The 112,688-nt window shown below is 64.5% G+C and carries 111 protein-coding genes, 3 tRNA genes and 2 pseudogenes (2 of these 116 only partly in view); 62 read left to right on the plus strand and 54 right to left on the minus strand.

Annotated features, from left to right (window positions below):
- A protein-coding gene (gene azf / locus DM868_RS05010) for an NAD-dependent glucose-6-phosphate dehydrogenase Azf (protein ID WP_137275763.1) crosses the window boundary here: on the minus strand, positions 1-306 show its 5' portion. 453 nt of this gene lie to the left of the window's left edge; only the first 306 of its 759 coding nucleotides appear in the window; its start codon is at positions 304-306; its stop codon lies off the left edge, out of view.
- A gap of 77 nt (positions 307-383) precedes the next feature.
- Here azf and DM868_RS05015 point away from each other — a divergent pair, with 77 nt between their 5' ends.
- Positions 384-1,595: a M50 family metallopeptidase gene (locus DM868_RS05015; RefSeq protein ID WP_246049021.1), complete on the plus strand. Its 1,212-nt coding sequence runs from the start codon at positions 384-386 to the stop codon at positions 1,593-1,595.
- Positions 1,596-1,640: 45 nt separating this feature from the next.
- Here DM868_RS05015 and DM868_RS05020 read toward each other — a convergent pair whose 3' ends face one another.
- Positions 1,641-2,252 carry a helix-hairpin-helix domain-containing protein gene (locus DM868_RS05020; RefSeq protein WP_137275764.1) on the minus strand — a complete coding sequence of 204 codons (612 nt, stop codon included), beginning with the start codon at positions 2,250-2,252 and terminating at the stop codon, positions 1,641-1,643.
- Positions 2,253-2,343: 91 nt separating this feature from the next.
- Between DM868_RS05020 and DM868_RS05025 the strand changes: the two genes are divergently transcribed.
- Together DM868_RS05025 and DM868_RS05030 are read left to right on the plus strand one after the other, a co-directional pair.
- A complete protein-coding gene (locus tag DM868_RS05025; RefSeq protein ID WP_137275765.1) occupies positions 2,344-2,616 on the plus strand; it encodes a hypothetical protein in 273 nt (90 codons plus the stop codon).
- A 55-nt stretch (positions 2,617-2,671) separates the two neighbouring features.
- A complete protein-coding gene (locus DM868_RS05030) occupies positions 2,672-3,805 on the plus strand; it encodes a PGF-CTERM-anchored ABC transporter substrate-binding protein (protein ID WP_137275766.1) in 1,134 nt (377 codons plus the stop codon).
- A 164-nt stretch (positions 3,806-3,969) separates the two neighbouring features.
- Here DM868_RS05030 and DM868_RS05035 read toward each other — a convergent pair whose 3' ends face one another.
- From DM868_RS05035 to DM868_RS05055, 5 genes are all read right to left on the minus strand, one after another.
- Positions 3,970-4,404 carry a universal stress protein gene (locus tag DM868_RS05035; RefSeq protein ID WP_137275767.1) on the minus strand — a complete coding sequence of 145 codons (435 nt, stop codon included), beginning with the start codon at positions 4,402-4,404 and terminating at the stop codon, positions 3,970-3,972.
- A gap of 81 nt (positions 4,405-4,485) precedes the next feature.
- Complete coding sequence (locus DM868_RS05040) at positions 4,486-4,683, minus strand: DUF5789 family protein (protein ID WP_394347525.1); 198 nt, start codon at positions 4,681-4,683, stop codon at positions 4,486-4,488.
- 97 nt (positions 4,684-4,780) lie between these two features.
- Positions 4,781-5,305 carry a peptide-methionine (S)-S-oxide reductase MsrA gene (msrA, locus tag DM868_RS05045; RefSeq protein WP_137275768.1) on the minus strand — a complete coding sequence of 175 codons (525 nt, stop codon included), beginning with the start codon at positions 5,303-5,305 and terminating at the stop codon, positions 4,781-4,783.
- 51 nt (positions 5,306-5,356) lie between these two features.
- Positions 5,357-6,223 (minus strand): universal stress protein, encoded by an 867-nt coding sequence (locus DM868_RS05050; RefSeq protein ID WP_137275769.1) that lies wholly within the window; start codon positions 6,221-6,223, stop codon positions 5,357-5,359.
- A gap of 6 nt (positions 6,224-6,229) precedes the next feature.
- Positions 6,230-6,646: a universal stress protein gene (locus tag DM868_RS05055; protein WP_137275770.1), complete on the minus strand. Its 417-nt coding sequence runs from the start codon at positions 6,644-6,646 to the stop codon at positions 6,230-6,232.
- Positions 6,647-6,863: 217 nt separating this feature from the next.
- Here DM868_RS05055 and DM868_RS05060 point away from each other — a divergent pair, with 217 nt between their 5' ends.
- Positions 6,864-9,155 (plus strand): amino acid permease, encoded by a 2,292-nt coding sequence (locus tag DM868_RS05060; protein WP_137275771.1) that lies wholly within the window; start codon positions 6,864-6,866, stop codon positions 9,153-9,155.
- A gap of 35 nt (positions 9,156-9,190) precedes the next feature.
- On the opposite strand, the gene DM868_RS05065 is transcribed toward DM868_RS05060, so the two are convergent.
- The gene (locus DM868_RS05065; RefSeq protein WP_137275772.1) at positions 9,191-9,370 is read right to left on the minus strand and encodes a hypothetical protein; all 180 of its coding nucleotides are present in this window, start codon (positions 9,368-9,370) and stop codon (positions 9,191-9,193) included.
- Positions 9,371-9,458: 88 nt separating this feature from the next.
- On the opposite strand from DM868_RS05065, the gene msrB reads away from it, so the two are divergent.
- Together msrB and ubaA are read left to right on the plus strand one after the other, a co-directional pair.
- Positions 9,459-9,854: a peptide-methionine (R)-S-oxide reductase MsrB gene (gene msrB / locus DM868_RS05070; RefSeq protein WP_137275773.1), complete on the plus strand. Its 396-nt coding sequence runs from the start codon at positions 9,459-9,461 to the stop codon at positions 9,852-9,854.
- A 205-nt stretch (positions 9,855-10,059) separates the two neighbouring features.
- Entirely contained in the window at positions 10,060-10,872 is an 813-nt protein-coding gene (ubaA, locus tag DM868_RS05075) for an SAMP-activating enzyme E1 (protein WP_137275774.1), read from the plus strand.
- On the opposite strand, the gene nadE is transcribed toward ubaA, so the two are convergent.
- Both nadE and DM868_RS05085 read right to left on the minus strand, forming a co-directional pair.
- Complete coding sequence (gene nadE / locus DM868_RS05080; protein ID WP_137275775.1) at positions 10,869-11,699, minus strand: NAD(+) synthase; 831 nt, start codon at positions 11,697-11,699, stop codon at positions 10,869-10,871. The genes ubaA and nadE overlap by 4 nt on opposite strands.
- A 213-nt stretch (positions 11,700-11,912) precedes the next feature.
- Positions 11,913-12,347, minus strand: a complete 435-nt coding sequence (locus tag DM868_RS05085) for a universal stress protein (RefSeq protein WP_137275776.1) — start codon at positions 12,345-12,347, stop codon at positions 11,913-11,915.
- A gap of 132 nt (positions 12,348-12,479) precedes the next feature.
- On the opposite strand from DM868_RS05085, the gene DM868_RS05090 reads away from it, so the two are divergent.
- Positions 12,480-12,929, plus strand: coding sequence for a universal stress protein (locus tag DM868_RS05090; RefSeq protein WP_137275777.1), 450 nt, complete (start codon positions 12,480-12,482; stop codon positions 12,927-12,929).
- Between the two features lie 20 nt (positions 12,930-12,949).
- On the opposite strand, the gene DM868_RS05095 is transcribed toward DM868_RS05090, so the two are convergent.
- The 3 genes from DM868_RS05095 to argS all read right to left on the minus strand — a co-directional run bounded on the left by DM868_RS05095 (position 12,950) and on the right by argS (position 16,083).
- Complete coding sequence (locus DM868_RS05095; RefSeq protein ID WP_137275778.1) at positions 12,950-13,357, minus strand: desampylase; 408 nt, start codon at positions 13,355-13,357, stop codon at positions 12,950-12,952.
- Positions 13,354-14,268: an ABC transporter substrate-binding protein gene (locus tag DM868_RS05100; protein WP_137275779.1), complete on the minus strand. Its 915-nt coding sequence runs from the start codon at positions 14,266-14,268 to the stop codon at positions 13,354-13,356. The genes DM868_RS05095 and DM868_RS05100 overlap by 4 nt, the downstream gene beginning before the upstream one ends.
- A 72-nt stretch (positions 14,269-14,340) precedes the next feature.
- Positions 14,341-16,083: an arginine--tRNA ligase gene (argS, locus tag DM868_RS05105; protein ID WP_137275780.1), complete on the minus strand. Its 1,743-nt coding sequence runs from the start codon at positions 16,081-16,083 to the stop codon at positions 14,341-14,343.
- A 117-nt stretch (positions 16,084-16,200) separates the two neighbouring features.
- Between argS and twy1 the strand changes: the two genes are divergently transcribed.
- From twy1 to ribB, 3 genes are all read left to right on the plus strand, one after another.
- A complete protein-coding gene (gene twy1, locus DM868_RS05110) occupies positions 16,201-17,163 on the plus strand; it encodes a 4-demethylwyosine synthase TYW1 (protein WP_137275781.1) in 963 nt (320 codons plus the stop codon).
- Between the two features lie 152 nt (positions 17,164-17,315).
- Positions 17,316-18,017 carry a DUF120 domain-containing protein gene (locus DM868_RS05115; RefSeq protein WP_137275782.1) on the plus strand — a complete coding sequence of 234 codons (702 nt, stop codon included), beginning with the start codon at positions 17,316-17,318 and terminating at the stop codon, positions 18,015-18,017.
- Positions 18,001-18,726, plus strand: coding sequence for a 3,4-dihydroxy-2-butanone-4-phosphate synthase (gene ribB / locus DM868_RS05120; RefSeq protein WP_137275783.1), 726 nt, complete (start codon positions 18,001-18,003; stop codon positions 18,724-18,726). The genes DM868_RS05115 and ribB overlap by 17 nt, the downstream gene beginning before the upstream one ends.
- Before the next feature lie 189 nt (positions 18,727-18,915).
- Here the strand turns inward: ribB and DM868_RS05125 are convergent, their stop codons facing one another.
- The 3 genes from DM868_RS05125 to DM868_RS05135 form a co-directional block, all read right to left on the minus strand.
- On the minus strand, positions 18,916-19,146 hold the full coding sequence (locus DM868_RS05125) for a cation:proton antiporter (RefSeq protein WP_137275784.1): 231 nt from the start codon (positions 19,144-19,146) through the stop codon (positions 18,916-18,918).
- A gap of 535 nt (positions 19,147-19,681) precedes the next feature.
- On the minus strand, positions 19,682-20,572 hold the full coding sequence (locus tag DM868_RS05130) for a GIY-YIG nuclease family protein (protein WP_137275785.1): 891 nt from the start codon (positions 20,570-20,572) through the stop codon (positions 19,682-19,684).
- A 175-nt stretch (positions 20,573-20,747) separates the two neighbouring features.
- Positions 20,748-21,440, minus strand: coding sequence for a PH domain-containing protein (locus DM868_RS05135; protein ID WP_137275786.1), 693 nt, complete (start codon positions 21,438-21,440; stop codon positions 20,748-20,750).
- 132 nt (positions 21,441-21,572) lie between these two features.
- Between DM868_RS05135 and DM868_RS05140 the strand changes: the two genes are divergently transcribed.
- Positions 21,573-22,538, plus strand: a complete 966-nt coding sequence (locus DM868_RS05140; protein ID WP_137275787.1) for an FxLYD domain-containing protein — start codon at positions 21,573-21,575, stop codon at positions 22,536-22,538.
- 13 nt (positions 22,539-22,551) lie between these two features.
- Here the strand turns inward: DM868_RS05140 and DM868_RS05145 are convergent, their stop codons facing one another.
- Entirely contained in the window at positions 22,552-23,013 is a 462-nt protein-coding gene (locus DM868_RS05145) for an SWIM zinc finger family protein (RefSeq protein ID WP_137275788.1), read from the minus strand.
- Between the two features lie 395 nt (positions 23,014-23,408).
- Here DM868_RS05145 and DM868_RS05155 point away from each other — a divergent pair, with 395 nt between their 5' ends.
- From DM868_RS05155 to DM868_RS05170, 4 genes are all read left to right on the plus strand, one after another.
- Complete coding sequence (locus tag DM868_RS05155) at positions 23,409-23,639, plus strand: FaeA/PapI family transcriptional regulator (RefSeq protein ID WP_137275790.1); 231 nt, start codon at positions 23,409-23,411, stop codon at positions 23,637-23,639.
- Between the two features lie 643 nt (positions 23,640-24,282).
- The gene (locus DM868_RS05160; protein ID WP_137275791.1) at positions 24,283-24,828 is read left to right on the plus strand and encodes a hypothetical protein; all 546 of its coding nucleotides are present in this window, start codon (positions 24,283-24,285) and stop codon (positions 24,826-24,828) included.
- A 623-nt stretch (positions 24,829-25,451) separates the two neighbouring features.
- Entirely contained in the window at positions 25,452-25,829 is a 378-nt protein-coding gene (locus DM868_RS05165; protein WP_137275792.1) for a hypothetical protein, read from the plus strand.
- Positions 25,830-26,001: 172 nt separating this feature from the next.
- Positions 26,002-29,076, plus strand: coding sequence for a toprim domain-containing protein (locus tag DM868_RS05170; protein ID WP_137275793.1), 3,075 nt, complete (start codon positions 26,002-26,004; stop codon positions 29,074-29,076).
- Positions 29,077-29,180: 104 nt separating this feature from the next.
- On the opposite strand, the gene DM868_RS05175 is transcribed toward DM868_RS05170, so the two are convergent.
- Both DM868_RS05175 and DM868_RS05180 read right to left on the minus strand, forming a co-directional pair.
- A complete protein-coding gene (locus tag DM868_RS05175) occupies positions 29,181-30,323 on the minus strand; it encodes a tyrosine-type recombinase/integrase (protein WP_137275794.1) in 1,143 nt (380 codons plus the stop codon).
- Between the two features lie 57 nt (positions 30,324-30,380).
- A tRNA-Arg gene (locus DM868_RS05180) sits at positions 30,381-30,453 on the minus strand.
- 169 nt (positions 30,454-30,622) lie between these two features.
- On the opposite strand from DM868_RS05180, the gene DM868_RS05185 reads away from it, so the two are divergent.
- Genes DM868_RS05185 through DM868_RS05195 form a run of 3 tightly spaced genes read left to right on the plus strand, consistent with a single transcriptional unit; the run spans position 30,623 to position 33,500 of the window.
- The gene (locus DM868_RS05185; RefSeq protein ID WP_137275795.1) at positions 30,623-32,008 is read left to right on the plus strand and encodes a single-stranded DNA binding protein; all 1,386 of its coding nucleotides are present in this window, start codon (positions 30,623-30,625) and stop codon (positions 32,006-32,008) included.
- Positions 32,009-32,058: 50 nt separating this feature from the next.
- Positions 32,059-32,496 (plus strand): histone, encoded by a 438-nt coding sequence (locus DM868_RS05190; protein WP_137275796.1) that lies wholly within the window; start codon positions 32,059-32,061, stop codon positions 32,494-32,496.
- Complete coding sequence (locus DM868_RS05195; protein ID WP_137275797.1) at positions 32,493-33,500, plus strand: histone deacetylase family protein; 1,008 nt, start codon at positions 32,493-32,495, stop codon at positions 33,498-33,500. Before DM868_RS05190 ends, DM868_RS05195 begins: the two co-directional genes overlap by 4 nt.
- 9 nt (positions 33,501-33,509) lie before the next feature.
- On the opposite strand, the gene cca is transcribed toward DM868_RS05195, so the two are convergent.
- Complete coding sequence (gene cca, locus DM868_RS05200) at positions 33,510-34,853, minus strand: CCA tRNA nucleotidyltransferase (protein ID WP_137275798.1); 1,344 nt, start codon at positions 34,851-34,853, stop codon at positions 33,510-33,512.
- A 133-nt stretch (positions 34,854-34,986) separates the two neighbouring features.
- On the opposite strand from cca, the gene DM868_RS05205 reads away from it, so the two are divergent.
- Positions 34,987-35,059: transfer RNA gene (locus DM868_RS05205), tRNA-Asn, on the plus strand.
- Positions 35,060-35,665: 606 nt separating this feature from the next.
- Positions 35,666-35,770: transfer RNA gene (locus DM868_RS05210), tRNA-Ile, on the plus strand.
- Between the two features lie 331 nt (positions 35,771-36,101).
- On the opposite strand, the gene DM868_RS05215 is transcribed toward DM868_RS05210, so the two are convergent.
- Positions 36,102-36,287, minus strand: coding sequence for a hypothetical protein (locus DM868_RS05215; RefSeq protein ID WP_137275799.1), 186 nt, complete (start codon positions 36,285-36,287; stop codon positions 36,102-36,104).
- A gap of 128 nt (positions 36,288-36,415) precedes the next feature.
- On the opposite strand from DM868_RS05215, the gene DM868_RS05220 reads away from it, so the two are divergent.
- From DM868_RS05220 to DM868_RS05240, 5 genes are all read left to right on the plus strand, one after another.
- Positions 36,416-37,267 carry a CBS domain-containing protein gene (locus DM868_RS05220; RefSeq protein WP_137275800.1) on the plus strand — a complete coding sequence of 284 codons (852 nt, stop codon included), beginning with the start codon at positions 36,416-36,418 and terminating at the stop codon, positions 37,265-37,267.
- A complete protein-coding gene (glyS, locus tag DM868_RS05225) occupies positions 37,264-39,000 on the plus strand; it encodes a glycine--tRNA ligase (protein ID WP_137275801.1) in 1,737 nt (578 codons plus the stop codon). The genes DM868_RS05220 and glyS overlap by 4 nt, the downstream gene beginning before the upstream one ends.
- Before the next feature lie 78 nt (positions 39,001-39,078).
- Complete coding sequence (locus tag DM868_RS05230) at positions 39,079-39,591, plus strand: cation:proton antiporter regulatory subunit (RefSeq protein ID WP_137275802.1); 513 nt, start codon at positions 39,079-39,081, stop codon at positions 39,589-39,591.
- A 3-nt stretch (positions 39,592-39,594) separates the two neighbouring features.
- Complete coding sequence (locus DM868_RS05235) at positions 39,595-40,812, plus strand: cation:proton antiporter (protein ID WP_137275803.1); 1,218 nt, start codon at positions 39,595-39,597, stop codon at positions 40,810-40,812.
- A gap of 215 nt (positions 40,813-41,027) precedes the next feature.
- Positions 41,028-43,550 carry a DEAD/DEAH box helicase gene (locus DM868_RS05240; protein ID WP_137275804.1) on the plus strand — a complete coding sequence of 841 codons (2,523 nt, stop codon included), beginning with the start codon at positions 41,028-41,030 and terminating at the stop codon, positions 43,548-43,550.
- Here the strand turns inward: DM868_RS05240 and DM868_RS05245 are convergent.
- On the minus strand, positions 43,547-44,242 hold the full coding sequence (locus DM868_RS05245) for an Sjogren's syndrome/scleroderma autoantigen 1 family protein (RefSeq protein WP_137275805.1): 696 nt from the start codon (positions 44,240-44,242) through the stop codon (positions 43,547-43,549). The two genes, DM868_RS05240 and DM868_RS05245, sit on opposite strands and share 4 nt — an antisense overlap.
- A 93-nt stretch (positions 44,243-44,335) precedes the next feature.
- Here DM868_RS05245 and DM868_RS05250 point away from each other — a divergent pair, with 93 nt between their 5' ends.
- From DM868_RS05250 to DM868_RS05265, 4 genes are all read left to right on the plus strand, one after another.
- Positions 44,336-44,815, plus strand: coding sequence for an RNA-binding protein (locus DM868_RS05250; protein WP_137275806.1), 480 nt, complete (start codon positions 44,336-44,338; stop codon positions 44,813-44,815).
- Positions 44,816-44,919: 104 nt separating this feature from the next.
- Positions 44,920-45,273 carry a cell division protein SepF gene (locus DM868_RS05255; RefSeq protein WP_137276396.1) on the plus strand — a complete coding sequence of 118 codons (354 nt, stop codon included), beginning with the start codon at positions 44,920-44,922 and terminating at the stop codon, positions 45,271-45,273.
- An 83-nt stretch (positions 45,274-45,356) separates the two neighbouring features.
- Entirely contained in the window at positions 45,357-46,283 is a 927-nt protein-coding gene (locus tag DM868_RS05260) for an oxidoreductase (protein ID WP_137275807.1), read from the plus strand.
- Between the two features lie 131 nt (positions 46,284-46,414).
- Positions 46,415-47,044 (plus strand): DsbA family oxidoreductase, encoded by a 630-nt coding sequence (locus tag DM868_RS05265; RefSeq protein WP_137275808.1) that lies wholly within the window; start codon positions 46,415-46,417, stop codon positions 47,042-47,044.
- A 44-nt stretch (positions 47,045-47,088) separates the two neighbouring features.
- Here the strand turns inward: DM868_RS05265 and DM868_RS05270 are convergent, their stop codons facing one another.
- A complete protein-coding gene (locus DM868_RS05270) occupies positions 47,089-47,850 on the minus strand; it encodes a PHP-associated domain-containing protein (protein WP_137275809.1) in 762 nt (253 codons plus the stop codon).
- A gap of 105 nt (positions 47,851-47,955) precedes the next feature.
- Here DM868_RS05270 and nucS point away from each other — a divergent pair, with 105 nt between their 5' ends.
- Entirely contained in the window at positions 47,956-48,699 is a 744-nt protein-coding gene (gene nucS, locus DM868_RS05275) for an endonuclease NucS (RefSeq protein WP_281280677.1), read from the plus strand.
- Positions 48,700-48,718: 19 nt separating this feature from the next.
- Here the strand turns inward: nucS and mutS are convergent, their stop codons facing one another.
- Complete coding sequence (gene mutS / locus DM868_RS05280) at positions 48,719-51,313, minus strand: DNA mismatch repair protein MutS (protein ID WP_137275810.1); 2,595 nt, start codon at positions 51,311-51,313, stop codon at positions 48,719-48,721.
- An 87-nt stretch (positions 51,314-51,400) separates the two neighbouring features.
- Between mutS and DM868_RS05285 the strand changes: the two genes are divergently transcribed.
- The 3 genes from DM868_RS05285 (at position 51,401) to DM868_RS05295 (ending at position 53,091) form a co-directional block, all read left to right on the plus strand.
- Entirely contained in the window at positions 51,401-51,811 is a 411-nt protein-coding gene (locus tag DM868_RS05285) for a DUF7124 domain-containing protein (RefSeq protein ID WP_137275811.1), read from the plus strand.
- A 135-nt stretch (positions 51,812-51,946) separates the two neighbouring features.
- Positions 51,947-52,516 carry a magnesium transporter gene (locus DM868_RS05290; protein WP_137275812.1) on the plus strand — a complete coding sequence of 190 codons (570 nt, stop codon included), beginning with the start codon at positions 51,947-51,949 and terminating at the stop codon, positions 52,514-52,516.
- Positions 52,516-53,091, plus strand: a complete 576-nt coding sequence (locus DM868_RS05295) for a magnesium transporter (protein ID WP_137275813.1) — start codon at positions 52,516-52,518, stop codon at positions 53,089-53,091. Before DM868_RS05290 ends, DM868_RS05295 begins: the two co-directional genes overlap by 1 nt.
- 19 nt (positions 53,092-53,110) lie before the next feature.
- On the opposite strand, the gene DM868_RS05300 is transcribed toward DM868_RS05295, so the two are convergent.
- From DM868_RS05300 to DM868_RS05335, 9 genes and pseudogenes are all read right to left on the minus strand, one after another.
- Positions 53,111-54,313 carry a potassium channel family protein gene (locus DM868_RS05300; protein ID WP_137275814.1) on the minus strand — a complete coding sequence of 401 codons (1,203 nt, stop codon included), beginning with the start codon at positions 54,311-54,313 and terminating at the stop codon, positions 53,111-53,113.
- Between the two features lie 62 nt (positions 54,314-54,375).
- The gene (locus DM868_RS05305; RefSeq protein WP_137275815.1) at positions 54,376-54,915 is read right to left on the minus strand and encodes a DUF6735 family protein; all 540 of its coding nucleotides are present in this window, start codon (positions 54,913-54,915) and stop codon (positions 54,376-54,378) included.
- A 49-nt stretch (positions 54,916-54,964) separates the two neighbouring features.
- Positions 54,965-56,122 carry a site-2 protease family protein gene (locus tag DM868_RS05310; RefSeq protein WP_137275816.1) on the minus strand — a complete coding sequence of 386 codons (1,158 nt, stop codon included), beginning with the start codon at positions 56,120-56,122 and terminating at the stop codon, positions 54,965-54,967.
- A 48-nt stretch (positions 56,123-56,170) separates the two neighbouring features.
- Positions 56,171-56,275, minus strand: a pseudogene (locus DM868_RS15435) (DUF1508 domain-containing protein); the annotation flags it as partial.
- Between the two features lie 12 nt (positions 56,276-56,287).
- Positions 56,288-56,989, minus strand: coding sequence for a DUF7139 domain-containing protein (locus DM868_RS15440; protein ID WP_246049022.1), 702 nt, complete (start codon positions 56,987-56,989; stop codon positions 56,288-56,290).
- A 257-nt stretch (positions 56,990-57,246) separates the two neighbouring features.
- The gene (locus tag DM868_RS05320; RefSeq protein ID WP_137275817.1) at positions 57,247-57,837 is read right to left on the minus strand and encodes a 50S ribosomal protein L15e; all 591 of its coding nucleotides are present in this window, start codon (positions 57,835-57,837) and stop codon (positions 57,247-57,249) included.
- Between the two features lie 193 nt (positions 57,838-58,030).
- Complete coding sequence (locus DM868_RS05325) at positions 58,031-58,939, minus strand: serine/threonine-protein kinase RIO2 (RefSeq protein ID WP_137275818.1); 909 nt, start codon at positions 58,937-58,939, stop codon at positions 58,031-58,033.
- Positions 58,940-59,053: 114 nt separating this feature from the next.
- Positions 59,054-59,449: a hypothetical protein gene (locus DM868_RS05330; RefSeq protein WP_137275819.1), complete on the minus strand. Its 396-nt coding sequence runs from the start codon at positions 59,447-59,449 to the stop codon at positions 59,054-59,056.
- Positions 59,449-60,138: an RAD55 family ATPase gene (locus DM868_RS05335; RefSeq protein ID WP_137275820.1), complete on the minus strand. Its 690-nt coding sequence runs from the start codon at positions 60,136-60,138 to the stop codon at positions 59,449-59,451. Before DM868_RS05335 ends, DM868_RS05330 begins: the two co-directional genes overlap by 1 nt.
- A gap of 199 nt (positions 60,139-60,337) precedes the next feature.
- Here DM868_RS05335 and DM868_RS05340 point away from each other — a divergent pair, with 199 nt between their 5' ends.
- Both DM868_RS05340 and DM868_RS05345 read left to right on the plus strand, forming a co-directional pair.
- Positions 60,338-61,168: a hypothetical protein gene (locus DM868_RS05340; RefSeq protein ID WP_222845482.1), complete on the plus strand. Its 831-nt coding sequence runs from the start codon at positions 60,338-60,340 to the stop codon at positions 61,166-61,168.
- Between the two features lie 192 nt (positions 61,169-61,360).
- Complete coding sequence (locus DM868_RS05345) at positions 61,361-61,843, plus strand: Lrp/AsnC family transcriptional regulator (protein WP_137275822.1); 483 nt, start codon at positions 61,361-61,363, stop codon at positions 61,841-61,843.
- On the opposite strand, the gene DM868_RS05350 is transcribed toward DM868_RS05345, so the two are convergent.
- Positions 61,840-62,856 carry an amidohydrolase family protein gene (locus tag DM868_RS05350; protein ID WP_137275823.1) on the minus strand — a complete coding sequence of 339 codons (1,017 nt, stop codon included), beginning with the start codon at positions 62,854-62,856 and terminating at the stop codon, positions 61,840-61,842. The two genes, DM868_RS05345 and DM868_RS05350, sit on opposite strands and share 4 nt — an antisense overlap.
- A 552-nt stretch (positions 62,857-63,408) precedes the next feature.
- On the opposite strand from DM868_RS05350, the gene DM868_RS05355 reads away from it, so the two are divergent.
- From DM868_RS05355 to DM868_RS05385, 7 genes are all read left to right on the plus strand, one after another.
- Entirely contained in the window at positions 63,409-64,893 is a 1,485-nt protein-coding gene (locus DM868_RS05355; RefSeq protein WP_137275824.1) for a proton-conducting transporter transmembrane domain-containing protein, read from the plus strand.
- On the plus strand, positions 64,883-67,312 hold the full coding sequence (locus DM868_RS05360) for a DUF2309 domain-containing protein (protein ID WP_137275825.1): 2,430 nt from the start codon (positions 64,883-64,885) through the stop codon (positions 67,310-67,312). The genes DM868_RS05355 and DM868_RS05360 overlap by 11 nt, the downstream gene beginning before the upstream one ends.
- A gap of 359 nt (positions 67,313-67,671) precedes the next feature.
- Entirely contained in the window at positions 67,672-68,253 is a 582-nt protein-coding gene (locus DM868_RS05365; protein WP_137275826.1) for a DJ-1/PfpI family protein, read from the plus strand.
- Positions 68,254-68,278: 25 nt separating this feature from the next.
- Entirely contained in the window at positions 68,279-69,010 is a 732-nt protein-coding gene (locus DM868_RS05370; RefSeq protein ID WP_137275827.1) for a ribonuclease H-like domain-containing protein, read from the plus strand.
- Between the two features lie 38 nt (positions 69,011-69,048).
- On the plus strand, positions 69,049-69,852 hold the full coding sequence (locus DM868_RS05375) for a lipoate--protein ligase family protein (RefSeq protein ID WP_137275828.1): 804 nt from the start codon (positions 69,049-69,051) through the stop codon (positions 69,850-69,852).
- Positions 69,853-69,921: 69 nt separating this feature from the next.
- A complete protein-coding gene (locus DM868_RS05380) occupies positions 69,922-70,755 on the plus strand; it encodes a deoxyribonuclease IV (protein ID WP_137275829.1) in 834 nt (277 codons plus the stop codon).
- Between the two features lie 48 nt (positions 70,756-70,803).
- The gene (locus tag DM868_RS05385) at positions 70,804-71,583 is read left to right on the plus strand and encodes a class I SAM-dependent methyltransferase (protein ID WP_137275830.1); all 780 of its coding nucleotides are present in this window, start codon (positions 70,804-70,806) and stop codon (positions 71,581-71,583) included.
- Between the two features lie 21 nt (positions 71,584-71,604).
- Here the strand turns inward: DM868_RS05385 and DM868_RS05390 are convergent, their stop codons facing one another.
- The gene (locus DM868_RS05390) at positions 71,605-73,086 is read right to left on the minus strand and encodes a cobyric acid synthase (protein WP_137275831.1); all 1,482 of its coding nucleotides are present in this window, start codon (positions 73,084-73,086) and stop codon (positions 71,605-71,607) included.
- A gap of 94 nt (positions 73,087-73,180) precedes the next feature.
- Here DM868_RS05390 and acs (DM868_RS05395) point away from each other — a divergent pair, with 94 nt between their 5' ends.
- The 9 genes and pseudogenes from acs (DM868_RS05395) (at position 73,181) to DM868_RS05435 (ending at position 85,820) form a co-directional block, all read left to right on the plus strand.
- Entirely contained in the window at positions 73,181-75,172 is a 1,992-nt protein-coding gene (gene acs, locus DM868_RS05395) for an acetate--CoA ligase (RefSeq protein ID WP_137275832.1), read from the plus strand.
- Between the two features lie 148 nt (positions 75,173-75,320).
- A complete protein-coding gene (locus DM868_RS05400) occupies positions 75,321-77,831 on the plus strand; it encodes a bacterio-opsin activator domain-containing protein (RefSeq protein WP_137275833.1) in 2,511 nt (836 codons plus the stop codon).
- A gap of 271 nt (positions 77,832-78,102) precedes the next feature.
- Entirely contained in the window at positions 78,103-80,067 is a 1,965-nt protein-coding gene (gene acs / locus DM868_RS05405; protein WP_137275834.1) for an acetate--CoA ligase, read from the plus strand.
- Between the two features lie 39 nt (positions 80,068-80,106).
- Complete coding sequence (locus tag DM868_RS05410; protein ID WP_137275835.1) at positions 80,107-81,525, plus strand: substrate-binding protein; 1,419 nt, start codon at positions 80,107-80,109, stop codon at positions 81,523-81,525.
- Positions 81,526-81,612: 87 nt separating this feature from the next.
- Positions 81,613-82,548: a branched-chain amino acid ABC transporter permease gene (locus DM868_RS05415; protein ID WP_137275836.1), complete on the plus strand. Its 936-nt coding sequence runs from the start codon at positions 81,613-81,615 to the stop codon at positions 82,546-82,548.
- A complete protein-coding gene (locus tag DM868_RS05420; RefSeq protein ID WP_137275837.1) occupies positions 82,545-83,627 on the plus strand; it encodes a branched-chain amino acid ABC transporter permease in 1,083 nt (360 codons plus the stop codon). Before DM868_RS05415 ends, DM868_RS05420 begins: the two co-directional genes overlap by 4 nt.
- On the plus strand, positions 83,624-84,382 hold the full coding sequence (locus tag DM868_RS05425) for an ABC transporter ATP-binding protein (RefSeq protein ID WP_137275838.1): 759 nt from the start codon (positions 83,624-83,626) through the stop codon (positions 84,380-84,382). The genes DM868_RS05420 and DM868_RS05425 overlap by 4 nt, the downstream gene beginning before the upstream one ends.
- Before the next feature lie 65 nt (positions 84,383-84,447).
- Positions 84,448-84,907 (plus strand): annotated as a pseudogene (locus DM868_RS15890) (ABC transporter ATP-binding protein); the annotation flags it as partial.
- 211 nt (positions 84,908-85,118) lie between these two features.
- Positions 85,119-85,820, plus strand: a complete 702-nt coding sequence (locus tag DM868_RS05435; protein ID WP_137275840.1) for a thioredoxin family protein — start codon at positions 85,119-85,121, stop codon at positions 85,818-85,820.
- A 31-nt stretch (positions 85,821-85,851) separates the two neighbouring features.
- On the opposite strand, the gene DM868_RS05440 is transcribed toward DM868_RS05435, so the two are convergent.
- Positions 85,852-86,658, minus strand: coding sequence for an enoyl-CoA hydratase/isomerase family protein (locus DM868_RS05440; protein ID WP_137275841.1), 807 nt, complete (start codon positions 86,656-86,658; stop codon positions 85,852-85,854).
- A 139-nt stretch (positions 86,659-86,797) separates the two neighbouring features.
- Here DM868_RS05440 and DM868_RS05445 point away from each other — a divergent pair, with 139 nt between their 5' ends.
- Positions 86,798-88,393, plus strand: a complete 1,596-nt coding sequence (locus DM868_RS05445) for a class I adenylate-forming enzyme family protein (protein ID WP_137275842.1) — start codon at positions 86,798-86,800, stop codon at positions 88,391-88,393.
- Between the two features lie 18 nt (positions 88,394-88,411).
- Here DM868_RS05445 and DM868_RS05450 read toward each other — a convergent pair whose 3' ends face one another.
- From DM868_RS05450 to DM868_RS05480, 7 genes are all read right to left on the minus strand, one after another.
- Positions 88,412-89,077, minus strand: coding sequence for a cob(I)yrinic acid a,c-diamide adenosyltransferase (locus tag DM868_RS05450; protein ID WP_137275843.1), 666 nt, complete (start codon positions 89,075-89,077; stop codon positions 88,412-88,414).
- Positions 89,078-89,146: 69 nt separating this feature from the next.
- Positions 89,147-89,383 (minus strand): DUF411 domain-containing protein, encoded by a 237-nt coding sequence (locus DM868_RS05455; protein ID WP_170964436.1) that lies wholly within the window; start codon positions 89,381-89,383, stop codon positions 89,147-89,149.
- 342 nt (positions 89,384-89,725) lie between these two features.
- On the minus strand, positions 89,726-90,151 hold the full coding sequence (nikR, locus tag DM868_RS05460) for a nickel-responsive transcriptional regulator NikR (protein ID WP_137275845.1): 426 nt from the start codon (positions 90,149-90,151) through the stop codon (positions 89,726-89,728).
- Positions 90,152-90,231: 80 nt separating this feature from the next.
- The gene (locus DM868_RS05465) at positions 90,232-90,555 is read right to left on the minus strand and encodes an ASCH domain-containing protein (protein WP_137275846.1); all 324 of its coding nucleotides are present in this window, start codon (positions 90,553-90,555) and stop codon (positions 90,232-90,234) included.
- A gap of 61 nt (positions 90,556-90,616) precedes the next feature.
- Positions 90,617-91,306 carry a YqjF family protein gene (locus tag DM868_RS05470; protein ID WP_137275847.1) on the minus strand — a complete coding sequence of 230 codons (690 nt, stop codon included), beginning with the start codon at positions 91,304-91,306 and terminating at the stop codon, positions 90,617-90,619.
- A 65-nt stretch (positions 91,307-91,371) separates the two neighbouring features.
- The gene (locus tag DM868_RS05475) at positions 91,372-91,731 is read right to left on the minus strand and encodes a DUF5518 domain-containing protein (protein WP_137275848.1); all 360 of its coding nucleotides are present in this window, start codon (positions 91,729-91,731) and stop codon (positions 91,372-91,374) included.
- Between the two features lie 61 nt (positions 91,732-91,792).
- Positions 91,793-92,443 carry an SWIM zinc finger family protein gene (locus DM868_RS05480; RefSeq protein WP_137275849.1) on the minus strand — a complete coding sequence of 217 codons (651 nt, stop codon included), beginning with the start codon at positions 92,441-92,443 and terminating at the stop codon, positions 91,793-91,795.
- Positions 92,444-92,582: 139 nt separating this feature from the next.
- On the opposite strand from DM868_RS05480, the gene DM868_RS05485 reads away from it, so the two are divergent.
- Positions 92,583-92,855, plus strand: coding sequence for a hypothetical protein (locus tag DM868_RS05485; RefSeq protein ID WP_137275850.1), 273 nt, complete (start codon positions 92,583-92,585; stop codon positions 92,853-92,855).
- A gap of 2 nt (positions 92,856-92,857) precedes the next feature.
- On the opposite strand, the gene tgtA is transcribed toward DM868_RS05485, so the two are convergent.
- Entirely contained in the window at positions 92,858-94,348 is a 1,491-nt protein-coding gene (gene tgtA / locus DM868_RS05490) for a tRNA guanosine(15) transglycosylase TgtA (RefSeq protein ID WP_137275851.1), read from the minus strand.
- A 124-nt stretch (positions 94,349-94,472) separates the two neighbouring features.
- Here tgtA and DM868_RS15295 point away from each other — a divergent pair, with 124 nt between their 5' ends.
- From DM868_RS15295 to DM868_RS05505, 3 genes are all read left to right on the plus strand, one after another.
- Positions 94,473-94,637 (plus strand): hypothetical protein, encoded by a 165-nt coding sequence (locus DM868_RS15295; RefSeq protein WP_222845483.1) that lies wholly within the window; start codon positions 94,473-94,475, stop codon positions 94,635-94,637.
- Between the two features lie 205 nt (positions 94,638-94,842).
- Positions 94,843-95,127, plus strand: a complete 285-nt coding sequence (locus DM868_RS05500) for a ubiquitin-like small modifier protein 1 (protein WP_137275852.1) — start codon at positions 94,843-94,845, stop codon at positions 95,125-95,127.
- A 67-nt stretch (positions 95,128-95,194) separates the two neighbouring features.
- A complete protein-coding gene (locus DM868_RS05505; RefSeq protein ID WP_137275853.1) occupies positions 95,195-95,800 on the plus strand; it encodes a hypothetical protein in 606 nt (201 codons plus the stop codon).
- Positions 95,801-95,817: 17 nt separating this feature from the next.
- Here the strand turns inward: DM868_RS05505 and DM868_RS05510 are convergent, their stop codons facing one another.
- Both DM868_RS05510 and DM868_RS05515 read right to left on the minus strand, forming a co-directional pair.
- On the minus strand, positions 95,818-96,111 hold the full coding sequence (locus DM868_RS05510) for a HalOD1 output domain-containing protein (protein ID WP_246049039.1): 294 nt from the start codon (positions 96,109-96,111) through the stop codon (positions 95,818-95,820).
- A 201-nt stretch (positions 96,112-96,312) separates the two neighbouring features.
- Positions 96,313-98,259 carry an aldehyde ferredoxin oxidoreductase family protein gene (locus tag DM868_RS05515; RefSeq protein ID WP_137275855.1) on the minus strand — a complete coding sequence of 649 codons (1,947 nt, stop codon included), beginning with the start codon at positions 98,257-98,259 and terminating at the stop codon, positions 96,313-96,315.
- 162 nt (positions 98,260-98,421) lie between these two features.
- On the opposite strand from DM868_RS05515, the gene DM868_RS05520 reads away from it, so the two are divergent.
- The 4 genes from DM868_RS05520 to DM868_RS05535 all read left to right on the plus strand — a co-directional run bounded on the left by DM868_RS05520 (position 98,422) and on the right by DM868_RS05535 (position 102,409).
- Positions 98,422-98,832, plus strand: coding sequence for a VanZ family protein (locus DM868_RS05520; RefSeq protein WP_170964437.1), 411 nt, complete (start codon positions 98,422-98,424; stop codon positions 98,830-98,832).
- A 51-nt stretch (positions 98,833-98,883) separates the two neighbouring features.
- Positions 98,884-99,960 (plus strand): archaeosine biosynthesis radical SAM protein RaSEA, encoded by a 1,077-nt coding sequence (locus DM868_RS05525; RefSeq protein WP_137275857.1) that lies wholly within the window; start codon positions 98,884-98,886, stop codon positions 99,958-99,960.
- Positions 99,961-100,070: 110 nt separating this feature from the next.
- Positions 100,071-100,775, plus strand: a complete 705-nt coding sequence (locus DM868_RS05530; RefSeq protein WP_137275858.1) for a TVP38/TMEM64 family protein — start codon at positions 100,071-100,073, stop codon at positions 100,773-100,775.
- 161 nt (positions 100,776-100,936) lie between these two features.
- Positions 100,937-102,409 carry an MATE family efflux transporter gene (locus tag DM868_RS05535; protein ID WP_137275859.1) on the plus strand — a complete coding sequence of 491 codons (1,473 nt, stop codon included), beginning with the start codon at positions 100,937-100,939 and terminating at the stop codon, positions 102,407-102,409.
- 6 nt (positions 102,410-102,415) lie between these two features.
- On the opposite strand, the gene purQ is transcribed toward DM868_RS05535, so the two are convergent.
- From purQ to DM868_RS05570, 7 genes are all read right to left on the minus strand, one after another.
- Positions 102,416-103,090, minus strand: coding sequence for a phosphoribosylformylglycinamidine synthase I (gene purQ / locus DM868_RS05540; RefSeq protein WP_137275860.1), 675 nt, complete (start codon positions 103,088-103,090; stop codon positions 102,416-102,418).
- Positions 103,091-103,202: 112 nt separating this feature from the next.
- A complete protein-coding gene (gene purS, locus DM868_RS05545; protein WP_137275861.1) occupies positions 103,203-103,454 on the minus strand; it encodes a phosphoribosylformylglycinamidine synthase subunit PurS in 252 nt (83 codons plus the stop codon).
- A gap of 68 nt (positions 103,455-103,522) precedes the next feature.
- Complete coding sequence (locus DM868_RS05550; protein ID WP_137275862.1) at positions 103,523-104,467, minus strand: hypothetical protein; 945 nt, start codon at positions 104,465-104,467, stop codon at positions 103,523-103,525.
- Positions 104,467-105,513: a hypothetical protein gene (locus DM868_RS05555; RefSeq protein ID WP_137275863.1), complete on the minus strand. Its 1,047-nt coding sequence runs from the start codon at positions 105,511-105,513 to the stop codon at positions 104,467-104,469. Before DM868_RS05555 ends, DM868_RS05550 begins: the two co-directional genes overlap by 1 nt.
- Positions 105,506-106,456 (minus strand): S49 family peptidase, encoded by a 951-nt coding sequence (locus DM868_RS05560; protein ID WP_222845484.1) that lies wholly within the window; start codon positions 106,454-106,456, stop codon positions 105,506-105,508. Before DM868_RS05560 ends, DM868_RS05555 begins: the two co-directional genes overlap by 8 nt.
- Before the next feature lie 209 nt (positions 106,457-106,665).
- On the minus strand, positions 106,666-108,534 hold the full coding sequence (locus DM868_RS05565) for a type II secretion system F family protein (protein WP_137275865.1): 1,869 nt from the start codon (positions 108,532-108,534) through the stop codon (positions 106,666-106,668).
- The gene (locus DM868_RS05570) at positions 108,527-110,698 is read right to left on the minus strand and encodes a type II/IV secretion system ATPase subunit (protein ID WP_137275866.1); all 2,172 of its coding nucleotides are present in this window, start codon (positions 110,696-110,698) and stop codon (positions 108,527-108,529) included. The genes DM868_RS05565 and DM868_RS05570 overlap by 8 nt, the downstream gene beginning before the upstream one ends.
- A 141-nt stretch (positions 110,699-110,839) precedes the next feature.
- Here DM868_RS05570 and DM868_RS05575 point away from each other — a divergent pair, with 141 nt between their 5' ends.
- Complete coding sequence (locus DM868_RS05575) at positions 110,840-111,169, plus strand: hypothetical protein (protein ID WP_222845485.1); 330 nt, start codon at positions 110,840-110,842, stop codon at positions 111,167-111,169.
- Between the two features lie 70 nt (positions 111,170-111,239).
- Positions 111,240-112,544, plus strand: a complete 1,305-nt coding sequence (locus DM868_RS05580) for an acetamidase/formamidase family protein (RefSeq protein ID WP_137275868.1) — start codon at positions 111,240-111,242, stop codon at positions 112,542-112,544.
- A gap of 15 nt (positions 112,545-112,559) precedes the next feature.
- Here the strand turns inward: DM868_RS05580 and DM868_RS05585 are convergent, their stop codons facing one another.
- Positions 112,560-112,688 carry the end of a ubiquitin-like small modifier protein 1 gene (locus DM868_RS05585; RefSeq protein WP_137275869.1) on the minus strand. 156 nt of this gene lie beyond the right edge of the window, so 129 of the gene's 285 nt are visible here — the last part of the coding sequence; its start codon lies beyond the right edge, outside the window; it ends in the stop codon at positions 112,560-112,562.

Raw genomic sequence — 112,688 nt, forward strand, 5'->3', positions numbered from 1 at the left:
CTCGACGCCCGCCTCGACGGCGGCCTCGTAGAGGACCTTCGTCCCGTGAATGTTGTTCTCGAGGACCGAGTCCCACGGGGCGTCGCGTCGAGGATCGCCGGCCAGGTGGACCACTGCACCCACGTCCTCGCAGGCCTCGGCGACGAGCTCCTCGTCGCTCACGTCGCCGACGAGGTAGGGGTGGTCCGGCTCGAACGGCGGCGGGTTGTGAAACAGGTAGCGCCAGTCATACTCGTCGGCCAACCCCTCGCGGATCGCCGTCCCGACCGATCCCTTGGCCCCGGTGAGCAGTACGGTCTCGTCCATTTGGCTACGAAGAGGCGGCAGCCGGGTAAGAAACGTGCGGTTCCGGCCGGTGGGCCGTTCGGACGCGGCCGCCGCCGATGTCCGGCGTCGACTCGCGGGAAACCTTCTTTGCCGTCGTGTGCGACGTGTGGGGTATGTTCAAGGGGTTTCGCGTCGGCTCGATCGCTGGGATTCCGATCAGACTCGATGTCACGCTCCTCTTGATCCTCCCGGTGTTGGCGTACCTCATCGGCAACGCGATGGCCGAGGTTGTCGACGCGCTCAACGCCGGCCTCGAGGCGGGGCTCGACGCCGCGGTGTTGACCGAGGGGCTGGTGCCGTGGGGACTCGGCCTCGCCGCCGCGATTGGTCTGTTCGTCTGCGTACTCTTACACGAGTTGGGCCACGCCGCCGTCGCTCGGCGCTACGGCTACGAGATCGAGTCGATCACGCTGTGGCTGCTCGGCGGCATCGCGAGGACCGAAGAACAGCCCCGCCGCTGGAACCACGAGCTGTGGATCGCGCTGGCCGGCCCGGTCGTCAGCGTCGCCCTCGGTGTCGGGTGTTTCTTCGCCTTCGAGGCGGTCCTGTCCGACCCCGTCCGGTTCGTGTTGGGGTATCTCGCGGTCTTGAACGTCGTGCTCGCGGGCTTCAACATGATCCCGGCGTTTCCGCTCGACGGCGGCCGGGTGCTCAGAGCGCTGCTCGGACGGACGCGGACCCACGCGGCGGCGACCGAACGCGCCGTCGGGATCGGGAAGTTCTTAGCGATCGTGCTGGGACTGTTCGGCGTCCTCGCGTTCAACCCCTTTCTCGTCGCCGTCGCATTCTTCGTCTACATCGCGGCGGCCGCCGAGGGTCGACAGACGGCGATCGAGGCGACGTTCGAGGGCGTCCGGGTGCGCGACGTGATGACGCCAGTCGCACAGATCCGAACCGTCGAGCCGACGCACTCGCTCGCCGACGTGCTCGATCGGATGTTCAGCGAGCGCCACACCGGGTATCCGGTGTTGGACGATGGGGTACTCGTCGGGATCGTGACGCTCGACGACATCCGCGACGTCGATCCAGACTCGCGGGCGATGGTGACCGTTGGCGAGACGATGAGCGCCAAGCTGGAGACGGTCGCGCCCGACGCCGAGGCGATGGATGCGATGCGACGGATCGGGTCGAGCGACGTCGGCCGACTGCCGGTCGTCGACGACGACGGCGCGCTCGTCGGGCTCGTGACCCGCTCGGATCTCGTCACGGCGATGAACGTCATCCGCGAACGTCGGTCGGCCGGTGCGGCAGACGCCGCCGCGAAGTAGGGCGGACGGTCCTCCGCCGCCGCCATCGCTGCCGCTGCGGAGCCCTCACCGCCAGTGTTTGAAGATGAGCCGCTTGATGTCGTCTTTCGTCCGGACTCCGGTCGTCGAGCCGTCCGGCAGATCGACTTCGTAGGGCTCTTCGCCGCCGGACTCTCGCCAGCGGTCGTCGTGGGCGTCGAGCAGGCTCATCGCCTGCTGGAGCGTGTCCTCTGGCGATTCGGTCCCGTCGCGCTCCTCGCCGGCATTCCCGTCACCGGCGTCGGCTCCATCCGCCGACTTGCCCGCTCGGTCCTCCACGGTGGCCGCCGCCGCGGCGATGTCGATCGCCTGCTCGCGACCGATCCCCTCGACATCGGCGAGCGCTTCCGGATCGGCGTCTCGAACCGCCTCGATGGATCTGAACCCGGCTGCCGCGAGCGATGTCGCGGTCACCTCGCCGACGCCGTCGATCCCCGTCAACGTCTCGACCGTCGCGTCCGCCGGCTTCGCGTCACCCTCGGCCGCATCGGCGTCCGGCGGCGTATACGTGTCCAGCAGGTACTCTAGCGCGTCCGCGGGTCGAACGGTTCCGTACTCGCCGACGTAGACGGCTTCGAGCTCCGCAGCGATATCGTCGAGCCGTTCGAGTTGCGCGTCGGAGACAGAGAGCTCGGGCATACCCCAGATGGGCGCGCCCGCCGTCAATAAGCTATCGGGCGGCTCGATCGGTGATGCGTCGATTTATCCGAAGGGCCGCCCTGACGGGCGTATGGACGAACGGGACTCGGCGTCCGCGAACCGATCGGATGCACGGATCGACGCCGCCGCGTCCGACGACCCCAGGCCGGGCCTCATCAGCGTCCGCAGCGGTCTGATCGGGCTGGGGCTCATCTGGCTCACCGCAGTGTCGGCCATCGCCGCGGTCGGCGCTGCCGCGTACGGCGTGACGACGTCAGCCGTCTATCTGCTCGTGGCAGTCGTCGCCGCCGCCGTCGCGGTCGCCGCCGGTGCCGCCTCGCTCGCTCAGTTCGGCTACCGGTGATGAAATTCAGGTAGTAATAACTAAATTTTTATTGTACTAGTGGGTGGGTGCGTCCATGCAACGCTGGCTCCTCGTGCTTCTCGCCGGACTCCTCGTGTGCGCGTCGGTCGCCCCCGTCAGCGGGGTTCCAACCGCGAACGAGCCGTTCTCACCCGGGCAATCGCTCACCGCGGATCAGTGTACCTTCCCCTTCGAAACGACCGACGGGACCGGAACCACGGTGAACCTCTCGGAGGAACCCGAGCGCGTCGTCACGCTAAACCCGAGCACAGCCCAGACCATGTGGGAGATCGGGGCCGAGGAGAAGGTCGTCGGACTCACGAAACACGCGATGAACCTCGATGGAGCCGAGAAACGGACGAACATCTCGACCGACGGACAGACGATCAACCCCGAAGCGGTCGTGGCACTCGAACCGGATCTCGTGCTCGCGCCGAGTTCACAGATGGTCACAGAGGAGTTGGTCGAGGTCCTCCGCAACGCCGGTCTCACGGTTTACTACTACCCCTCCGCAGAGTCGATCGACGACGTGCGGGAGCGGACCCGCCTCACCGGCCAACTTGTCGGCGAGTGTGAGGGCGCGGCCGAGACCGTCGCGTGGATGGACGAAGAACTGGCCGTCGTCGAGGCGGCGGTCGACGGTCACGAGCGCCCCGACGTCCTCTACACGTTCTTCGGGTACACCGCCGGCTCGGACACCTTCATCCACGAGATCATCGAGGCCAGCGGCGGGACCAACGTCGCGGCCGAACTCGGCATCGCCGAGTATGAACCGGTCAACGAGGAGATGGTCATCGAGGAGAACCCCGACTGGATCGTCCTCAACACGAACTCGCCGGACCTCCCCGACAGTCCCGCGTACGACGAAACGACCGCCGTTCGGGAGAATCAGACGGTCGTGATCGATATCAACCACCTGAACCGTCCCGCCCCGAGAATCGTCTACGCCATCACCGAACTCGCTCAAACGTTCCACCCGGAGGCGTACGCCGACGCGCGCGCGTCGACCGAGGCGACGGAGACGCCGGCGGAAACGACCGACACGTCCACCGAAACGGCGACGCCGGCGGCCCCCGACGCCCCCGACGATCTGCCCGGATTCGGTGCGCTCGCCGCGCTCGCCGCGCTCATCGGTGGACTCCTCGCAGCGAAACGACGGAGTGAGCGCTCCGAGGAACCGAAGCCCTGAACGTCATCTCCACGTCGCCGTCCTCGACCGAGATCCTGTACGCGCTCCGCGTCGGACCCGTCGCGGTCGAACGGCTTGCTTCGCTGTGTCACCTCGAAACGGGCGGTTCGGCACCGTCCGAGGTCGTCACGCCCTGATCGGCGTTGTGTTCTCCCCGTTTGCGTTCACACGTCGTCGTCGCTGACGCGGACGGTGAGTACCGGGATCTCCGCGCCCCGAACCACGCGCTCCGTGACGCTCCCGAGCAGATACCGATCCAGCCCGCTCCGACCGTGCGTTCCCATCACGATGAGGTCGGCGTCCTCGTCGTCGGCGTACGCCAGTATCGATCGGTGCGGCGTGCCGTCCTCGATCGCCGTCTCGATCTCGACGCCGGCGTCGTCGGCGCGCTCTCGGATCTCCTCCATGGCGTCCTCGCCGATCTGTCTGAGCTTCGCTTCGATCTCGCCGTCCATCATCTCCGGCGCGTAGGGGATGTCCTCAACGACGAAGAGCACGTGCAGCGTCGCGCCGGTCTCGGCCGCGAGTCCGATCGCCTGTTCGACCGCCGGCGTGTTCCCCTGGCTTCCGTCCGTCGGGAGCAAGATTCGCTCGTACATATCCGCGCTATCGGCACGGATATATAAATGCGTACCCCCGCGTCGCAGCGCGTGGGATCGGGCGGCGCTCTCGCGACCGGCTCACGCGTCGCCCTCCGACTGGTACGGCTCCCCGATCGCCTCGCGCGGCAACACGTTGTGTAACCCCGTTTCGAGGTCGTCGACGGCGTCGAACGTCTCGCTGTCGATCTCGGCGATCAGGTCGCCGAGGTTCTCCTCGCCGTCGGCCAACAACAGCGTGACGTCCGAGAACGCGGCGACGGCGCTCGCACGGTCGATCTGACCTCGCTGGCCATGCCATCGGAGTACGAGCCCGTGCGTCTTTATGATATCTCCGGTTCCCACCGTCTCGAAACCGAGCTCCCGCGAGCGGCCCTCACGCGAGCAGCTCGGCGTGCTTCTCGCGGAGCTTCGAGAGCTTCGGGTTGATGTTGACCGTGCAGTACGTGTCGTTCGGGTGTTTCTCGAAGTAGTCCTGGTGGTACTCCTCGGCGGGATAGAACGTTTCCAGCGGCGCGACCTCGGTGACGATCTCGTCGTCGTACAGCGGTTCCAACTCGTCGATCACCGCCTCGACGGTCTCCCGCTGCGCGTCGTCGTGGTAGTAGACGGCCGACCGGTACTGGCTGCCGACGTCCGGGCCCTGCCGGTTCAGCGTCGTCGGGTCGTGGATCGTAAAGAACACTTCGAGCAGGTCCCGGTAGCCGATCGCGTCGGGATCGAACTCGACCTGGACGACCTCCGCGTGGCCGGTTTCGCCCCGGCAGACGGCCTCGTAGCTGGGATCGTCGACGTGGCCACCGGCGTAGCCGGAGGTGACGCGATCGACGCCGCGAAGCTCTTTCAGCGCCGCTTCGATGCACCAAAAGCAGCCGCCGGCGAGGGTTGCGGTTTCGGACATACCGTCGTTTGGGGCTCGACGGGCTTGAATCGTCTCCCTGCAGTTTCCCAACTATCGACGACCGAACAGCCGCTCCCGAAGCGATCGATCGCTCGGCCGCTCGGCCACGAGCACCGAGGTGTCGAGCTCGTTGAGTACCGACAGAGTGAGCGAGCCGCCGACCACCCGTGAGAGGAGCCCCCGCTCGGTCGCCCCGATCACGACGAGGGTGTGCTCCGCGGCAGCGCGTTCGATGGCGGCCTCGACGTCGCCAGTCTCGACGACAACCTCGGCGTCGCCGAGTCCCCGCTCGGCCGTCCAGGTAGTGATGAACCGCCGTCCGGCGTCGGTTTCGCCCTCGTCGGCAACGTACAGGATCGACACCGTCGAACCGAGCGCGTCGCGGAGCGCCCGCGCCACCGCCGCCGAGAGATCCGACGAGTAGCCGCCCGCGGTCGGCAACAGGACTCGGGAGGGGTCGAACTCCCGCTCGTTCAACACGAGAAAGTCACACGGCAGCTCGTACGCCAGTTCGTCGAGCGGGGATTCGGCTCGCCCGCCGGCGAGCCGAGCACCGCCGTACCCCATGACGACCGCGTCGGCGTCGGTCCGCCGGGCGAGATCGAACACCTCTGCGACCGCCCGGTGAGAGAAGACGGTCCTCGTTTCGACCGCGACGCCCATCCCCGCCGAGTCGGCTGTCGCCGCCTCGAGCAACCGCTCGGAGTCGGCCCGGAGCCGATCGTCCTCGGCGGCGGCAGACAACGCCGTCTGATCGGGCACCCGGACGACGTGCGCCGCCAGCACCCGCCCCCCTCGCTGCTTCGCGAGCGCGCCCGCGACGGTGACGAGCGCGGACTCGGTCCGCGGGTTAGCGAGGGCGGCGAGAACGGTCGGTCCGCCGGTCGACTCACCCTCCCGATCGCCCGTCTCGATCATACACTGTCACCGACTCGGCAGCGCGACGACGGGCATCGTCCCCTCGGTGACGAGCCGCATCGAGGTGTCGCCGGAGAGCAGTCGGACGAGCCTGCCACCCTCCCGCGCGACGAAGACGAGCGCCGTCGCCTCGGCGCCCTCGGCGGTCTCGAACAGCGTCTCGACGACGTCCGTTCCGTAGGCCGTCTTCGTCTCCACGTCCGCGTTCTCGCCCAGCGTCTCCTCGACGATCCCGAGGATCTCCGCGGCGTCCTCCTCGCGCTTCGCCAGCGGTGCCTTGTCGATCCCCCCGCCCCCCTTCTCGATGACGTGTACGGCGAGGACGCTCGACACCTCGTCGAGATGTGGTTCGAGCGCCGCACACGTCTGTTCGGCGTCGGCCTCCGTCGCGACGGGCATCACGATACGGGTCAGCAATGACATACTAGATCTCGACGGCGGCGTTTCTTAAGTGGTGTGGCGTCGCGGGGGGTCGTCCACCCGACCGCTCGCATCGCCCGTTCATCACGATAATACGTCCGGGTTCGGTCGAAACGGTCGGATATAAACCGTCCGAGGCCGTTCCCCCGGTAATGACATCCTCCCGACGCGACGACTCAGAGCGTTCGTTGCGAAATTGTTGGCTCACTGGCACACGCCTATGAGCGACGAGGAACTCGCGAAGGACCTTGGGCCGCTCGCCGCGCTCACGATCGGCGTGGGGACGATGATCGGCGCGGGCATCTTCGTGCTTCCCGGGACCGCGGTGCTTCGCGCCGGTCCGCTCGCCGCGCTCACCTTCGTTCTCGGCGGTATGATCGCCATCTTCACCGCTCTCTCGGCGTCGGAACTCGGCACCGCGATGCCGAAATCAGGCGGCGCGTACTTCTACATCAACAAGGCACTCGGCCCGCTGTTCGGCTCGATAAGCGGCTGGGCAAACTGGTTGGGACTGGCGTTCGCCTCCGCGTTCTACATGTACGGGCTCGGCGAGTACGTCAACACGCTCGTCGGCGCGTCCGCGCTGTCGGTCGGGCCGATATTTTTGGAGGCCGCACAGGTCATCGGCCTCGTCGGCGCGCTGCTGTTCATCGCGATCAACTACGTCGGCGCGAAGGAGACCGGGGGGCTCCAGATCGTCATCGTTCTCATGCTGTTAGGCATCCTCGGGCTGTTCACCGTCGTCGGTCTGTTGAACGCCGACATCGAGTCGCTCCGACCGCTCGCGCCGCCCGGTGCAATGGGCGAGGTGTTACCCGTCACCGCCATCGTCTTCGTCTCGTATCTCGGGTTCGTTCAGATCACGTCCGTCGCCGAAGAGATCAAAGATCCCGGCCGGAACCTCCCGCGCGCGGTCATCGGATCCGTCGTCCTCGTGACGGTCGTTTACGGGCTCTTCTTGCTCGTACTGTTGGCGGCGGTGCCGAACGAACTCGTCTCCGGCAACGACACCGCGGTCGTCGACGCCGCCCAACTGCTCTTCGGCCAGTACAGCATATTCGGGTTCGAGTTGGGCGTCGTCGGGTGGGGGCTGTTGCTGTTCGGCGGCCTGCTCGCGACCGCCTCCTCGGCCAACGCCTCGATCCTCTCCTCGTCGCGGATCAACTTCGCGATGGGCCGAGAGAAGATCGTCACGCCCGACCTCAACGAGATCCACGAGCGCTTTGGGACACCGTATCGGTCCATCGCCGTCACCGGCGGGCTCATCCTCGTCTTCTTGATCGGCGGCAACCTCGAACTGCTCGCGACCGCGGGATCGGTGCTTCACCTCGTCGTCTACGGCCTGTTGAACCTCGCGTTGATCGTGATGCGCGAGGCCGAACCACCGGGCTACGACCCCGACTTCGAGGTGCCGCTGTATCCCCTCGTCCCGGTCATCGGCGCGATCACTTCCTTCGCGCTCATCGTCTACATCGAGCCACGCGTCATCGCCCTCTCAGCCGGCCTGGTCGCCTTCGCCGCCCTCTGGTATTTCGGATACGCTCGCAACCACGTCGAATCCCGCGGGGTCCTCGCCAGTTGGATCCTCGATCGATCCGAGGAGATCCCCGACCTCGCCGTCTCGGCCGCGACGTCCGTGCAGCCGGAGGGTGACGATTACCGGGTGATGGTTCCGCTCTCGAACCCCGCGACCCAAAAACACCTCATCACGCTCGCCGCGGCCATCGCGAACCAACGAAACGGGACGGTCGTCGCCGTCAACATCGCGAACGTCCCCGATCAGACCTCCCTCGAGGCGGCTCGCGACCGCGGCGCGTACGACGCGGCCCGCGATCTCCTCGAACGGTCCCAAGCGGACGCGGAGACGCTCGGGGTCGAGGTCGAAACGCACGTCGTCCTCTCACACCGGGGCTTCGAGGAGATCTTCGATGCCGCCCGAACGTTCGGCGCCGACATCACCGTGATGGGCTGGGGCGAGGATCCCCACGGATCACCGGGGCGAGCCGAATCCGCGCTCGACGAACTGGCGTACGATCTGCCCTGCGACTTCCTCGTCTACCGCGATCGGGGATACGACCCCTCGCGAATTCTCGTCCCGACGGCCGGCGGTCCGGCCTCGGATCTCTCCGCGGCCGTCGCCCGGACGCTTCGGTCGGAGTTCGACTCGACAGTGACGCTCCTCCACGTCGCGGACGACGAGGTCGCTGGCCGCGCCTTCATCGAGGAGTGGGCTGAAGCACACGAGCTCGCTGACGCCGAGCTGCGCATCGAGACCGGTGACGTGGAGGCCGCCATCGAACGCGCCGCGAAGGATTCGACGATGCTCGTCATCGGCGCGACCGAGCGGGGGCTCCTCTCGCGGCTCGTGCGCGGGTCGCTCGTGTTGGACGTGCTCTACGACGTGGACTGTTCGGTGCTGTTGGCCGAGCGGAAACACGAGCGCGGACTTCGAGAACGGCTCTTCGGGTCCTCGACGGGTGACTCCCGGCGAGACGCCGGCGGCGGCGATTGACGGCCAATCCGTGAAACGCTTCGATCGACCGCGGTTCAGGACGTGGTAAATCCGGCCGCGTCGTCGTACTCTTCGAGCACCCACTCGAGCTCCTCGATCGCCCGAAGGACCGCGATTTCGGCCGTGTCCTCGAGCTCGGATGACGGCGGGTCGTAGTCGTCGTATCTCGATTCCAGCTGCTCGATCCGTTCGCGGATTTCGGCTTCGGTTCGCATGCTAGAACGGTTCGTCGGAGCCCTCTTTGCGTTTGCGGCACCGTGCGATCGGCACAACGGCAAAGCCCTTCGAGCGCCAAGACAGGCCATGGACGATGGCATTCCCACGACCGACGTCGAATGGCGCGAACGACTCACCGACGAGGAGTACCGAATCCTCCGCGAACAGGGGACCGAGCCGAAGTTCTCCGGCGAGTACCTCGGCAAACACGACGACGGGTCCTATCGGTGTGCCGGCTGCGGTGCCGAGCTCTTCGACTCGGAGACGAAGTTCGACTCGAACTCGGGCTGGCCATCGTTTTACGACGCCAAGGAGGGGGCCGTCGAACTCCGCGAGGACCGCAGCCACGGCATGGTGCGAACGGAGGTCGTTTGCGCGCGCTGTGGCGGTCACCTCGGCCACGTCTTCGACGACGGCCCCGATCCGACCGGCAAGCGCTACTGCATGAACTCCGTCGCCCTCGACTTCGACGACGGGGCCTGAGCTTCGCTCCGCATCCCGAGATTTATATACCATCGCGGGACCAGACGGCCCGTGCGCTGACCGACGGACGGCGATCCGCCGAGGCGGGAGCGCGGTGGACGGATCGCCGGAGCGAGCCCACCGCCTGTTCGCACGTGTGACTACGGTTGAGAACCGTCCCGTCACCACCCCCGCCGATTTATACGTGGAAATCCAACACGCCCCCATGACGGGTCTTTCGCTCGACGCGGCGCAACTCGACCGTTACTCCAGACACATCATCATGGACGAGATCGGCCCCGCGGGTCAAAAGCGGCTGCTCGACGCATCGATCCTCTGTATCGGCGCCGGCGGGCTCGGCTCGCCGATTCTCCAGTATCTGGCGGCCGCGGGCGTCGGGACGATCGGAATCGCCGACAACGACGTCGTCGAGCGCTCGAACCTCCAGCGGCAGGTGATCCACGGCGACCCCGACGTCGGCCGTTCGAAGGTCGATTCGGCGCGCGAGTTCATCGAGCGGCAGAACCCCGACGTGACTGTCGAACCCCACGAGACGCGCGTCACCGAGGCGAACATCGAGGGACTGCTCGCTGAGTACGACATCGTCGTCGACGGCTCGGACAACTTCGCCACCCGGTATCTCGTCAACGACGCCTGCACGCTCGCGGGCGTGCCGTTCGCCCACGGCGCGATCCTCCGGTTCGAAGGGCAGGTGACGACGTTCGAGGCGAATGAGAGCGGGCCCTGTTACCGGTGTCTGTTCCCCGAAGCGCCCGAACCCGGGACCGTCCCTGACTGTGCGACCGCGGGCGTGTTGGGTGTCCTGCCCGGAACCGTCGGGTGTATTCAGGCGACCGAGGCGATCAAACTCGCCCTCGACTACGGCGAGACGCTCGACGGCCGGATGGTCTTCTACGACGCTACCGACATGACATTCGAGGAGATTCGGATCGAGCCCCGTCCTGACTGTCCGATCTGCGGCGACGGTGGGATCGAATCGATCCACGACGTCGAGTACGAACAGACCTGCGCGATCTAGTCGCTCGCCGCTTCACCGACCGGCCCCATCGGCGGCTCGCGTCGGTCGCGGGCCGTCTCCCGACGGTGCCGAGCGATCCGATCGACGATCTCTCGATCGATGTCGAGCTCCCGGCTGATCCGCTCGGCTGTCCAGCCGTCCTCGACGAGTCCGTACAGGACCGCGTCGACCGTTTCGGGCGGCGCATCGATCCCGTACTTCGCCGTCTCTCCCGGATACTGCCCCACCAGCGGCGGCGTTTCGGTCACGAAGGATGGGAGTTCGAGGTCGTCGCCGAGCGCTTCGACTTCGGTGCTGTAGAGCCCGCCGAGCGGGAACAGATCGGCGGCTCTGTCGCCGTGTCTGGTGGTCGATCCGAGGAGGAACTCGGTCCGGGTCACTGAGCCGACGACGAGGCGATTTCTCGCCTCCGCTGCGAGGTACGTTATCGCCATCCGAAGCCGGGCGACGAGGTGGGCACGGACGATCGGATCACCGTGAAGATCCGTGTGTTCCGGCACCGTATCGCCGAAACACATCAACAGCGGCTGTAGGTGTACCGTATCCGTCTCGATGCCCAGCGCCGCCGCGATCGCTTCGGCGTCCTGTGCGCTCCGCGAGCCGAGTTTGCTGCTCGGGAGGACGAGCCCGTAGACGCGCTCGGGGCCGAGCGCCTCGACGGCCACCGTCGCGACGGCGCTCGACTCCACTCCGCCGTCGAGTTCGACGACGACGCCGTCGGCACCGGCGTCCTCGACGACCGTCCCGAGGAACGACGTACACTCGGCCCGTAGCTCGGCACCGTCGCGCCGGAACGCCGCCGTCCCGTTCGACACCACATCTCTCATCCGTGTCGACCGCTCCGACGGCGATCGGACGTTCTTCGTTCGAGCATTCTGATTACAAATGCGACATTCTGTACGTATAAATATCGCCTATGGTCGTGTTATTATTCATTTTACACTCATATGTTCACTATATCTCTTGTATAATGGGAAATATAAATGTAGAACGGGAACGGGGTGCGGTGGACCGTTTCTCTGGTCGATCGAACCGATCAGTCAGGCCGTGCGAAGCGGGATCACGAGCGTTTGACAGTCCGTCTCCGTGATCACGTCTTGAGAGACGCTGCCGAGCATCCGACGCTCGTGACCGTCCGCGCCGCGGGTCCCCATCACGATGAGATCGGCACCAATCTCGTCGGCGTACGCGACGATCTCCTCGCCGGGGCGGCCGCGACGAACGACCGCTTCGTGTTCGATTTCGGCGGCTTCCGCGGCCTCGGTGACCGCTCGGACCGCCCCCTCGGCGTTCGCGGTGAGTTCCTCCTCGACCGCGTCGGTCAGTCCGTCGTCGAGCGTGAGAAAGACGCCACGATCGATGACCGAAAGCGCGTGAACGGTTGCCCCACGCTGTGCTGCGATATCGACGGCCGCGTCGATAACCGAGCCCATCTGTTCGCCGCCGTCCGTCGGAACGAGAATGTCGTCGTACATCGGGTTCGTCCGGCCGTTGCCGCCGCGGAAAGTAAACGGATTCGAATGTCTCTCGATGGATCGCGCGTCGGTTCGTACCGAACGCTGGGAGTCGGCGAAACACATAGGTGATCGCTCCGACCACGTTCGAACGTGTACGACAGTATCCTGTTGCCGACGGACGCGAGCGCGGGGATGGACCGGGCGATCGACCACGCTATCGATATCGCCGATCGGTACGACGCCACGCTGCACGTGCTCTACATCGTCGACACCGACACGTACAGCTCCTACTCCGGCGACGAGTACGTCCACGAGTTCGAGGGACTCGAAAGCGCACTCGAACAGGCGGGCGAGGAGGCCATCGAGTCCATCGTCGAGGCGGCCAACGCCGCGGGCGTGGAGACGACCGCTGTCGTCCGACACGGCGTCCCCCACGAGGAGATCCTCGCGTACGCCGACGAAGCCGATATCGGCCTCACGGTCATCGGCTCGAAGGATCGTCCAGGCGAGTACCGCCGCCTCCTCGGTAGCGTCGCCGAGCGCGTCGCTCGGATGACCGAACGACCCGTGACGGTCGTCAAAACCCCGGTCGACGGATAGGCGTTCGGATCGTACGACGATCAGCCGATCCGAACCGGTTCGGCCTCGAACCGATCGCCGCGCCAGCGCCAGCTACCGATCGCCGGTTCGGCGGCCAGGGAGACGATCACGTACGAGTGGTCGGGCCACGCCGCGAGCCGAGCGTCCGTGTCGCTCGGTTCGAGCGGGCCGTGCGGGTGGGAGTGATAAAAGCCGACGACATCGAACCCGGCCCCGTCGATCCGTTCGAGCAGTTCCAGCTCCGCCGTCGGCTCGATCTCGTATCTGACTTCGGGGCAGTTGGCCGCGTTCGTCGCCCGGTATACCCGGTCGACTCGCGACGGGTCCCCGCGCCGTCCAGCGAGGACGCCGACGACCTCCTCGGGCGCGCCGGAGCGGGCGTGGTCGACGATCTCGCGCCGAAGGTCGTCGGGCAGTTCGAGCGTCATCCGAGCTCGGGGAGCGACGTCGCCATCCACGGCTCCGGGACGTCGAAGTGCTCCGGCTGGAGCAACGCTGCGAGCGTTTCGAGCGTCTCGACGACGCGCGGCCCCGGGCGATTCGTGAGGTGGTGGCCGTCCATCGCGTAGGCTCGGTTCATCCGAACCGCGCGGAGCGACGACCAGCCCTCCCGCACCGTCAGATCGGAACGGTTCTCGGCGATCTGGTCGAGTTCGAATCCGCAGGGGGCGGCGACGAGGATATCCGGATCGTCGTCGCGGATCTCCACCCACTCCCGTGGCGTCGAGGCGTCGCCGGGGTCGGCGAGGCCGTACTCCCCGCCCGCGAGCTCGACCAGCTCGGGCACCCAGTGTCCGGCGACCATGGGTGGATCGAGCCAATCGAGGACGGCGACCGACGGCTCGATGGGGCTCTCGGCCGCCGTCGTGGCGACCCGGTCGATTCGTGCCCGAAGCTCATCGACGAGTTCTGCCGCTCGCTCTCGTCGCCCGAGCGCGTCGCCGATCGACTCGATGTCGCGCAAGATGTCCCCGACGCTGTGTGGGTCCGTCGTCACTAGTTCGCAGTTCAGCCCCAGCTCTTCGATCGCGGATTCGACGGCGACCGTGTCGACGGCGCACACCTCACAGATCCCCTGGGAGATGACGACGTCCGGAGCTGCCGCCGCCAGCGCCTCGCGATCGATCCGGTAGACGCCGCCCTCCGACGCGGATTCTTGGACCTGCGCGTCGATCTCGGCGCTGGATGCCGACGCGTCGATGCGTGATTTGACGACCGACGGTGCGTCTCGGACCCTCGGCGGGTAATCGCACTCGTGTGAGGTCGCCACCGGCTCGACGCCGAGGGCGGCGACGATCTCGGTCGCCGAGGGCAACAGCGAAACGACGCGTGGGGGCACGGCTCTTTGAATCCTCCTACCCGGTGTTTGGCCGCCGGAAAAATGAATCTGCTGGCGATGTCGGGGCGCGACCTACATCGACTCAGGTGCTTCGACCCCGAGGATGTCGAGCGCGTTCGCGACGGCGTGTCTGGCGGCGACCACGAGCGCCAGTCGGGCTGCTCGCGTCGCCTCGTCGTCGGCCGTGATGACCGGACACTCGCGGTAAAAGCCGTTGAACCGGTCGGCGATCTCGCGGGTGTAGGTCGCGATGCGGTGCGGTTCGTGGTCCTCGGCCGCGCTCTCGACGACGCCGGGGAAACGGGCGATCGTCCCGAGCAGGTCGCGCTCGGCGGCCGTCGAGAGCGCCGAGACGTCGAGTTTCGGCTCGATGCCGTCGGCCTCGTCGACGATCCCACAGCAGCGCGCGTGGACGTACTGGACGTACGGGGCCGATTGGGCCTCGAAGTCGAGCGCGCGATCCCACTCGAAGGTGATCGCCTTCGCGGGCTGCTTCGAGACGATGTCGTAGCGCACTGCACCGATGCCAACCTGTCTGGCGATCCGCTTGACGTCGCTCTCGTCGAGGTCGTCGTCTCTAAGCCGGTCGTCGAGGCGGGTCTCGACTTCCTCGCGGGCGCGGTCGATCGCCTCGTCGAGGAGGTCGTCGAGCTGGACGCCGGTCCCGGCGCGCGTCGACATCTTCCCCTCCGGCAGGTTGACGTACGAGTAGATGACCGTGTCGAGCCGGTCGGCGTCGTTGCCGAGATCCTCGAGCGCGACGCGGAGCTGTCGGGCCTGCAGTTTGTGGTCCTCGCCGAGGACCGTCACCGCGCGGTCGTAGTTGTCGAACTTCCACTCGTGGTGGGCGAGATCGCGGGTCGTGTACAGCGAGGTGCCGTCGGCTCGGAGGAACACGAGGTTCTTGTCGATCTCCTCGAAGGTGAGCTGCCACGCGTCCTCCTCGTAGACCGCCCGATCGTGCGCTTTCAGCCGGGCGACCACGTCGTCGGTCGAGCCGTCGCGCATGAACCGCGTCTCCTTGACGAACTCGTCGAACTCCGCGGGGAGGCGGCCGAGACACTCGCGCATCCCGCCCAACACGGTGTCGACGACCTCGGTGACGCGCTCGTAGGTCGCTTCGTCGCCCGCCTCGAGCCCCTGGAGGATCGCCGCGATCTCGGCTTCGGCTTCCTCGACCTCGTCGGGGTCGGCGTTCTCGAGGAACTCGTTGCCCTTTCGGTAGTAGCGGACCATCCGATACTCCGCGCGATCGCGGGCCGGCTCCGGGAGCTCGGACTCGTCGAACGTCTCGTAGGCCCACGTGAAGACGGCCATCTGTCGCCCGGCGTCGTTGACGTAGTAGTGGCGCTCGACATCGTATCCGGCGTAATCGAGCAGGTTTGCGACGGCGTCGCCGACGATGGGGTTGCGCGCCCGCCCGACGTGGACCGGTCCCGTCGGGTTCGCGGAGGTGTGTTCGACGACGACGGACGTCTCGCGCGAATCGAGCGAGCCGTAGTCGCCCGCTTGGGCCGCCTCGAGCGTCCCCTCGAAGTAGGCGTCGCTCGGGACAAAGTTGAGATACGGCCCTTGCGCGTCGACCTGGCCGATGTACGTGTGCGCATCGGCGTCCAGTTCCTCGAGCAGTTCGGCGGCGACCTGTGGCGGCGGCGCGCCGGCCTCTGAGGCGAGTCGGAAGGCGACGCTGGATGCGAAGACGGCGTCGACGTCCTCGGGCGGTTCTTCGATCCCGAGGTCCTTGGTCGGATAGCCGCGGGCGGCGAGCGCGTCGGTGAGCGCCGCCCGGACCTCCTCGCGTAGAGCGATGTACATATCTGATGGTCCTCCCGCCCGATAAAGGGGCTTTCGAAGGACGCGAGCGGGAGCGTGCGAGCGGTCGACCGCTCGCGCAACCGCGACCTTTAGGGCGCTGTGTACCAATCGACGCGTATGCCCAAGCAGGTCGACGACCCCGACTACCACAGCGAAAACCACACCGCCGCCCAGACCTGCGGGTGGACCGCCAACGCGTTGCGCGGCGAGGGTCGCTGTTACAAAAATCATTTCTACGGCATCCAATCGCACCGCTGCATCCAGATGACGCCCGTGGTCAAGTGCAACGAGCGCTGCGTGTTCTGCTGGCGCGACCACGCCGGCCACGCCTACGAGCTCGGGGACGTCGAGTGGGACGATCCCGAGGCCGTCGCAGACGCGTCGATCGAACTCCAGCGGACGCTCTTGTCGGGCTTCGGCGGCAACGAGAAGGTCCCAGAACGGGCCTTCGAGGAGGCGATGAAGCCCCGTCACGTCGCGATCTCGCTGGACGGCGAACCCACGCTGTACCCGTATCTGCCGGAACTCATCGACGCCTTCCACGACCGCGGGATCACGACCTTCCTCGTCTCCAACGGGACCCGTCCCTCGGTCCTCGAACAGTGCGATCCGACCCAGCTGTACGTGAGCGTCGACGCTGCGGATCGACAGACGTTCAAAGACGTCGTCAAACCGGTCGAGGAGAACGCTTGGGAGCGTCTGATCGAGACGCTCGACGTGCTGGCCGAGAAGGACGACACTCGAACGGTGCTTCGGACGACGCTTCTGTCCGGGCACAACATGCACCATCCCGAGTGGTTCGCCGCGATGTTCGACCGCGCCGACGCGGACTTCGTCGAACTGAAGGCGTACATGCACGTCGGGAATTCTCGCGGTCGATTGGACCGCGACGTGATGCCCGACCACGAGGACGTCGTCGCGTTTACCGAGGCCGTCCGGGAGTTCCTCCCGACGCACCCGTTCGTCCGGGACGTCGAGGCCTCCCGCGTCGCCCTCCTCGCCCGCGACGAAGACACGATGGTCCCGGAGCTGAAGGGCGGCAGCGACTTTTGGCGGCAGGAACCGTACGCCGAGTCGTAGTTCGACGCGCCGTCGATTCACCGCCTTCGACACGTTTTAATCGACGACTCCCGAACTTGGAGTACGATCTCGGTTCGGCCGCTCGCCTTTCCAAATTCGTTATGCGTACCATTTTCGTTACGATTAAGAGGGCCGATACCCTACCACGACCCATGGCACAGACGACGGAACGCGCCGGCTACGACGAGTTGGCGACGCTGAAACTCGTCGCGCTCGACGGCGCGCTCGACGGTCGGACTACGGTCACGTGTTCGGAACTGGCCGACCGGCTCGACGCATCCACCCAGACGGCCTCCCGACGGCTCCAACGGCTCGAAGATACGGGCTATCTGACCCGCGAGCTGACCGGCGACGGCCAGATTCTCTCGCTCACCGACGAGGGCGAACGCGCCCTCCAACGCGAGTACGCCGATTATCGCCGGCTGTTCGAGGGCGACGCGGACGTGACGCTTCGGGGAGTCGTGACGAGCGGCATGGGCGAGGGCAGCCACTACATCTCGCTGCCGGGGTACATGCGGCAGTTCCGCGACCGTCTCGGCTACGAGCCGTTCCCCGGGACGCTGAACGTCGAGCTATCCGACGAGAGCGTTCGAACTCGCGCCCGCATGGACGCCCTCGACCCGATTCGAATCGATGGCTGGGCGGACGACGATCGAACCTACGGCCCCGCCTTCTGTTGGCCGGCGACGATCCAGACGGCCGACGGCACTCGCTACGACGACGCCCACGTCATCGCCCCCGAACGGACCCACCACGGCTCGGACCAACTCGAAGTGATCGCCCCCAACAAGCTCCGCGAAGCGCTCTCGACCGACGACGGCGACACCCTTCAGATCTATGTCTCAGAGCAGTAAACACGCGCGGGCGATCCGCGGCGTCGACGCGACCATCTCGGCGTTCGCCGCCGGCGGTCCAGTCCTGATTCACGACGCGACCGACCGCGAAGGCGAGGTCGACCTCGTCTACCCCGCCGCACCGGTCGTGCCAGCCGACGTCGCACGGATGCGAAATGACGCGGGCGGACTCGTCTGCGTCGCCCTCTCGGATGCGATCTGTGAGGCGTGGGCGCTCCCGTTCAAGCAGGAACTGCTCGATCACCCGGCCGGAGCCGATCATGAGTTGGGCTACGACGAGCGCTCCTCGTTCTCGATCACGGTCAACCACCGCGACACGTTCACGGGCATCACCGACGAGGACCGCGCGCTCACCATCTCCGAACTCGGCGCGGCCGCCGGCCGTATCGCCCGCGAACACGTGGTCGCGGGCGACGGCGCGTCCGAGGCGATCGCCACCGACGCCGAGCGCTTCGCCGAGCAGTTCCGCGCCCCTGGACACGTCCACCTCCTCCGCGGCGCGCCCGATCTCCTCGACGACCGCGCAGGCCACACCGAACTCGGCCTCGCGCTGGCCGAGGCGGCCGGCGTCGAGCCCGCGGTCGTCGTTTGTGAAATGTTGGACGACGAGACGGGCGGTGCGCTCACGCCCACGGCTGCGCGAGCGTACGCCGACCGACATGGCTTCCCGTACGTCGAGGGGAGCGAACTGATCGCTCGGCTCGGGTGAGTCGCGCTTCGCAGTCACCGAGTCCGAGCACTGATTTTATACGGATGCTGGCGAAATAGCGGAGAGCTGTGGCACCCTTTTCGGCCCTCCACGCGGTTTCGACGGCGATGCTGCAAGCGCCTCCGAACGTCAACGTCGACCCCACGACCGGCGTCGCCAGCGGCACTATCAGTGCCTTCCTGACGACGCTCATCGTCGGAACGATAAGAGTAACACCGCGTCGATGATCCCGAACACGGCGAACGTCTCGCCGTACTCGATGAGCCCGACGACGGATGGCCCGAGGACGAGTCCCGCCGCGATCTCCCCGACGAGCGCCGGGACACCCGCCCGCTCGAAGGCTTCGCCGAAGACCAGCGCGACCAACAGCGTCACGCCGACCACCAGCAGTATGTCGGCCATCGGCACCGAATTCGTCACGAACCCTCCTGTTTTTTGCTCCCGAATGTGGCTGGCCTAACCTCGAAACGTCACCATCCAAACCCGTCCGTTGTCGTTCGGCCCGCTCGCAGCATTGTGCTGAGAGAAACGTCCTGACGGAGATTTGAACTCCGGTCCCTGGCTCCGCAAGCCGTCTCCTAAAGTAGTCTCCTACTTCTAACAACAACTCTCGACTCCTCCGTATAGCGAACTTCTCCGTCTCCGTGCTGCGATTGTATGTGTTATTGGCTTATAAAGACCCGCCTCGATGGTGTGACCGACAACGTTGGTTCCATGAGTTTTGCTCCCCTGACCCAAAACCGAATGTATCCCTTGTCGAAGGTCGCGGCCACCTTCTTGGCAGAGACCAACAGCGGTCGTCGGTGTATCGAGCCAATTGAATCCCCCTGCCGGTATCGCCGCTCATCTTTTCGGGGAAGCACAGGGATTGCGGAACTTTCGCATATAAGAATACTATATGCCAGACTTCCGCAAAGCTACCCCTTGCCCACGTGCTTCTTCCAGAGATGAGCGGCTATGGAGGAATGTTCTCTGTGTGCCCAAACTGTGCGAGCGGCGCTTTCCCAACTTCGAGGTAGTACGCTCCGATGCAGTCAGTCTCGATTTCTTTGCGCTTGTGCGAGGCGTCGAGGTCACTCCGCTCGGCGTAGGCAAACAGGGCATCGCCCCCGAAGGTTTGTTCGTGGTTGTAGAGCCGTGAAGAGATGTTACTCGATTCTCCAATGTACGCCAACGTCGAATCCTGCCCCTCGTACCAGATGCGATAGACTCCTGTATCGGGTGGGTCGGCATTGAGTCGTTCTGCAAGTCGATATGGTTCGGACCATTCGAGGTGCATCCAATCTCGGGCCAGTGGTTCACGCCAGTTCTGCCAGTCAGGTGGCTGGACACCACTCGCAGAATTAGGTTCGTCCTCGCCCGATGCGAGTGGACCGCCCCTGTATGCAGGGTCGCTCTGACTGTAGGAGGATTGTTTGTAGCCGTCGATGATGCGACCGAAGTTTGCTGTCGGGCTACAGTTTGCCTCCCGTCGATGGAGGGCGATGAGAGCCGCCTCTATTCCCTTGCGGTGTTGGTCATCCTCTGCCTTCGGGGGAGTGGTGTACGAGACGTCGAGTGCAGAGCCAACGTTATCTTGAACTGCCCACAGGCACGGAGCCGCAGTATGTGGGTCGCGGTAGGGCATCTCATCGGCATAGGCTCCTCTGGCAAGGCTCTGGATGCGCCTTCGTGTATCGCCAGACTCACCGATGTATTCGAGATGGTCTCGGTTCTCAGTCCTGTGACGGACACGGTACAGTCCCGGTTCTTTGGGCACCTCGGAGAACGAGTCTATCTCGAGAGAATTCCACTCGGACCATTCTATCTTAGATAGGAGCAAGCAGGGTGAATTGAGTTTACTCATTAGTACTTATTATTTTTCAAACCATTAACCTATATTATTCTGGATAACCATAGAGGATAATCAGAGTTGCTGTAGGATTTCAATAAGTGTGGTTATTGAATTTGAACCATCGAATATCCCAGACTATGTAGAGAAATGTAGTTTCTCACAATCTGTTGATTTTATAATTAGCTACTCAAAGTTTGTCAAGAAGCGATTGTTTCTTTTCTTCAAACTCTTTCTCGGTGAGTACGCCTTCGTCATGTAGCTGTTTGATATTCTTTAGCTGTTCCGTTGGGTCTGGGTCTGCAGATTCCTGTGTGATAACTTGTTGCTGTTTAGTTTCTGATATTTTCTCTCGTATGAACCGTACAGCATCTCTACATTCGTCTTTTCCAGGTTCGTGTACTTCTATGTGATATGTCTGCCCAGGTGTTTGTAAACTTATTCGCTTATTCACTAATCCGGTATCTAAGTCAACGCTTGTAATACTATCATACGGGATAGACCGTTCATCACTTCCAAGCCACTGTGGTATTTTCACAGCAACTCTTTTGTCTGTTATTGCCGCCCGAACGTACCCTTTCGTTCCAGATTTTCTACTCCTGTCATCACCAAACAAGGATGTTCCCGCTGAGGAACCTTCAACATCTACTGTAGAGCCGCGAGTGAGATAATGAACTGTCTCATCATCATCCAAAACCGACTCTACTTTTTTTATTCTGGTATCTGTTACGTATGCTCCTCGGCCCATCCCACTTTTATCGGTGGCTTCTTTCTGACTACTTGTATCGCTGTTTTCGACAATCTCAGACACATCTTCACCGCATTCACGGCAAAAGTTCTGTTGAGTAGAGAATCCCTCGCCGCAGTTTGGACAATGAGGCATACTTGTCCTTGATAGATGCCCCAGATGGCATAATCTTTTGCCCTACATAACTGGGATAAGCGAATACATAATAATACGTGAAAGTACAATATATTAGCAAGATTTATATTATTTTGATATGAGGTTTAGGACATGTCATCAGAGGATACGATTTACTGTATAAATTGTGGGACAGAGATGTCGGAAGGAACAAAATTTTGTCCAGAGTGCGGTTCAACCCAAGACCAAAGTGAAATAGAAGAAACCAATGAGAGTGTTTCGGAAAGTTCAGGATTCACATCTTGGGCGCCAGGATTCAAGCCAGGTAGCACGGGTCGAAATATCTTGGTCGGAATTGCTTATTTTGTCTTTTTCTATGTTGGAATATTTGTGTTAGTATACGGGTATCTGAAGGAAAATCCAGAATCAGGCAGCACGTTTGCTTGGGTGCTGGGTATACTCCTGATTTTAGCAGGATTTGGTGGTTTGACTGACGGAACAGCTCAGGGAATTATTGGAGGAATCATTGCCGTTTTAGTTGGGATAATTGTACTTCCGATAGTAAGAAATAAGATTGGGATTGGAAGCCCACCACCTGGCATCAAAAAAGGAAACACGGCGCGGAGAAATGCTCTGATTAGCGTTGGATACGGACTTGGCGCGATGGTAGTTGGTGGTGCAGCGTTACCCGAGTCCGAATCTTCCAGCTCACCAACTACCGAAAATGGTGGGGGAAGTAGCAGTGATGGGGGAAGTAGCAGTGATGGGGGAAGTAGCAGTGATGGGGGAAGTAGCAGTGATGGGGGAAGTAGTGACCCTTATCCAAATGCGTATTATTATGATGAAGGAACTGGAATTGTGTTGGAGGATGATGTTAGTGCTGAAGCAGACAGTATTGGTTCATTGTACATACGAGGAACAGCACGCAATGAAAGTGGACAAAGCTATAGTTATGTGCAAATAACGTATTCGGTGCTTGACAGCTCTGGCGCAAAGATTGCAGATGCGCTGGATAACACCAGCGGATTGGATGAAGGACAAAGCTGGCGGTATGAGGCGTTAGCAGCATCTGCAGATAACGCCGATTCATACCAGATACAAGATATTACCGCATACTAAGATTAACTTTTGATTATTTTTCGTTGACCCCTAAATTGGGATTCGGTTCCTCGAAACCATCCCTGTAACACGGCCAACAGGAAAGACCTTCCATCAACGGAAGACAGTCGCAGTCTTCTGGTCGCTCGTCGGAGTGGTCGACTCCGTCTTTTTCGACCGTCACGCCTCCGTCTGCTTTCACGGTCGGCTCGGTGCTCACCGCTTCGAGGACAGGCTCTCGAATCGCCACGGCGACCATATGCTTACACACTCCGTCCTGATACTCCCACGCAGGACAGGTACAGTTGAACGGAATACCACCCTCAACGTGAACCGTGTAGGTGTGCTCCTCTGGTTCGTCGTGAGAACCATTCACGACTTCGACATCTCCGCCTTCGAGTAGTGTGAACTCGAACGCCTCCCACGAAGCGCGCTTCTCGACCGTTGTATCTGCATCCAGTAGTTCGACCACTTCCGAAGGGGCTAATTCCGACATCGTTAGCCCTCGATGAAGGTCGTGAACTCGTTTCCGCACTCGCTACATCTGTGAGTGAAGATTAGCGAATCGGAGTACCCCCGTCGCTTGCTCGTCGTGATTGCCTCGATGGAGCAGAGACACGGCACCCCTGCATCGAGACGGAATCCCGGTAGTTGTCGCAGTCGGTCGATTTGCTGTTCGCCAAGTTCTTGTGCGCCGTTGTTCGTAGTTTGCATTGGCCTCTTGCCTCACAGTGAGAAGGCCACCGTCCGCCTGTTCCAGCAGGCGGGCATTTTCCGAACGATATGCCCCGAAAGGACGGCTTCCTTCTCACCTTTTCCTATGTAGGCTAAGGTGATAAGCCTTTGCCTTTGGAGGAAAGGGTTATATTTCTGCCTGTGAGATATGCCAATATGACGAATCCAGAGCGAGACTCTGAATCGGGAAAACTAACCGAACGGTATTCCGACGAGGATTTTCTTGAAGCCGTCACGGAGCTTGAACCAGCGAGTACACGGGAAATTGCTGAAGCGGTAGGATGCTCTCGACGTAACGCGGATGTCCGATTGAGAAAACTCGAAGAGGCTAACGAAATACGAAAGAAGAAGGTCGGAAATTCGCTGACGTGGTTTTCAGTAGAGTGAGTTTTATTTTTTAAGCGATAGTGCACGAAGCCGCATAGTATACAGGCCACCCCTTTCGCGGACCTACCCCTCGCTGGAGTGGAGTAAATGCGGTTGTTAACAATCAACACTGAGGGGGAATATTGAGCCAAGAAACCCGGCTACCTCCAAATTTCATCTCATCTCAAAATGCGGTCAGGTTAATGCGACCCCATCGAGAATTACGCTGAATCCTGCTAATGTCCCTGAATATGCGTTATATGCATATATGGAATACACCCTATGCAGCCCAAGGATAGCGGCCAATGGACTCACTACGAGAAGTAATATTATTCTTACTGTAATGGATTTTGAGCCCGACAAATCGGAGGACATCATTGTGTAGTATAAGATTTCCTATATGGCTTCAGGTGGCCTAAAGGCGCTAATTTAGACACTCTCAGAAAATTCGGATGCGAAAAACCACCGGACGAGAAACCGTTTCATATTCCTACCCAGAATACATCAAATCCTTAATACTAAGTACCTATCAGCCCTATACTGTAGTACATCCCGACGAAAAACACTGGGATGTCTGAGAACCAATGATAGCAGAATACCTACACGCAGAGCGGACGCTGTACGATTCGCAGAACGAGAGCGGCCAGTTCGGGGGTGTCGGCGAATGAGTAAGTCTGAGCCGTGGCACGCAGGCTTCGACGTGGTCGACTTCGAAGCGACACCACTAAGCGAACTACCCGAAGACGACGGGTTCCACCTCATCTGTCCCGTCGATGGATGTGAACACGAAGCTGAGTTCGACCATCTCGGAGAAGTCAGAGAAAGCGGGTGGACGAAACTAAGTCGGAAAGACGCGATTCTCACGGATGGAACAACGCTCAAGGAAGCGTACTGCCCAGCACATTCCCTCGGTGACACTCAGGAGATGGTTACTGAGCTTCGTGAAGGGCTCGGTGTTCCACTGGATACGCAAAACCAGCAGTCCACTCGTGAACAAGACAAAGACGAGTACGCTGCCTTCGAGTTCGCTGATGGTGAGGTTACGCTCGACGGATTCCTTCTGACGTGTGGGTGCGATGCCTGCTATCGGCAGGAACACGCCGATGCTCTCGGTGATGCCGAACGAGATGGTTGGGTGAGCGGCCAGATGGTCGGTATCTTAGCTGATGGGCAAATGCTGTTTAACGGTCGCTGTCCTGAACACCGATAGGAGACGAGCTGTAGTCATCGAACTAAGAGCCACTTCGGGTAAGGGAACAGGACACGCCTACAAAAACAAACGTAGGGTAGTTTCGTACCATCCCAATTCCTGTTCCCCTCGCAGTGGCTCTCTACCCGTGACAGGTATGATGAGCCGCTAATCTATTGAGGAAGCACGTGGGGGTTGCGGAACTCTCCCATATAGAAAGACAATACGCCAAAGTCCCGCAAAAAATATTAGCGGCAAAAAACACTTTCTCCAGTAAGCTTACAAAAAGTTTAAATAGGAGGAAGCCATACAAACTAATACGAAGAACTTGAACACCGATTGGTAAACTCGGTGTGAGCTCGAATCGGACGACTCTATTTTGCCGATTCGGGTACTGTGGTGGTTCACATCCAGCGTTGGTTCAGTCGGCGGTATGCGGTTACAAATCAGTCAACAAAGAGATACAACTATGACACGAAATAACACAATCGTTCTCTCGGATGAGGAACGCGAACTGGTCGAACAGGTAAAACGAGCACGCTATGGCGACGAGAGTCTGCCTCACGGTTTCGTTATCGGAAATGCGCTCCGTCGAGACCTGCTCACCGCTCGGAAGACAGGGACGGCTACGGAGGTGTCCGTCGATGGGTGAGATTACTGTCGAGGTTGATGGTATCGAACACACGTATGCCATAGAGGAGTGGCTGGTCTGCGACAGCTGTAGCCACGGGTGGCTGAAACTCCTCAATGAGAACTCCGAAGCGTGTCCCGAATGTGGTGCAAAAGAGGTCAGCCTCACGGCAGAGCAAATCACAGACCGGCCGAAGTGGCTCTGGGATAGAGCCAATAGCATCGAGGAGATGGCGGCTCGAACCGAGCACAAAGCGAAGCTCCTACGAAAGTTAGCGCAGAGGGGATGGGCTCTTAACGAGCCACCAAGGGATGGGTATGCGCGTCTGACGAAATCCACAGAACAAGACGAAAACTCCGACGAGATAGAGGTGACTCTCTCCGAACAATAAGTCTCTGAACCAGCTATTGGTGTAGCTGGCTCAGGGAGGTCAAAAGAATGATTCCAATTAATAGTTATAACTCTAAGTTATTAAAGGTTTCGGTCATATTACTATCGCAAGGGACTCGGAGAGGGTCGCGGGTGAACAACCTCGCCAAAGAAGCGGCCAGAGGAGATAAACAATGAGCGCAGGGCAGTCGGTACAGACCGCCGATAGTGCCGACAGTTCTGGTGCTTTCAGCTCCGCAGTCCAGTTCTTCCACGACCAACTCGACCACGATATCAGTACCGTCGCTACGGCTCCTGTCGAAACGCCACGCGAGTATTTCACCGAGGTACGGGGATGGTCCGAAGAGACTGTCGAGAATCTCAAACTCGGATATGCCCCAAAATCTGCGCCGTTGAAGGCTCATCTCCGAGACCTCGGCTACGACGATGAGGAATTACTGGCGACAGGACTGTTCACCGAACTCGACAGCGGAGACATCTCCTGCCTGTTCAAAGGCCGCTACGTCTTTCCCTACTACGATGAAGCTGGTGAGCCTGCCTACGCAATCGCACGAGAGGCTGGCGAACACTCGACTCTCGGTGGCAAATATGTTAAGTGTGCCACATCTGGCTCTTCGGAAGTACAGGAGCCAATCTTCGGAATCCACGAGTTCGACCCTGACAAGGGGTGCTGGATAGTCGAAGGGATGGCCGACGCTACCACCGCACTGGAACACGAGATGCCAGTCCTCTCTCCAGTCACAACCCAATTCAAGCAGGACGACCGAGAGCGACTCCTCGAAATCCTCGAAGTCCACGACATAGAGAATGTAATGGTCGTCGCAGACAACGATGAGGCGGGCCTTCAAGGAGCGGTGTCGACTGCCACCTTCATCTCCGAGAGTGGCTACGATGCCTCTGTCACTACTCCGCCCAACGAGGGAGAAGACCTCGATGGATACGTCGAGTCCCGCGATGACTTCGAGAAGCTGGTCAGCCGTCAGACTCCCGTGGAAGAACACGAGTGCTACAACGAGGTTTCGACCGAGAGTACCCAGAATAGTGGGACAGAAAGCAGAGACTATGACGGCCCTCTGTCGAACCTCACGATACCCGATGTCGAGCCACGTCTTTCGGCTGGCTATCGGGGCAAGAATCCGCTTTCACATTCGGGAAGTCGGACTAACTACTTCGTGGTCAAAGAGGATGGAAGGGTCGCCTTCGACCACAAGAAGAAGGTCGGTTATAATCCCATCACGTACCTGCTGTGCGACATCGGCACACGCTCGCCCGACAGTCCAAACGGCGAACTCTCCAACAACGAGATTCAGGCCGTCCGTGAAGCGGCGAGCAATCGTGGTCTCATCTCCGAGGACGAGGATGATACCTACCAATTACGCTCTGATGGAAGCGAGCAATCCATCGCCCTCCCTGAAATTCCATCGCCATCTGAGGGGGAGTGGCAGGACACTCTCTCGGACGATGAGACAGCCCTGACGCTGGATGAAGCGCGCACTCGATGCCAGAGACAGATAGACACTGCTCTCCACAATGGCGCGCACAAGCTCATAGATGCCCTGCCAGCGATGGGGAAAAGTAGCGGCGTCATTCGGGGAGCGGCGAAGACTGATACTCCCATCAGTGTGTTCACTGCTCGGCACGACCTCTACGGACAGTACAGCGAATGGTGCGAGGAACACGGCCTATCGTATCATCAGCTTCCGTCCTTCCACGAGGACTGTCCTACGGCTCGTGGCGAACACGGCGACGACTGGCGCAAAAAGGTCCTCGACATCTACGACGAGGGAGTGATGGCCAGCGAGATACACAAGTGGGCGGAGGAGTATTTCGGTGAGCCGCTCCCCTGTGATGACGGGCAGGAATGCTCTTACAAGCAGGAGTGGGATTTCGAATCCGATGAGTACGATGTCCTCATCGGTCATTACCAGCACGCCTACAATCCAGACATCACCGCAGGGCGGGTCGCCGTCTTCGACGAGTTTCCCGCCGATTCGTTCCTGTTGGAATTCGAGGGCAACACGGTTACATCAGCGGTATCGGCCTACGTCTCCAGACAGGGCGGCCTTCCCTTCGAGGACTTCACCGAACTAATCGAAGGACGCAACTCCGAACAAGGGGAAGCGGCGCGCGACTGGTTCGATGCCGACGACCTCGAACGAGACGGTGAGCCTGTCCTGAACGACGCGAGCGGCTCGGCCAATGCATACGCGCCACTGCTCACATACGCGGTCCTCGTCGGAGAGAATCTCGGCAATGGATGGGAACACGCCGACCTCGACGCAGAGACAGGTGTCGGCAATCACCGGAGGGCGGCGCGGAATCGAGACTCAGGCGAGGTGTTCCTCCTCCTACCACCAGAACTGAATGACGCGAATGGTGTCATCGCTCTGGATGGAACACCGACGCCCGACCTCTGGCAACTGGCGGTCGACACTCGACTGAGCCACGAGCAAGTACTGTCCGACAAAGAGCGGGCCGACTATCTCACCGATGCGCTCGACTGCTCTATCATCCAAACGACAGACGCTACCAAGACGTATTCGAGCGGGACATACGTCAAACCAGAAGAAGATGGCCTTCTCTTCGAAGCGGTGGCCAAGCGTGAGGAGACGGAACCTGCCCTCATTTCCACAAGGAGAGCTATCGGCCAGTACGAGCAAGAAGGGGTACTCGCCCCTATCGGGAAGCACGAATATTACGGGAATCTGAAAGGTTCAAATCAGTTCAAGAGCGCGCGAGTCGGTATCGTCGCAGGGAGTCAGCACTACGGAGACGACTACGTCGAACGATGGGGCGCACTCGCTGGCACAAGTGTCGAACGTGGTGACGGCAAAGGGATGGACCTCGATTACGGCAAGTTCGGGAACAAAGTTCTTCGCCAAATGCGCGAGCACGAGGTGCTTCAAGCCGTACTCCGATTCGGCCGAAACGGTGATGACGCGAACATCTACGTCCACACTGCTGTTCTACCAGAGTGGGTTCCAGTCGAAGCAGAGGGTCGCATCGAACGCTGGAGCAAAGGAGTGCAAGAAGTGGTCGAAGTACTGGAGAACGACGCTCCCGACGAGTGGCGGACCAGCGATGTCGCGGAACAGGTGAGCATCTCCAAGCGACAGGTGCGGGCGAATCTGAAGAAACTCGCTGATGCTGGCTATGTCGAGAAGCGGAAAGAGGGTCGGGGAATTACGTGGGTCGTCAGCGAGGAGACAATAGACCGACTCGGTCAAGTCGAGTTCCGCTCGTCATAGACCGAGTGCGCGAGTTGCGGAAGTTTCCCATATAAGAATACAATATGCCAGAGTTCCGCAAAACACCCAGACCCACGTGCTTCCAAGAGAGATGGGCGGCGGCGTTACCCCATCCGGTTTAGAGCATCTCGCCGGTCGTCTGGCGGGGCGTGGTCATAGCGGAGTGTTGTTTTCGAAGAGCGATGTCGGAGTTGGGCCTGAGCCGCCGCCAACCCCTCTTCTCGCGTCATAAACGTCCCGACACTGTGGCGAATCGAGTACCAGCTTATGTCTCGATTCTCCGTGTCAATCCCCGCCTGTTCGCACACTCGTCGGAGGACGTGATTCAGTGCGTGACTTCCGTAGGGGTTCGCCTGTCGAGTGAGCCAGAGAGTGTCCGTGTTTTCATACATCTCGTACTGTTCCCTCTCATCCAACCATCGAGACAACGCTTCCGCTGTCCTATCTGTTAGGCTCACTGTCCAGTTGTCGACGTTTTTCGAACTCTCCTCTTTCGGGATGCGGAGAACTCGGTTTTGCGCGTCAACCCACTCGGTGGTGGCACGTTCGACCTCGATAGGGCGAAGACCTGTATCGAGTGCGGTCCAGAGGAGAGAAGGGAATTTCCACGAGTTCGCACGGTCGAAGTCGTTGGGGCCAATTTCGGTCTTCGGTTTCACGAACCGTTGCGCGAGATATTCCTTCCATTCGTCTCGCTCCTCTGGTGAAAGCGAGTTGTACGAAGGAACCGACCCGTACTTCAAGACCGCTTCTCGAATCTGCTGACGCTCCTCAACAGAAAGGTAGTCGCGGGGGTTCGTCGTACTGGTGTCGTTCGAGAAGGTGAGTTCTGGCTCCCACTCATCTTCACCGAACTCCCACCCGCGCCACCAAAACAGGGTCTTCAGTGCCTTCATCATATTCGCCTTCGTGTCCTGTGAGGCGTCACTGTATGCCAGTTCACGCATATACGTGTCTGCGTGCTCGTGCGAGACGCGCGTGGTGTACCCATCCTCTTGCTCCCACACCCATCGGTAGAACTTATCGACCCTCGCACAACGGATGTCTGCTGTCGCTTCGGCATAGCCTTCACCGCGCTCTGGGTCTTTTCCGAGGTTGAGTACCCACTTGATGAACTTCTCCCGATGCGCGCGATAGTCCGAAATCTGCCGTTCTGCAAGCTCTTCTGCCGTTGGCTCAGTTATGATTGTAATCCCGTGACTGCGTGGGGATGATTCACCCGAACCTGTTTTCTTGGCTTTCGTCATTGTGTGTCTCCGTTCGTCGGAGACAGAGAAAACCGCTGTACGGCGGAGGAATTGTAACGTCCTGACGGAGATTTGAACTCCGGTCCCTGGCTCCGCAAGCCAAGAGGATAGTCCACTACCCTACCAGGACTCACCTACTCGTATCCGGCATCGACGTATAGGGGTTACGATTCGGTCGCCCGCGCCCGAGGGTATTTATCGGATGCCGGGGCCACTCGGCGTATGCCACACCCAGACCGCGGCGGATCGACCCGACACCGACAACGCTTTTCGGGAGGCCGTGTTTGCTCTCCGTAGCAATGGGCGCTATCGAGGAAATTTATGAGGACCTCGACGCCGACGTCTCCGAGGAGGAGTTCCGTGAGGCCGTCGAAGCGAAGGTAGAACAGATGGGCGGGCTCGCGGACGAGGAAACGGCCGCGATGCTCATCGCCCACGACCTCGACGGGGGCGAGGTCGAGACGATCGCGGACATCGAACCCGGCTTGGAGGAAGTGAAGTTCCTCGGCAAGGTCACCGGGGTCGGCGAGTTGCGGACGTTCGAGCGCGACGGCGAGGACGACGAGGGCCACGTGTTGAACCTCGACGTCGCCGACGAGTCCGGTGCCGTCCGGGTCGCGCTGTGGGACGAGGACGCCATCGCCGCCGAGGAGGAGATCGCCGTCGGGGACGTCTTTCGAATCAAGGGGCGGCCCAAGGACGGATACAACGGCACGGAGGTCAGCGCCGACCGGCTCGAACCCGACGACGAGGCGACGATCGACGTCGATATCGGGGGGCGCGTGACGGCGGACTCGCTGTCGATGGGCCAATCCGACGTGAACCTCCGAGGGGTCGTACTCGACACCGGTTCGATCAGGACGTTCGATCGCGACGACGGCAGCGAGGGGCGTGTGTCGAACCTGACGCTCGGCGACGAGACCGGCCGTGTTCGGGTGACGCTGTGGGACGAGCGCGCCGACGCCGCGACGGAACTCGCCCCCGGCCAGAGCGTCGAGATCGTCGACGGCTACGTCCGCGAGCGCGACGGCTCGCTCGAACTCCACGTCGGCTCCCGAAGCGAGATCGACGAGCTCGATGAGGCGATCGAGTTCGTCCCCGACGCGGACGACATCGCGGACCTTGAGATCGACCAGACCGTCGATATCGCGGGGGTCGTCCGCTCGGCCGACCCGAAGCGGACGTTCGATCGCGACGACGGCAGCGAGGGGCAGGTGAGAAACGTTCGCATTCAAGACAAGACTGGCGACATCCGGGTCGCGCTGTGGGGCGAGAAAGCCGACGCGGACCTCGGTCCCGGCGACGAGGTGTTCTGCGCGGACGTCGAGATTCAAGATGGGTGGCAAGACGACCTCGAAGCCTCCGCTGGCTGGCGGTCGACGATCGCCGTCATCGACGGCGCGGAGCCGGATCGGGGTGCCGATTCTGCCGGACTGGATGAGTTCGCCGACGGCTCAGCGCCGGAGCGTTCCTCGTCGACTGAACCGGACGACGATCGGGACTCGGGCGACGACGAACCGGAGACGTTCACCGGCACCGTCGTCCAGCCGGGTGAGCCGGTCATCCTCGACAGCGGCGAGGAGACGATCCACGTCGAGACGGACGCCGACGTACACCTCGGCCAGGAGGTCACCGTTCGGGGTCGCCGCGACGGCGATACGTTCCTCGCCGACGACGTTTTCTGACCCGCCACGCGCTCGCAAAGATTAAGGCCGACTCGCTCCCGGTGTGATGTATGAGCGTCGAGTTACCGTTCGCCCCGGTCGATACGGTCATCCGACGGAACGCGGGGCAGCTGCGGGTCAGCGCCGAGGCCGCCGAGGAACTCGCCCGACGAATCCAGATCCGCGGCGCAGAACTGGCCGCATCCGCTGCTGAACGGGCGACGGAAGACGGCCGAAAGACGCTGATGGCCGAGGATTTCGACGCTCAGACCGTCGATAAGGATCTCCTCGAACTGCCGGTCGCCCCGATCGATCGGATCGCAAGACTCGACATCGACGATCAGTACCGGGTGTCAATGGATGCTCGGATCGCCCTCGCGGGCGAACTCGAATCGTACGCCGACACCGTCGCCACCGCCGCGGCCATCCTGGCTCGCCACGCCGATCGGCGGACGATCAAGGCCGAGGATATGACCGCGTACTACGAACTCGAACCGTACTTCGAATGAAGTTCGGCTACCGCGAGATCTGCTTAGAACACGATACTGGCCCGCGGCACCCCGAGACGGCGGACCGCATCCGGGCGATTCGCCGTGGGCTCGCCAAACGCCACGGCGTCGAGTACCACGACGGGGCCCCCGCTGACCGTGACGCCGTCGAGGCGGTGCACGATCCCGCCTACATCAGCGAAATCGAGTCCTTTTGCGCCGACGGGGGCGGCACGTGGGACGCCGACACCGTCGCCGTCGAGGAGACGTGGGACGCGGCGCTGGCGTCGGCCGGACTCGCCCGCTGGGCGGTCGAAGAGGCGATCGACGGATCGGATGGCCGCCAGACCCCCTTCGCCATCGGCCGGCCGCCGGGCCACCACGCCGAGTTCGACGAGGCGATGGGCTTTTGTTTTTTCAACAACGCCGCCGTTGCCGCCCATTGGGCGGTCGATCACGCTGAGGGCGTCGATAGCGCAGTGATCTTCGATTGGGACGTCCACCACGGAAACGGCACGCAGGACATCTTCTACGATCGGGACGACGTCTTCTACGTCTCCATCCACGAGCAGGGGCTCTTTCCGGGGACGGGCGAGGTGCTCGAAACCGGCGGGCCGAACGCCCGAAAGACGATCCTCAACGCGCCGTTGCCGGGCGGAAGCGGAGACGAGGAGTACACCGCGGTCGTCGACGAACTACTCGACCCGGCGATCGAGCGGTTCGCCCCGGACCTCTTCGTCGTCAGCGCCGGCTTCGACGCCCATCGCCACGATCCTATCTCGCGGATGCGCGTCTCGACGGAGGGGTACGGCCACATGACCGATCGCGTCCGGACGATCGCGGATCGACACGACGCCGCCCTGGCGTTCGTCCTCGAGGGCGGCTACGGGCTCGACGCGCTCGCCGAGTCCGTCGGGATGGTGCACGAGGTCTTCGACGGTCGGGAGCCCGTCGAACCCGACGGTGACGTGCTCTCGAAGGCCGAACGCGTCATCGACGACGTCAGAGCCGCCCACGAACTGTGAGCTGCGAGCTCAGGGTCTCGGATAGAAGTACTTCGCCAGCTCCGTACCGAACTGCGCCGCGAGCGCCGCCACTTCTTTGCCGACGAGTATCTCGTGGTCGGCCTTGAGCGCCGACTCGACGTGTGGACCGAGCGAGACGTCGAAAAGCGTCGAACGGACGAGCTCGCCGGGCGTTCTGGCGTCCCGCGTTCGTTCGACGACGTAGCGTCCGTTCTCGTCGATAAACGGGCCGGTCGTGTCCCCGTCACGATAGGCGCGATAGAATCCCTCGGCGTGCTCTCGGACGCCGACCGGCGGGCCGTCGTGTCTGGCGATCGCCGGGAGTTCGCCGACCGCACACTCGACGAGCAACACGGCGTCGTCGGCCGCGAAACACGAACTCCGCATCGGGGCGAACCCTGCACGTTCGAGCGCGCCCTCGATGCCAGCGAGGGACTTTTCGAGCTGTGGATACAGCTGGTCGTCGACGATGCTCGGCGTGGCGAACCGGACGGCGATCGGGGCCGTCGCGCGGTCATCGAGCGCAGCCTCGACTTCGTCGGCCGAGAGCGGGTTCCGCGTGGATGCCTCGAACAGTTTGACCCGCGGATCCGCCGACAGGTCGCGGGCGTAGTGGATCGTCCGCGCAACGTTTCGGGCCGAACAGACGGCCGCGACGTTGCGCTCGGGGTCGGTCGGATCGATCATCACTAGCGGGTCGTCGAACGACCGCGTCCCGTGCCCTTCGGGATCGAATCGGAGCGGCGGCGTCCAGTCGACTGCGGCGTCGATGAACGCCCGAAATCCGCCGTACTCCAACACGAGCAACTCCGTCAGGAAACCGGAGAACCCCTTCGTTCGCAGGTCGCTCCCGTACGTTCCGATCGCCGAGAGGAACGCCTTTGCGACGCGGACGTCGTCGGCCACCGGATCGATTCGGTCCGCGAGGTACGCCGTGTGAAACGGCGTTCTATCGACTGCCGAACGGATCTCGGCCGCGTCCTCGACGGCGTAGCACGGAACGCAATCGACGTCGAACCCGCGGAACTCCCCCTTGACGTAGGGATGCTCTGCGAACTCCTCGTGGCCGTTCGGGAGCACCGCGTGTCCGACCTCGAGCCCGTAGCGTTCGAGTTCGTCTCGGCCCAACTCGGGCGAAAAGAGCACGAACAGATCGATATCCCGATCCCCGGCGAGCCACGTTCCACGAGCGGTCGACCCGACGAGTTTCGTTTCGGCAGCAACCGGCAACGAATCGATCGCCCCGCTCGCCCGCTCGGCGAGCGCTTCGACGGCCGATTCGAGGGCCTCGACCTCCGATTCGTCGGGAACCACGCGATCGCGGACCTCGGTCACGACCGATTCGAACGACATACCCGCGGTTGCGGCGTCGATTTATAAAGCGTATCGGTGCGACTCGATCGTTCGTGGATCGGATGAGTCGACAGCGGGCGGCAGTGAAACGAAAGCCATATCAAGCAAATCGCAGTATGATGGAATGCGAAAGGCCGCCGTAGCTCAGTTGGTAGAGCACCTGGTTGTTACCCAGGTTGTCCCAGGTTCGAGACCTGGCGGCGGCGTCACAGTTCCTCTCTCGTCCCTTCCCGTCCCGAGCGAGTCGTCTCCCCGCTATACCGCCCGTCGTCTCTCGCTTCGGCGGACGCGGCCATCTAGTCGGCGCGCTCGGCCGCGAGATCGATCCACTCCCGTTCGCTCTCGAACGCACTCCGAAGTCGCTCTCGATCGACAGTCGCCGGTCGCCGCATCCCGTCGACCCCGTCCTCGAATCGAAAAAGACGAGTTCGATATCCGGCGTTCCCTCCTCGCTGCGTCGAAACGACACGTCGACGCCGGTGTATTCGGCGGCGTGTTCCGTCCAGTACACCGCCACATCGTCGGTGAGCACCTTCACGTTGTGATCGCTCTCGCTGTTGTTAACGACGGTGATCGTCGTCACCCCCGCGAGCGGGTGCTCGCCGCCACCGAGAATATCGTCTGCCCGCGATTCCACGTCCGATCGAACCTCAGAGCAACCCGCGAGCGCTACTCCAGTGATCGCGTGGCGACGGCTCAACTCCATGTCTGCGATATGTGCCGAGGTATGGTATATGTCGTCGCCGACTCGGCCACTGAGTCGATCACTATTCGGCAGACTGAAGAGGAACGGGGGGATATCAAGATCCGAAGGGCCCTTAGCTCAGTGGTTAGAGCGCTCGGCTCATACTCCCGGTCGCCTCCGTGCGACGGGATGGGACACCGAGTGGTCGCTGGTTCGAATCCTGCAGGGCCCATCGAAATTTCACGCGGTATCGAGTCGTTACCCAACAGCGCATGGGTCACCTTAGACGGCCGAAACTGGTTGTTTCGGAATCTCGAACGTCGGTCACAGCGTCGTGGCCGAACGAGACTCTCGTTTGGAGTCTCCGCCATCCGGCGAATCCTGTAACTGCGACCGTGGCAATGTCCGTGGTGGCATGGTCCCTCCATCGGCATTCCCACTCCGCTTCTCGCTAGCTCCCGTCTCGACACGGAGAACGCCGTCTCCAAGTTGTTATGATTAATAATAGTCATTTCTAGCCGGGTGGAACTGGTCGCTCTCAGATCGAGTACGCCGAGGGGCAGCTACGCGTGGCCGTCGCGCCCGAATCGCGCCCTGATCGTGTTGATGAGAATCGGGAGAACCATGCCGACGCCGATGAGGAGCGCGAGTCGAAGCAGCCGATTGTCGCTAAACTGCAACGCGAGGAGCCACAGCCCGATGCCGAGCAGCCCGAACGCCGTCGCGATCTTCCCGTCGACACTGGCCATGTCGGTCGGATATCGGGCGACCGAAGTATAGCTGCCGATCGACCGCTCCCGGACGAAACGGTCCGGAACGCGCTATCTGACGGGACAGGTCGGTGGACTTAGTACGGAGGCGCGGAAAGGGAGTCGGTATGAACGTTGCAGACGCGATGACGCCACGCTCGGAGGTGATCACCGTTGAGATCCCCGGAATGCGTGAGGACGTGCTCGAATATCTGCAGGACCGTGGGTTCTCGTCGGTCCCCGTGATTCGATCGACCGACGACGGCGAGCAGTTTCGCGGGCTCGTCACCCGCGAATCGCTCATCGAACAGCCCGACGAGGACCAGCTCGCGCTCCTCAAGCGCGAGGTTCCGTCCGTCGGCCGGTCCACCTCCATGACCGAACTCGCCGAGCTCGTCCTCGAATCCGGCGAGCGTCGAGTTCCGGTGGTCGAAGACGGCGAGCTTCTCGGAATCGTCACCGTCACGGACATCGTTCGGGCCATCGCCGAGGGCGAACAGGACGGCGACGCCACCGTCGACGCGTTGGCGACGCGCGAAGTCAACACCGTGTATCACGCGACGCCTCTGCCAGTCGCCGAGCGGGAGATCTCATACGCGAACGTGCCCTACGCCGTCGTGCTCGACGACGATGGCAGACAGACCGGGATGGTCACCGAAGTCGATATTATCGAAGTCGCCCGCGTGGTGCAGGGCGAGTCCAACCCAGGCGACGCCGTCGCCAACCAAGACGACGAGTGGATGTGGGAGGGGATCAAGGCTGTCGGGAGTCGGTCGATCCCCACGCTCAACGTCGAGATCCCGTCGACGGCGGTCTCGGAGTTCATGACGGAGGATCTCGTCACCGTCTCGAAGACCCGATCCGCTCGCGACGCCGCACAGCTCATGCTCTCGAACGACATCGAACAGATCCCGCTGCTCTCCGGCGACGAACTCATCGGCATCGTGCGCGATATCGATCTGCTGGAGGCGCTGGTATGAGCGAGACGAGGGAACTCGCGGAACTCGCGAAGCGCCGCGGGTTCTTCTTTCCCTCGAACGAGGCGTACGGCGGCACGGCCGGATTCTACACCTACGGACCGGAGGGCGCGGCGCTCAAGCGAAATCTCGAGGACGTCTGGCGCGACCTCTTCGTCCGTGAACTCGACAATGTAGAGCTCGAAGCGCCGACGATCATGCCGGAAGCGGTGTTCGAGGCATCGGGTCATCTCGACGGGTTCGACGACATGATCGTCGAGTGCGCCGAGTGCGGGGCGACCCACCGAGCCGATCACCTCGTCGAGGACGCCGTCCCCGACATCGAGGACGCCGAGGCGCTCGGCCCCGAACGGGTCGGCGAACTCATCGCCGAACACGGGATCGTCTGCCCGGCGTGTGACGCCGACCTCGCCGACGAGCCGGTCGAGGAGTTCAATCTCATGTTCGGGACGAACATCGGTCCTGGATCGGCCGCACGTGGGTACCTCCGGCCCGAAACTGCACAGGGAATCTTCGTCGAGTTCCCCCGCTTGAAGGAGTACGCGAGAAACAGCCTCCCCTTCGGCGTCGCTCAGATCGGGCGGGCCTACCGGAACGAGATCTCGCCGCGACGCGCGCTGGTCCGCGTTCGCGAGTTCACGCAGGCCGAACTGGAGCATTTCATCGACCCTGAGTCCGACGAACCGCCGATCGATCGCGTCGCCGACGTCGAACTCCCGTTGTACGCCGCGCCAGCCCAACACGACGACGACGGGACGACCGAGACGCACACCGTCCGCGACGCCCTCAACGAGGGGATCATCGGCAACGATTGGGTCGCCTACTACCTCGGCTGTGCGATCGACTTCTACGAACGCATCGGCATCGACATGGACCGATTCCGCTATCGGCAGCACCTCGCAGGCGAGCGGGCCCACTACGCCGCCGACTGCTGGGACGCCGAGACCGAACTCGGTGGCAACTGGATCGAGGTGACTGGGTTCGCCTACCGATCCGATTACGACCTCTCGAAGCACGGCGAGTACGCCGATGAATCGTTCACTATCTTCCGACAGTACGACGAACCCAAGACGACCGAGCGGGCGATCGTCGACCCCGACATGAGCTACCTCGGCCCGGAGTTCGGCGGCGACGCGGCCGCGATCGCCAAGGAACTTGAGGCGCTCGCCGGTCGCGATCGATCGGCCTTCGAGGGAGAGACCGTCGATATCGAACTCGACGGCGACACCTATTCGATCCCCGTGGAAAAAGCCGACTTCGCCGTCGAAGAACAGACCGAGGCTGGCGAACACATCACGCCGCACGTCGTCGAACCCTCCTTCGGCGTCGACCGACTCGTCTACAGCGTGTTGATCCACGCCCACGAGTCCGACACCGTCGACGACGAGGAGCGAGCGTTTCTCGATCTCCCCGCGGAGATGGCGCCGACGACGGTCGCCGTGGTCCCGCTGATGGCGAAAGACGGTCTCGACGAGCGGGCGCAGTCGATCGCCGAGGAACTCCGCGCGGCGGGATACGAGGTCGCCTACGACGACACCGGAAACATCGGGCGTCGATACCGACGACAGGACGAGGTCGGGACCCCCTACTGTGTCACCGTCGATTACGAGACTCAACAGGACGGTACCGTGACGGTTCGAGAACGCGATTCGACCGAACAGACGCGGGTCGGAGCCGACGACCTCGCTGCGGTGATCCGACGACTCGTCGACGGTGACTCGCTCTCGGACCTGTAGTGAGTTCGTCTATCGCCCCAGCCCTCCCATCGTCGATCGACCTGTAGGTTTTATTCGCTCCGGTGAGAAATTCAGGTAATGACCGTCTACGAATCGGACTTACCGGGCGTCGGGAAGAAATTCGAAATCGAACTTGGCGACGGATCGACGCTCATCATCGTCATTCACAACACCGGCAAACGCGAGGTGTTCCGACGCGAGGGTGAGAGCGATTCCGTCAAACTGTTCGAGATTTCGGATCAGATGGCCCGACAGGTCGGTTCGATACTCGAGGGGGCGTACTTCCAGCCGATCGCGACGGACACGACCGAAACGATGCTAGACGACGATTCGTTGCTCGAGTGGGTCAAGGTTGTTCCAGGATCGAGTATCGTCGGCCAAACGCTCGAGGAACTCGACTTTCGCAACGCTACTGGGGCGTCGGTCGTCGCCGTTCAACGCGACGAGGACACCGAGTCGAATCCCGGTCCGGACACCGTCATTCAGGCCGACGACACGCTCATCATTCTCGGAACGCGGGGCGCGTGCCGGAGCGTCGAGTCCCTCGCCGCAGGCGAAGCGGCCGTCGACGATTCCGAGGACCACGACTGAGAGATGGCGGAGGTACTCTTCGAAGCCGGGCTCATGCTCGCGGTGCTCGCGCTCGCCGGCACCGTCGCACGACGGATCAACCAGTCCGTAATTCCATTCTACGTTCTCTCTGGGATGATCATGAGCCCGTTCGTCCTCGGTCGGCTCGGCTTCGATTCCGTCGCTGGATACGCGATCGAACTGCAGACGTACATCACGCTGTTGGCCGAGCTGGGCATCGTCTTCTTGCTGTTCTTTCTCGGGTTGGAGTTCAGCCTCGATCGGCTCCTCGGATCGAGCGAGAAGATCGGGAAGGCGGGTACGCTCGATCTGCTCGTGAACCTCCCGGCCGGTGTCATCATCGGTCTCCTCCTCGGGTGGTCGGTGCTTGAGGCGTTCGTCCTCGGCGGGATCGTCTACATCTCGTCGTCGGCGGTCATCACGAAGTCGCTCATCGATCTCGGCTGGATCGCGAACGACGAGTCAAACCCGATCCTCGGAACGCTGGTTTACGAAGACCTGTTCATCGCGTTTTATCTGGCGGTCCTCTCGGCGATACTCTTGGGTGGCGGCGCGCTCGCCACGATCGCCGTCGACGTCGCAGTTGCGATGGGATTCTTGCTCGCGCTCGTGAGCGCCGTCTACCTCGGAACGGATCACTTCGGCCGATTCTTGGACGTCGACTCCGAGGAGATGTTCGTCCTCCGGGCGGTCGCGGTGACCGTTTTCGTCGCCGGATTCGCCCTCGCGATCGGCGTCAGCGAGGCCGTCGCGGCCTTCTTCATCGGTATGGGGTTCTCCGGGACGGATCACCTCCACGACCTCGAACGGCGACTCATCCCGTTCCGCGACGTATTCGCGGCCGTGTTCTTCTTTTGGATCGGCCTGCGAACCGACCCGGCGGTCTTCCCCGCGGTCGCCGGCGTCGTCGCGCTGCTCGTCGTCGTCACCGCGCCGACGAAGCTGTTCACCGGGTTCTTCGGCGGTCGGTTTTACGGGCTCGACGACCGACGCAACGTTCGGGTCGGGCTGGGGATGGTGACCCGCGGCGAGTTCTCGCTCATCATTGCGGCCATCGCGGCCGACTCGACAATCGGCGGGACGGTCCTCACCGATACCATTCCCGCCGTCGCCGTCGGCTACGTGCTCGTCATGAGCATTCTCGGGACGATGCTCATGCAGTACTCGGGGCGCTTCGAGCGATACGTCGTCGACGGTCGATCGGCGGCCCCAGCAGAGTGAGCCGGGGGCGCACGCGAGCCCCGAAGCGAATTGCGAACAGGCGGCGCTCCGATCCGGCAGTCCGTTCGCCGCGCTCCCACCTCGACGGACTGCCGGCGGTCTCTCAGGTCATAGGACGTCTGGCCGCGTTCTCGTTGATAAACCATTGGGCCGCGATTTCACTTTCACTTCGCCGGCCGAACCCTTATACAGCGAACCGACGAACTGTCGAACAGATGGCGACAGCTTCCGGTGAGTCGGGATACATCGAGGGGCCGCTCTTGGTCGACGGACTCCTCGAAAAGCGGCACTATCAGCTCCAGCTGGCCGAAACAGCTGTCACCGACCACACGCTCGTCTGTCTGCCGACCGGGCTCGGGAAGACCGCAGTCAGCCTCCTCGTCACCGCCGAGCGACTGGCCGAACACGGGGGGACGTCGGTCCTGCTCGCCCCAACGAAGCCGCTCGTCCAACAGCACGCAACGTTCTACCGAGAGGCGCTCACGATCGACGACGACGATATCGTCGTCTTCACCGGCAACGTCAGACCCGACGACCGCGCGGCGCTTTTCGACTCCGCTCGCGTCGTCTGCGCCACGCCGCAGGTGATCGAGAACGATCTCGTCGGCAACCGGATCTCGCTGGCCGACGTGACGCATCTGACCTTCGACGAGTGCCACCGAGCCACCGGCAACTACGCGTACAACTACATCGCTGATCGGTATCACGCGGATGCCGACGAGCCGCTCGTCACCGGGATGAGTGCCTCCCCCGGCGGCGACAAAGAGGAGATCCTCACCGTCTGCGACAATCTCGGCCTCCGGGACGTGGCGGTCATGACCGAGGACGACGCCGACGTGGCCACACACACCCACGACACGGACGTCGAGTGGGAGCGGGTCGAACTCCCCGAGACGGTCATCGAGATCCGCGACGCGCTCAACGAGGTGATCGCCGAACGGCTGACGAAGCTGAAGGGGTTGGGCGTGACGAACTCGACGGACCCGAGCATGTCACAGTCCCAACTCAACGCCATCCGCGGGAAGCTTCAGGAGCTGATCAACAACGACAGCTCGGAGGGGTACAAGGGGATGAGCGCGCACGCCGAGATCATGAAGCTCCGCCGGGCCGTCGAGTTGGTCGAAACCCAAAGCGTCGAATCGCTCCGCCGGTACTTCGAGCGCCAGCGCGAGGACGCGAAATCCTCGGGCGCGTCGAAGGCCAGCCAGCGCTTCGTCAGCGATCCGCGGGTCAAAGAGGCCATGCGTCGCGCCGAGACGTTCGACGATCTCCACCCGAAGTTCCGCCGAACGAGAATCTTGCTCGCACAGACGCTCGGTATCGAAAACGGCGAACGGGTCATCGTCTTTACCGAGTCCCGCGACACCGCGGAGACGCTGACGGAGTTCCTCGGCGAACACTTCGCGACCCGTCGGTTCGTCGGACAGGGCGACAAGCAGGGCTCCGACGGGATGACCCAGACCGAACAGAAGGAAACGCTCGACGCGTTCAGGGCCGGCGAGTTCGAGGTGCTCGTCTCGACCTCGGTCGCCGAGGAGGGTCTCGACGTCCCTGACGTGGATCTCGTCCTCTTCTACGAGCCGGTGCCGAAGGGGATCAGGTCGATCCAGCGGAAGGGTCGGACTGGCAGGGCGAGCGACGGCCGCGTCGTCGTGTTGCTCGCCGAGGACACGCGCGACGAGGCGTTCTTTTGGATCTCGCGCAACGAGGAAAAGCGAATGGAAGACGAACTCCGGAAGCTCAAGAATCTCGAGGGGGAAATCGAGACGGAGATCCGGAAACAGGTCGGGTTCGACGCGTTCGCGGAGGGATCAACTGGGGAGGAAGGCGGGCCCACGCGTGCTTCGGAGCCCGCCTCGACCGCCGGAAACGACGGCGCGGATCACGACGCGAACGCGGACCGAGAGCGCGCCGGCAACGGCGCAGGGCAGGCCGGACTCGCGGATTTCGCGGCCAGTGCGGCGTCGGACCGCGAAGAGGGAACCGACGAATCGAACACCGCCGCGGCAGAGACGTCCGCGTCCGGGATCGCCTCCGATGCCGACGAGCCAACCGTCGAAACGGCGTCCCCGGTGGACGGAACCGTCGAGATCGTCGCCGACCAGCGCGAACTCGACTCCCACATCGCCCGCGATCTCTCGACCCGAGAGGGGATCGAGACACGGCTCGAAACCCTCGACGTTGGCGACTACGTTCTCTCGGATCGTGTCGTCGTCGAGCGCAAGGAGGTGGACGACTTCCTCGACACGCTCGTCGGCGGCGACCGATCGCTGTTCGAGCAGGTCGGCGCGGCGGCGCGCTACTACGCCCGTCCGGTCGTCATCATCGAAGGTGATCGCCTCTACGAGGCCCGAAACGTCCACCCGAACGCGATCCGCGGCGCGCTCGCCTCGCTCGCGGTCGATTTCGGCGTCAGCGTCATGCGCACCGACGACGCCGACGACACTGCGAACCTGCTCGAAGTCATCGCCCGACGCGAGCAGGAAACGGACGACAGAACCGTCTCGGTACACGGACAGAAGGGCGGCAAGACGCTCGCTGAACAGCAGGAGTACGTCGTCGGCTCGGTCGCGGAGGTTGGCCCCGTCACTGCCAGGGCGCTCCTTGAACACTTTGGCAGCGTCGAGGCGGTCATGCGCGCGGGCGAGGACGACCTTCGCGAGGTCGACGGGATCGGCGAGATAACCGCCGAACGGATCCGAACCGTGACGAAAAGCGAGTACGCGAATCGCAACTAGAGCCGGCGAACGCTTTCGAGCGTCTCCGCCGCTTCCCGCGCCGCGGCGAGGAGGTCGCGCTTTCTGCCGACATCTCGCGTTTCGGCAGCTCGCTGGGTCAGCGACCCGATCTCGTTTACGAGCGTGCGTTCTGTGGTTCGGAGCGTTTCACCGTCTCCCCCTGTCTCGATGGCGCGTCCCGCCTCCTCGCCGCTGGCGTCGGGATCACGGCGGGCAGGCGGATCGACCCGTGCCGGTCGGGTGTCACGCGCGGGTGTCGGCGCCGATTCCGCTGTTGGTGCCGATTCCGCCGTCGGTTCTGACCCGTCGTCGGTTTCGACGGACGCTTCGCCCGACTCCTCGACGGCCGTCGTTTCCACCGTCTCTCGATCCGTTCCAGGCTCCGTTTTCGACCCGACGTTGCCGTCCGCATCGGCCGGTGCTGTCGACGGCTCGGCGTCGCTCGCGGCCTGCCCGTCATCGCCGTCGAGCAGCTCGCCGTCCTCGGTTACCTCCTTCTCGCAGGTCGGACAGAACTCACGTCCGTCGTACCGAAACACCGGGGACCGACATGTCGGGCAGTGTCGGTTCGTCATCGTCGCACCCTGTAGCAGGAGCTCGCTCATCCGCTCGGACGCCGCGCGTTTCTCCTTGTCGCGCTCGTACTTCTCGCGGAGTTTCTCCCGTTCGGCCTCGCGATCGAAGTCGCTCATACGTACGCCAACGCGTCTTTGCCGCAAAAGGACTGCGCTCGATCGCCGCTACCAACCGGCGGTTTTTAAGCGATGAGGCGACGACGATCCGGTATGCAGGTGAAATCCCGCCACCACCTCCGATCCGACGAGATCGACGAGCTGGAGGCGTCGCTCGCCGACCACCTCGGTATCGACCTCGACGGCGACAGCTACGAACGCGTCGAGTTCACCGACGTCGATCGCGAGGTCGTGCTCGTCGACGGCGAACCGCTCGTCGCCTCCTTCGACGGCGACCTCTTCGTCACCGTTCGCGGCGCGAACGCTCACCCGCCGACGAACCACGTCGTCACGGTCGACGCGGGCGCGATCTCGTTCGTCTCCGACGGCGCGAACGTGATGCGCCCCGGAATCACGGCCGCTACTGACGACATCGAACCGGGCGATCTGGTCGTGATCGCCGAGGAGACTCACGGCAAGGCGTTGGCGGTCGGGCGCGCCGAAGCCGACGGCTCGGACATGGTCGGCGACTCGGGACGGGTCGTTGAGTCGCTTCACCACGTCGGCGACGACCTCTACGAGTTTCACGTCTGACTGGTCGACCGATCGCGTCGTCGCCCCTGGACCTGTACGGGTTCCGAACGGTCCACGGTCCGTTGGACGTAAAACCTATGCCACCAGCAGACGCTGTCGAAGATATGGGACTCATGAGCAAACTCCTCGGCGGCGGCTCGGCCAACACCGAGGACTACGTGGCGCTCGACGTCGACGACTTCGACGCCGACGCGTCGGTCGCGTCCGTACAGATCAGGTTCGCCGAAATCAGCGAGAAAAACGACGTCATCGATATCAAAGACGCCGTCTACGACGGCGACATCGTCGTCGCCGACATCATCAGACACACGACCAGCGACCGAACGATGGAGCACATCACCGACGAGCTGAAACAGGTCGCTCGCGAGGTGGGCGGCGACATCGTGCAAAAGGAGGACGACCAGATCATCATCACGCCGGGCGGCGTCGGCATCTCGCGTTCGAAACTGGGCCGATAGCCGGACGTTCCGTTCGCCGATGAGTATTTTGGCGACGCCGATCAGACCGCGGAGCTTTGTCGCTTCGAATCCAATCGAGACGCATGTCTCCTTGGTCCCCCGCGGAGATCTCTGACCGGTCCGACCAAACGGCGATCGTTACCGGCGCGAACAGCGGTCTCGGCTTCGAGGCGACGAAGGAACTCGCCCGCGCCGGCGCACACGTCGTGATGGCGGGCCGCGACCGCGCTCGGCTATCGAACGCACGCGAAGAGATCCGTGGAGCCGTCGAGGGCGCGTCGCTCACGCTCGGCGAACTCGACCTCGCCTCGCTCGACTCCGTTCGCTCGTTCGCCGCGACCGTCGAGTCGGACCTCGACCGCGTCGACGTGCTCTGCAACAACGCCGGAATCATGGCTGTCCCGCGCGCCGAGACCGACGACGGCTTCGAGGCCCAGTTCGGCGTCAATCACCTCGGTCACTTCGCGCTCACCGGCCGTCTGCTCGACGCCCTGACTGCCGCCCCCGACCCGCGAGTCGTCACGCACAGCAGCGGCCTGCACACCCGCGGTCGGATGGCGTTCGAGGACCTCCACGGCGAGGACGAGTACGACAGGTGGGACGCGTACGCACAGAGCAAGCTCGCCAACCTGCTGTTCGCATACGAACTCGACCGTCGGTACGGCGACGTGCTGACGAGCGTCGCGTGTCACCCCGGCTGGGCGGCGACGAACCTCCAGCGGCGCGCTCCCGAACGGATGGGATCGCGGCTGCGCTTGATGGCGATGGGAGCCGCGAATCGCCTGTTCGCCCAGTCGGCGGCGAAGGGCGCGTGGCCGATGCTGTACGCCGCGACCGACCAGTCCCTCGACGGCGGCGAGTACGTCGGCCCCGGCGGGCTCTTCAACATGCGCGGACCGCCGGTAGAACAGCGTTCCAGCGATCGCTCCCACGACGCCGACGATGCGGCCGAACTGTGGCGGCGCTCGGAGACGCTAACCGGCGTCGAGTACGGGTCGGTCGACCGCTGACCGACGACGACGCGCGCACCGCCGAGGCGGTCGATCGCGACGCGAGTATCGCGCGGTCCGCGAAACGGACGTGTGTGACGACCGCGACCGATCGAAACACCGTTTTGTACCGGTGGCCCGTACGGCCGCACATGAGCGCTGACTCCCCCGAACTCACGGTCTACTCGGATTACGTGTGTCCGTTCTGCTATCTGGGTCGGGCATCCCTCGAGCAGTATCAAGAAACCCGCGACGAGCCGTTGCGGATCGACTGGCGGCCGTTCGACCTGCGATCGCAGAAGCGCCGCCCCGACGGGACCATCGACCACGCCGTCGACGACGGAAAGGACGACGACTACTTCGAGGAGGCCAAGCAGAACGTCCGCCGGCTCGCGGACAAATACGACGTCGAGATGGGTATCGACCTCGCCACGGACGTCGACTCCCTCTCGGCGCAGGTCGTCTCCTACCACCTGCGTGAGCACCGCGACTACGGGACGTGGCTCGCGTTCGACGAGGCGGTCTTTTCGGCGCTCTGGGAGGACGGCGAGGACATCGGGGACGCCGATCTGCTGGTCGAACTCGCGGCGGATGCGGGGGCCGACCCCGAGGAAGTCCGGTCGGTGCTGGACGACGAATCGTTCCGCGAGGAGCTCCGCGCGCAGTTCGAGGAAGCCTCTCGCGACGGCGTCACGGGCGTTCCGACGTTCACCTACGACGGCTACGCCGCACGGGGTGCGGTGCCGCCGGAACAGCTCCGGCGACTGGTCGAGGGCGTCTAAACGGAAGAACGGGGCCGGGAACCGGTTCCGTGGCCCGATCGGTGTCAGCGAAACGGCATCGCGGCGGCCGCGGCGACGTATCGCGCGCCGCTACCGCTCTTTTTCAGCGCGGTCTTCATGCCCCACGCGGTCTTTCGCCCGGCGGCTTTCGCGTAGTGACCGCTCGCGCGCTGGATCGAGGCGCGCTGTCCGCGGACGCCGGTGTTCCCGCGCTGGATCGCCGCGACGATGTCGTCGCTGTCGATCTCGTTGAACGGTTTCTCCACGGTGAGTTCGGTGTAGGCGCGTCCGACCGTCAACAGTGAGTGGGCGTCGCTCCCGCCGACGGCGGGGTAGCCGTACCGGGTGGCGTACCGACGCGCCCGCCGGTTCCGGTAGCCGGTGAACAGCCAGGCGTTGAACGTCTCGATCGCGTCGGGGTCGACCCCATTGAGCCGCCGTTTCCGCACGCCGTGGCGCGTCCGCTGGAAGGGATGGGGCACGATCGACGCGCCGTCGAGGTCGTCGACCGCGGCGACGGTTTCACCCATCGACTGCCCCGACTCGGGCATCTCCTTGACGCCGATCGCGAGGAGGTGGCCCTCCGCGGTCGAGATCTCGACGCCCGGAATCCCGACGAGGCCGTACTCCTCGGCCAGCACCGCCGCATCGAGCGACGCGTGGATCACGTCGTGGTCCGTGACGACCACGGCGTCGAGCCCGATGTCCGCCGCGTGTTCGAGGATCAACTCGACCGGCTCGTGCCCGTCGTACGAGGCCTCGCTGTGGACGTGAAAGTCCACCTCGAGGTCTACTGACCGGTTCATCGTCAGTCGTTCGGCGTCACGGAATAAAAAGTGGCCGAAAGCGGTTCTCGTCCCTGATGTCATCAGAACGCGACATTTAACGCGCCGAGGCGGCTATCGACATCCGTGACCGTGGACGAGCCGAAGCCGACGCCCCGAACGCTCGCCGATCCGTCGGCGACGACGGCGGCCGCGTTCGTGACCGATGCCGTCGACAGGGGGGCGCTCGTGACGTGTTTCGGCCGCTGTACCGTCGAATACGAGGGCCGGGCGGCCTCCGAGTTGGCTCCCGGCGACAGACACGTCATGCTGAAACCCGACGGAACGGCGCTCGTCCACACCGACGAGGGGCAGAAACCGGTGAACTGGCAACCCCCCGGCTGCGAGCACGACGCCCGCGTCGGCGACGACGCGCTCGTGCTCGAGAGCACCCGCACGTCGCCGGACGAACGGCTTGTCGTCTCCGTTTCGGACGTCGCGCTCGTCGCGGCGTTCGACCCGACCGACGACGAGTCGATCGAGCTCGTCGGCACGGAGGCGGATCTGAAGCGACGGATTCTCGCGGACCCTGCGCTCCTCGAACCGGGCTTCACCCCGCTTGCGACCGAGCGCGACACCCCGGCCGGCGCGGTCGACATCTACGGCGAGGACGACGAGGGGCGGACGGTCGTCGTCGAGTTGAAGCGCCGCCGGGTCGGCCCGGACGCCGTCGGCCAGCTGCACCGCTACGTCGAGGCGCTCGAACGCGATCTCCACACCGACGCCGAGCTTCGCGGGATACTTGTCGCTCCTTCCGTCACCGAGCGGGCGAAGGCGCTCCTCGCCGAGGAGGGGTTCGAGTTCGTCCCGCTGACGCCGCGCGAGGAGTAGTGTCGAGACGACTCGGGCGCTATCGGAGTTCCGACTGCAGTCGCGAGAGGAGATTCAACGCGTCGAGCGGCGTGGTTTCGGCGAGGTCGACGGCCGCCAGCTCGGCGAGCAGTTCCTCGCGCCCGCCGTCGGTGGAGGCGTTTTCTGCTCGCGCATTCGCCGCGCCGACTTCCGTCGGCTCGGTCGCTCTCTCGTCGGCGGGCTCGTCGAGCAATTCCGACGCCCGGTCGACGACGCTCGCGGGAACGCCGGCCATCTCGGCGACCTCGACGCCGTAGGACGCTTCGGCTGGGCCCCTCCTGAGATCGTGTTCGAACTCGACGCCGTCCGGTGATCGACTGGCCGAGAAGTGGTAGTTCCTCGCTCGCGGGAGTCCGTCGGCGACCGCCGTTAGCTCGTGGTGGTGCGTCGCAAACAGCGTGTACGCGCCGACCGCGTCGTGGAGGTGTTCGGTCGCCGCCTGCGCGATCGCGTAGCCGTCCCGCGTCGACGTGCCGCGGCCGACCTCGTCGAGGACGACCAACGAGTTCGCGTCGGCGTCCTCCAAGATGGCGGCCAGTTCCGTCATCTCGACCATGAACGTCGAGCGCCCGCCGGCGATGTCGTCCGACGCGCCGACGCGGGTGAACACCCGGTCGACGATCGGGAGTTCGGCGCGCTCGGCCGGCACGAAACTGCCGACTTGCGCGAGCACGCAAGTGAGTGCGACCTGCCGCATGTAGGTCGACTTCCCGGCCATGTTGGGGCCGGTGATGATCGCCATCGGCTTTTCAGCCGGCAGTTCCGTCGGATTCGGGACGAACGGCCCCCCGGTCCGTTCCACGACGGGATGGCGGCCGGCGTCGATCTCGATCCCGTCCGCGCCGATCGTCGGCCGCCGGTAGCCGTGCTCGGCGGCCACGGTCGCGAGCGACCGGAGCGCGTCGAGCCTCGCGATCGCGCTTGCGGTCCGCTGGATCCGTTCGGTCGCCCCGGCGACCTCGCTTCGGACCGACCTAAAGAGGTCGTACTCCAGGTCGTCCGCGCGCTCGCCGGCGCGGATTATCTCGTCTTCCCGCTCTTTCAGTTCGGGCGTGTAGAACCGTTCGGCGTTCTTCAGCGTCTGCCGCCGGTGGTAGTCGTCGGGCACCGAATCGAGGTTCGGATCGGTCACCTCGATGTAGTAGCCGTGGACCGAGTTGTGCCCCACCTTCAGCGAGTCGATTCCGGTCCGCTCTCGCTCTCGCGCTTCGAGGTCGTCGACCCACGCCTTCCCCTCGCGTTCGGTCGCTCGCAGCTCATCGAGCGTCTCGTCGTATCCATCGCGGATGACGCCGCCCTCGGTGATCTCGATCGGCGGCGACTCGGCGATCGCTCGGTCGATGAGTTCCCGCACGTCGGCGCAATCGTCGAGTTCGGATTCGATCGTCGCCAGCAACTCGCTGTCGGCCGTGGCGTCGGCCAGACACTCCCTGAGATCGGGCACCACCGACAGCGTTGATTCGAGCGCCCGCAGGTCCCGCGCGTCGGCGCGCCCCCTCGAGACGCGCGCGACGAGCCGTTCGAGATCGTAGACGTCGGCCAGCAGCTCCCCGGCGCGTTCGCGATCCTCGACGCGCTCGCGCAGCGCTCCCACCGCGTCGAGGCGGGCGTCGATGCGATCGGCGTCGAGGAGGGGGCGTCGGAGCCAATCGCGAAGCGTCCGGCCGCCGAGCGCGCTCGCCGTCTCGTCGATCGTTTTGACGAGCGCGGCTCCCGCCAGCCCGTGGACGTGTCGCGGCTCGAACACCTCCAGCGAGCGCAGCGCGACCGCGTCGAGCAGCATGTACTCGCGGGGATCGTACCGCGTCAGGTGGGTGAGATACTCGAGACGGCCGGTTTCGCCGTCGGTCCCCACCCCGCGGGCGTACTCCGCGTACGTGAGCAGCGCGCCCGTCGCGCGGATCTCGGCGTCCTCGGCGAGTCGTCCCTCGCCGAAGTACGAGCGGACCTTCGCCTCGGCCGCGTCGAGGCCGAAGGCGGATCGCTCGTAGGGCGTCACCATACAGTCCGCACCAAACGGGTCGGTCGGCGCGTCGGGACCGATGATCGCCTCGGCGGGATCGAAGCGTTCGAGCTCGTCGGCGACCGCGTCGAGGCGGTCGAGCGTCGTCGCGTAGAAGTCCCCGGTCGAGACGTCGAGCAGCGCCAACCCGTAGCCGTCGGTCAGACAGGCGACGAAGTTGTTGTCCGCGTCGGCGAGCAGTTCGGTTTCGGTGAGCGTCCCCGGTGTCACCACGCGGGTGACCGCCCGATCGACCAGTCCCGACGCCGCCTCGGCGTCCTCGACTTGGTCTGCGATGGCGATCCGATAGCCCGCATCGAGCAGGGTTTCGATGTACGATTCGGCGCTGTCGACCGGGATCCCGGCCATCGGGTACGTGCCGGTCGAATCCTCGCGTTGGGTGAGCGTGATCTCGAGGATGCGGGCGGTCGTCTCGGCGGCCGCACAGAACGTCTCGTAGAAGTCCCCGACCTGAAACAACACGAGCGCCTCGTCGTAGCGCTCACAGAGGTCGAGATACTGCGACAGCATCGGCGTGAGCTCGTCGGCCTTCTCGGCCATCTCCGGCGGCGGCCCAAGCGCCTCGTCCATATCCGGAGGTGCGTCTCGCCGAACAAATACCCACCGGAGAGCCGGACGACCGACACCGTTTTCGGCGTCTCGGTCGAACGATCGGGCATGGCAGACGACGCCGATACGATCACACTCGCGTTCGAGCTGGCGGCGCTCGAACGGCTCGCGGATCCCTCGGGCGTGATCAGCGACACCCAGCGGTGGACGAACCATCTCGGCATCGTGAGCGACGAGCCGTCGTATCTGGTCAGAAAGCGCGCGCGGGATTACGGGTTCACCCCCGATTTCCTCCCCGGCCCGCGAACCAGATCCGAGAGCCTCGTGAAGGTGAAAAATCAGCCCGAACACGCCGCGGATCGGTACATCTACGTCTCCGCGGACGAGGCGATGCGAGCGGCCGCCGAAGAGCACGGGTGGGAGTTCAGACCGATCGAGGAGGCCGCGGAGACCGCGGGCTGGCGGCTCCACTCCGGGACGATGGAAGACGAATCCGATCAACACACTGGCTGGCCCTGAGACGCCTCGCCGGTCGATGGGTTCGCCCGAACCGCCGGCCAAACGATTCGTCCCGCCGGTCGGACCCAGCGGAGTGAGACTCCCGAATTCGACCGCGGTCGGTAGATTTAACTCGAAACTGCGTCACTCACGGACATGGACTTCCGGGAGGGGTTCTGGTCGATCTACCGGGAGGCCCTCCCGATTCTTTGTGTCGCCCTCGTCGGCGGGCTCTTCTCCGGACTCGTGCTGGAGGAACTCCTGGCGAGCGTCGAGCGGTTCCCCGGCCTGTTGGTGATGGTGCCCGTCTTCCTCGCGACCCGCGGCAACGTCTACGGCGCGCTGGGCGGACGGATCGCGAGCGGGCTCCACCAGGGGCTCATTCCGCCCCAGTTCGAGTGGAACGAGCGGCTGGTGAACGCGATCGTCGCCTCCTTCGTCAACGGGATCTCCATCTCCGTCGTCATCGGCGTCATCTCGTGGCTCGCCTTACGACTTCTGGGGTGGCCCGCAGCCCCTCTCTCCGAACTCGTCGCCATCGTCTTTCTCGCCGGAGCCCTGACCTCGGTCGTGCTCATCTTCGGCCTGCTCGGCATCCTGTTTACGGGTTATCGGCTCGGCTACGACCCCGACAACTTGGTTGGACCGATCGTCACGACGCTGGGCGATATCTTCGGAATGCTGTTTCTGTTCGTCGCCGTGTTCGTCGTCGAGGTGATCGCCTGATGGTCGAGCAGTTGAACTCGCTCGGGACCTGGGACGCCAGAACCATCGTCTCGAACATGTTCCCGCTGTTGGTGGTCCTCTGTACGATCGTTCTCTGGGCCGGGATCACCCTCGAGGAGGCCGAGCAACTGCTCAACGACTACGGGCTGCTCGCGGTCATGGTCCCGACGATGGTCGGGGCTGGCGGGAATCTCGGTACGATCCTGAGTTCGCGGCTCACGACGCGGCTCCACCTCGGGACGACCGACCTCGATCTCCGCGATCGGATTCTGTGGGCGAACGTCGCGGCCGTGTTGGCGCTCGCGGCGACGATCTTTACCGCGCTCGCCGTCGGTGCCTGGGTGATCGGCCGGGTGATCGACGCGCCGCTGGCGCTCTCGGAGCTGCTCACCATCTCGCTCGCGAGCGGCATGTCGGTCGCCACCCTCGCCGTGCTGTTCAGCTTCGCGACGACGTACGGCTCCTACCGACTCGGTATCGATCCCGACGACACGACCATCCCGGTCGTGACGAACGTGGTGGACGTGTTCGGGATGGTGATCTTTCTGGGCGTCTCGCGACTCGTGTTGGGGTGAGCGGCTCGTGTCGGCGTGATCACGAGGCGAGCTCGTCGAACTGCCCCGCGGCGGTTCGGGTTCCCTTCGCGATCACGACGTCGCCGGCCCGAAGCGCCGTGTCCGCGTCGCCGACCAGCAGCCACCCCTCATCGGGACGGCGGATGGCGATGATCGACATCGTCGCGTCGGCGTCGGGCACGCCCCCCGTCACGTCGGTGCCGTCGAGCGCGCTCTCGGCTTCGATCTCGATTCGGGTGATGATCTCGTCGCTCTCTTGGACGGCCATCCCGACGACCGGATGAACCGCGATGTCGCGGAGGACGCCCTCGCTGATGTCCACCGCCGCGTCGCTTATCATCTCGGTGCTGGTCCCGAGGTGGATCAAGCCACGAAGGGAGACTGGATCCTTGGCCTCCGCGGCGGCCCGAAGCACCCACGCCTCGAACCGCGACTCGAGCGCGTCGACCTCGACCTCCAGGTTACGAACCTCCTCTGCGAGCTCCTCGCTGTCGAAGAGGACGCTGCTGTAGGCGAGATCGACCGCGAGCTCCGAGAGGTTCTTCATGTGCAGGATGGTGTCGACCGCTCGTTCGAGATCCTCGATGGCCGGCGTTTCGGTCTCGGGGGGCCGGTATTCAGTCCCTGTCAGCGTTCGGTACACGTCGCCGATCTCAGACTCGGGGCCGCGAAGCAGCGCCACGTCGCCGGCTTCGATCCGGGTCTTCGGTCCGGGGTTCAACAGCCACTCGTCGCCGCGGCGCAACGCGATGACTCGGATCCCGGTTTCGGATTCGAGATCGATATGCTTCAGCGTTCGGCCGGCGTACGACGACTCCTCGGAGACGACGCCCCGAACGAGCGTTTCGACCGCTTCGGGGAGCGCCGTCCGCATCGCCTCCGGGATGCGGATGTCCTCGAGGACGATCTTCGCGATGTCGCCGGCCGCGTCGCTGATCTGATCGGCGGCGGCGACGATGCCGAGCACCGGTGCGAGCTGTTCTGCGTCGTCCGGGCTTCGGGCGGCCATGAGGAGACTCATCCGGGCGCGCATCTCGAGGACGTCCATCCGCTCTTCGAGGCGCAGCACCTCCTCGGCGAGGTCGGCGTTTCGGTGCAACACTGCCGAGTACGACAGGTCGATGAGGAGTTCGGCGGTGTCTTTCATCTCCACCAGCACGTCCTTGACGCTCACCGGCTCGTACTCGACGGGGGACGATGCCTCGCCCTCAAGCGGGTCCATAGCCGCTACATTCTTGGGGCGGTAAAAAAGCGTTTCCCGGACGCCGTCCCGTGGATCGGTTTTCAGCACCGATCGCGTTTCGTCAGCCACACGATCGTCCCCCGATCGGGATCGAGCCACCGGAGCGCCCGGACGATCGCCCCGTCGTCGGGCCCGCAGACGCCTCGAACCGCGCGCGCGCCGGCAAGCCAGCCGCGAAGGTACGCCGCGTCGTCGTCCCCGTCGTAGCCGACGAGTGCGACCGTGGTGCCGTCGCGACCGAACGAGCGGCAATCGAGCCCGAAGACGAGGTACGTCCGAACCGAGAAGTCGCGATCGACGACGTACAGCGCTTCGTGTTCGATCGGATCGACGTACCCGTCCAGTTCGGCGAAAGACAGTCCCGTCGCGATCGGGTCGGGATCGACCGCCGTCTCGCCGTCCTCCAATAATCGGCCACCTTCCGGCGCGAGCAGCGTTTCGGCTCGCTCGCGCGCCCACCCATCGTTCGGCGGCCCGCCGAAGGGCGTTTCGGGTGTGAGTTCGGTCGGATCGACGCCCCAATGTGCGTAGTGGAGATCGTAGCCGTTCCTGTCGTATGCGACGAGCGTTCGGTGGCCCATGGACCGTCTGGCCCCGCTTTCGGATATAAACGTCGGGCCGCACGCCGCGCTAGGCGTATCCGTCGGGGAGCTCCATCTCGTCCCGCGGTCCGAGCCCCTGCAGCACCTCGATCATCCGGACCAAATCGGCGGACGTGATCTGCCCGACGAACCGGCCGCTCTCGACGACGAGGATCCGATCACCTCGGGCAGAGCTCATCGTCACCAGCGCGTCGAAGGCGTCCGCATCGGGACCGACCGTCGGCGGCGTGGGACCCATCACATCGGCGACGGTCGTCGAGTCGCGGGCCTCTAGCGGGACCTTTTGCACCGAATCCAGCGTCACGACTCCCGTCACCGTCCCGCGCTCCATCACCGGATACGCGGTCGTCCGTTCGGTCACGACGCGATCGACGAACGCGGCGACCGTCGTCTCGGGCGTGACCGTCCGAACGTCCGTCGACATCAGTTCGCGGACCGTCAATCCGCGGAACAGATCCCGGAGCACCGTCGTCCGCGATTCGGCCCCGGCGGCGATGTAGACAAACATGGCGATGAGCAACAACAGCGGCGCGAACGCGAGCACGGCGAACACCGCCATCAACACCGCGATGAGCTTTCCGACCGTCGCGGCGGTCTGCGTCGCCTCGGCATACGGCTGCGAACGCGCGAGAAGCGCTCGAAGGACCCGCCCGCCGTCCATTGGAAATGCCGGAATCAGGTTGAACACCGCGAGCGTCACGTTGATCACGGCGAGCGAACCGACGACGAAGAGCACGACCGGCTGTCCGGGGAGGACGAACAAAAGAACGTAACAGGCCGCACCCACGAGCACGCTCATCACCGGCCCCGCAATCGCGACGTACAGCTCGATGTCCCAGTCCTCCGGGAGGTCCTCCATATGCGCCATCCCGCCGAATATCCATAGCGTGATCGACGCGATCGTGACGTCGTAGCGGCGGGCGACCCACGAGTGACCCAACTCGTGGAGCAACACGCCGACGAAGAGCCCTATCGCGGTCGCGACGCCCGCGAGTATCGGCATGTTCCCCGATTGAATCACCGCGACGTCGATCGACCGCGGTGAGATGCTATTGACGACCCCGGCGTAGAAGAGGAGTTGCGCCTCTCGGCTGATGAGCCACGCGAGGAGCGGCAAAAAGACGACGAGCGTGGCGTTGAGACGGATCGGGATACCGGTGATTCGGCCGATCTCGACGTTTCGCATACGAATACTTCTCACGCCTCGAACAAAAGCGCTGCCGTGGCCGGTGTTCTACTCCATCTCGCCCGCGTTCGGCGCGTTCCGCTTAACGCTGTTCACCGCTTTTTCCGCAGCGCTTCGCGAGGAGTATCCTTTACCGGAGTCGGCGACGAAGTTGCCGTTTTGGTGTCATACTCGCCAGCGATGCTCGTCGCTCCTGTCTGCGAACAGCTCGAAGCGGGCCTTGGACTGTCGGATGGATGCTACCTCTGCGGCCGCCGCATCGGCAGTCCCCTCCCCTTCGTCGCGTTCGATGCGCGCTTCGTCACGCGCCTGCTCAGCCCGCTCGAATCGTGCTTCGGTCGCCGCGAACGTCGCCTCCCGCTGTTCGCGGGCGATGCGTTCGCTTTCGGTTTCGGTCTCCGCTCGACTCAACATCGGGATGAACACCGGCGATAGCGCGATAACGACGAGTCCCGCCGTGTACAGTCCGATGACGCTCGGTTCTCCGCTGGCGGTACTCCAGGCGGTCGGATAGACGGTCAGAAACCACGCGAGCGCCCCCAGACAGACGACGGTGCCGAACAGCGTCAGCCAGGTCGCCACCCTTCGTGGCGGGAGTCGGATGGCAACACCGCCGAGCATCACCGGAACGCCACCAGCTGGGAGGACGACACCGATCTCCCGGAGCATCCAGTACGTTCCGCCCTGTGCGGCCGGCGGCTGTTCGAGGGTAGCCGTGTAGAAAAAGAGCGCGACGCCCACGACGCTCGCCACCAGTCCGACGACGAACAGCCAGTAGCCGTACACCTCGCCGCCTGTCGACGGTTCCGTTATCGGCTCGCTGTAGACGGCGACCAACGCGTTCGCATCTTTGAGTGGCTGTGACATACTATGGCGTTCTCTGTGTAGGATAATAAACATTTTTCGAATCGATCGGTATGTACGGCTTAATAACTCTCCACGTGGGTGTTATAGTGGTAGAAACGATATATCTGGGGTCCGATCTTGGTAGAATATCTCTCTAATGTATGTAATCTATCAAATCTTCGGCTGGACGATCGAGTGTAGTGACCACTCTCCAATGGCGGAGCGACACGTCCCCGATCGATTGAAAAAACGAAACCCGGCTCGACGCCGCTTCGACGTTACTTCCCGCGGTTGTTGTTCGAACGGATGCTCGGGCGGGTGTGTTCGGCACCCTTCCCGCGCGTCTGCAGGCCCCGACCGCGCCGACCCGCGGAGGTCCGGCCGCGGTAGGTCCGGCCGCGCTGGCTGTCGTCGCAGATCCAGTTGAGGTCGTCGTCGTTCTCGATCGCCCCGTGTTCCGGATCGAGCAGAATCACTTCGAACCACTTCTGGGAGCCGTCCTCACCGACCCAGTAGCTGTTCAGCACGCGCAGGTTTCGGAACTTCCGGACGGATCGCTCCTCGGCGATCCGCTGGAGGTTCTTCCGCCGCGTGATCTTGTTGACACCCTGTCGCTTGGACCGGCGGCCGGCCTTGAATCGCTGCTTTCGGGCGCTGCCCTTCCGGACCGAGACGCGAGCGACGACGACGCCCTGTTTCGCCTTGTAGCCGAGCGAACGGGCTCGGTCGAGTCGCGTCGGACGGTCGACTCGCGTGACCGATCCCTGTTTGCGCCACTCCTGTTGTCGTTGCCACTGCAGTTCCGCGAGCTTGCCTTCCTTCGGCGTCTTCCACGCCTCTCGGATGTGTGAGTAGAAGCTTCGTGCCATTGTGTTCACCACGGGCGTTGTGTGGTTCAACCCCGCACGAGTGCGGTGGTCACATCCCGACCTGTGTGGACAGGTGCCCACCGGTGCCCGTCGTCCGGCGAGTTGCCGAAATTCTATCGCAAGCGCTGTTAAGGGCTTCGAAAGGGCGCAGTCGATATCTGTGAGACATCGATTTAATATCGCAATAGACGGTTTATAGCTCGAACTCCCGCACCGTCTCGAAGCTCCCCCCGGCCACCGCGTCTGCCACGTGTTCTCTGTCGATCTCGGGCGTTTCACTCGGATACTTCCGCTCGAAGTGCCCGAACACGTTGTCGATGTCCCGCCGCAGCAGTTCGCGGCTGTTCGCGTGCTCGGTCGGCACCGCTTGGGGCCAATCGAAGATCGTCACGCCGTCGCTCGCGACGAACACGTTGTACTCGCTCATGTCCGCGTGGACGAAGCCGGCCTCGTAAGCCGCCGCCATCTCCGAGAGGACGAGATCGAGAACGCCGACGACCTGTTCGGGTTCCAGTTTCACCCGGGACAGTTCGACCCCGTCGATCCGCTCCATCACGATCGCGTGACGGTTCTGATCGACCGGTCGGGGGACGGAGACGTTCGGATACAGCGTTTCGAGCGCCTCGTACTCCCGCTCGGCCGCCTTTCGTGCGGTGTAGAGCCACGATCGGTGCTCGTTGTCCGCCGTGTACTCCCGCTCTTTTTGGACCTCGCGGAAGTTCGTGTACCCCTCCCGGTGGTACTTCAGCGCGAGCGGCCGGAACGATCGGGCTTCGTAGACGTCGCTCTCCTTGCCGACCCCGAGCGGCGAACCGACCCCGTCGATCGTCTCCCGCTCGGAGAACGTCCGAAGCGCGAGCGCGTCGTATCCCTCGAAGGTGAGTCGGTAACCCGTGTACTGCACCGTCTTCTGTTCGAGCAGTTTGCGATCCATACAGCGGTCGATCCGGTACCCGATATCGCCCGGATCGAGCCGCGAGAACTCCGGCAGCTTCTCTCGCGCCACCCATCGAGAAAACCGCATCCCGTGTTCGATGCCCGAGAGCAGGTGGAAGTCTTCCCGTTCCAACTCCACCATCCGCGTGGCGACGTTCTGTACCATCGTGGTACGCTGTTCGAACCGAGCGCTGAAAAGCGCCGCGTGTCTGTAGTTGGGGTTCGGTACACGTTATCGCGATATGTCAAAACGGATCCGGATGGTCGGGACGCCCCGTCGCTACCGCCGCAAAAACGCGGGGAGATCGAGCCGATCCGGTGGCTCCTTCGATCGGCGCATCCACCCCGGGGCGCGGATCGATTCCGGAACAGCGTCCTCGGAATCCTCTTCGGCCCCCGCCCGTTCCGCCCCGAGTTCTACTTCGACGAGTCGCTCCCAGATCGCGTCGTCGTCGGCCTCCTCCGCCTCGAGTTTCAGCGCTCTCGCGCGTCCCTCGTCGTAGGCGAGTTCGATGATAGTCTCGTCGTAGGTGTCCGGCGACTTTCTCTTGAGCCGTTCGTACTCGCCGTCGCCGGGGTCAGCACACACCGACGCGACGCCGAGCGCGTACGCGCGTTCGAGCACGTCGGCGGTCGTGTACTCCGCGTCTTCATCCCCGAAGTACCGATCGTACATCACGCCCTCCGTTTCGCTCCAACGCTGATCCCGTCGGCTCCGAACGAGATGTCGTGAATGTCCGTCTCTATCCGTGTCCCTCGCATCTTCAACACTTGCACGCCGCGCTGCATCCCGCCGTTTTCGAGGAAGTTGTGCATGAATATGACGCCGTGAGCCAGGTAGTGTTCGTCGGCATACGCCGACGGATCGGTCATCTCAGAGATCAACACCACGGTTGCGTCGGTGCGCTTCAGCGAGGTCAAAAACTGTACCGTGGTGCTCTCGGCGTCCGCCAGCAGATACTCCAAGAGCATCGTGGAGTCGACGATGACGCGGTCGATCCCGTTCGAATCGATGAACCCCGTGAGGCGGTTGATCAGACTGGACGAGCCGTGGTGTTTCCCCGGCGGCCGGAACAGCCGCTTTCCCTCCGAGGAGAACACGTCGACGAAGGTCAACCGATCGCTGCCGACCGCTCGATCGAATCCGAACTCGTAGCCGGACATGTCGTCGACGATGTCGTCGCGGGATTCGTGCATGCTCACGAACAGACAGCTCTCGCCCTGTCTCGCCCCCTCGACCAGAAACTGGGTCGAGAACGTCGTCTTTCCGCTTCCCGGCGGGCCCGAGAGCACGTAGAGTCGCTTGGCCGGCATCCCCCCGCCGACGAGGTCGTCGAACCCTGATACACCGCTGGAAACGCGCATACCCACCGAAGCGCGCACATCGAATATAATCCCTCACGTCGACTCACGTTTCAAATCCAGCACCGAGCGTCGAGGCGGGTTCTCGCCGGAACACAAATCAATGCCGAGCGCGAACGCCCACCGAATGCTACGCGAACTCATCGATACGGTTCGACAACCTGAATACACCGGGGAAAACCGGTGTCCGCCGTGTACGATCGTGAACCTAGCGATCGCCGCGGCACTTGGTGCCGCGGTTTCACGAAAGTCGAAGCGGGCCGGCGCGCTCACCGTCGCCGGTTCCGTCGTGCTGATCTACCTCCGAGGCTACCTCGTTCCGGGGACTCCGGAGTTGACGAAGCGATACCTCCCACCAAGCGTGTTGCGGTGGTTCGGGAAGGATCCGAGCGTCGACCTCGATAGCATCGCCGGTTTCGAGGCGTCCAACCCCGCGACGAACGGGGCCGAGACGGATACCGACGCTGACGCCGACGCCACCGCAACCGTGCCGAACGACCTCGAGACGTATTTCCTCGACGCTGGGCTTCTCGAACCCTGTACCGACCGGGACGATCTCTGTCTCACCGACGCGTTCGAGTCCGCTTGGGTCGAGGAGATGGACGCGATCGTCGACGCCGATTCGGACCCCCTTGATCTCGTCGTCGACTCCTTCGGTTTCGATGCCAACCCCAACGAATTCGAACTCACGGAGAAGGAAGAGGGTGGATACGTCCTCCACTACGGCACCCGCTATGCTGGCAGATGGCCATCCAACGCCGCGCTCATCGCCGATATCGCCTCCGGGGCAATTCTCGATGCGTGGCTTGACGAGTGGGACGAGTACACGCCTCGCGATAAGGGGAAGATCCTGAACAGCCTCCGGATGTTCCTCGAGGTGTGTCCGACCGCGGAAGGCGGTGTCGAACTGAACGAGGAACTCGTCGAATCCTGTTGTACGTCGAACACTGTCATCGCCGTCGTCTGCGAGGAGACCGGCGAGCGCGTGTTCGAACATCAGGTATTGGGCGACCAGAGACAGACTGCAGACTGACCTTCTCCTGCTGTTTTGGCACGAATGTGGCGCTGAGACGGCCGTTTGTAGGTACTGCGCATGCGCCCCGATCGATCTGGTATAAACTCTATACAACTATATCGAATCGGGATAACGTCCCGCGCGACATGCCGAGCCGGTGCCGCTCGGGCACGTACAAAGATAATAGTGCCTCTGCGGCGGACATACGGTATGGTCGAAAAGATCGACGACGTGGACAGAGCGATTCTGTATGCACTACAGGAAGACGCCCGGAACATGTCGTCCGGAGATATCGCTGAGCGAACCGGCACTTCGGACAGCACCGTCCGAAAGCGCATTCAGCGTCTCGAATCCGACGGCGTGATCAAGGGGTACAGCGCCAGCGTCGATTATCAGAAGTCGGGGTATCCGCTCCGAATGTTGCTCTACTGCACCGCGTCGATCCCCGAACGCGGCGACACCCTCCCCGAGATCCTGAACGTCGAGGGCGTCGTGTCGGTTCAAGAGCTTGTCACCGGCGAGCAGAACCTGCTCGTCACCGCCGTCGGCGAGTCGGACAGCGACATCACGCCGGTGGCCCAGGAACTCTTGGACATGGGTCTCACCGTCGCCGACGAGGTCCTCGTTCGGAGCCACGAGACGACGCCGTTCAGCAAGTTCGACCCTGAAAATTGCACAGAGAACGATCGCTAAGCGATGACGCGTCTGATGTCCAGCGCGCACGCGCGCCGGACGACCGCCTGTACCGGATCGACCGAGCCAGCCAAATTGTCCGAGTCGCCGTCGAGGACGATGAGTGCCGCCCGCCGATCAGGAGCGATAACACCACCGTCGAGTCCAGCGATCTCGGCACCGGCAGTGGTCGCCATCCGCAACACCTCTCGGGCGGTGACGTCGAATTGTTTCGCCGTGTACGCCATCTCCCGGAACATCGACGGAGCGTTCAACATCACGTTGTCCGTTCCGAGTGCGACTGTCGTGTGGTCGAGTAACTTCCGTATCGGGGGCTTTCCGACGCCGAGAACGGTGTTCGCACGCGGGCACACGGCGACTGGAACTGACTGCTCTGCGACTCGCTCGAGATGCTCTCGTTCGGCGTGTACCATGTGGACGAGTAGATCTGGCTTCAGTTCGAGTGCCGGATGGATGTCGGTCGCGTCCGGTTCGCCAGCGTGGATGGCAAAGGGAACGTCACGTTTCTCGCACGCCGCACGCTGTTCGGCAAACGCGCCGTCGTTCGCACCGGAGGCCCCGTATCCATCGGCGATGTCCAGGACAGACTGATCTCCGCTCCCGAAGATGAACGGATCAACGCCGACCCCGTGGGCTGCCTCACGAAGCGCGCGTGCCCCGGCGATACCGGATTCCCTGAAATCCAGACAGGAGATCGTGCCGGTTCGTCGCATGAATCGAAGCGTGCGATGCATCGCAGTCACAAGATCGGGCCGGTCAGCGGCCGCTAGTCGTCGGTGTTTCAGACTCTCCGGCGGTGCCACAGCCTCCTCGAGTGACAGCCCGACAGCCGCTTCTTTTGCAACGGAATCGCCAATGTGCGTGTGCGCGTTGACGAATCCTGGTAGCACGATATCGGTCGACGTCGTCTCTACCTCCTCGACCGCCTGGATCCGACCGTCCTCGACGACGACGCGACCACGGGTCGGCTCGAACGACTGCCCGACGAGAACGGTCCCTTCAATTTCTTCCATACGGATACTCCGTACTCGATAACGATATGGTTTTTTAAGCGGAAATATCGAACGATTCGATACTCTCTTTCGGGGGCAAGTCTCCGGTAGGTACCGATAGCCAACCTTCTCACGTGTGAGCAGGGCGAATCGCGTATAAATGAACACGGATCGTCTCGCACCCGGCATCGAATCAGCCTAGTCCTGGACTGGGCCGTGCTTCGTCGAGACCCCCGTACATGAATCAGATACCCAGGCTGTCCTCGTCGTCTCGCGTCCGATGAGTAGCTGCAAACACCAGGAACCGTTCTAACCGATTGATCCCGTACGGCTGGACTCATCTTCTCGAAGACATAGTCCATGTCACCCGTCTACTCATCCACGCTTCATTGTTGGGTGTCCTCTATCCACATGGCCCAAAACCATAACGTTCTATAATTGCATATTTGCGAACGATCTGTGAACATAGATAGATTTAATACATAATCTGTTCCAATATTGGGGTAGAGACGACCAATAACGGATATGCGAGCTCGCCTCGATCGCCGGGATGGTCGCAACACGGACTGAACGATGTCAGGACATAGCTCACAGAAGACGGTCGGAGCGCTCCCGGACACGACGGTGGAGTCGCCGTTCGTGCCCGTTGTACTCACGTGGCTCGTGTGGTCGCTGTTCGCGGCGAGTATCGTTGCCCTCGCCGCCCGGGTCCGATTTGGGGGGGGCTGGGAGATCTCCGGCGTGATCGTCGTCGACGGACTGACCGTCTTGCTGTGGGCGGTCGTGACGTCCTTCAGCGGGATCGTCCACAGCTACTCGCGCCGCTACATGGCCGGGAGCGCCCACGAGACGCGCTTCTTCGTCGCCACGTTCGGGTTCACGGTAATCGTGATGGGGCTCGTCGCGGCCGACCACCTCGTCCTGTTCGCGCTTCTGTGGCTGGCGATGGGTCTGTCGATGGCGAAGCTCATTGGGATCGTCGACGGCTGGAAGCAGGCACGGGCGGCTTCGGCGGTCGCCGCGAAGTACTTCGTCGCCAGCAGCGCGCTGCTCGGTGTTGCGCTGGCGACGCTGTGGTGGATGACCGGCGCGACGTCGGTCTCCGGCGTCGCCGCCGCGACCGAGACGCTCGGGGGACCGCTGTGGCTCCTCGCGGCCGGAGCGCTCGTGCTTGCGGCGATGATCCAGTCTGCCCTGGTGCCGTTTCACGGCTGGCTTCTCTCCTCGATGACTGCGCCGACGCCGGCCTCGGCGCTGATGCACGCCGGATTCGTCAACGCGGGAGGCATCCTGCTGACCCGCTTCGCACCGGTCGTCACCGTCGACACGACCCTCATGCTCGCGATCGTCGTGATCGGCGCGGCCAGCGCGCTTCTCGGGAAACTGCTCAAATCCGTCCAGCCGGGCGTCAAGAGCATGTTGGGAAGTTCGACGGTCGGGCAGATGGGATTCATGATCATGCAGGTCGGCCTCGGCTTCTTCGGGGCCGCCATCACCCACCTCATCCTACACGGATTCTACAAGGCCTACCAGTTTCTGAACGCGGGCGAACAGATCGAACGCACGAGCCCAACCGGCGGGACGAAGCGCGCGACTGGGCCGATCGGGGTCGCAGCCACGCTCCTCACCGCTACAGCCGGGGGCGCGCTGTTCGCGGTACTGACCGGAAAGGGGACGAGCCTCGACAGCGGGCTCCTGCTTGCCCTCTTCGTGGTACTCGCCACACTGCACGCGGCCCGCAGCGCGATTCAGCACATCTCGCTCCCGTCGACGGTCCGCTACGCGGCGGTCCCACTGGCGTTCTTCCCGGCCATCATCGTCTACGCGCTGGTCTACACGGCTATTTCGAGCGTCCTGGCCGAGCTCCCGGTCGTCGCAGCCCCGACGGAACTGACGGTGTTCCACGCGCTCGTTGCCGTCGCCTTCCTCGCCGCGTACCTCGCCATCGAAACCGGCGTCCACGAGCGCAGCCAACGGCTCTACGTGGCGCTTTTGAACGCGAGCCAGCCCGATTCCAGCACCGTCCTGACCACCACGGAGAACTACAATGAGTATTGAACCCACTACCGAAGACAGCATTCGAGACGGCATCGAAGACGGCATCGACAAAGCTGCGGCCAGCGTCGGATCGGTCTGGCCCATCCACTCGTTCGTGACGGCGAACCCGCTCGCGGGCTTCGAGGACATGCCGTTCGACGAGGCCGTCACGCAGGCTGCGGACCTGCTGGGTGGCCGCGGCTATCCGAGTCCGGAGACGTTCCGAGCGGCCCTCGACGACGGGCAGATCGACCCCGAAATACTCGGGGCGGAACTCGCCGAACGCGGCCATGAGGACGATCCCGAAACGCTGCTGAAGCGCATGGACTCTAGCGTCGAGGCGGAGCCGCCGGCCGCCGCCACCGATCGCACGGACCGCGTGCTGGCGAAGTGGCTTTCGGTCTTCCTCGACGAGGGGCACGCCAAGTGGTCGATGCCGAACCGCGAGGACGGGTTCTACGCCGCCTTCCGCGCGGTGGCCGAGTACGACCGCGAGATCCCCGACGAAGGGATCGTCGCCGACCTGCCCGAAACGCCGACCGAGGCCATCGAGGCCGTCTTGGAGCCACACCCGAAAAGCCAGTGGGTACCCATCTTCGAGGAGCAACTGGCCGCGCTGCCCGGCTGGACCGGATTCATCAAACAGCGCGCCGAGGGTGGGGACGCCTGGCAGTCGGCACACCCCATCACGCTCGTCGGCTATCTCGCGGCCCGCCTCTCGTTACTCGACGGCTTCGGCACCGACCTCGAGCCGTCGACGGGTTCCACCACCCCCGAGATCGCCACCGCTGACGAACTCGCCGAAGCGTTCTTGAGCGCGTGGGAGGCGAGTTACCGCACCGAACTCGTCGATCGCGTCGCCGCCGAGAGCCGATCGATCGCCGGACGCGAGCCGTCGGCTCGCCCCGACGCGCAACTGGTGTTCTGTATCGACACCCGTTCGGAGCCCATCCGTCGTCACATCGAGGCCGCGGGCGACTACGAGACGCACGGCTACGCCGGGTTCTTCGGCATCCCGATGGAGTATCAGGGATACGATACCGAGGTGTCGTACGGCGCTTGTCCCCCGATCCTCGATCCACAGCACCACATCACCGAGATCCCGACCGACTCGGACACACAGACGGCCCACGGTCGCTGGTCGAGTGTCCGTGGAGCCGCCGGTGAGATCGTCGAGGCGCTGAAAACGAACCCCGCCACGGCTTTCGGATTCGTCGAGAGCGCCGGCAGCGGCTACGGGCTGGCGCTCGCGGCTCGCACGCTCGTCCCCGATCGTGTCTACGATCTGTTCGAGACCGCCGACGACGCGGTCCCGGATACTCACGAGTTCTGTGAACAGCTCGTCAACCACCAACACTCCTACGTCGGCGATCTCCCGGTAGGAATGACCCACGAGGAGAAAGTCGAGTACGCCGCGACCGCCTTCGAGCTGATGGGCTGGGAACGCTTCGGTCGACTCGTCGTCTTCACGGGCCACGCCAGCGAGACGGCGAACAACCCGTACGATTCGAGTCTGGACTGCGGCGCCTGTGCCGGCAACGCGGGTGGCCCGAACGCCCGCGTCCTCGCGACGATCTGCAACGATGGCGAGGTCAAGACCGCATTGGGCGAACGCGGCTTCGACATCCCCGACGATACCGTCTTCGTCCCCGGCGAACACAACACGACGACCGACGAGATCGAACTGTACGACGGCGACGTGCCCGAGAGCCACGCGGACGACCTCGACGAGTTGCGCACGGACCTCGCGACCGCCCGCGAGCACACGACCGCTGAGCGCGCCGAATCGATGGGTGCCGACGGCTCGATCGGCGTAGACGAGGCCGAACGCCGCGCCGCCGACTGGGCCGAGACGCGTCCCGAGTGGGGACTGGCCGGCAACGCCGGGTTCGTCGTCGGTCCTCGCGAACTGACGAGTGATCTCGACCTCGACGGCCGCACCTTCCTCCACTCGTACGACTGGTCGACCGACCCCGACGGCGACGCGCTTGAGGGGATCCTCACGGGCCCGATGGTCGTCACACAGTGGATCAACACCCAGTACTACTTCTCGACGGTCGACAACGCCGTCTACGGGAGCGGGTCGAAGGTGACCCACAACCCGGTCGGGAACGTCGGCGTCTATCAGGGCAACGGGGGCGATCTGATGGCCGGTCTCCCGCTTCAATCGGTGATGGCCGCCACCGACGAACCGCACCACCAGCCGCTGCGCCTCTCGACGGTCGTCCACGCCCCGGTCGAGCGCGTCACCGAAGTCTTGGCCGACCACGGAAAGCTGACCGAACTGCTGGACAACGACTGGCTCTCGCTGACGGCCGTCGATCCGACGCAGGAGCACCGCGCCTTCCGCTACGAAACGGATCTCGAGTGGGCTCCGACGGCCGCACAGCCCGAGGCAGCCCCCGAGATGCCGAACGCTCCCGTGACCGCAGACGACTGAGCTCCCCTTCGAACCGATCGCCGAATGGCTGTGTTAGCCCTCTCGTGGATGGAGCCATCCCGCCTCGAGGGAGTTGTGACGACTGACTTGTCAGCGCCCATCCACGGCCGTGTGGTGACTCCGGTGCAATCTGTGTGTCCGGATGTATCCCACGACGCATTTGATATCGCAGAATTTGGTTTATACTGGCTGCTGCGGGTCCGACACCACATCTGCAGCGACCGCGATTAAACGCACTGCGACGGTCACATCGAGTGGGTGACGGCTCGCCGCGGCCGCCAACGACCCCGGTTTGTCGCTTCAGCCGGCGATCCCGAGTCGGGTGTTCGATTTATCATTCCGCGGGACGACGACCACGCATGGACGTTGAGATACTCCTCTTCGACGGATACGACGAACTCGACGCGATCGGTCCGTACGAGGTCTTCCGGCTCGCCGGCGCTCGAACCGATTCGATCGACGCCTCGCTCGTGACGCTCGACCCGACCGACGTGATCGAGGCTCGCAGCGGGCTCCGCGTCCAACCGGACGGCGTCGTCTCCGAGCACCCCGAGATGCTGTTGGTTCCCGGTGGCGGGTGGAGCGATCGCGATTCTCCCGGCGTCCGCCGCGAGTACGAACGCGGCGAGATCCCGGACGCGCTCGCCGATCGATTTGACTCGGGAACGACGCTCGCGTCGGTCTGTACCGGGTCATTGCTGTTCGTCGCTGCGGGGGTCCTCGAGGGCCGACCGGCCGCGACGCACCACACCGCACACGATGACTTCCGCGAGATGGGTATCGACCTCCGCGAGGAGCGGTTCGTCGACGACGGCCGGGTGCTCACGGCCAGCGGGATCACTTCGGGGTTCGATCTCGCGTTGCACATCGTCGAACGCGAGTGCGGCGAGGCGGTCGCCGACGCGGTCGCTCGCGAGTTGGAGTACGAACGAGCCATTTAGGGGGCTGCCCGCCCGACGGAACGCTGTGCGGATCGAAAACACCTATATCGGGGTCGACGGCGTCGGAGAAACCACCGAGCGGAGCCTGTGGGAGTGCGGTGCGCTCACGTGGTCGGAGTTCGATCGGACGCTGTGCGGGAGTCAGACGGCGGATCGGATCGAGTCATTCATTGACCGTGCGCGGCCGCGGCTGGCCGACGGTGACTCGGCGTTCTTCGAGTCGGTGCTTCCCTCGAACGAGCGCTGGCGGCTCTATGAGGACTTCCGCGAGGAGGCGTGCTTTTTCGACATCGAGACGACGGGGTTGAACCACACCAACGACGTCGTCACGTGCGTGAGCGCACACCGCGGCGGCGACACGGAGACGCTCGTTCGCGGCGACGACCTGAGCCGAGAGAACCTCTCGGAACTGCTCGACGCGCCCCTCCTCGTCACGTTCAACGGCGCGCGGTTCGACGTTCCGTTCCTCGAAACCTCGTTCGACGTGGATCTCGATCGCCCGCATCTCGATCTCATGTACCCCTGCAAGCGCGTCGGGCTGACGGGCGGCCTGAAGGCGATCGAACCCGACGTCGGCGTCGAGCGGGATCGCCCGGACATCTCCGGGCGGGACGCCGTCCGTCTCTGGCACGAACACGAACGCGGCGTCGACGGCTCCCTCGAAACGCTCGTCTCGTACAACCGCGAGGACGCGGTGAACCTGCGAACGGTCGCCGACGAGGCGGTCGACAGGCTCGACCGGAAACTCCTCCCGTAGGACACAACCGATTTGTCCGTCGCCACATCAGAGGTGGTATGGACTGGCGGCTCATCTCCGAAGAACGACTCCCCGGCCCGCTCTCGATGGCCTTCGACGAGGTCGCCGCCGAGACGATCGCGTCGGGCGGCCCCGCGACGGTTCGACTCTATCGGTGGACGCCGAGCACCGTCTCGCTGGGCTACGGCAACGACGCCTCGATCGTCGACTGGGACCACTGCGCCGACGCGAACGTCGACGTCACGCGCCGACAGACCGGCGGCGGGGCGATCTACCACGACTCGTTCGGCGACGTAGCCTACTCGATCATCGCGCCGAAGTCGGCGTTCCCCGGCGACGTCACGGAGAGTTACTGCGAACTCTTATCGCCCGTGTTAGCCGCCTTCGATTCGGTCGGGGCCGGCGTCGGGTTCGCGAGCGAGGAATCGGAGGCGCTGTGGAACCCGATCTGCTACCTCCGGTCGCTCGATCCGGCGCACGACCTCGTCGCTCCCGACGGCCGAAAGATCGCCGGCAACGCCCAGTACCGAACCCGCGACGCGATCGTCCAGCACGGATCACTGACGTTCGATTCGGATCCGGCGCGCCGGCTGGCCCCGTTCGTCGACCCGCCGCTGTCCGCCGACGCGTTCGCCGACCGGGTCGGCGGGCTGACCGACATTCCGGGCGTCGACATCGACCGGTCGACGTTCGTTGACCTGCTCGAAACCAAACTCGTCGCGTGGGCCGACGCCACGATCGGCGAGTGGACGGACGCCGAACGCGAGCGCGCGGACGACCTCCGCGAACGCAAGTACGATCACGACCGGTGGGTGCGCGAGCGGGACGATCCGACGGCGTGAGTCCGGCGTCGACGTCCCGATGGCGTCGGATTCGAAGCTCCTATTGGCGTGCTCCTCCGATCCGATAGCATGTTACGGATCGGGGCTCACACCTCCATCGCGGGGGGCGTCCACAACGCGGTCGAAGAGCAACTGGAGTACGACGGCAACTGCGGGCAGATCTTCAGCCACTCTCCGCAAGTGTGGCGCGAGCCGAGTATCGGCGGGGAGGACGCCGAGCGGTTCCGCGAGCGCTCGGCCGAGAACGACGTCGGTCCGTGGGTCATTCACACCTCCTATCTCGTCAACCTCTGTACGCCGAAAGACGACCTGCGAGAGAAGTCGATCGCCTCGATGCAGGCCGAACTCGACGCGGCAGATCTGTTGGACGTTCCCTACGTAAACGTCCACTTGGGCGCGCACACGGGCGCGGGCGTCGAAGGCGGCCTCGAAAACGCCGCCTCGGCGCTCGAAGAACTCGACGTCCCCGACGACGTGATGATCCTCATCGAGTCCGACGCGGGGAGCGGAACGAAACTCGGCGGCACGTTCGAGGAACTGGCCGGCGTCCTCGATCGCTGTGCGCTGGATCTCGGCATCTGTCTCGACACGGCACACCTGTTTGGCGCGGGCTACGACATCTCGACGCCGGAGGGCGTCGACGAGACGTTCGCCGAGTTCGACGACCTCGTCGGTCTCGACCGCCTCGAGTACGTCCACCTCAACGACTCGAAACACGAGTGTGGGACGAACAAGGACGAACACGCCCACGTCGGCGAGGGGCTCATCGGCGAGGCCGGCATGCGCGCGTTCGTCACCCACGACGCCGTCGCCGACGTGCCGTTCGTCTTGGAGACGCCGACGGAGAACGGGAAGTCGTTCGCCTGGAACGTCGAGCGCGTTCGAGAGCTTCACGGGGAGTGATCGACGGCGGACGCGGCGCTTTTATTCGCCACTCCCCAACGACGCCCAATGCGGCACTTCGACGCCGAGTACCTGCGGGAGACGCGCCGCGGTATGTGGGCCGACAGCCGCGCTGCCCTCGCCGATCTCGATCTCGGATCGTGCGACCGCGTCATCGACGTGGGCTGCGGCGAGGGGGCTCTGACGCGGGTGCTCCGCGAGGAGTGCCCCGGCGAGGTGATCGGCTGCGATCGCAATGTCGAGTTACTCTCCGAACTCGACGCCCCGGCCGTTCGCGGGGATGCGTACGACCTCCCGTTCGCCGACGGGGGCGTCGACCTCGTCGTCTGCCAGGCGCTGTTGATCAACCTCGCCGATCCCGAGCGCGCGGTCCGAGAGTTCGCACGCGTCGCGTCCGATCGCGTCGCCTGTATCGAACCCGACAACGGGGCCGTCAGCGTCGAGTCGACCGTCGACGCCGAACGCGACCTCGCTCTGCGCGCGCGCCGTCGGTACCTCGACGGCGTCGAAACAGACGTCCAACTGGGTGCCGACGCCGCGACAGTCCTTGAAGACGCCGGGCTCTCCAACGTGCGCACGCGGCGGTACGAGCAGACGCTCGTCGTTGAACCGCCGTACAGCGACGCTGATCTCGAAGCGGCTAGCCGGAAGGCGAGCGGGGCGGGTCTGCGCGCACGCCGGGGGACCATGGTCGGCACCGAGGAGGCGCTCGACTCGCTCCGCACCGAATGGCGCGCGATGGGCAGGGACGCGGTCGAACAGGTACAGCGCGAGGAGTACCGCCGCACGGAGACGGTTCCGTTCTACGTCGCCGTCGGGGACGTGTAGCTCGAGGGGTTCGCTCGAACCTCAGAGTCCCAGCGCGTCGAGATCGATCTCCGCGACGAGTTTCGCGGCCCGATCGTACGGCGACTCCCGGTCACCCCTCGCTTCGGGTCGAGCCCGCCCCGCGGACGCGTAGACGGCCTCGGCGAACGCCTCGCGGGCGATCCGGTTCTCGAAGAGGCCGTGCAGGTAGGTCCCGAGCACGTCGCCGGCGGCGGCTCCCTCGCCGTCGAAGGGCCGATCGAGGTCCGCGAGGTGTTCGCTGTCGCCCATATGGATCTCGTAGCCGGAGACGGTCCCGGAGGCTCCGGATAGAGGACCACAGCCATCGAGATCCCGCTTGACGGCCTCGACGGTCTTCTCGGGACTGAATCGGGTTTCGACCGGCAGTACGCCCGCACCGTCGACCGTCTCGGCGTCGCCGGTCCCCTCAACGTTCGCGTTCGCCAACCGCTCGCCGAGCAGCTGGTAGCCGCCACAGAGGCCGACGATCGGCCCCTCGAACGCTCGAAGTTCCGCGTAGAGCCCGGCCTCGCGCGCGGCGATGGCGTCGTCGACGGTGTTTTTTGTCCCTGTGAGCACTACGGCGTCGGCGTCGAGCGGAGCATCGAGCGGAACGAAGCGGACGCGGACGCCCCGCGTGCGCGCCAGCGGCTCGACGTCGGTGACGTTCGAGGCGCGGGGGAACCGCGGGACGGCGATCGTCACCGTCCGATCGGGGGCGACGCCGTCGTCGTCACCGATCGTTTCGGCCGAGCCGACGGCGGGCAGCGAGACGCTGTCCTCTTCGGGGAGCCCGGGGTCGTCGTAGGGGAGTACGCCGAGGACGGGCACGCCCGTCCGTTGCTCGATGCGATCGAGCCCCGGTTCGAGGAGCGACCGATCACCGCGGAACTTGGTGATCGCGACGCCGACGACCCGGTCGCGGACGTCCTCGGGCAGTAGTTCGAGCGTCCCGAGGATGGACGCGAAGACGCCGCCGCGCTCGATATCCGCGACTAGCAGTACGTCGGCGTCGGCGAACCGCGCGGTCTCGACGTTGGCCAGATCGCGGTCGTGGAGGTTGATCTCGGCGATCGAGCCGGCCCCCTCGGCGACGATCACGTCGTGCGTCGCCGCCAGCCGCTCGTGCGCTTTCTCGGCGGTTTCCCTCGCTCGCTCCCAGTGTCTCTCGTAGTACTCCCCGGCGGCGAAGTGCTCGATCGCCTCGCCGTCGAGGACCAGTTGGGACTCGCCGTCGCCGCGGGGTTTCAACAGGACCGGATTGTGATCCGTCGTTGCCGGCACGCGGGCCGCGTTCGCCTGGACGTACTGTGAGACGCCGATCTCGCCGAATCCGTCGCCGTTCGCCCGGGCGACCGCACGCGCGTTGTTGGACATGTTTTGGGCTTTGAACGGCGCGACGTCGACTCCCCTCTCGGCCAGATACCGACACAGACCGGCCGCGACCGTCGACTTGCCGACGTGGCTCGCGGTGCCGGCGACGAGGATCGTTCTGGCCTCCATCGCTTTAGGCTTGGACTCGGCCGACAATACCTGTTGTGCCTCCGTGCTCTCCTGCGGGGAACGTTTATCAAACCGCTGTCCGAACGGCCGATCAATGGACGACGGCGGACCGGTCGATATCGGAGCGTGGCTCGCCGAGCAGGAGTCGTTCGAGCCGCCGGAGTCGTTCGTCGAGGGGGCGAACGTCTCTGACCCGGATATTTATGATGAGTTTGCGGAGCGGTGGCCCGAGTGTTGGGAGCGCGCCGCCGAGCTGCTGACCTGGGATCGACCCTGGGATCGAGTGTTGGACGAGTCGGACGCGCCGACGTATCGGTGGTTCACCGGCGGCCGGCTCAACGCCGCCTACAACTGCGTCGACAGACACGTTGAGGCGGGGCGGAAGAACCGCGCGGCGCTTCGATGGATCGGCAAACGCGGCGAGACGGAGACGCACACCTACGGGGATCTGAAACGGGAGACGGAGGCGTTCGCGGCCGCACTCTTGGAGCTAGGTGTCGAGGAGGACGATGTCGTCACGCTGTATCTGCCGATGATCCCCGAACTGCCGATCGCGATGTTGGCGTGCGCGCGGATCGGCGCGCCGCACTCGGTCGTCTTCGCCGGCTTCTCCGCGAGCGCGCTCGAAACGCGCATGGAGCGCTCCGGTGCGGAGTATCTCGTGACCTGCGACGGCTACTACCGTCGCGGGGACGCGCTCAATCACAAGGGGAAAGCTGACCGGGCGGTCCGGCGGATCGATCGGGATATCGAAACCGTCGTCGTCGACCGACTCGGCGGTGGATTGCCCCACTCGCTCAGCGAGAACCAACACGACTACGACGACCTCGTCGAACGGAACCGATCGAACGTCGTCGAGCCGGTCGTTCGCGACGCCGAGGACGACCTCTTCGTGATGTACACGTCGGGGACGACGGGTGAGCCGAAAGCCGTTCGGCACACGACAGGCGGCTATCTCTCTCACGCCGCGTGGACGTCGCACGCGGTGTTGGACGTGAAGCCGGCGGACACGTACTGGTGTTCGGCCGATATCGGGTGGATCACGGGGCACTCCTACATCGTCTACGGCCCGCTCGCGCTCGGCACCACGACGATCATCTACGAGGAGACGCCCGACTACCCCGAGAAGACCCGTATCTGGGAATTGATCCAGCGGTACGACGTGAACGTCTTTTACACGGCGCCGACGGCGATCCGTGCGTTCATGAAGTGGGGGTCGGAACATCCGCAGGGGTACGATCTGTCGTCGCTGCGGTTGCTGGGGACGGTCGGGGAGCCGATCAACCCGAAGGCGTGGAAGTGGTACTACAAACACGTCGGTGGCGAGGAATGTCCGATCGTCGACACCTGGTGGCAAGCGGAGACGGGGGGGATGATGATCACGACGCTGCCGGCGATCGGGGAGATGAAGCCGGGGTCGGCGGGGCCGCCGCTGCCCGGGATCAGCGCCAACGTCGTCGACGAGGCCGGCGAGGAGGTCGCTCCCGGCGAGGCCGGCTTCTTGACGGTAGACAAACCGTGGCCCGGCATGCTTCGGGGGCTCGCCAGCGGCGACGGCGAGCGGTTCGTTTCGGAGTACTGGGAGGCGTACTCGGATCCTGACGCCGACGAGTGGGTGTACTTCCCCGAAGACGGCGCGAAGATCGACGAGGACGGCTACATCACGCTGCTCGGGCGCGTCGATGACGTGATCTCCGTCGGCGACGCCCGGATCGGAACGATGGAGCTCGAGTCGGCGGTCGTCGGCGTCGAGGGGGTCGCCGAGGCCGCCGTCACGGGCGCGGGTGGAACCCTCATCGTCTACGCGAGCACCGAACAGGGATACACCGGGGACGCGATCCTCGGCGAGGCGGTCGAGGCAGCGATCGAACGGAGTATCGGCGAGGTCGCGATCCCAGACCACATCGTGTTCACGCCGGAGTTGCCGAAGACCCGATCCGGGAAGATCATGCGACGACTGCTCGAAGGAATCGCAACCGGCGAGGAGTTAGGTGATATCAGCGCGCTTCGCAATCCCGAGATCGTCGGCGAACTTCGCGCCCGTCTCTCCGGTGACACCCGGTCGTATCTGGAGTCCGAAGACTGATTTCGCTTCTATCCAAACTACCGAAACAATTCGGCGCACGGCACCCGAAACCGCGTAAAACAGCTTGGAACTCCGGATTCGAGCGCATCGACCGGTGTGTGACCAACGGCCAAAGAACTAAGACTTCGGAATTTCTGTGTAATACGAAATGGCCGATCACCTCCGCCGACAAGAGTACGCGCGTCTCCGCGCGGCGGCCGAAACGACGCGGGAGCGGCTCGTCATTCGGCTCATCGGCGAAGCCGGCGTCAGGCCAGCCGAACAGACCCGCGTTCGGCCCGGAGACGTCGATCGGCGTCGGTTCGGCGGCGTCACGCATCACTTTCTGTCCGTTCGGGACGACGACGATACGCCGTCCCGTCGAACGTATCTCTCGGGAGAGCTGGCCCAGACGATAGACGAATACGCCGCGACCGCGGGAACGGATCCGGACGGCCGCCTGCTCGACATCACGCCGCGTCGAGTCCAGATGCTCGTCTCGGAAGTCGCCGATAGAGCGGCCGAGACGACCGGTGAATCGTGGTTCGCCGACCTTTCGAGCCGCGATCTCCGTCGGTATTTCGCCCGACGATTGCTCGTCGAGGAGGGGATCGACCCGCGGATCGTGGGAACGATCGGCGGGTGGGACCGCCTCGGGGCGCTCGAACCGTATCTCGAACCGGCCGACGACGCAGCCGTCGCGGCCGCGTTCGGCGACTCGGATCGGTCCGCAGTCGACGGGTCCGGGCTGTCGCTCGACGAGAGCGATCGAGTCGTCGGGCTCGAACTCGACGCCGACGGTCGAATCGTCGGTGCCGAGGGCGACGTTCGATCGACGCTCGAGTACGAACCGAACGCCGTCGTCGGAACGCCGTTCGGACGGCTGTTCACGGACGGTTCCCGCGAGCGTGCGAAACCAAAGGGGCTGCTCTCGTCGGCCAGTAGAGACGATCTCACGGTCGAAACGTGTTGGTTCCGGCGAGCCGACGGCGAGCGAGCCCGCCTCTCGGCGCTCGTCTGCGCCCGACGCGGCGACGATCACCTCACGGGGTTCACCGCGGTTCTCTGGGATGCCGACGCCGATGACGGTAACTGGACGGCGAGTACGTTCCGTCGAGCCGTCTCCGCCGCCGGACAGCCCGTCTGTTTTGCCACCGCCGACGGGGAACTCGAGTACGTCAACCTTGCCTTCGAGGAGCTGACCGGATACACCCAAAGCGAGGTCGTTGGCCGCCCGGCTGCCGACATTCTCAGCTCCGGGGAGGATCTCGAGGCCTACGACGAATCGCTCCGGGGGACGGTGTCGGACGGGGAGCCGTGGGTCGGACAGGTGACGATCCGCCGAAAGAGCGGTGAGCGAGTGCATCTCCGCCAGACGGTCGCGCCGATCGGCGGCGGTGAGTTCGTCGTCATCGTCGCGACGGACGTGACCGAGCGGGTTCGACGCGAACGCGCACTCGCTCGTCGCTGCGAGACGCTCGAGGGGCTCGAAGGGCTGGTCGCGGACATCAACGCTGCCGGCCGGGAACTGATCGACGCATCGACCAGATCCGAGATCGAAGCCGCGGTCTGCGCCTCGCTCGCCGACAGCGACGCGTATCTCGCCGCGTGGATTGGCGGCACAGCACCGGGTGATCCACAGCTGCGACCGCGGGAGGGGGCCGGGGCGGCCATCGTCGGTGACTCACCGTTCACTACCGACGCCGGAGTGCTGTCATCGGCGCTCGAAACCGATCATCCCCGGGTCGCGGGCGGAGAGTTTTCGGCGGACGTCGCCGGTCCCTTCGATCCCGAGGACGTCTCCGACGCTCGCGCGGTCGGGGTCGTCCCGCTCGCGTACGGGGAGACAACGTACGGACTCCTCGTCGTGTTCACCGACCGCGGGACCGCGTTCGGCGACCGCGAACGGACGCTCCTGTCCGATCTCGGAGCGCACGTCGGGCACGCGATCACCGCGATAGAGCGCCGGAATCTGCTGTTGGCGGACACCGTCGTCGAGTTGGAGTTCAACTGCACCGATCGAGGTGCCTTTCTCGTCTCCGCGACGGCCGCACACGAGTGCACCTGCTCGATCGAGGCGGTCGTCCCCGTCTCGGAGGATTCGCTTTTGTTTTACGCGACGCTTTCGAACGCGTCCCCGGACGCGTTTCTCGATACGGCGACCGCGGCGCCGGGCGTCACCGACGGCCGCTACATCCGCGAGTACGACGACCGATCGCTGCTCGAGTTCACCGTCGAGGGGAGTTCTCCGGCGCTGACGCTGACCGAGCTGAGCGCGACGATTCGGGAGGGGGTCGCCGCCGCCGGCACACAGACCCTCCGGGCCGAGATCTCCCAGGAGATGAGCGTCAGATCGGTTGTCGAGGGGCTGCAGGCTTCGTTCCCGGACACCGCGCTTCGGGCGAAACAGGCGGTCGACCGCCCAGTCGAGACCGTCGCGGACTTTCAGGACTCGCTCGCGGAGACGCTCACGGACAAACAGCGCGCGGCGCTCCGGGCGGCGTACTTCGCCGGCTACTTCGATTGGCCGCGTGGATCGACCGCCGAGGAGGTCGCCGACTCGATGGGCGTCTCCTCGCCGACGCTCCACAACCACCTCCGGAAGGCCGAGCGAAAGCTCCTTTCGTCGTTCTTCGAGCACACGCGCGATCACATCGGCGGCGGTCCTCCGCACATCTGAGCGGTGTTCGTGATCCTCTGCCCCGATCGGCGTCGTCGGGGCGAGCGGTGTATAAATACTTTGAGGCTGCTGTGAGTGCCGAACATATTCGACGCAAAAATCGCCAATCGGACGTTCAGTATTTCAATGATCTTTCATTTTAGTCCCCGAAATAGGGTTTCTCACGCCGTATCTACGTCGAATGGCTGTCGGAGCGTCGCTCTCGATCGCGGCGAAGTTTGTATGTTTAGATCCCTCGCTTATTAGTACGCCATCTATTCGGTAGGACGTAATGTCTGAACCGGAGGATACGAAACTGGAGGCACGGCTCGCCGAACAGGAGTCGTTCGAGCCGCCGGAGTCGTTCGTCGAGGAGGCGAACGTTTCGGACCCGGATATTTACGATGAGTTCGAGGAGAACTGGCCGGAGTGTTGGGAGCGCGCGGCCGAGCTGTTGACTTGGGAGGAGGAGTACGACGAGGTGCTCGTCGACGACGACGAGCCGTTCTACGAGTGGTTCACGAACGGAAAGCTCAACGCCTCGGCGAACTGTCTCGACCGCCACCTCGACGATCGCGGCGACGAACTCGCGATCCAGTGGGAGGGCGAACTCGGCGAGACGCGCGAGTACACGTACGAGGAACTCCACCGCGAAGTGAACGAGTTCGCGGCCGCACTCTCGGAGTTGGGCGTCGAGGAGGACGATATCGTCACGATGTACATGCCGATGATCCCGGAACTGCCGATCGCGATGTTGGCGTGCGCGCGGATCGGCGCGCCGCACTCGGTCGTCTTCGCCGGCTTCTCCGCGGACGCGCTCGCGACGCGAATGAAATCGGCCGATTCGGAGTATCTCGTGACCTGCGACGGCTACTACCGCCGCGGCGACGGCCTCGACCACATGACGAAGGCCAACGAGGGGCTCGCCGACGTCACCCACGACACCACGACGGTCGTCGTCGACCGGCTCGGCGACGAACTCGAACACGAGTTGACGGAGAACCAACACGACTACGACGACCTCGTCGCCGACCAAGCGGGCGCGTCGCTCGAGCCGGTCGTCCGGGACGCCGAGGACATGCTGTTCCTCATGTACACGTCGGGAACGACGGGACAGCCGAAGGGCGTCAAACACACGACCGGCGGCTACCTCTCCTACGTCTCGTGGACGTCGCACGCGGTGTTGGACGTGAAGCCGGCGGACACGTACTGGTGTTCGGCCGATATCGGGTGGATCACGGGGCACTCCTACATCGTCTACGGCCCCCTCGCGCTCGGCACCACGACCGTGATGTACGAGGGAACGCCCGACTACCCCGACAAGGACCGCATGTGGGAGATCGTCGAGAACTACGGGGTCGACCAGCTGTACACGGCGCCGACGGCGATCCGTGCGTTCATGAAGTGGGGGAGTCGGTACCCCGAACAGCACGATCTGTCGTCGCTGCGGTTGCTGGGGACGGTCGGGGAGCCGATCAACCCGAAGGCGTGGAAGTGGTACTACAAACACATCGGTGGCGAGGAGTGTCCGATCGTCGACACTTGGTGGCAGACCGAGACGGGGGGGATGATGATCACGACGCTGCCGGCGATCGGGGAGATGAAGCCGGGGTCGGCGGGGCCGCCGCTGCCCGGGATCAGCGCCAACGTCGTCGACGAGGCCGGCGAGGAGGTCGCCCCCGGCGAGGCGGGGTACGTGACCGTCGATCGACCGTGGCCCGGCATGCTCCGGACGCTGTATCGGAACGACGAGCGGTTCGTTTCGGAGTACTGGGAGGCGTACTCGGATTCCGACGCCGACGAGTGGGTGTACTTCCCCGAAGACGGCGCGAAGATCGACGAGGACGGCTACATCACCATTCTCGGGCGCGTCGACGACGTGATCAACGTCTCCGGCCACCGGCTGGGGACGATGGAGATCGAGTCGGCGGTCGTCGGCGTCGAGGGGGTCGCCGAGGCCGCGGCCGTCGGCGGCGACCACGAGATGAAAGGCGAGGCGGTGTACGTCTACGTCATCCTCGAGGACGGCTACGAGGAAGGCGCGGAGATGGAGGCCGCCATCGTCGAGGGCGTTGAGGAATCGATCGGTCCGATCGCCCGGCCCGAGGAGGTCATATTCACCCCTGAGCTCCCGAAGACTCGGTCCGGGAAGATCATGCGGCGGCTGTTGGAGGACATCGCGAACGGCGACGAGCTCGGCAACACGAGCACGCTTCGCAACCCCGATGTCGTCAAAGATATCGCAAAAAAACTATAACGATAAATTAATATAATAATGGTTAGTCAAAACGACAACATGGCGGAGAATGACACACAATCGCGACGCGACGTGCTGAAGACAGCCGGCGCCGCCGGAGCGGCCGGTATCGCGGGCCTCGCTGGCTGTCTGGAAGGCGAGGGGAACGGCAACGGAAACGGCGGCAACGGGAACGGCAACGGGAACGGCGGCGGAAACGGCGGTGGCAACGGTGGTGGCGACGACTACCCGTCGCTCGGGAACTACCCAATCGAGGGCGACACCGCCGTGCTCGGTTTCAACGTTCCCCAGACCGGCCCCTACCAGGAGGAGGGTGCCGACGAACTCCGCGCGTACGAACTCGCCGCGAACCACCTCAACAACGGCGGCGGCTGGGTCGACCTGTGGGACGACCTCTCCGGCGACGGGGTCAACGGCTACGAGATCGACTACGTGACCGGTGACACGGCGACCGACGCCGACACCGCCCGCGAGTCCGGCGAACGGATGATCCAGCGGGACAACGTCATCATGTTCAGCGGCGGCTCCTCGAGTGCGACCGCGATCGCCCAGCAGGAACTCGCTCAACAGGAGAACGTCATGTTCATGTGCTGTCTGACGCACTCGAACGACACAACCGGCGGGGACTGCGTCCGCTACAGTTTCCGGGAGATGTTCAACGCGTACATGACCGGACAGGCGCTCGCCCCGATCGTGACCGAAGAGTACGGCGAGGACCTCGAGTTCTACCAGCTGTACGCCGACTACACCTGGGGGCAGACCCAGCAGGCGTCGATGCGTCAGTTCTTCGAGGATGCGGGCTGGAGCGAGGTCGACTCCGTCCCCACGCCGCTGGGAACGAGCGACTACTCGACGTTCCTCTCGGAGGCCGTCGACTCCGGTGCGGACGTGCTCTTCTTGAACCACTACGGACTGGACGGCTCGAACTCGGTCTCCCAAGCCATCGATCAGGGTGTCAACGAGGAGATGGAGATCGTCGTCCCGCTGTACAACGTTCCGATGGCAGCCGGTGCCAGCGGCTCCATCGAGGGCATCTTCGGGACGGACGACTGGGACGCGAATCTCGATAACGAGCCCACACAGGCGTTCGTGGAGGCGTTCCGTGATGAGTACGGGTCCACCCCGAGCTCCCCCGCGCGCATCGCGTACTCGGCGACGATGCTGTACGCCGCGGCCGTCGAGCGCGCCGGGACGTTCTACCCGCCCGAAGTCATCCGCGAACTCGAGGACTACGAGTGGGACAACGGCGGTATCGGCGAGGAGATCATGCGGGAGTGCGACCACCAGTCGATGCGCGACATCCTGGTCGTCCGCGGTCTCCCCGAATCCGAACAGGAACCGGACAACGGCCGGTACTGGGAGGTCGTCGAGCAGTCCGCCTACCCCGAAGACGTCGGGTACGAGTGCGACAGCGGCCCCGCTGCGGAGTGTGAACTCCCCGGATACGGCGACGAGTAATCGGTCCGTCGGAGAGCCAACACAATCAGACTCCCCCTTATCCATTCATTACATGCAAACCAGCACACAATCGTCGGAGGTGGTTCCGTGAGCGTCGTCGGAAACGTCATCGGATTCCTCATCCAGACGCTCGCAGTGTCGTCGATCTACATCCTGGTCGCCATCGGCCTGTCGATCACGCTCGGTACGCTGAAGTTCGTGAACTTCGCCCACGCCGCGCTGTATCTGGCCGGCGTCTACATCGGGCTCATGATCGCGTTTGAGCTCCCCTTCTCCGGGGACATCGCGCGCAGCCTCGGGTTACAGAGCTTCGGGGTCGAGTTGGGCTTTCTGGCCGCGCTCATCCTCGTCCCGATCGTCGCGTTCGCCCTCGGGCTGTTGATGGAGCGGTTCGTCGCCCGGTCGTTCTACGACCGGCCGGACACCGACCAGATTCTGGTGACGTTCGGAATTCTCCTGATCGTCCAGGAGCTCGCCAGGGCGTTCGTCGGCGGCCGGTCGATCACCTTCTCCCGACCGGGCTGGGCGACCGGGGCAGCCGACCTCGGTCCGCTCGGCACGTACTCCAGTTGGCGGTTGGCGATCATCGGGATCACGGCGATCCTTGTGGGTTCGGTGTTCCTCTACATCAAGTACACCGATGTCGGCCTCGCGGTGCGGGCCGGGACCGAGGACACGGAGATGCTCAACCTGCTCGGGGTTCGCTCGACGCGGCCGTTCCTCGTGATCTTCGGAGTCGGTTCGGGGCTCGCGGGCGCCGCGGGCGTCGTCGGCGGACCGGTCTTCAGCGTCGTGCCCGAGATCGGGGTCGAGGTGCTCGTCCCCGCGTTCCTCGTCGTCGTCGTCGGCGGCGTGGGGAGTATCGCCGGCTCGGTCGTCGGCGGCCTCCTGATCGGGGCCGTCGAGGTCGGCCTCCAGATGAACGCCCCCACGTGGTCGTCCGTTGGAATCTACGCGCTTGCGGCGATCGTCCTTCTGGTCCGGCCGGCGGGACTACTCGGCTCGGTGGAGGTAGGTGAATGAGCGAACCGACCGAATCCGCGACCCCGGCCGACGCCACCGACCACGGTCTGTTGGAGCGGTGGGACCACGTCCGCGAGCGGGAGTCGTTTTCGCTCCTCGCCGCGATCGCGTTTGTGATCGTCTTCCCGCTCGTGTTCACGAACCTCCCGGCATACAGCGGCTACATGACCCTCGTCGAGCTGATCTACATCTGGGCGATCTTCGCGATCGGCTTCGACCTGCTCTTGGGGTACACCGGATTGCTGTCGTTCGGACACGCGATTTTCTGGGGCGGGAGCGCCTACGCCGCCGGCTTCGTGAGCGCCAACGTCACCGGATCGCCCCTGGTCATGGTGCTCGTCGGGATCGTCGTGGCGGTCCTGCTCGCGCTTTTCATTGGCTTCGTGTCGCTCCGGCGCGGCGGCATCTACTTCGCCATACTGACACTCTCGTTCGGGCAGATGATGTACTACCTCGCGCTGGGTCCGCTCGGCTGGCTCACCGGCGGCGAGGACGGGTTCACTGGCGTGAGCGTCGATCCCCTGCTCGGCGTCTTGGGATTCGACCGCGCGTTCGCCGGCGTGTTGGGGACGCTCCTTCACGACATCGCGTACGCCTTCTATGCGGTCTTTTTCCTGTTCGCCATCGCGATCGCGCTCCGGATCGTCCGGTCGCCGTACGGCGCGATCTTCGAGGCGATAAGCGAGAACGAACAACGCGTCAACTTCCTCGGGCTCAACGTCTGGCGGTACAAGCTCGCGGCGTTCACGCTGTCGGGCGCGTTCGCCGGACTGGCCGGCGGCCTTCATACGGTCCACGCCCAGTACGTCGCGATCGGGTCGCTGTACTGGATCACCAGCGGCGACATCGTGATCATGACCGTGCTCGGCGGCGTCGGGTCCGTGTTCGGCCCGGTTGCCGGGGTGATCGCGTTCCTCTACGTCGAGAATATCGTCTCCGGCGAGATCGCCTACTGGCTCTTGGTGCTCGGGCTGTTGTTCGTGGTCGTCGTCTGGCTGTTCCCGCAGGGCATCTGGGGGTTCGTCACCGACATCAGAGCCGCGATCCGCCCGAGCTCCGACCTGGAGGATGAGAACTGATGCTTCTGGAAACACGCGACCTCACGAAGCGGTTCGGCGAACTTACGGCCGTCGACGAGGTCGACCTCCGGATCGAGGAGGGCGACTCGTTGAGCATCATTGGCCCGAACGGGGCTGGCAAGTCGACGACGATAAACCTGATCACCGGGCTGTTGGCTCCGACGGAAGGGAAGGTCCTCTACCGCGGCGAGGAAATCACCGGACAAAAGCCCCACCAGATCGTCCAGCGGGGCCTCAGCAAGTCGTTCCAGACGGCCTCGATCTTCCCGGAGATGACGGTCGAGCGGAACGCGATCGTCGCCTCGCTGGGTGCCGAACACGGCTCGTTCAGCTTGAACTTCCTCAAGCGACTCGTCGACTACGACGACGTCATCGAGCGCGCCGAGCGGACGATGAAGGACATGGGGCTCTACGAGCAACGCCACGTCGAGGCGCAGTCGCTGCCGTACGGCGACAAACGGCGGCTGGAGATGGCGCTCGCGTTGGCGAGCAATCCCGACCTGCTCTTTCTCGACGAGCCGACCGCTGGAATGTCACCCGACGAAACCGACGCGACGGTCGACCTCATCGAGCGGATCAAGGAGGAGCGCGGGGTCACGATCGTCCTCATCGAACACGACATGGAGATCATTTTCCGCGTCTCCGATCGGATCGCCGTGCTCAACCGCGGCGCAAAGATCGCCGACGGCACGCCCGACGAGATCCGCGGCGATCCCGACGTTCAGGAGGCGTATCTCGGAGGTGTCGAACTGTGAGCCTGCTCGAACTCGACGGTGTGAACTCCTACTACGGCGAGAGTCACATCCTCCGTGACGTGACGATGGACGTCGAGGAGGGACAGATCATCGCCTTACTCGGCCGCAACGGGGCCGGGAAGACGACCACGCTCAGGAGCATCACGGGCGCTCGTCCGCCGGACGTTCGAAGCGGGACGATCCGCTTCGACGGCACCGATATCACCGGGAACCCCCCGGAGAACGTCTCCGCGTTGGGCCTCTCGTTGGTCCCGGAGGAGCGACGGATGTTCTCGAACCTCACGGTTCGCGAGAACCTCCACGTGCCGGACATCTCCCGAAACCTCCTGAACCGGCTCGGTCGGCCTATGGAGACCGGCAAGACCGGCCTTTCTGACGAGGAGGTCTACGAGCAGTTCCCCCGTCTCGACGAGCGACGCGACCAGAAGGCCGGCACGCTCTCCGGCGGCGAACAGCAGATGCTCGCCATCGCTCGGACACTCAAGCAGGACACAGAACTCCTCATGCTCGACGAGCCGTCGGAGGGGTTGGCCCCCCAGATCGTCCAGGACGTCCTCGACATTATCCAGCGGATCGCCGATCAGGGGAAGACCATTCTGTTGGTCGAGCAAAACGCCGCCGCAGCAATGAAACTGGCTGACTACTGCTACGTTCTCGACCAAGGTTCCATCGTCTTCGAGGGGCCGTCCGAGGAACTGCAAGCGAACGACGAAGTCAGAAAGGAGTACCTCGGCGTATGAGCGGCGACCCCGACGTCGTTTCGGGCGAGTACACACCCGGAGAACGACTCGACGTCCTCGAAGACGAGGAGGTCGTCACCGTCGACGAGGACGACCTGGTCACGCTCACATTAGCGTTCGAATCTACCCGCGGAATCTATCACGACTCCTACGCCGACGTTCCGGACGACGAATACCATCAGGCGGTTTCGGACGTCTTTGGGATCGATCCCGAGGACGCCGCCGATCGGCTCGACAAACTCGGGGTAACGCGCGAGCAGTTCATCGCGCTGCTCGCGTTGAACTCCCACCTCGACGGCGAGTACCCGCTCGTCGAGCGCGCGCACATGGCGATGATGATCGTCGATCTCGCGCCACCGTCGCCCGTTCCGGACGGCGTCACCGAGATCAACGACGACTCGTACGGGGCGTTCCTCGACGATCACGACCGGGCCGCGGTCATCGTCTGGAAGCGCTTTTGCGATCCCTGTCGGAACCTGAAAGAACAGCTCGACGAAATCGTCGCAGCTCTCCCCGACGACGTCGCGCTCGCGGGCGTCGACGGCGAGTCGACGCCGGAGTTCTGCCGGACGTTCGGCGTCGAGGCGGCACCGTCGATACTGCTCTTCGAGGGCGGGGAACTGCTGGAGTCGCTCCGCGGCTACCAGCGCCCGGAGACGATCGGATCGACGTCCTCGGACGTCTACGGTGACGGGTAGCGGACCGGTCGCGGTCAGTTTTTTCGTCGGCTCAGGCGTTCGGCCACTCGTCGGCGTCGAGCGGCTCGCCGCTCAAGAATGCCTCGATCCCGGTGTCGGCGTCCGCCGTCGTACACAGCGCGGCGAACTGTTCGTTCGAGTACTCGAGCGCGTCGGTGTATCCCAGCCCTTCCATCTCGTAGTACGCCTGCTTGCCGCGTCGGATCGCGGTCGGGCTCTTCGAGGCGATCGTCTCGGCGTACTCCATCGCCGCCTCGACGTGGCTGCCGGCCGGCGCGACGCGGTTCAGTAGGCCCCACTCGTGGGCGGTGTCGGCGTCGATCAACTCGCCGGTCAAGAGCAGCTCCAGACACCGCTTTCTGACCACGGCGTCCATGAGCGGCACCGCCGGCCCCATACAGAAGAGCCCCACCTTCGGTGCGGTCGCGCCGAACATCGTCCCCTCGGCGGCGACGGCGAGGTCGCAGGCCGCGACGAGCCCCAACCCGTTGGCGGCGGCGTGGCCGTGGGCGGCGGCGATCACGGGCGTTCCCATCTCGGTGATGGTCACGAACGGCTCCTCCATGCCGGCGACCCACTCCTCGTAGGCCGCTTCGTCGTCGAAGCGGGCGTGTTCGGTGAGGTCGATGCCGGCCGAGAAGGCCTTGCCGGCCCCGTCGACGACGACCGCTCGCACGTCAGCGTCGGCTTCGAGACGGCGGAGCGCCGAATCGAGCTCGGCGGCGAGCTCCGTACTGAATGTGTTCATCGCTTCGGGTCGGTCGAGCGTGATCCGGCCGACGTATCCCTCGGTGTCGACGATCACGGCGTCGGACTCGTCTCTGTCACCATCTGTCATGATACTCGGGACGGGACGTTCGAACAAAAAGATTCGCGGTGGCGGTCCCGTCTGTCGGTTCGAATCCAGTCGGCCTCGAAACCATCCGGAATAATGGTGAATGTTCAAGTACCGCGGCCGTGCATACCGTACGTGTAATATGAAGCGCGAAATGCTCACGACCGATTTCCTCGATCGGGCGGTCGATCTCTACGACGACGTGACCGGAATCGTCGCCCACGACGGCACCGAATACACGTACGGCGAGGTCAACGACCGCGTCAACCGGCTGGCGAACGTCCTCACGACGCGCGGGATCGAACAGGGCGACAAGGTCGCGCTGCTCGCCCCGAACACGCACTACTTCATCGAGACGCTCTATGCGACGAACAAACTCGGCGCGGTGTTCGTCCCGATGAACTACCGGCTCACGCCCGGCGAACTCGAATACATCCTCAACGACTGCGACGCCGATCTGGTTATCTCCGACTACGACTACGCCGAGAATATCGAGCCGATCCGCGATTCGGTCCCCGCCGAGCACTTCGTCGGCTACGACACCGACAAGATCGACGGCGAGTGGGACGACTACGAGGACCTGTTGGCCGACTCCTCGCCAGACGAGCCAGACCGTCCCGACATCTCCGAGGACGACGACGGCAGCATCAACTACACCTCGGGGACCACGGGCGACCCGAAGGGCGTCGTTCGAACCCACCGGACGGAATCCTGGCACGCGCTGGTGCTCAACCAGCACATGGAGATCCGCGACGACGACAACTACCTCTGGACGCTGCCGATGTTTCACTGCAACGGCTGGGGCCACACCTACGCCATCACGGGGACCGGCGGCACGCACATCTGTCAGCGGACGTTCGACGCCGAGGACACCTTCGAGCGCATCCGCGAGTACGACGTCAGTTTCCTCTGCGGAGCGCCGACGGTGCTCAACAACCTCATCCAGTACTACGAGAACAACGAGGTGGCGACGACGGGCGACCGCGACGTTCGCATCACGACCGCCGGCAGCGCGCCGGCGACCGCGACGATCGAGACGGTCGAGGACGACTTCGGCTGGCGGATCCTCCACCTCTACGGGCTGACCGAGACCGCCCCGATCATCACGACCAGCAACTCGCCGCGACGGCTGGCCGAACGCGGTCGCGGACTCAAAGTCAACCAGGGCAGCGAGGTGCTTTGTACGGACGTCCGCGTCGTCGACGAGGACGGCAACGACGTGCCAGCCGACGGTACGACGATCGGCGAGATCGTCGTACAAGGTAACCAGGTGATGGACCGATATCTCAACAAGCCCGACATTACGCACGAGGCGTTCAACGAGCGGATCGAGGGGTACTTCCATACGGGCGATCTCGCGACCATCGACGAGGACGGCATGATCTCGATCCAGGACCGCAAGAAGGACATCATCATCTCCGGCGGGGAGAACATCTCCTCGATCGAGGTCGAGGACGCCCTCTACGACCATCCCGGGATCCTGAAGGCAGCCGTCGTACCCGTTCCGAGCGAGAAGTGGGGCGAGACGCCCAAGGCGCTCGTCGTCGAACAGCCCGACCCCGACCTCACCGAGGAGGAGGTCATCGCCTTCGTGAAGGACAACCTGGCGAGCTACAAGGCTCCGACCAGCGTCGAGTTCGTCGACGACTTCCCGGAGACGGCCACGGGCAAGGTTCAAAAGTACGAGATCCGCTCGAAGTACTGGGACGACGAAGAGCGGATGGTCGGCCAGGAATAATCGCGGCCGCGTTCGGTCTCAGTACTCGGTGCCCTTCCGGGCGCGCTGGCCGGCGTCGATCGGATGCTTCTCTTTGCGGACGTTGGTGACGAGATCGGCCGAATCGACGAGGTAGTCGGGTCTCGCGTGGCTCCCCGAGAGGACGAGTTCGAGGTCGTCCGGCTTCGTCTCGACCAACTCGACGACCGCCGCGGGATCGACGAGTTCCCTGTCCGCGGCGTAGAGTATCTCGTCGAGTACGAGCATGTGGACGCCGTCTTCGGGATCGCCGCTGAGGTCGAACGGTGTCGAGAGATCTGCGTTAGCGGCGGCCGCGACCAACTCTTTGGCCCGTTCGAAGCCCGCTTCGGCCTGGCTCTCGTGATCGCGCTCGTCGCTGCCGTCGTTCATCGCGTGCCAGCCGTAGTGCCCGAGGTTCTCGTAGGTCAGGCCGGGCATCGCCGCGATGGCGTTGTACTCGCCGCGGACGTCCTCGACGCTGTCCGCGCCGCCCTTCATGAACTGGAGGACGTGGACGCGGTAGCCGTGGCCCGCCGCGCGAAAGGCCATCCCGAGCGTTGCCGTCGTCTTGCCCTTCCCGTCGCCCCACCACACCTGCGTGAGGCCGAACTCCTCGGGGGCCGCCGGTTCGATCGTTCGGGCCGCCGGTGTTCGCCCTCGCCCTGGCGTGTCTCGATCGGTCATACCCGCCGTTCGTCGGGGTCGGATATCATACCTGCGGACCGCTCGCGGTGGCCGACGGCTCCGATGCGCTCACTCGACTTCGGTGAACACCGACGTGCCGCCCGACGTCCTGACCGCGTAGATCGTCAGCGGCTCCACCCCACGAAGCTCTCTTCCCGGCAGGTGCTGGGGCTTTCCCGGGACCGAGATCCGGCCGAACGACGTGCTGATCTCGAACACCGTCCCGATCGCCTCGAGGGGGACGGGCCCCTCCACGATGTACGCACTGAACTCGACGGTGTGACAGCTTCGAACCGATTCGGGCACGCCGAGGGCGGTTTCGTCTCGGCGAGTGCGGTGGCGTCCGACGCCGGTTCGACAGAGACGTCGAAGCCGCGTCGTCCGAGATAGTCGGCGTACGCGCCGCAGCGCTCACACGACGGTTCGTGGTGTCGCGTGACGCCCTCGACCGGGATCGATCCGTTCCAACGCCAGCCACCGCTGCGCCCTCGCCGGTACAGCCCGCGAACCCGCCGCCGATCGCGGCGATGCCGGTCGCGATCGCGTGTCGGTGTGTCAATCCCATGTGCGAATCTCGGTTTCGACGCGAAAAAGCGACGCCCCGAATCCGACCGGGTGGGACGCAGCGGCGGTCGTGACGGTGGCGGCTTACTCTGCGAGCGTCGCGCCGAAATCGTCGATGGGGACGACCGAGTAGTCGACCGAAAGGATGTCGCTCGTCGCGCGGATTTTCCCGACGAACGTCGAGATGTCCTCGAGAGTTCCCTCGAGGATGAAAAGCTCCATGCAGTAGTGGTCGCCGACGTGGTTGTGGACGTTCGAGACGACCAGCCCCTCGTGGTCGTGGCGGATGCGCATCATCCGCTCTTCCGCGCTCGACGTCTCGTGATCGAAGACGACGGTGACGACGCTCATCAGGTCGCGCCCCTCGAGCTTCTTGTCCTCGAACTCACCGAGCAGGTTTCTGGACGCTTCCCGGACGACCTCGCTGCGGCCCGTGTAGCCGTGCTCCTCGGCGAACTCGTCGAGCCGTTCCAGTAGCGAGTCGGGCATCGAAACGCTGACGACAGTCATATATTAATTCAGCAGCCTGATTATATTAAGGATTACGTGCGCTTGCCCGTTCTGTCGCGAAACGTTGTGAACCGCTCGAGCTACTCGGCCGGTTCGAACCGGTACGTGACTATCTCGCTCGCGTCGTCCCACTCGAAATCGCCCGGATGGACGCGCTCCATGCGCGCTTTGTACGCGTCGAGGGAGGGTGACCCCTCTCGTCGTGCGTCCTCGTCGGTCAGCGCACCGAGCGTTCGTTCGTCGACGGCACTCACCTCGAACTCGGTGCCGTTCAGATCGAACGTGTCGCCCACCTCGGCGTAGCGGTTCGCAGCCCCCCGGCTCAGTTGCGTGATCTCCCCATCGAGGACCGCCGTTTTCACGCGATCGTTCGGCAACAGCGCGTCCGGATCTATGTCGGCCATGTCGACGCTTGGAGCGTGATGCCCTTAATAGCCCCCGAAAACGAGGCGGCACCCCGTCAACTCACAGTCGCTCGCTTCGCGAGGCGACCACGTCGAGCCCCGGACTGTAGTAGTAGACCGGCTCCGAATCCGGCCGGTCGAAGCCGTCCGCCGACAGCAGCGTATCCGTCTCGATCTCGGCGCTCGCCGGATAGAGCGTCCACGGCTCGTGTTCGACGTCGGTGTACCGCATCGTTCCGTCCTGGGCCTCCGTGTAGAACCGGTAGCGCTCGACGAGGAACGCGCCGAACGGGTCGTCCGGTGCCGAGAACGGCTCGCCGGTGGGCCAGTAGGTTCCCTCGTAGCGGGCCGGCCGCGATCCGGGGTGGCGACGCCGGCTGTCGAACCGGACGCGGCCGTCCGTCCACTCCAGCGAGATTCGCGCGTAGTAGTACGGGAGGTGATGGAAGAGTCGGGCCCCGAGGACGCTCGCGACGCCCTGCGCGTCGAGGCTGAAGAAGTAGACGCTCGGGACGCCCTCGCGGGTCACGTACGTCCTGACGTTGAGTTCCGGAAGCCGGATCCCCAGCGCCTCGGGGACGCCCTTCGGTCGAACGGCGACGTTGGTGAACGGGACGACGGAGAGCCACGCCGACCCGTCGTACACGTCGGGCGCGAGTGCGTCGGGGAGGTGGGTGTCCAGTATCGCGGGGTCGATCGGCCAGTTCTCGAACAGCAGGTGTCGCCACCCCATCTCCAGCGGGAGGACCATGGGCTCACTCCGTGGGCCGCGACAAAATCTCTTTGGCCAACCGTCGTCCGACGACGCGGCGGCGATCAGTTGAGCAGCCCGCCGACCGCGCCGCCGATCGCGCTGTCGATCGCGAGCAGTAGGGCGATCACCGCACCGATCGCGAACACGCCGGCTCCGCCGAGGAGACCGAACGGACCACCGATCGCGACCCCGGCGACGGTGACGACGATCGCGAGAAGGATCGCGACGACCAGCCCACCGAGCGCCCCGGCGAGCAGCCCGTGCCAGGCACCGCTGCCGATCCCGCCGCCCGCGACGTACCCGGCGGCGAACCCGCCGATGAGCCCCGCGCCAATGTGGCCGATGACCGGGATCGCGAAGGCGAAGACGCTCACGACGACTCCGACCAGAAACCCGACGAACACTGCTTTCCAATCGGTCATGCCCAACTTAGATCGAGCGGACGGATATGGTTGCCGGCCGATTCGATCGACGGGAGCGCCGTCACTCGATGAGCATCTCGTCGCGAGCGGCCAGTCGAGAGCGGGGGAAGGCGTATCGCGGTCGGTCCTCGATGTCGGCGTCGGGGTCACCGCTGAACGGGTAGACGACTTCGACGACCGGGTCGTCGGCCGGATACCCCTCGTTCTTCGGGTACGCAGCGACCGTACAGTCAGCCGCTTCGACGTAGCGCTCGCTGGCCGCCTCGTCGGTCATCCGATAGACGACGACGGTGTCGCCTGTCTCACGATCCGTGGCGAGGTCGCCGCGTTCGAGTCGGCAGTCGTCGCAGATGGGGATCGAGGCCGATTCCGGGACAAACGACGGCCGGCGACAGACCGCACAGTCGGCGCGGCGTCGTCCCGGCGGCGGGACGCGTCGCTCGGTGACCTCGATCGCGACGCGTCGGAGGTGCTTGCAGCGTTCACCGCGGATCTCGTGGTCCGGGCAGCTGCACGTGCCCGCGAACAGGTCGACGACGTACGTCGCTCCCGAGGCGCTGTCGACGGCGTATCGCCCGCGTTCCAGCGGTCGAACGGCCATCGGCTCGGTCCACGCTCTGGCCGCCCGTGCGCCGAGCCGTCCCGTATCGGGCGATAGCGGCCGACGCGACGGTGTGTCCGATGACGCGGGTGTGTATGCTGGATGCGTCATTGTATATAAATGCACGCGCTCGACGGTATTGAGCCGTTCGGCGGACCGCGGGCGTAGAGCCGTCGGCGAACCGCGAACGCGCGCTGTGAGCGCCGCCCCGAATATAAATGGTTAATTACTAGATACGCCATGACGTGACATGGATACGCTGCCGTCCCTCGAAGACGGCTCCACCCCGATCGTCTCGTACGCGGTCGACGACGACGAGACGATCGCAGAGGCCATCGTCGGGGCCTTCGGCGCCGTCGGCGTCGACACGTACGATCGCGACGACCCGCTGTACGAGTGGATCCCGATCGACCGTTTCGAACGGCTTGGATGGGGGCCAGGGCGACCGCTCCGCGTCTCGACGATCATCTGGGAGTACCCGACAGTGATCACGAACGAGGCAATCGAAATATACGACGAGTGACGCTATTCGTCGGGATGTTGGCTGTCGGCCCCCAGCGAGAGCACGTCGACGCCGTCCGGAAGCCGATCTATCGCCGATTCGGGCCACCCCCAATGGGCGACGGTGAACTCGGTGTCGGGGTTCGCTTCCGCTAGCCGAGCGACGCCCGCGGCGGCAGCTTCGTAGCCGCCCCGATCGAGTCGCTCGGGCCGTTCGATCGTCAGCGGATAGCTGTCCGAAAGCGCCGGCGGCACGGGACCGAACGGCGGATTGAGCCGCCACGTCTCGTCGAAGCGGCTGTTGTCGTCGCCCGCCGAGAGCAACACCCGATCGCCGTCGACCGAGAGCCGCCCGAGTCGGTCGTGATGGCGGCGGACCTCCGGTCGGCGTGCCGAGTCCGTGGAGAGGTAGAAAAACGAGCCCTTCGAGACGGGATCGACCCGCTCCAGCGCCGCCGAATCGTCGAGGAGCGCTCGGTAGCCGTCGACCATCGCCGGGTGGTTCCGCGCCCGCCGTTCGAGCAACTCGAAGAGATTCCCCTCGCGGACCGCCTGCTTCACTGTTCGGAGCTCCCGATAGCTGACGTGAAGGTTGTGTCGGGCCAACAGCTTTTCGCGTCGAGCCGCGGGTAGCGATCGGAGGGTTTCGGGCGTTCGCTCGGCGCACACCGGACACGAGCATGGAAAATAGTCGAGGTCGTCGAGGTGGTCCGTGCCGGCGACGGTGAGGTAGCGTCCGTCGCGAGCGTACAGCGCGTAGGCGGCCGAATCGAACAGATCGCAGCCGGCGGCGACCGCGAGCGCGAACATCATCGGGTGGCCGGCCCCGAACAGGTGGACGGGTGCGTCCGCGCCGAGCCCGCGCTTTGCGGCCCGGACGACGTCGACCATCTCGGCGTACCGGTAGCCGTTCATGAGCGGGACGACGGCCCCGACCGGGAACACGTCCAGACTCGTCTCGTAAGCGTGCGATGCGGCCGATTCGCGCAGGTCCGGGTACGTCGAGCCCTGGATCGGCGCGTTGACGAGCATCTCGCCGACGTCGACCGATTCGGCGGCGTCGAGCCGCGCTTTCGTCGTTTCGAGCTCCGATTCGGCCCGCTCGTGGGACACGCCGGGCGGCGTCGGGATGTCGATCGGCGTGCCGATGTGCGAACCGATGTCGCGCTGGAACTCGAGGATCTCGGCGTTCGTCACCGTGATCTCGCCGTACTCCGAAAGCTGAAACGAGCCCGAATCGGTCATGATCGCCCCGGAGAAGTCGTACAACTTGGCGAGCCCCTCCGAAAGCGCCCGCTCGCGGAACTCCTTGCTCTTGTACAGGATGTAGCCGTTCGTGATCAGGATCTCCGCGCCGAACGCCGATTCGAGCGTCGCGGGCTCGACGGTCCGGAGGTGTGGATTGATGACCGGCAACAGCGCCGGCGTTTCGACGGTGACGCCCGCCCGCGGGACGGTCAACTCGCCGATCCGTCCGGCCCCGTCGGCGTCTCGGATCTCGAAGATCTCACGCATTGTCCGATCGACGGCACCGGGAGGGATAAGCCGATTGAAACCCCGGCGGCGGGTTCTCCCTCGCATTCGGCTGTAAACATATTCGCGCTCGGCTTTATCGCGCTCCTCCGGCTTACACCCGGTAATGATCGATACGAAGCGGTTTCTCGATCGTCTCTCGTCAGACCGCGGCGCGGACTTCGAGTTCGGGGCCGATCTGACGAACGTGGAGATCCGCGAGGTGGCCAGATCGCTCAAGGCCCAGGGACTGTGCGGTCGTCGGATCGCGGAGCAGCGGCTCGGTCCGTAGTTCATCGCCAGCGACCGGTACGGCGAGCGCGAACTCGACCTCCTCGAAGAAGCCGCCGACGAGGAGTACGCGGATCTCGATGTGTGCGTGCGGACTCGAGGTGCCGAGTGCAGTCGGCTCCGCGGCGGCTATAAGCGATCTCGATAGCCTCGTCCGCCCGATCGGGATGGCAAACGCCTAAGACGAGCGCTCGCCACCCTCCGGTATGGAATGGCGACTCTTCGCGAACCTCGCAGAGGCCGCCGGCACCAAGCGCGCCGAGGTCGACGCGGCGGCCGGTGACACGCTCGGTGACGCCTTCGAACGGCTCCTCGGGGCCCATCCCGACCTCGAACCCACCGTCGTCGACTCCGACGGCGAGCTGCGAGAACACATTCGGCTGTTACACAACGGCGACGACCCGTTCGCGAACGGTGAAGGGTTCGACACCGTCCTCGAGGCGGACGACCAACTCGCGCTGTTCCCGCCCGTCAGCGGCGGCCGCCGGTGATGGATTAAGCCGGCGTTTGACGTCTCAGAAGAGATTCATCTTCGGATCGCCTGTGTACCGATCGACGATGTCCTCCGACAGACGGACGCTGCTTCGACGGACCGCGCTCGGCATCACCGCTGTGCTCGCGGGCTGTCTCGATCGAAACGGACCGAGCGACGGGGACGAAGACGGAAACGTCGACTCGGACGACAAGCGTCCAACCGTCGAGTCGTCGGACACGCTTTCACTCGCATCCAATATCAGTCGTCCGTGGTGGGACGACGGAAACGAGGTCGGCCACGCGGTCCTCATCGACGGCGACGAACGCCAACGGGCGGCCTTCGAGTGGCTCGATCCCTCCGAACCCCAACGCGAGAGGGTGGGGACGTTCCTCTCGGGGATCGACTACGCGACCGAACGAGCACTCCTCGTCGAGTCGGTGGGGCCCAACGCCTGTTACGATCGACTCGAAATCGACTCGATCCGGGTCGAAGACGGGACGCTCCGAGCGGACGCGACGGTTTCGAAGCCGGACGCCTCGATGGGTTGTGCGGAGGTGATCACGTTTTCGTCGGCGGTCGCCCGGATCGCGTTCGAGGGGACGCCGCCGGACACGGCCACGGTCGAGGTGACGAACGGCTGGGAGGAGACGACGACCGTCCGAGCCGACATCGACGATCCGATCCCCTGACCGGCCGTCGGCTCCGATCACTCGATATCGATCCCGGCCGCCCCAGGTTCCATTTCGGGTCGCTCCTCGACCGTCACGGTGATCTCGTCCCCGCCGGTGACTCGGACTTCGTATCCATCGTAGACGAATTCGGTCGTTATCGCCGAGGCCCCCGTTCGTCTTCGACCGAACAGCTTATTTAGCGCGTCGGACTCAACGTAGTAGTACAGCGGGGGGAGGGCCGTCGTGTCGACGTTCGCCGTTTCCGCCACGGCTTCGATCACGGTTTCGCTGACGGCGGACTCGCCGTCGGTATTTATGTCGGGAACCATGATTGTCACCATTTTCGGTACGTTTCGTGTGTATAAACCGTTTGTGGCGAAAACTCACCGCGTTATTCAGCCACTTCGGTGTTTTATACTCCGATTTCGGGCGAAATATCTGTACTATCCACACTTTTGACGCTTGATTTCGCCCTGCAGTTGCTCGTTCGAATCGATCCCGTCGAAAAACGCGTCTGCCGGATCGTTCGTTCAGTCGTCGGCGGGCGCGGCCGAATCGCCCGCAGAGACGCCGGTTCCGGGTCCGACGTCGATGTCGAGTTCGTCGAGCTTTTCGTCGGTGACGACGCCGTCGATCCAGCCACGCACGTCGTAGTACTCGGCTTTCATCTCGTCGAGTTCGACGAGGCTGCCCTCGACGCCGCCCTGTCCGGGGACCGCGCCCTCGGCTCCCTCGACGAACCGCGCCGGGAGGTCGTCGTCCCCGCCGTCGAACCCGTTGAGGTTGTTGTAGTAGCGTTCGAGGGCGTAGATGCGTTCGCCCGCGGTCAGCAGTTCGTCCTCGGACACGTCGCGGCCGGTCATGCCGTTGTACTGGAGGACGTACTCCTCGATGCCCTCTGCGAAGGCGTTGAACTTGCAGATGTCGAAGCTGTCGGAGATGGCGTGCATGTCCTGGAACGTTGCGGTGAGCTCGCCTTTCCCCTCCCACTCGACGGGGTCGACCTTCTCCGGGATACCCAGGATTTCGGCAGCCGGCGTGTATCCGCGCAGGTGGCACGCGCCGCGGTTCGAGGTCGCGAAGGCGATGCCCATCCCTTTCATACAGCGGGGATCGTAGGCGGCGATCGTCTGGCCCTTCACCGCGAGGGAGTTGTCGTGGGCGTCCATGCGATCGGCGACGCGACGGGGGCCCTCCGCGAGCAGATCCGCGAGCTCGCCGTCGCGGTTCGCGATCCGCGTGAGCATCTCGATCATCTCCTCAGAGTCACCCCAGTCGATCCCCTCACCGAGGTCGTCGAGTTTGCCTTCCTCGGTCATCTCCATCGCCATCGCGAGCATGTTGCCCGCCTCGATGGTGTCCATGCCGTGGTCGTTGCAGCGCTGGAGCATGAGCGCGATCTCGTCGCGGTCGGTGTGTCCCGAGTTCGGACCGAGCGCCCACGCGGACTCGTACTCGTAGGACTCGGTGCGGACGTTCATCTCCTCGCCCTTGTGCATCACGTCGACATCGACTTCCTTCTTGCAGGCGACCGGACAGGAGTGACAGGTCGGCTCGTCGACGAGGATGTTTTCGCGGACGTTCTCGCCGGATACCATCTCGGCATCGAACGCCTCGTCGTCGCTCCGGAAGCCGCCGCCGCGGGCGTCGCCCGTTGAGGTGAACTTGCCGTTCCTCGTCGGCAGCCCGGACATCTCCTCGGTCGCGTTCATGAGGACGTTCGTCCCGTACAGCGAGAGCCCGCCCTCGTTGGGCGCGGTCACGTCGGACTCCTGGATGAGCTGCATGGCCTGCTTGTGGCCCTGCTTGAACGTCTCCGAGTCGGCGGGTTTCGGCATCTTCGTCGTGGATTTGACGACGACGGCCTTCAGGTTCTTCGAGCCCATCACGCAGCCGGTGCCGCCGCGGCCAGAGGCACGGTCGTCCTCGTTCATGATGCAGGCGTACCGGACGCCGTTCTCGCCGGCCTCGCCGATACCCATCACTGAGAGGTTCCTGCCGTACGCGCCGCTGACTTCCTCCTCGAGGGTATCTCGCGTCTCGTGGAACCCCATCCCCCACAGATGCGAGGCGTCGCGCAACTCGACCTCGCCGTCCTCGACGACGGCGTAAACGGGCTCGTCCGCTTTCCCCTCGAACAGCAGGCCGTCGAAGCCGGCCCACTTGAGCCGAGCGCCGGACCAGCCGCCGTGGTGGGAGTCGGTTACCGTCCCCGTCAGCGGCGATTTCGTACAGACGGCGATCCGACCGCTCATCGTCACTTGCGACCCCGTTAGCGGCCCGTTCATCAACGCCAGGAGGTTCTCCGGGCCCATCGGGTCGACGTCGGGGCCTTGATCGAAGACGTACTTGACGCCGAGCCCCCGTGCGCCGATATATTTCTCCGCGTCCTCCTGATCGATACTCTCGTAGTCGACGCTTTCGTCCGTGAGGTCGACGCGCGCGATGTGGTCGTGAAATCCACCTAAATCTGTCATAGTAATCGTTAGCACTAGCTAGTGGCGCGCCATCGTGGTAACAATTGCCACTTCGACGTAACTGATGTACGTTACGTCGCTGGCGTTACGCCGGTGGGGCGAGCAGATGCGTGTCGCGGTACGAATCGCCGTTTTGAAACCCTCGAGCGCGTAGTGGCGGGCGTGACACACCTCCCAGCCGCCCCGAGGCCGCTCCGGTACGCCGGCGCGCTCGGCTGTGCGATCGTGATCCTCTACGGGTCGATCATAGAACCCGGCGACGGGGTCCCGCCGACCCTTTTCGGGATCGAATTCACCGTCTATTTGCACGTCACCGCCTACGCGGGTTTCACCAGCGCTATCGGGTACGCTGTGCTCTCGGCGGACCGTCGGACGCTCCTCGTCGCCGCCGCGATCGCGGCGCTGTACGGTGTGGGCGTCGAACTCGTCCAGGGAACGCTCCCCTACCGGACGATGTCCGCGCTGGATATGCTGATAAACGCCGGCGGGGCGACGGCGGGGGCGGCGTGTTGGTGGCTCGTCGCGCCGCAGTTCGGGGGCAACCGCGGCGACCGACCGACCGCCGAAGCGTAGCGTAGCGGGGCTTTCGACACGGATTTACGGCCCGCCCGGCTAGTCCGGCCAATGAGTCAGCCGACGCCGGAGGTCTACGAATCGGGACGGGGGATGGACGCCCACAACGAGGTGATGCGCGAGATCCGGGCGCGAAACGATCGGAGCTACGACCCAACGGAGCCGACCCGGGTGTGGCTCGACGAGGACAACACGCCCGAGGGGGTCCGAGACTCGCTCACAATCATCCTCAACACCGGTGGCTGCCGGTGGGCCCGCGCGGGCGGGTGTACGATGTGCGGCTACGTCGCCGAATCGGTCGACGGCGGCAGCGTGGGCCACGAGAACCTGATGCGACAGATCGAGCACTGTCTCGACCACGGGACGGACAACGCCGACGAACCGGCGGAGCTCATCAAGATCTACACCTCCGGATCGTTCCTCGACGAGCGAGAGGTACCCGCCGAGACGCGCGCGGCGATCGCCGAGACCTTCGCCGACCGCGAACGGCTGGTCCTCGAATCGCTCCCGGACTTCGTCGACCGCGGGAAGCTCGCCGAGTTCACCGACCGCGGCCTCGCGGTCGACGTGGCGATCGGACTCGAAACCGCGACCGACCGGGTCCGCCACGACAGCGTCAACAAGTACTTCGAGTTCGCCGACTTCGAGGCCGCCTGCGCCGAGGCGCGCGCCGCCGACGCAGGCGTCAAGGCCTACCTGCTGATGAAGCCGCCGTTCCTCGCCGAACCCGACGCCGTCGCGGACATGAAACGCTCCGTCCGACGCTGTGCCGCCGTCGACGGCTGCCACACCGTCTCGATGAACCCCTGCAACGTCCAGCGCTACACGATGGTCGAGGAGCTGTATCACGACAGCGGCTACCGACCCCCATGGCTGTGGTCGATCCCCGAGGTGCTCGAAGCCACCGCCGACGAAGACGTGCTCGTCGTCTCCGACCCCGTCGGCCACGGCTCCGATCGCGGCCCGCACAACTGCGGGGACTGCGACGACCTCGTCCAGCGGGCGATCAAGGATTTCAACCTCCGACAGGATCCCTCGGTGTTCGAGGAGGTCTCCTGTGAGTGTGAGGCCACCTGGGCGTACGTGATGGACGAGGAGACGGCGTACAATCAGCCGCTGGTGCGGTAGCGGTCGCCGCTGTTTTCGACGCTGTTGGAATGGTTCGTGTACCGAGCAGTGCAATCCCGCGGTACTCCCCGGTGGGAAAGTTAAAGTCCACCAGCCCGTTATCCGCACCCATGCGCGTGTTTTCCTCGCGAAGAGCTCGATGGCGAGGGATTCTCGCTTCGGTTCTCGTGGTCGCTGTGTTCGCCGTAGTGTACGTCTCTATTCGTCGGTTCGCCCCCTTCATCTTCGACACGCAAGCGCTCCGTACGTGGATCGCGCAGTTTGGCATCTTCGCGCCGCTCGTCTTCATCGCGATACAGGCGGCACAGGTCGTCATTGCGCCGCTCCCTGGTCAGATCCTCGCGCTCATCGCGGGCTATCTCTTCGGATCGGTCGCCGGCACCGTCTACAGCCTCGTCGGCGTCCTGATCGGCAGCGTCATCGCATTCAGTCTGGCAAAGCGGTACGGTCGCCCGTTCGTGGAGGATATCCTTCACGAAGACGTGATAACTCGCTTCGACGAGTTCGTCGATACGGTGGGACTTCCGGGGCTCATCGCCTTCGTCATCATTCCGGGGCTCCCCGACGACGCAGTTTGTTTTCTGAGTGGACTTACGAAATGGCGGCTTCGAACCTTTATAAGTGTCATCGCTATCGGACGTCTGCCCGCGTACGTTCTCACCGTCTACGCCGGCGGGGAATTTGCGAGCGGACGATTTCTCTCCGGACTACTGCTGGTTGGGATCGTGGTCGGGTTCTCGGTGGTCGGCTATTATAAACAGGAGGCGATCCGAGACGTGATACAACGTCTCGATCTCACGTTTCGGTCGGGCTAGCTCGGATCTCCCGTTGCGAGGATCTCCCAAGGCTCCCTCCACACGTTCCGCCCGGCGAAAGACAACCTTATCTCTGTAACTGAACATTCATTCAGCATGGCCCCTCCCGACGTCGCGACACCCGATTCGGCGGATTCCACGAGCGAGCGTGACTCGGCCGAATGAGCGGCACGAGCCCCCGCGATCGCGCCGTCAACGTCACCGACGGTGAACTGATCAAACCGCTCGTCGTCCTCTCGATTCCGATTATCCTCACGAACGTGCTGCAGGTCGGCTACAACCTCGCCGACACGTTCTGGGTCGGCCGACTCGGCCAACCGGCGGTCGCGGCGCTGTCGTTCTCGTGGGCGATCGTCTTCTTGATTATGAGCCTCTCGCTCGGCTTCTCGGTGGCGGGAACCGTGTTGGTCGCCCAGTACAAGGGCGCGGGCACGATCAACCGCGTGAGCCGGGTCGCGGGCCAGACGATCACGATCATCATCGGCGTCTCAGCGGTGTTCTCCGTCGTGGGCTTCGCGCTCGCGCCGCTGTTGCTCGAGTTGGTCGGCGCGGTCCCCGGCTCCGCCGAACACCGATTGGCCGTCGAGTACACCCGAACGATGTTCGTCGGCATCCCGTTCATCTTCGGCTTCTTCGTCTTCCAGTCGCTGCTGCAGGGGTGGGGCGACACGCGGACGCCGCTGTACCTCATGGCGTTCGGCGTCGCGCTGAACGTGTTCATCGATCCCTTCTTCATCCTCGGGTTTCAGGACAACGCCCTGTTCGCGTGGGTCGGACTGGAGGGGTTAGAGGCGACGCTGTACGAGGCGACCGGGTTCGCCGGCTTCGGCGTGCAGGGCGCGGCGCTGGCGACGATCGCCGCTCGCGGGATCGGTGCGTCGATCGGTTTTTGGCTGCTGTTTTCGGGCTCCGTCGGCATCGAACTCTCTTTCTCGGATCTCCGCCCCGAGACGGAGACGATCCGCACCCTCGTCCGCATCGGCGCGCCCGCGAGCGTCGAGGTCAGCACGAGCGCGCTGAGCGTGACGGTGCTGACGGCGCTCGTCGCCATCGCAGGCTCGGACGCCGTCGCCGCCTACGGGATCGGCTCGCGGGTAACCTCGATGGTCGTGCTGCCGGCGCTCGGACTCGCCCGCGGCGTCGAGACCGTCGTCGGGCAGAACCTCGGTGCCGAGCAGGTCGACCGCGCCAAACGCGGCGTCGCCGCTGCGGTGGTGATGATCACGGGCAGCCTGCTGCTATTCAGCGTCGCGATCTACGTCCTCGCGGATCCGATCATCGGGATCTTCATCGAGGGACCGGGCGCGGCGGTCGTCACCCGGATCGGCGGGGAGTACCTCCGGATCGTCGGCGCGACGTACGTCTTCTTGGGTGTGTTCTACGTCGTACAGGGCGGCTTCCGCGGGAGCGGGAGCACCCGGCTCGCGATGATCTTCGCGTTCTTCGGATTCATCGTCTTCCGGGCAGCGTTTGCGTACCTGCTCGCGGTTCCCGGCGGCTTCGGCGCGACCGGAATCTGGTACGGCGAGGCGATCGCGAACGTCTCGATGATGCTGCTCGCGGGCGGGTATTTCCTCCGTGGAACGTGGGCGAATCGCGTGATAGACCACTCCGACTCGGAGACGACGGCGTGACGATCACTACTCGAACGCTTTCAGAATTCCCTGGCCGTCCGTCGGGGCGATGTCCGGGAGCGTGGCGCGCTCGGGGTGCGGCATCAACACGGCGACGGTATCGCGTTCGCCCATGATCCCCGCGACGTTGTGCTTCGAGCCGTTCGGGTTGGCCTCGTCCGTGACCTCCCCATCGGCGTCGCAGTACCGAAAGAGGACGCGGTCATCGTCCTCCAGCGTCGCCAGCCGGTCGTCGTCGATCTCGAAGCGCCCCTCGCCGTGGGCGATCGGGACTTCGATCACGTCGCCTTCCTCGTAGGCGGCCGTCCACGGCGTGTCGGCGTTTTCGACGCGCAGATGAACCGGCTCGCACTGGAAGCGGGCGCTCCGGTTCGTGGTGAACGCGCCGGGGGTCAGCCCGCTCTCGGAGCCGATCTGCGCGCCGTTACAGACGCCGAGCACCGGTGTGCCTGCGTCGGCGGCCGCTTTGACCTCGTCGAGGATCGGGGTCCGGGCGGCCATCGCTCCGGCCCGGAGGTAGTCGCCGTAGGAGAACCCGCCGGGGATGACGACGCCGGACGGATCGTCCGGAAGGCCGTCGGCGTGCCAGACGATCTCGGCGTCGATCCCGAGGTGATCGAGCGCGCGAAGGGCGTCGCGGTCGCAGTTCGAGCCGCCGAACCTGATGACGGCGACGGTCACAGTGAGCCCTCCGCGGGCGAACAGAGCGTGGCCGTTATGGTGGTGGCGACGGTCACAGCGAACCCTCCGTGGGTGAGCCGAGCGTCGCGGTTATGATGATCGAAACCGTCATCTACGCCTCGACGACCTCCACCTCGTAGTCGTGGATGGTCGGATTCGCGAGGAGCCGTTCGGCCATCTCCGCGGCTCGCGCTTCCGCGGCGGCATCGTCGTCGGCGTCGAGATCGACTTCGAACCGGTCGGCCGATCGGAGGTCGTCGAGTTCGAATCCGAGCCGTTCGAGCGCCTGCTGTGTGGTCTCGGCCTCGGGATCGAGGACGCCCCGCTTCAGCCGGACGGTCACGGTCGCCGTGTAGGCGGTCATACGTGAGGTAGCGCGTTCGTGCGTCAAAACGGTTGTGGGTTCGTTTTGTTGTACACGAACGTGGGTATTCACTCGGCGATCGAGCCGATCACTCGCTCGTGCGCCGACCACAGATCCGCCGTCTCGACCGCCGCTTCGACGACGATCATCCGACCGTGACGCGACACCGACTCGATGTCGAGCGATTCCTCGCGGCCGGACACCTGCGTGGTGAGGTCCCACAGCTCCCTCGCCGACAGGGCCCCCGGGTCCGCCGCGACGCCGTACTGAACGTGGCTTCGTCGGTTCCCCACGCTCAAGGCGACGCCAAGCGCCTCGGCGTCCCGGACGACGGCCTCGACCCCGCTCGAACCGTCGAGCCGGTCGAGCAGCCGCGAACGCGTTTCGCCGCCGAGCGTCGCGTACGAGACGGCGTCGCCGGTCAATTCCGCTGCCGACTCGTCAGCCACCGACCCCGGCGATCGGTATGCGCCGCGTTCGATCGACGCGTCGACGTGCGCGAGGGCCTCGTCGACTCCTCGCCCGTAGCCGAGGACGACCCTGGACCCGCCGACGGCGGCGGCGCACGACGATGGAGCGTGCGTGAATCGCTCGAATCCACCGCCACCCGCGGTCGGGGTGTCGCCGAACTGTTCGGCTCCCCGTGCCACCAGTTCCGTTTTCAGCGTCTCGCCATCGAACGCTCCGTCGGCGATCGCACAGCCGCCGACGATCCGTCCGGCCTCGACCGCTACGCTCGCCGATACCGGCCCGAACTGCGCGGCATCGAGCGACGGGTGGCGCTCTCGGAAGTTCGCCCAGTGTCGCTCGGCGGGCGGCGGAAGTCCCACGCGGGCGCGCAGCGCCGGATCGACTCTCGCCGCGATCGTCGTGTCCGCGCCGGCCGCGAGGTCGGTATCGTACAGCGCGTTGGGGGCCGGTGCGCTGGCCGATCCCGTCCCGAACAGCCCCGTGAGCGTTCCTCCGGCCGCCACAGCGGCGACGCCGCGGAGGAGCGACCTTCGGGGGCGCATCAGTTCGCGACCTCCCCGGACGGCGTCTGAGTCGGGGCCCCGCTCCCGGACGCCGGGGGCCGCGGCGGCGACCCGGGCTGTGTCGCCCCCGGCGGTGTCGACTCGGCGGGCGTGTACGGCTCCTCGGGACCGTCAGTCAGGACGCCGAGGACGTTTCCGAGCAGCTGCTCGTTGTCCGCGCGGTTGTAGTTGAACGGTCGAACGATGTCCGCGTCGCCGATCACGACGACGTTACCGTTCTGGACCGCAGCGGCGTACTCGCCGGACTCTCGCGTGGTCGAGTAGTGCGTCTCGCCAGCGGCGGTCACGGCCGCGTTCGCGCCGTGGCTCTCGATCGGCGTGGCCCCATCGAGGACGACCCGGTCGACGCCGGCGCCGAGGTCGCCGCCGGTCCCCTCGGCGTAGACGCGCTGGTAGTTCGCGTCGTTCTCGTGCATGTTGTACAGATAGCCTTCGCCGACGGCCATCCCGAACCGCGAAGTGAGTTCGTCGATGTTCGAACGCCCCATCGCGCTCGCCGAGTCCGTGGCGAGCGCCACCGGGCCGCCGGCGTCGGCGAACGCCGCGATGGCCTCGTGATCGTCCTCGCTGAACTGCGACCCACCGACGATCAAGAGCGCATCCGCATCGGCCAGTTCGGCGTCCAGTCCACCACCGGCGGTCGCGGTACCCGTCGGGCCGGCCTGCGCGCCGACGATGGTCGCCGGCACGCCGACCGGGACGGTTCCGCCGCCGCCGTGGATCCGGACCTCGTGTCCGTGGGCGACCAGCGCGTCGACGACCGGTTCGAGTTCGCTCGGATCGCCGTTCGTCGAGATGAGCACCGTCCGAGACGGCCCCTCGTCGAACTCGATCGTCCCGGATTTCGGACGCAAGTTGGACTCCTCGACCAGCTCCTCGGAGGTGAAGTACTCCTTCTCGACGGTCGCATCGCTCCGTTCGGGCGGCGTGTCGGCGACGACGAAGCCGGCGACGGCGGCCCCGACGACGACGAGTGCGAGCGCACCGACGAAGACGCCGAGCCGTTTGCCTCGACCCTCAGGCATCCGTTCTCACCTCCCCGTTTCGCCGGTCGTCATCGGCGGCCGTCGTCCCCTCGCCTGCAGTCGTCGCGATCGTCTCCTGCTCCGGCAGCGTCCCGTAGAGGGCGAGCGGCACTGGCGTTCGAACGCCAGGAGTTGGATCGAGCATCGCTTCGACCTGCGCGGTCGCGGTCGAGTTGGCGTCCGCTTCGGCCAGGATCGGCAGTTCGCCGACGTCCGGCGTTGTGTCGAGTTCGACGACCTCGTAGCGGTCGAGCTCGGCGCGCTCGGCGGCGCGCTGGATCGCGGTGTCGGTCGTGCCGATCTCGTCGATCATCCCGTTGTTGATCGCCTTCTGACCCGGATACACCTTCGCGTAGGCCAACTCCTCCTCGGTGAGCTCGAGGGTGTCACCGCGGTGTTCGAACACGGTTCCATAGAACCCCTTCACCATGATGTCCGCCATCTCGATGGCTTCTTCTTCCGTGTAGCCGCCGGATTTGTCCGGCCCCGACTGGATCGCCGTGCCCGTCGCACCCCCCGCGTCGATGTACGCGAAGTTGATGCCGACGCTGCCGACCATCGCGCTCGGATTGGCGACGATCGCGTCGGCCGGCGCGCTCACGTAGTAGCCGCCAGAGGCGGCGATCTGCGGGACGCTGACGACGAGCGGCATCTGTTCGGCCGTGCGCTCGACCTCGAGCGCGAGCGATTCGGTGGCCGATAGCCCGCCGCCGGGCGTGTTGACCTTCAAAACGACCGCCTTGATCGACTCGTTCTGTCGAGCCGCCTGTAGCTGTTCTTCGACCGGTTCGGCGGTTATCGGTGCTATCGTCGCGCCGATCTCGATGACGGCGACTTTGTCTGTCGTCTCCCCATACTCTTTCGCCGCCCCGTACGCGGCCGGTGCGGCGAACGCACCGACGAGTAACGCGACGACGATGATAACTGTGTACGACCGACTCACTGTGTGGAGGGCTGATCGTACGCGGGCAACCAATTTTGCCATGCGGTACAATTTGACAGTTCGGGCAGAGGGTTAAATAACCCCGTGCGTACAGCTCGGTTTTGCGCCATCGACGACCGCAGAGTCGGGTGCTTCGTTTCACTTCGACGCACGCTCGACGGCGCGCTCGACGATCGACCGCGGAAATCGTTTTCGGGTCGTTCGTGGTCTCACACCACCCCGGCTCCCGCGAAGGCGAGATAACAGATCACGACGAGCGCCGCCGAGTGCAACAGCGCCTCGTATCGACCGCGCGAGGCGCTGCCGGCGAACCAGCCGCACGCGAGCATCGTCGCCTGGGTGACGAGGTAGAACCGCCAGCCGTCGCGTTCGGCGTCGATCGCGCGCGGATCGATACCGACCGCCACGCTCTCGGGAGTGGCCAGCAGGTGCGCCATCCCGTCGAGGACGTACGCGTTCACGGCGACGACGAGCACGACGATCACCGCCGCCAGCGCCCACCCGACGACGACGTAGACCAACATCGCCGATCGGAGCTTTCGCCGCTGGTGGTACAGCGAGCCGACCTCGACCTGTAGCGCCTCGAACGTCGTCTCGACGTCGCTGCCGACCGCTAGCGCGCCGGTAAGGAGCCCGATCGTCTGCGCCGCGAGCGGCGTCCCCACGCGCTCGGCGAACCGATCCAGCGCCTCCCGCTGAGTGGCCGCTCCCTCACTTCCGGTCGTCAGTCCGAGCCGGAAGGCGAGATCCGAGATGTCGCGTTGGAGCGGGCCGAACGACTCCTCTCTCGCGACGGTCTCGATCGCGACACCGAACGGCGTTCCGAGCCCGACGTGTCCGGCGACGACGTAGACGAAGTCGCGTAGCGACCGATCCATCGCGTCGTCGAACTGCTCTCGCTTGATCGCGACCGTGCCGACCGGAAAGCCGTACGCTGCGTAGCTCAATAGGACGACGTTCGCGACCGGCGCGTCGAGCAGCCACAGGAGCCACGCCACGCCCACGGCGGGAAACGCGAACACGAACGCCGCGCTCGCCGGATTCGTCGTTGCGGTTCGCACCGTGCCGAGTCCCGTCGGTCGCTCGTAGCGCCGACTATGCGTCGACGGCCGCAGTTCGGCGACGAGAAGCGCGCCGGCCAGTCCGATCGCGAGGATGAACGCCACGCTCCCGTAGACGAGTATCGAGCGGATCGACGGGGCACCCAGAATGCCGATGTCGACCGTCGCCGACAGCTCCGGCGTGAGGACGCCGACGACCGTGACCGCCACGACGAACAGCGCGGGCAACACGAGCAACACCACGAACAGCTCGGCGAGCAGTTCCAGGTAGTCGCCGGATCGTTGGCGGGCCTGCGACCGCCGGTGTGACAGCAGTTGCGACTCCATCCGCAGATACTCCTCCAGCGAGTCCGACCCCTGGCTGGCGTGTTTTCGGAACTGCAGCAAGAACGGTGAGAGCAGCTCTCTCGACGGGGTCTCTTTGGCGACGCGACGGAGGCCAGTGTCGAGACTGCCGGTCAGCGCGGCCGTTTCGAGTACCCGCTCGAACGAATTTCCCGTCTCGCCGTAGGCGTCCTGCGTGGCGACGTTTCGGAGCATCTCTCGCCGGCTCTCGCTCCCGTCGGCGAGCGTCCGCAGGTGGCGAACCGCCCCAGGAACGGTTCGTTCGATCCCCGCCCGGCGGGCGTTCGACCGCCAGCGCAGGCGCGTTCCTCCCGCCGCGATCGTGAGTCGCTTCGCGAGCGACCCCGCCGTGACGGCGACGGCGGCGACGGAGTATTCCGACGGGATCGACCGACCGGCGAGCGCTCCCGGACGATCGCCGCCGAGCGCGATCGGTTCGGGGCCGATCAACGCGAGACCGAGGGCGGCGGTCGCGGCCGTGAGGCACGCGCCGACGATCCACGACAGGCCGTAGAGCCGCGAGAGATACATCTCGAACGAGACGGCGCGGTTCGTCCCCCGGTATCGCTCCCGGCCGATGCCGTGCCGCGACCGACCCGCGTGTCGCGAAAACAGCGCGTACAGCCCACGATCGATGCGGCTCCAGATCGTCTCCGACGTACGGTCACTCATCGGCTCCGGCTCGCTGTCGGTGGATCCGCTCGATCGTTGCGGCCTCGTTCGTCCGGAGATCGTTCAAGAATCCGAAGAGCGCATCGCGGTCAGAGATCCCCTCACGAACCAGGTACTCGACGTATCCGTGCTTCCGGTGGAACTCCGCTTCGACATCCGCGAGGGGACGGTCCGTTCGCGCCGCGAGGCGCTCCAGCGTCCGACACGCCTGCGTGCTCGTCGGATCGCCGAGCTTCGGATGCCGGTAGGCGAACTCCCAGTCGCCGTCAGCGGTCCGATCTACGACCCGGTTGTAGTGGATCGCGCCCCCGGTCGTCGCTATCGTCTCCGTCGCTCCGTCGAGCCGCTCGGCCTCCTCCTCGGAGAGTACCTCGACCGCCGTCTCCACGTGGCGATCACCCTCAACGGACGCCGGGACGACGATGAGATCGATCTTCGAAAGCAGATGCGCCGGGACCTGCGCTCCAATCCGATCGAGAAGCGCGCCGACGCTCGCCGCTCGCGTGGTTCCCAACACGCCGTGACCGGTGCGCAACGCCGCGCCGAACGTCCCGAACGACGCCGGCGAGTCGATCTCGGCGATGACCTCGATGTCCGGATTGAGATCGCCCGTCTCGTCCATCAGATCCGACACTGAGACGTGCTTGAATTCATCTCGGTGCTCTCGCGTCACGAGTGACACGCCGGTTTCGTGTGGGACGAGCACCTCACCCGATCCGCCGTCGATGCTTATCGGGCGGGCGTCGTACCGGACGAACGGCAGGTGCGCGTTGAGCAACGTGGTCTTTCCGGCTCCCGTCGGCCCCGAAAAGAGCACGACGCCGGCGTGTTCGTACAGCATCCACAGGAGCGTGACGAGCTCCGTCGGCATCGAATCCGATTCGATGAGATCGACCGGCGTGAGCGCCTCCGGGGCCTGCTTTCGGATGGAAACGTACGGGCCGCCCTCGGAGACTGCCGGCAGCGCGACGGCGCATCGCATCGGCTGCTCGATCCCGTCCGGATCGACGGTGAGCGTCGCGGTGGGTCGGTTCGCGGAGAGTTCGATTCCGTCGTCGGCCGCCAACTGCGTGACCACGTTGACGAACGCCGCCTCGGACTCGAAGACGAGGTTCGTCGGCTCCCGCCCGCTCCCACGGGGAACGACCTTGATTCGTTCGCCGACCCGGTTCGCCTCGATATCCTCCAGGTTCGGATCGAAAATCGGCACCGTGAGCTGGCCATAGCCGACCAGATCCCGGAGAACGTAGTAGACGAGGTCGTCGACGCGACCGTCGGCGAACCGCCGATCGACTGACGGAACCGCCAGCCCGTACGCCGCGAGCGCCGCGCGTACGCGACGGCCGAGCGTCCGAACCCACTCGCCGGCGTTTCTCGCCGCTAGCCGCCTCGACACGAGCTGTCGGCTGCGCTCGTGAACGGCTCGCAGTCGGTTTTCGAACGCCGCGTCGTCGTCGAGTCCCTCGATCCCGCCGTCCCAGATCTCTGCTTTGCACTCGGCGATGAGTTCGTCGTCGCCGGGGAGTAGATCCGGTTCGAGCACCGCGTACTTCCGCTCGAAGGGATCGCCGCCGAGCACCCGTTCGCGGTATCGGACGACCGGGAGTTCGTAGCCCGCGAACTCGACGGTGTACCGTTCGATTCGCTCCGCGGTGAACCGTTCGGCGAACGCCGCGTCCTCGATCCCCGTTGTCGCGGGCGCGTAATCCGTGAGGTGTACCGCCAGCTCCTCCCCCGTGTCGTCGCTGATCTCGACGGCCGCATCGAGCGCGTGCGGCGTCAACCGCCCCAGACACCGAAGCTCGGCGAGCGCGTGGTAGTCGACGCGCCGACGGCCGGCCGGTCGCGACGACGTGAGCCGATCGATGATCCGCTCGTAGCGCTGGCCGAAGCCCGCCTCGAACCGCGCTGCGGTCCCCTCTCGCGTTCGCGGGCGACGCAGTTTCGCACCGGCGAAGTGTTCGGTGATCGCTCGCAGATCCGCCGTATGGGCGGCCGAAAGCGACGGCTCTCGGACCGCGTAGACGAACTCACCTCCGTCGGCTTCGACTGTCGCGACAACGCCCGGGACGACTTCGTACTGATCGTACACGTCGGGTGCGTACCACGCCTCGCGATCGTCCGGCGGCACCGGTGCAGATACTATTGGTATGTGGTCGCCCATCCGTTTCGTCCTGTCCCCCGATTTTATATAAATTCTCGTGGCGTAACGGAGGCGGACACGCGATCGAATCCTCCGCCGCACCGCGCCGCTCGAGATCCGTTCCCCTGCGTCTTTTTGCGTCTCGCCCACGCAGTACCGATGATGACCGACGATTCGGAGACGGCCTTCGCGGAAGAGCGACGAAGCGCGCGGAAACTGCTGGGCGACGAGTCGATCACCGCGTTCTACCTCGGCGTCGTCCGCGACGGTGAAACCGCCGACACGACGTTCGCACAGACCGCGGACGACCCCGAGCAGGAGGGGTTACAGGCCCTGTCGTTGCTCGCGACACACGTGCGGATCGTCGCCAACGAGGCGGGCGTTGATCCCTCCACCGTCGCCGGAGACGCCGCGACGCTCGCCGGCCGGATGGAGGAGCTGTCGCCCGGGGAACTGGCGAGCGTGGAGAACGACGGGGACGCGGATTCGTAATCACCGCGCTCGCCCCCAACTCACGAGACGACCGGCCGGTTTTATGCGTGCTGTTCACTAACATGGACGTATGTCCCAACAAGTGCAGAAAGAACTCGAGGTCGACAGATACACGCTTGGACTCGTCGGTCCAGAGCAGAAGTGGGCGGGCACGGTGGCGGACGGCGGAACGGTGCGAACCCACACGCTGCCGGCGTGTTGGGGGCCGATGATCACGCCGGAGTTCCGCGGCGGCCACGAGGTGACGCGTCCGATCAGAGTCGAAAACGCCGAGCCGGGTGATGCGCTCGTCGTCCGGATCAAAGACGTCGAGGTGACGAGCGTCGCGACCAGCACGGGCAGCATGCGCGAACGCGAGGGGGCGTTCGGCGACGATCCGTTCGTCGACCACGTCTGCCCGGAGTGCGGTACGAAGTGGCCCGAAAGCGTCGTCGAGGGGACCGGTGAGGAGTCGATCCGCTGTGCGGAGTGTGGCGCGAACGCCTCGTCGTTCGGCTTCGAGTTCGGCTACACCGTCGCCTTCGACGACGACCGGACCGTCGGCATCACCGTCGGCCCCGAAGGGGCGTCGGATCTCGCCGACCGGGCCGACGAGGCGATGGCGCTCCCTGACCACTCCCGACAGCACCCGATCCTCCTGTACAAACCCGACGAGATCCCCGGAACGCTCGGCCGGCTCCGGCCGTTCATCGGCAACATCGGAACGACGCCTCCGCGAGAGTTCCCCGATTCGCACAACGCCGGGGACTTCGGGCAGTTCCTGATCGGCGCGGAGCACGACTGGGGGCTCCCCGACGAGGCGGCGCTTTCGGACCGCACCGACGGCCACATGGATTCGAACGACGTCCGTCCCGGCGCGACGCTCATCTGTCCGGTGAAGATCGACGGCGCGGGGCTGTACGTCGGCGACCTCCACGCGAATCAGGGCGACGGCGAACTTTCCCTGCACACGACCGACGTGAGCGGTCGGACGGAACTGGAGGTCGAGGTGGTCAAAGACGTCGGCCTCGAGGGGCCGTTGCTGTTGCCGAACGAGGCCGACCTCCCGAACATCGCGAAACCGTACACGGACGCCGAGCGCGAGGCCGGCGACGACCTTGCCGCCGAGTACGCCGTCGGCGATCTCGCAGACGCCGCGCCGATCCAGTTCGTCGGCTCCGGCGCGACGATCAACGACGCGACGCAGAACGCATTCGATCGCGCGTCGACGCTGTTCGGAATGACGGAGGGCGAGGTCCGCGCCCGGTGTACGTTCACCGGCGGCGTCGAGATCGCCCGGCTGCCGGGCGTCGTCCAGCTCTCGATGCTCGCGCCGATGGAGCTGCTCGAGGCGTGCAGCCTCGACGGCGTCGTCCGCGAGCAGTACGGCCTGTAGACGGCCGCTGCGCCGTTACCGTCGGCCGCCCTGCATCGCGGGGAACAGCTGAATTCGGGCGTCCGGCGGGCAAGCGTCGTCGAGGTCGGCGCGCTCGCCGTCGACGAGGACTCGCACGCTGGTTCGAACGTCACCGCTCTCATC

The organism is Natronomonas salsuginis (assembly GCF_005239135.1).
Lineage (GTDB): Archaea > Halobacteriota > Halobacteria > Halobacteriales > Haloarculaceae > Natronomonas > Natronomonas salsuginis.

Bases quoted from the DNA above. Each gene is read 5' to 3' on its own strand.
- DM868_RS05015 (WP_246049021.1), top strand. From the start codon at position 384: ATGTCCGGCGTCGACTCGCGGGAAACCTTCTTTGCCGTCGTGTGCGAC.
- DM868_RS05020 (WP_137275764.1), bottom strand. From the start codon at position 2,252: ATGCCCGAGCTCTCTGTCTCCGACGCGCAACTCGAACGGCTCGACGAT.
- DM868_RS05025 (WP_137275765.1), top strand. From the start codon at position 2,344: ATGGACGAACGGGACTCGGCGTCCGCGAACCGATCGGATGCACGGATC.
- DM868_RS05030 (WP_137275766.1), top strand. From the start codon at position 2,672: ATGCAACGCTGGCTCCTCGTGCTTCTCGCCGGACTCCTCGTGTGCGCG.
- DM868_RS05035 (WP_137275767.1), bottom strand. From the start codon at position 4,404: ATGTACGAGCGAATCTTGCTCCCGACGGACGGAAGCCAGGGGAACACG.
- msrA (WP_137275768.1), bottom strand. From the start codon at position 5,305: ATGTCCGAAACCGCAACCCTCGCCGGCGGCTGCTTTTGGTGCATCGAA.
- DM868_RS05050 (WP_137275769.1), bottom strand. From the start codon at position 6,223: ATGATCGAGACGGGCGATCGGGAGGGTGAGTCGACCGGCGGACCGACC.
- DM868_RS05055 (WP_137275770.1), bottom strand. From the start codon at position 6,646: ATGTCATTGCTGACCCGTATCGTGATGCCCGTCGCGACGGAGGCCGAC.
- DM868_RS05060 (WP_137275771.1), top strand. From the start codon at position 6,864: ATGAGCGACGAGGAACTCGCGAAGGACCTTGGGCCGCTCGCCGCGCTC.
- DM868_RS05065 (WP_137275772.1), bottom strand. From the start codon at position 9,370: ATGCGAACCGAAGCCGAAATCCGCGAACGGATCGAGCAGCTGGAATCG.
- msrB (WP_137275773.1), top strand. From the start codon at position 9,459: ATGGACGATGGCATTCCCACGACCGACGTCGAATGGCGCGAACGACTC.
- ubaA (WP_137275774.1), top strand. From the start codon at position 10,060: ATGACGGGTCTTTCGCTCGACGCGGCGCAACTCGACCGTTACTCCAGA.
- nadE (WP_137275775.1), bottom strand. From the start codon at position 11,699: ATGAGAGATGTGGTGTCGAACGGGACGGCGGCGTTCCGGCGCGACGGT.
- DM868_RS05085 (WP_137275776.1), bottom strand. From the start codon at position 12,347: ATGTACGACGACATTCTCGTTCCGACGGACGGCGGCGAACAGATGGGC.
- DM868_RS05095 (WP_137275778.1), bottom strand. From the start codon at position 13,357: ATGACGCTCGAACTGCCCGACGACCTTCGGCGCGAGATCGTCGACCAC.
- argS (WP_137275780.1), bottom strand. From the start codon at position 16,083: ATGTACATCGCTCTACGCGAGGAGGTCCGGGCGGCGCTCACCGACGCG.
- twy1 (WP_137275781.1), top strand. From the start codon at position 16,201: ATGCCCAAGCAGGTCGACGACCCCGACTACCACAGCGAAAACCACACC.
- DM868_RS05115 (WP_137275782.1), top strand. From the start codon at position 17,316: ATGGCACAGACGACGGAACGCGCCGGCTACGACGAGTTGGCGACGCTG.
- ribB (WP_137275783.1), top strand. From the start codon at position 18,001: ATGTCTCAGAGCAGTAAACACGCGCGGGCGATCCGCGGCGTCGACGCG.
- DM868_RS05130 (WP_137275785.1), bottom strand. From the start codon at position 20,572: ATGAGTAAACTCAATTCACCCTGCTTGCTCCTATCTAAGATAGAATGG.
- DM868_RS05135 (WP_137275786.1), bottom strand. From the start codon at position 21,440: ATGCCTCATTGTCCAAACTGCGGCGAGGGATTCTCTACTCAACAGAAC.
- DM868_RS05140 (WP_137275787.1), top strand. From the start codon at position 21,573: ATGTCATCAGAGGATACGATTTACTGTATAAATTGTGGGACAGAGATG.
- DM868_RS05145 (WP_137275788.1), bottom strand. From the start codon at position 23,013: ATGTCGGAATTAGCCCCTTCGGAAGTGGTCGAACTACTGGATGCAGAT.
- DM868_RS05155 (WP_137275790.1), top strand. From the start codon at position 23,409: ATGACGAATCCAGAGCGAGACTCTGAATCGGGAAAACTAACCGAACGG.
- DM868_RS05160 (WP_137275791.1), top strand. From the start codon at position 24,283: ATGAGTAAGTCTGAGCCGTGGCACGCAGGCTTCGACGTGGTCGACTTC.
- DM868_RS05165 (WP_137275792.1), top strand. From the start codon at position 25,452: ATGGGTGAGATTACTGTCGAGGTTGATGGTATCGAACACACGTATGCC.
- DM868_RS05170 (WP_137275793.1), top strand. From the start codon at position 26,002: ATGAGCGCAGGGCAGTCGGTACAGACCGCCGATAGTGCCGACAGTTCT.
- DM868_RS05175 (WP_137275794.1), bottom strand. From the start codon at position 30,323: ATGACGAAAGCCAAGAAAACAGGTTCGGGTGAATCATCCCCACGCAGT.
- DM868_RS05185 (WP_137275795.1), top strand. From the start codon at position 30,623: ATGGGCGCTATCGAGGAAATTTATGAGGACCTCGACGCCGACGTCTCC.
- DM868_RS05190 (WP_137275796.1), top strand. From the start codon at position 32,059: ATGAGCGTCGAGTTACCGTTCGCCCCGGTCGATACGGTCATCCGACGG.
- DM868_RS05195 (WP_137275797.1), top strand. From the start codon at position 32,493: ATGAAGTTCGGCTACCGCGAGATCTGCTTAGAACACGATACTGGCCCG.
- cca (WP_137275798.1), bottom strand. From the start codon at position 34,853: ATGTCGTTCGAATCGGTCGTGACCGAGGTCCGCGATCGCGTGGTTCCC.
- DM868_RS05215 (WP_137275799.1), bottom strand. From the start codon at position 36,287: ATGGCCAGTGTCGACGGGAAGATCGCGACGGCGTTCGGGCTGCTCGGC.
- DM868_RS05220 (WP_137275800.1), top strand. From the start codon at position 36,416: ATGAACGTTGCAGACGCGATGACGCCACGCTCGGAGGTGATCACCGTT.
- glyS (WP_137275801.1), top strand. From the start codon at position 37,264: ATGAGCGAGACGAGGGAACTCGCGGAACTCGCGAAGCGCCGCGGGTTC.
- DM868_RS05230 (WP_137275802.1), top strand. From the start codon at position 39,079: ATGACCGTCTACGAATCGGACTTACCGGGCGTCGGGAAGAAATTCGAA.
- DM868_RS05235 (WP_137275803.1), top strand. From the start codon at position 39,595: ATGGCGGAGGTACTCTTCGAAGCCGGGCTCATGCTCGCGGTGCTCGCG.
- DM868_RS05240 (WP_137275804.1), top strand. From the start codon at position 41,028: ATGGCGACAGCTTCCGGTGAGTCGGGATACATCGAGGGGCCGCTCTTG.
- DM868_RS05245 (WP_137275805.1), bottom strand. From the start codon at position 44,242: ATGAGCGACTTCGATCGCGAGGCCGAACGGGAGAAACTCCGCGAGAAG.
- DM868_RS05250 (WP_137275806.1), top strand. From the start codon at position 44,336: ATGCAGGTGAAATCCCGCCACCACCTCCGATCCGACGAGATCGACGAG.
- DM868_RS05255 (WP_137276396.1), top strand. From the start codon at position 44,920: ATGGGACTCATGAGCAAACTCCTCGGCGGCGGCTCGGCCAACACCGAG.
- DM868_RS05260 (WP_137275807.1), top strand. From the start codon at position 45,357: ATGTCTCCTTGGTCCCCCGCGGAGATCTCTGACCGGTCCGACCAAACG.
- DM868_RS05265 (WP_137275808.1), top strand. From the start codon at position 46,415: ATGAGCGCTGACTCCCCCGAACTCACGGTCTACTCGGATTACGTGTGT.
- DM868_RS05270 (WP_137275809.1), bottom strand. From the start codon at position 47,850: ATGAACCGGTCAGTAGACCTCGAGGTGGACTTTCACGTCCACAGCGAG.
- mutS (WP_137275810.1), bottom strand. From the start codon at position 51,313: ATGGACGAGGCGCTTGGGCCGCCGCCGGAGATGGCCGAGAAGGCCGAC.
- DM868_RS05285 (WP_137275811.1), top strand. From the start codon at position 51,401: ATGGCAGACGACGCCGATACGATCACACTCGCGTTCGAGCTGGCGGCG.
- DM868_RS05290 (WP_137275812.1), top strand. From the start codon at position 51,947: ATGGACTTCCGGGAGGGGTTCTGGTCGATCTACCGGGAGGCCCTCCCG.
- DM868_RS05295 (WP_137275813.1), top strand. From the start codon at position 52,516: ATGGTCGAGCAGTTGAACTCGCTCGGGACCTGGGACGCCAGAACCATC.
- DM868_RS05300 (WP_137275814.1), bottom strand. From the start codon at position 54,313: ATGGACCCGCTTGAGGGCGAGGCATCGTCCCCCGTCGAGTACGAGCCG.
- DM868_RS05305 (WP_137275815.1), bottom strand. From the start codon at position 54,915: ATGGGCCACCGAACGCTCGTCGCATACGACAGGAACGGCTACGATCTC.
- DM868_RS05310 (WP_137275816.1), bottom strand. From the start codon at position 56,122: ATGCGAAACGTCGAGATCGGCCGAATCACCGGTATCCCGATCCGTCTC.
- DM868_RS15440 (WP_246049022.1), bottom strand. From the start codon at position 56,989: ATGTCACAGCCACTCAAAGATGCGAACGCGTTGGTCGCCGTCTACAGC.
- DM868_RS05320 (WP_137275817.1), bottom strand. From the start codon at position 57,837: ATGGCACGAAGCTTCTACTCACACATCCGAGAGGCGTGGAAGACGCCG.
- DM868_RS05325 (WP_137275818.1), bottom strand. From the start codon at position 58,939: ATGGTACAGAACGTCGCCACGCGGATGGTGGAGTTGGAACGGGAAGAC.
- DM868_RS05330 (WP_137275819.1), bottom strand. From the start codon at position 59,449: ATGTACGATCGGTACTTCGGGGATGAAGACGCGGAGTACACGACCGCC.
- DM868_RS05335 (WP_137275820.1), bottom strand. From the start codon at position 60,138: ATGCGCGTTTCCAGCGGTGTATCAGGGTTCGACGACCTCGTCGGCGGG.
- DM868_RS05345 (WP_137275822.1), top strand. From the start codon at position 61,361: ATGGTCGAAAAGATCGACGACGTGGACAGAGCGATTCTGTATGCACTA.
- DM868_RS05350 (WP_137275823.1), bottom strand. From the start codon at position 62,856: ATGGAAGAAATTGAAGGGACCGTTCTCGTCGGGCAGTCGTTCGAGCCG.
- DM868_RS05355 (WP_137275824.1), top strand. From the start codon at position 63,409: ATGTCAGGACATAGCTCACAGAAGACGGTCGGAGCGCTCCCGGACACG.
- DM868_RS05360 (WP_137275825.1), top strand. From the start codon at position 64,883: ATGAGTATTGAACCCACTACCGAAGACAGCATTCGAGACGGCATCGAA.
- DM868_RS05365 (WP_137275826.1), top strand. From the start codon at position 67,672: ATGGACGTTGAGATACTCCTCTTCGACGGATACGACGAACTCGACGCG.
- DM868_RS05375 (WP_137275828.1), top strand. From the start codon at position 69,049: ATGGACTGGCGGCTCATCTCCGAAGAACGACTCCCCGGCCCGCTCTCG.
- DM868_RS05380 (WP_137275829.1), top strand. From the start codon at position 69,922: ATGTTACGGATCGGGGCTCACACCTCCATCGCGGGGGGCGTCCACAAC.
- DM868_RS05385 (WP_137275830.1), top strand. From the start codon at position 70,804: ATGCGGCACTTCGACGCCGAGTACCTGCGGGAGACGCGCCGCGGTATG.
- DM868_RS05390 (WP_137275831.1), bottom strand. From the start codon at position 73,086: ATGGAGGCCAGAACGATCCTCGTCGCCGGCACCGCGAGCCACGTCGGC.
- acs (WP_137275832.1), top strand. From the start codon at position 73,181: ATGGACGACGGCGGACCGGTCGATATCGGAGCGTGGCTCGCCGAGCAG.
- DM868_RS05400 (WP_137275833.1), top strand. From the start codon at position 75,321: ATGGCCGATCACCTCCGCCGACAAGAGTACGCGCGTCTCCGCGCGGCG.
- acs (WP_137275834.1), top strand. From the start codon at position 78,103: ATGTCTGAACCGGAGGATACGAAACTGGAGGCACGGCTCGCCGAACAG.
- DM868_RS05410 (WP_137275835.1), top strand. From the start codon at position 80,107: ATGGCGGAGAATGACACACAATCGCGACGCGACGTGCTGAAGACAGCC.
- DM868_RS05420 (WP_137275837.1), top strand. From the start codon at position 82,545: ATGAGCGAACCGACCGAATCCGCGACCCCGGCCGACGCCACCGACCAC.
- DM868_RS05435 (WP_137275840.1), top strand. From the start codon at position 85,119: ATGAGCGGCGACCCCGACGTCGTTTCGGGCGAGTACACACCCGGAGAA.
- DM868_RS05440 (WP_137275841.1), bottom strand. From the start codon at position 86,658: ATGACAGATGGTGACAGAGACGAGTCCGACGCCGTGATCGTCGACACC.
- DM868_RS05445 (WP_137275842.1), top strand. From the start codon at position 86,798: ATGAAGCGCGAAATGCTCACGACCGATTTCCTCGATCGGGCGGTCGAT.
- DM868_RS05450 (WP_137275843.1), bottom strand. From the start codon at position 89,077: ATGACCGATCGAGACACGCCAGGGCGAGGGCGAACACCGGCGGCCCGA.
- nikR (WP_137275845.1), bottom strand. From the start codon at position 90,151: ATGACTGTCGTCAGCGTTTCGATGCCCGACTCGCTACTGGAACGGCTC.
- DM868_RS05465 (WP_137275846.1), bottom strand. From the start codon at position 90,555: ATGGCCGACATAGATCCGGACGCGCTGTTGCCGAACGATCGCGTGAAA.
- DM868_RS05470 (WP_137275847.1), bottom strand. From the start codon at position 91,306: ATGGTCCTCCCGCTGGAGATGGGGTGGCGACACCTGCTGTTCGAGAAC.
- DM868_RS05475 (WP_137275848.1), bottom strand. From the start codon at position 91,731: ATGACCGATTGGAAAGCAGTGTTCGTCGGGTTTCTGGTCGGAGTCGTC.
- DM868_RS05480 (WP_137275849.1), bottom strand. From the start codon at position 92,443: ATGACGCATCCAGCATACACACCCGCGTCATCGGACACACCGTCGCGT.
- DM868_RS05485 (WP_137275850.1), top strand. From the start codon at position 92,583: ATGGATACGCTGCCGTCCCTCGAAGACGGCTCCACCCCGATCGTCTCG.
- tgtA (WP_137275851.1), bottom strand. From the start codon at position 94,348: ATGCGTGAGATCTTCGAGATCCGAGACGCCGACGGGGCCGGACGGATC.
- DM868_RS15295 (WP_222845483.1), top strand. From the start codon at position 94,473: ATGATCGATACGAAGCGGTTTCTCGATCGTCTCTCGTCAGACCGCGGC.
- DM868_RS05500 (WP_137275852.1), top strand. From the start codon at position 94,843: ATGGAATGGCGACTCTTCGCGAACCTCGCAGAGGCCGCCGGCACCAAG.
- DM868_RS05505 (WP_137275853.1), top strand. From the start codon at position 95,195: ATGTCCTCCGACAGACGGACGCTGCTTCGACGGACCGCGCTCGGCATC.
- DM868_RS05510 (WP_246049039.1), bottom strand. From the start codon at position 96,111: ATGGTTCCCGACATAAATACCGACGGCGAGTCCGCCGTCAGCGAAACC.
- DM868_RS05515 (WP_137275855.1), bottom strand. From the start codon at position 98,259: ATGACAGATTTAGGTGGATTTCACGACCACATCGCGCGCGTCGACCTC.
- DM868_RS05525 (WP_137275857.1), top strand. From the start codon at position 98,884: ATGAGTCAGCCGACGCCGGAGGTCTACGAATCGGGACGGGGGATGGAC.
- DM868_RS05530 (WP_137275858.1), top strand. From the start codon at position 100,071: ATGCGCGTGTTTTCCTCGCGAAGAGCTCGATGGCGAGGGATTCTCGCT.
- DM868_RS05535 (WP_137275859.1), top strand. From the start codon at position 100,937: ATGAGCGGCACGAGCCCCCGCGATCGCGCCGTCAACGTCACCGACGGT.
- purS (WP_137275861.1), bottom strand. From the start codon at position 103,454: ATGACCGCCTACACGGCGACCGTGACCGTCCGGCTGAAGCGGGGCGTC.
- DM868_RS05550 (WP_137275862.1), bottom strand. From the start codon at position 104,467: ATGCGCCCCCGAAGGTCGCTCCTCCGCGGCGTCGCCGCTGTGGCGGCC.
- DM868_RS05555 (WP_137275863.1), bottom strand. From the start codon at position 105,513: ATGCCTGAGGGTCGAGGCAAACGGCTCGGCGTCTTCGTCGGTGCGCTC.
- DM868_RS05565 (WP_137275865.1), bottom strand. From the start codon at position 108,534: ATGAGTGACCGTACGTCGGAGACGATCTGGAGCCGCATCGATCGTGGG.
- DM868_RS05570 (WP_137275866.1), bottom strand. From the start codon at position 110,698: ATGGGCGACCACATACCAATAGTATCTGCACCGGTGCCGCCGGACGAT.
- DM868_RS05575 (WP_222845485.1), top strand. From the start codon at position 110,840: ATGACCGACGATTCGGAGACGGCCTTCGCGGAAGAGCGACGAAGCGCG.
- DM868_RS05580 (WP_137275868.1), top strand. From the start codon at position 111,240: ATGTCCCAACAAGTGCAGAAAGAACTCGAGGTCGACAGATACACGCTT.